This is a genomic window from Halohasta sp. A2, from assembly GCF_056175805.1.
This window is the reverse complement of the sequence record NZ_JAQFWV010000002.1, coordinates 56165-138621: the sequence shown is the minus strand read 5'-3', so window position 1 is coordinate 138621 and position 82457 is coordinate 56165. Positions and strand designations below refer to the sequence as shown.

77 protein-coding genes, 1 tRNA gene and 2 pseudogenes (1 of these 80 cut by a window edge) are annotated in these 82457 nt (G+C 60.9%); 44 read left to right on the top strand and 36 right to left on the bottom strand.

The window, feature by feature from the left end; all coding sequences use genetic code 11:
• Positions 1–528: 528 nt before the first annotated feature.
• The 7 genes and pseudogenes from O2S87_RS01530 to O2S87_RS01500 all read left to right on the top strand — a co-directional run bounded on the left by O2S87_RS01530 (position 529) and on the right by O2S87_RS01500 (position 7454).
• Entirely contained in the window at positions 529–1320 is a 792-nt protein-coding gene (locus O2S87_RS01530; protein ID WP_475407031.1) for a sugar phosphate isomerase/epimerase family protein, read from the top strand.
• Positions 1305–2636, top strand: coding sequence for a CDP-glycerol glycerophosphotransferase family protein (locus tag O2S87_RS01525; RefSeq protein ID WP_475407030.1), 1332 nt, complete (start codon positions 1305–1307; stop codon positions 2634–2636). The genes O2S87_RS01530 and O2S87_RS01525 overlap by 16 nt, the downstream gene beginning before the upstream one ends.
• 106 nt (positions 2637–2742) lie before the next feature.
• Entirely contained in the window at positions 2743–3612 is an 870-nt protein-coding gene (locus tag O2S87_RS01520; RefSeq protein WP_475407029.1) for a glycerophosphodiester phosphodiesterase, read from the top strand.
• A gap of 246 nt (positions 3613–3858) precedes the next feature.
• The gene (locus O2S87_RS01515; RefSeq protein WP_475407028.1) at positions 3859–5403 is read left to right on the top strand and encodes an HAD-IIA family hydrolase; all 1545 of its coding nucleotides are present in this window, start codon (positions 3859–3861) and stop codon (positions 5401–5403) included.
• Positions 5404–5530: 127 nt separating this feature from the next.
• A pseudogene (locus O2S87_RS01510) lies at positions 5531–6209 on the top strand (bacteriorhodopsin).
• A gap of 106 nt (positions 6210–6315) precedes the next feature.
• Positions 6316–7008 carry a V-type ATP synthase subunit D gene (locus tag O2S87_RS01505; RefSeq protein WP_475407027.1) on the top strand — a complete coding sequence of 231 codons (693 nt, stop codon included), beginning with the start codon at positions 6316–6318 and terminating at the stop codon, positions 7006–7008.
• A 50-nt stretch (positions 7009–7058) separates the two neighbouring features.
• The gene (locus tag O2S87_RS01500) at positions 7059–7454 is read left to right on the top strand and encodes a DUF6276 family protein (protein ID WP_475407026.1); all 396 of its coding nucleotides are present in this window, start codon (positions 7059–7061) and stop codon (positions 7452–7454) included.
• 256 nt (positions 7455–7710) lie between these two features.
• Here the strand turns inward: O2S87_RS01500 and prf1 are convergent, their stop codons facing one another.
• Positions 7711–8958, bottom strand: coding sequence for a peptide chain release factor aRF-1 (gene prf1, locus O2S87_RS01495; protein WP_475407025.1), 1248 nt, complete (start codon positions 8956–8958; stop codon positions 7711–7713).
• A gap of 158 nt (positions 8959–9116) precedes the next feature.
• Here prf1 and minD point away from each other — a divergent pair, with 158 nt between their 5' ends.
• Entirely contained in the window at positions 9117–10493 is a 1377-nt protein-coding gene (minD, locus tag O2S87_RS01490; protein WP_475407024.1) for a cell division ATPase MinD, read from the top strand.
• 53 nt (positions 10494–10546) lie between these two features.
• Entirely contained in the window at positions 10547–10678 is a 132-nt protein-coding gene (locus tag O2S87_RS01485) for a hypothetical protein (protein ID WP_475407023.1), read from the top strand.
• 31 nt (positions 10679–10709) lie between these two features.
• On the opposite strand, the gene argS is transcribed toward O2S87_RS01485, so the two are convergent.
• Both argS and O2S87_RS01475 read right to left on the bottom strand, forming a co-directional pair.
• Positions 10710–12467 (bottom strand): arginine--tRNA ligase, encoded by a 1758-nt coding sequence (gene argS / locus O2S87_RS01480; RefSeq protein ID WP_475407022.1) that lies wholly within the window; start codon positions 12465–12467, stop codon positions 10710–10712.
• An 82-nt stretch (positions 12468–12549) separates the two neighbouring features.
• Entirely contained in the window at positions 12550–12729 is a 180-nt protein-coding gene (locus tag O2S87_RS01475; RefSeq protein ID WP_475407021.1) for a hypothetical protein, read from the bottom strand.
• A 141-nt stretch (positions 12730–12870) separates the two neighbouring features.
• On the opposite strand from O2S87_RS01475, the gene O2S87_RS01470 reads away from it, so the two are divergent.
• Genes O2S87_RS01470 through O2S87_RS01460 form a run of 3 tightly spaced genes read left to right on the top strand, consistent with a single transcriptional unit; the run spans position 12871 to position 15252 of the window.
• Positions 12871–13575, top strand: coding sequence for a DUF120 domain-containing protein (locus O2S87_RS01470; RefSeq protein ID WP_475407020.1), 705 nt, complete (start codon positions 12871–12873; stop codon positions 13573–13575).
• Positions 13572–14252 (top strand): 3,4-dihydroxy-2-butanone-4-phosphate synthase, encoded by a 681-nt coding sequence (gene ribB / locus O2S87_RS01465; protein ID WP_475407019.1) that lies wholly within the window; start codon positions 13572–13574, stop codon positions 14250–14252. Before O2S87_RS01470 ends, ribB begins: the two co-directional genes overlap by 4 nt.
• A gap of 55 nt (positions 14253–14307) precedes the next feature.
• Positions 14308–15252 carry a branched-chain amino acid transaminase gene (locus O2S87_RS01460; protein WP_475407018.1) on the top strand — a complete coding sequence of 315 codons (945 nt, stop codon included), beginning with the start codon at positions 14308–14310 and terminating at the stop codon, positions 15250–15252.
• A 52-nt stretch (positions 15253–15304) separates the two neighbouring features.
• Here the strand turns inward: O2S87_RS01460 and O2S87_RS01455 are convergent, their stop codons facing one another.
• Positions 15305–15757: a hypothetical protein gene (locus O2S87_RS01455; RefSeq protein ID WP_475407017.1), complete on the bottom strand. Its 453-nt coding sequence runs from the start codon at positions 15755–15757 to the stop codon at positions 15305–15307.
• Positions 15758–16127: 370 nt separating this feature from the next.
• Here O2S87_RS01455 and O2S87_RS01450 point away from each other — a divergent pair, with 370 nt between their 5' ends.
• Entirely contained in the window at positions 16128–16262 is a 135-nt protein-coding gene (locus tag O2S87_RS01450; protein ID WP_475407016.1) for a DUF7563 family protein, read from the top strand.
• Between the two features lie 49 nt (positions 16263–16311).
• Here O2S87_RS01450 and O2S87_RS01445 read toward each other — a convergent pair whose 3' ends face one another.
• From O2S87_RS01445 to O2S87_RS01435, 3 genes are all read right to left on the bottom strand, one after another.
• Positions 16312–17052: a DUF502 domain-containing protein gene (locus O2S87_RS01445; RefSeq protein WP_475407015.1), complete on the bottom strand. Its 741-nt coding sequence runs from the start codon at positions 17050–17052 to the stop codon at positions 16312–16314.
• 98 nt (positions 17053–17150) lie between these two features.
• Positions 17151–18737 (bottom strand): phosphoglycerate dehydrogenase, encoded by a 1587-nt coding sequence (gene serA / locus O2S87_RS01440; protein WP_475407014.1) that lies wholly within the window; start codon positions 18735–18737, stop codon positions 17151–17153.
• A gap of 153 nt (positions 18738–18890) precedes the next feature.
• Entirely contained in the window at positions 18891–20480 is a 1590-nt protein-coding gene (locus O2S87_RS01435; RefSeq protein WP_475407037.1) for an FAD-binding domain-containing protein, read from the bottom strand.
• Positions 20481–20883: 403 nt separating this feature from the next.
• Between O2S87_RS01435 and serB the strand changes: the two genes are divergently transcribed.
• The 5 genes and pseudogenes from serB (at position 20884) to O2S87_RS01410 (ending at position 25314) form a co-directional block, all read left to right on the top strand.
• On the top strand, positions 20884–21537 hold the full coding sequence (serB, locus tag O2S87_RS01430) for a phosphoserine phosphatase SerB (RefSeq protein WP_475407013.1): 654 nt from the start codon (positions 20884–20886) through the stop codon (positions 21535–21537).
• Between the two features lie 263 nt (positions 21538–21800).
• Positions 21801–21899: pseudogene (locus tag O2S87_RS01425) on the top strand (AN1-type zinc finger domain-containing protein); the annotation flags it as partial.
• 21 nt (positions 21900–21920) lie between these two features.
• Complete coding sequence (locus O2S87_RS01420) at positions 21921–22313, top strand: hypothetical protein (protein WP_475407038.1); 393 nt, start codon at positions 21921–21923, stop codon at positions 22311–22313.
• A gap of 117 nt (positions 22314–22430) precedes the next feature.
• Entirely contained in the window at positions 22431–24887 is a 2457-nt protein-coding gene (locus O2S87_RS01415) for a DEAD/DEAH box helicase (protein WP_475407012.1), read from the top strand.
• Positions 24888–25023: 136 nt separating this feature from the next.
• Positions 25024–25314 (top strand): hypothetical protein, encoded by a 291-nt coding sequence (locus O2S87_RS01410; protein WP_475407011.1) that lies wholly within the window; start codon positions 25024–25026, stop codon positions 25312–25314.
• Between the two features lie 6 nt (positions 25315–25320).
• Here O2S87_RS01410 and O2S87_RS01405 read toward each other — a convergent pair whose 3' ends face one another.
• Positions 25321–25950, bottom strand: a complete 630-nt coding sequence (locus O2S87_RS01405) for an Sjogren's syndrome/scleroderma autoantigen 1 family protein (RefSeq protein ID WP_475407010.1) — start codon at positions 25948–25950, stop codon at positions 25321–25323.
• Between the two features lie 107 nt (positions 25951–26057).
• Here O2S87_RS01405 and mdh point away from each other — a divergent pair, with 107 nt between their 5' ends.
• Positions 26058–26972, top strand: a complete 915-nt coding sequence (gene mdh / locus O2S87_RS01400; RefSeq protein WP_475407009.1) for a malate dehydrogenase — start codon at positions 26058–26060, stop codon at positions 26970–26972.
• A 2-nt stretch (positions 26973–26974) separates the two neighbouring features.
• On the opposite strand, the gene O2S87_RS01395 is transcribed toward mdh, so the two are convergent.
• On the bottom strand, positions 26975–28708 hold the full coding sequence (locus tag O2S87_RS01395) for an excinuclease ABC subunit C (protein WP_475407008.1): 1734 nt from the start codon (positions 28706–28708) through the stop codon (positions 26975–26977).
• A 52-nt stretch (positions 28709–28760) separates the two neighbouring features.
• Positions 28761–29774: a DUF7343 domain-containing protein gene (locus tag O2S87_RS01390; RefSeq protein WP_475407007.1), complete on the bottom strand. Its 1014-nt coding sequence runs from the start codon at positions 29772–29774 to the stop codon at positions 28761–28763.
• Between the two features lie 504 nt (positions 29775–30278).
• On the opposite strand from O2S87_RS01390, the gene O2S87_RS01385 reads away from it, so the two are divergent.
• On the top strand, positions 30279–30533 hold the full coding sequence (locus O2S87_RS01385) for a DUF7967 family protein (protein WP_475407006.1): 255 nt from the start codon (positions 30279–30281) through the stop codon (positions 30531–30533).
• 83 nt (positions 30534–30616) lie between these two features.
• On the opposite strand, the gene O2S87_RS01380 is transcribed toward O2S87_RS01385, so the two are convergent.
• Positions 30617–31141: a 2'-5' RNA ligase family protein gene (locus tag O2S87_RS01380; protein WP_475407005.1), complete on the bottom strand. Its 525-nt coding sequence runs from the start codon at positions 31139–31141 to the stop codon at positions 30617–30619.
• A gap of 316 nt (positions 31142–31457) precedes the next feature.
• On the opposite strand from O2S87_RS01380, the gene O2S87_RS01375 reads away from it, so the two are divergent.
• Complete coding sequence (locus tag O2S87_RS01375) at positions 31458–32468, top strand: SPFH domain-containing protein (protein ID WP_475407036.1); 1011 nt, start codon at positions 31458–31460, stop codon at positions 32466–32468.
• 11 nt (positions 32469–32479) lie between these two features.
• On the opposite strand, the gene O2S87_RS01370 is transcribed toward O2S87_RS01375, so the two are convergent.
• Together O2S87_RS01370 and uvrB are read right to left on the bottom strand one after the other, a co-directional pair.
• Positions 32480–32761 carry a hypothetical protein gene (locus O2S87_RS01370; RefSeq protein WP_475407004.1) on the bottom strand — a complete coding sequence of 94 codons (282 nt, stop codon included), beginning with the start codon at positions 32759–32761 and terminating at the stop codon, positions 32480–32482.
• Between the two features lie 63 nt (positions 32762–32824).
• Entirely contained in the window at positions 32825–34882 is a 2058-nt protein-coding gene (gene uvrB / locus O2S87_RS01365) for an excinuclease ABC subunit UvrB (protein WP_475407035.1), read from the bottom strand.
• A 54-nt stretch (positions 34883–34936) separates the two neighbouring features.
• Here uvrB and O2S87_RS01360 point away from each other — a divergent pair, with 54 nt between their 5' ends.
• Positions 34937–36547 carry a stage II sporulation protein M gene (locus tag O2S87_RS01360; protein ID WP_475407003.1) on the top strand — a complete coding sequence of 537 codons (1611 nt, stop codon included), beginning with the start codon at positions 34937–34939 and terminating at the stop codon, positions 36545–36547.
• A gap of 108 nt (positions 36548–36655) precedes the next feature.
• Here O2S87_RS01360 and O2S87_RS01355 read toward each other — a convergent pair whose 3' ends face one another.
• Positions 36656–37756, bottom strand: coding sequence for an AI-2E family transporter (locus O2S87_RS01355; protein ID WP_475407002.1), 1101 nt, complete (start codon positions 37754–37756; stop codon positions 36656–36658).
• 301 nt (positions 37757–38057) lie between these two features.
• Between O2S87_RS01355 and O2S87_RS01350 the strand changes: the two genes are divergently transcribed.
• Both O2S87_RS01350 and O2S87_RS01345 read left to right on the top strand, forming a co-directional pair.
• Entirely contained in the window at positions 38058–39716 is a 1659-nt protein-coding gene (locus tag O2S87_RS01350; protein ID WP_475407001.1) for an FAD-dependent oxidoreductase, read from the top strand.
• A gap of 525 nt (positions 39717–40241) precedes the next feature.
• Positions 40242–43070, top strand: coding sequence for a bacterio-opsin activator domain-containing protein (locus tag O2S87_RS01345; protein ID WP_475407000.1), 2829 nt, complete (start codon positions 40242–40244; stop codon positions 43068–43070).
• On the opposite strand, the gene O2S87_RS01340 is transcribed toward O2S87_RS01345, so the two are convergent.
• Positions 43067–43747, bottom strand: coding sequence for a class I SAM-dependent methyltransferase (locus O2S87_RS01340; protein ID WP_475406999.1), 681 nt, complete (start codon positions 43745–43747; stop codon positions 43067–43069). The genes O2S87_RS01345 and O2S87_RS01340 overlap by 4 nt on opposite strands.
• Positions 43748–43882: 135 nt before the next feature.
• On the opposite strand from O2S87_RS01340, the gene O2S87_RS01335 reads away from it, so the two are divergent.
• A complete protein-coding gene (locus O2S87_RS01335) occupies positions 43883–44350 on the top strand; it encodes a DUF2391 domain-containing protein (RefSeq protein WP_475406998.1) in 468 nt (155 codons plus the stop codon).
• Positions 44351–44373: 23 nt separating this feature from the next.
• Here the strand turns inward: O2S87_RS01335 and O2S87_RS01330 are convergent, their stop codons facing one another.
• Both O2S87_RS01330 and O2S87_RS01325 read right to left on the bottom strand, forming a co-directional pair.
• Complete coding sequence (locus O2S87_RS01330; protein WP_475407034.1) at positions 44374–44901, bottom strand: magnesium transporter; 528 nt, start codon at positions 44899–44901, stop codon at positions 44374–44376.
• A 161-nt stretch (positions 44902–45062) separates the two neighbouring features.
• A complete protein-coding gene (locus O2S87_RS01325; RefSeq protein ID WP_475406997.1) occupies positions 45063–45635 on the bottom strand; it encodes a magnesium transporter in 573 nt (190 codons plus the stop codon).
• 123 nt (positions 45636–45758) lie between these two features.
• Between O2S87_RS01325 and O2S87_RS01320 the strand changes: the two genes are divergently transcribed.
• The gene (locus tag O2S87_RS01320) at positions 45759–46340 is read left to right on the top strand and encodes a DUF7090 family protein (protein ID WP_475406996.1); all 582 of its coding nucleotides are present in this window, start codon (positions 45759–45761) and stop codon (positions 46338–46340) included.
• A 51-nt stretch (positions 46341–46391) separates the two neighbouring features.
• On the opposite strand, the gene O2S87_RS01315 is transcribed toward O2S87_RS01320, so the two are convergent.
• Entirely contained in the window at positions 46392–47183 is a 792-nt protein-coding gene (locus O2S87_RS01315) for a DUF7089 family protein (RefSeq protein ID WP_475406995.1), read from the bottom strand.
• Entirely contained in the window at positions 47183–47272 is a 90-nt protein-coding gene (locus tag O2S87_RS01310; protein WP_475406994.1) for a hypothetical protein, read from the bottom strand. Before O2S87_RS01310 ends, O2S87_RS01315 begins: the two co-directional genes overlap by 1 nt.
• A gap of 118 nt (positions 47273–47390) precedes the next feature.
• Here O2S87_RS01310 and O2S87_RS01305 point away from each other — a divergent pair, with 118 nt between their 5' ends.
• Entirely contained in the window at positions 47391–47816 is a 426-nt protein-coding gene (locus tag O2S87_RS01305; protein WP_475406993.1) for a hypothetical protein, read from the top strand.
• A gap of 27 nt (positions 47817–47843) precedes the next feature.
• On the opposite strand, the gene O2S87_RS01300 is transcribed toward O2S87_RS01305, so the two are convergent.
• Entirely contained in the window at positions 47844–49442 is a 1599-nt protein-coding gene (locus tag O2S87_RS01300; RefSeq protein WP_475406992.1) for a DNA-directed DNA polymerase II small subunit, read from the bottom strand.
• Between the two features lie 378 nt (positions 49443–49820).
• On the opposite strand from O2S87_RS01300, the gene O2S87_RS01295 reads away from it, so the two are divergent.
• Entirely contained in the window at positions 49821–50729 is a 909-nt protein-coding gene (locus O2S87_RS01295; RefSeq protein ID WP_475406991.1) for a S26 family signal peptidase, read from the top strand.
• A gap of 16 nt (positions 50730–50745) precedes the next feature.
• Here the strand turns inward: O2S87_RS01295 and O2S87_RS01290 are convergent, their stop codons facing one another.
• A complete protein-coding gene (locus tag O2S87_RS01290; protein WP_475406990.1) occupies positions 50746–52527 on the bottom strand; it encodes a Cdc6/Cdc18 family protein in 1782 nt (593 codons plus the stop codon).
• A gap of 941 nt (positions 52528–53468) precedes the next feature.
• Between O2S87_RS01290 and O2S87_RS01285 the strand changes: the two genes are divergently transcribed.
• The 4 genes from O2S87_RS01285 (at position 53469) to O2S87_RS01270 (ending at position 56500) form a co-directional block, all read left to right on the top strand.
• Positions 53469–54110 carry an Era-like GTP-binding protein gene (locus O2S87_RS01285; protein WP_475406989.1) on the top strand — a complete coding sequence of 214 codons (642 nt, stop codon included), beginning with the start codon at positions 53469–53471 and terminating at the stop codon, positions 54108–54110.
• A complete protein-coding gene (locus O2S87_RS01280) occupies positions 54110–54496 on the top strand; it encodes a DUF2073 domain-containing protein (protein ID WP_475406988.1) in 387 nt (128 codons plus the stop codon). Before O2S87_RS01285 ends, O2S87_RS01280 begins: the two co-directional genes overlap by 1 nt.
• A 4-nt stretch (positions 54497–54500) precedes the next feature.
• The gene (locus O2S87_RS01275) at positions 54501–55160 is read left to right on the top strand and encodes an OapC/ArvC family zinc-ribbon domain-containing protein (protein WP_475406987.1); all 660 of its coding nucleotides are present in this window, start codon (positions 54501–54503) and stop codon (positions 55158–55160) included.
• A 161-nt stretch (positions 55161–55321) separates the two neighbouring features.
• Positions 55322–56500 (top strand): aspartate kinase, encoded by a 1179-nt coding sequence (locus O2S87_RS01270; RefSeq protein WP_475406986.1) that lies wholly within the window; start codon positions 55322–55324, stop codon positions 56498–56500.
• A gap of 40 nt (positions 56501–56540) precedes the next feature.
• Here O2S87_RS01270 and O2S87_RS01265 read toward each other — a convergent pair whose 3' ends face one another.
• Both O2S87_RS01265 and O2S87_RS01260 read right to left on the bottom strand, forming a co-directional pair.
• On the bottom strand, positions 56541–57224 hold the full coding sequence (locus tag O2S87_RS01265; RefSeq protein ID WP_475406985.1) for a metallophosphoesterase family protein: 684 nt from the start codon (positions 57222–57224) through the stop codon (positions 56541–56543).
• A 45-nt stretch (positions 57225–57269) separates the two neighbouring features.
• A complete protein-coding gene (locus tag O2S87_RS01260; protein WP_475406984.1) occupies positions 57270–57863 on the bottom strand; it encodes an IMP cyclohydrolase in 594 nt (197 codons plus the stop codon).
• Between the two features lie 136 nt (positions 57864–57999).
• Between O2S87_RS01260 and O2S87_RS01255 the strand changes: the two genes are divergently transcribed.
• Positions 58000–58072 (top strand) — tRNA-Gln (locus tag O2S87_RS01255).
• Between the two features lie 62 nt (positions 58073–58134).
• Here O2S87_RS01255 and O2S87_RS01250 read toward each other — a convergent pair.
• The 3 genes from O2S87_RS01250 to O2S87_RS01240 form a co-directional block, all read right to left on the bottom strand.
• On the bottom strand, positions 58135–58332 hold the full coding sequence (locus O2S87_RS01250) for a hypothetical protein (protein ID WP_475406983.1): 198 nt from the start codon (positions 58330–58332) through the stop codon (positions 58135–58137).
• 211 nt (positions 58333–58543) lie between these two features.
• Complete coding sequence (gene cgi121, locus O2S87_RS01245; protein ID WP_475406982.1) at positions 58544–59032, bottom strand: KEOPS complex subunit Cgi121; 489 nt, start codon at positions 59030–59032, stop codon at positions 58544–58546.
• Positions 59033–59046: 14 nt separating this feature from the next.
• On the bottom strand, positions 59047–61470 hold the full coding sequence (locus O2S87_RS01240; protein WP_475406981.1) for an ATP-dependent DNA helicase: 2424 nt from the start codon (positions 61468–61470) through the stop codon (positions 59047–59049).
• A 111-nt stretch (positions 61471–61581) separates the two neighbouring features.
• On the opposite strand from O2S87_RS01240, the gene O2S87_RS01235 reads away from it, so the two are divergent.
• From O2S87_RS01235 to O2S87_RS01210, 6 genes are all read left to right on the top strand, one after another.
• Positions 61582–62694: a pyridoxal-phosphate-dependent aminotransferase family protein gene (locus O2S87_RS01235; protein WP_475406980.1), complete on the top strand. Its 1113-nt coding sequence runs from the start codon at positions 61582–61584 to the stop codon at positions 62692–62694.
• A 136-nt stretch (positions 62695–62830) separates the two neighbouring features.
• Positions 62831–63079, top strand: coding sequence for a hypothetical protein (locus O2S87_RS01230; RefSeq protein ID WP_475406979.1), 249 nt, complete (start codon positions 62831–62833; stop codon positions 63077–63079).
• Positions 63080–63416: 337 nt separating this feature from the next.
• The gene (locus O2S87_RS01225; RefSeq protein ID WP_475406978.1) at positions 63417–63983 is read left to right on the top strand and encodes a hypothetical protein; all 567 of its coding nucleotides are present in this window, start codon (positions 63417–63419) and stop codon (positions 63981–63983) included.
• A 90-nt stretch (positions 63984–64073) separates the two neighbouring features.
• Positions 64074–64400 (top strand): hypothetical protein, encoded by a 327-nt coding sequence (locus tag O2S87_RS01220; RefSeq protein WP_475406977.1) that lies wholly within the window; start codon positions 64074–64076, stop codon positions 64398–64400.
• 193 nt (positions 64401–64593) lie between these two features.
• Positions 64594–64986 (top strand): cupin domain-containing protein, encoded by a 393-nt coding sequence (locus tag O2S87_RS01215; protein WP_475406976.1) that lies wholly within the window; start codon positions 64594–64596, stop codon positions 64984–64986.
• A gap of 361 nt (positions 64987–65347) precedes the next feature.
• The gene (locus O2S87_RS01210) at positions 65348–66028 is read left to right on the top strand and encodes a type IV pilin domain-containing protein (RefSeq protein ID WP_475406975.1); all 681 of its coding nucleotides are present in this window, start codon (positions 65348–65350) and stop codon (positions 66026–66028) included.
• Between the two features lie 215 nt (positions 66029–66243).
• On the opposite strand, the gene O2S87_RS01205 is transcribed toward O2S87_RS01210, so the two are convergent.
• Positions 66244–67920 (bottom strand): sensor histidine kinase, encoded by a 1677-nt coding sequence (locus tag O2S87_RS01205; RefSeq protein WP_475406974.1) that lies wholly within the window; start codon positions 67918–67920, stop codon positions 66244–66246.
• Positions 67921–68109: 189 nt separating this feature from the next.
• Between O2S87_RS01205 and ligA the strand changes: the two genes are divergently transcribed.
• On the top strand, positions 68110–70209 hold the full coding sequence (ligA, locus tag O2S87_RS01200; RefSeq protein WP_475406973.1) for an NAD-dependent DNA ligase LigA: 2100 nt from the start codon (positions 68110–68112) through the stop codon (positions 70207–70209).
• Between the two features lie 26 nt (positions 70210–70235).
• Here ligA and O2S87_RS01195 read toward each other — a convergent pair whose 3' ends face one another.
• Positions 70236–71051, bottom strand: coding sequence for an ABC transporter permease subunit (locus tag O2S87_RS01195; protein WP_475406972.1), 816 nt, complete (start codon positions 71049–71051; stop codon positions 70236–70238).
• Positions 71048–72031: an ABC transporter ATP-binding protein gene (locus O2S87_RS01190; protein WP_475406971.1), complete on the bottom strand. Its 984-nt coding sequence runs from the start codon at positions 72029–72031 to the stop codon at positions 71048–71050. Before O2S87_RS01190 ends, O2S87_RS01195 begins: the two co-directional genes overlap by 4 nt.
• A 280-nt stretch (positions 72032–72311) precedes the next feature.
• Here O2S87_RS01190 and O2S87_RS01185 point away from each other — a divergent pair, with 280 nt between their 5' ends.
• On the top strand, positions 72312–72785 hold the full coding sequence (locus O2S87_RS01185) for a hypothetical protein (protein WP_475406970.1): 474 nt from the start codon (positions 72312–72314) through the stop codon (positions 72783–72785).
• A 153-nt stretch (positions 72786–72938) separates the two neighbouring features.
• Here O2S87_RS01185 and O2S87_RS01180 read toward each other — a convergent pair whose 3' ends face one another.
• A complete protein-coding gene (locus O2S87_RS01180; protein WP_475406969.1) occupies positions 72939–75128 on the bottom strand; it encodes an ATP-dependent DNA helicase in 2190 nt (729 codons plus the stop codon).
• 157 nt (positions 75129–75285) lie between these two features.
• On the opposite strand from O2S87_RS01180, the gene O2S87_RS01175 reads away from it, so the two are divergent.
• The 3 genes from O2S87_RS01175 to O2S87_RS01165 all read left to right on the top strand — a co-directional run bounded on the left by O2S87_RS01175 (position 75286) and on the right by O2S87_RS01165 (position 76738).
• Positions 75286–75768 (top strand): pyridoxamine 5'-phosphate oxidase family protein, encoded by a 483-nt coding sequence (locus O2S87_RS01175; RefSeq protein WP_475406968.1) that lies wholly within the window; start codon positions 75286–75288, stop codon positions 75766–75768.
• Positions 75769–75909: 141 nt separating this feature from the next.
• Entirely contained in the window at positions 75910–76371 is a 462-nt protein-coding gene (locus tag O2S87_RS01170) for a histidine kinase (protein ID WP_475406967.1), read from the top strand.
• A gap of 142 nt (positions 76372–76513) precedes the next feature.
• Positions 76514–76738: a hypothetical protein gene (locus O2S87_RS01165; protein ID WP_475406966.1), complete on the top strand. Its 225-nt coding sequence runs from the start codon at positions 76514–76516 to the stop codon at positions 76736–76738.
• Between the two features lie 12 nt (positions 76739–76750).
• Here the strand turns inward: O2S87_RS01165 and argF are convergent, their stop codons facing one another.
• The 6 genes in view from argF to lysX are tightly spaced (at most 26 nt apart) and all read right to left on the bottom strand, a layout consistent with a single transcriptional unit that may run on beyond the window.
• On the bottom strand, positions 76751–77638 hold the full coding sequence (gene argF / locus O2S87_RS01160; protein WP_475406965.1) for an ornithine carbamoyltransferase: 888 nt from the start codon (positions 77636–77638) through the stop codon (positions 76751–76753).
• Positions 77635–78756 (bottom strand): [LysW]-lysine hydrolase, encoded by a 1122-nt coding sequence (locus tag O2S87_RS01155; protein ID WP_475406964.1) that lies wholly within the window; start codon positions 78754–78756, stop codon positions 77635–77637. The genes argF and O2S87_RS01155 overlap by 4 nt, the downstream gene beginning before the upstream one ends.
• Positions 78756–79892 carry an aspartate aminotransferase family protein gene (locus O2S87_RS01150; protein WP_475406963.1) on the bottom strand — a complete coding sequence of 379 codons (1137 nt, stop codon included), beginning with the start codon at positions 79890–79892 and terminating at the stop codon, positions 78756–78758. The genes O2S87_RS01155 and O2S87_RS01150 overlap by 1 nt, the downstream gene beginning before the upstream one ends.
• The gene (locus O2S87_RS01145) at positions 79889–80872 is read right to left on the bottom strand and encodes an acetylglutamate/acetylaminoadipate kinase (protein WP_475406962.1); all 984 of its coding nucleotides are present in this window, start codon (positions 80870–80872) and stop codon (positions 79889–79891) included. Before O2S87_RS01145 ends, O2S87_RS01150 begins: the two co-directional genes overlap by 4 nt.
• Before the next feature lie 26 nt (positions 80873–80898).
• The gene (gene argC, locus O2S87_RS01140; RefSeq protein WP_475406961.1) at positions 80899–81969 is read right to left on the bottom strand and encodes an N-acetyl-gamma-glutamyl-phosphate reductase; all 1071 of its coding nucleotides are present in this window, start codon (positions 81967–81969) and stop codon (positions 80899–80901) included.
• On the bottom strand, positions 81966–82457 hold the 3' portion of the coding sequence (lysX, locus tag O2S87_RS01135) for a lysine biosynthesis protein LysX (RefSeq protein WP_475406960.1). 393 nt of this gene lie beyond the right edge of the window; the window shows 492 of its 885 coding nt (coding positions 394–885); the start codon falls outside the window, past its right edge; it ends in the stop codon at positions 81966–81968. The genes argC and lysX overlap by 4 nt, the downstream gene beginning before the upstream one ends.

Below are 82457 nucleotides of genomic sequence, written 5' to 3'. Positions count from 1 at the left end.
GGATAAAATTAAACGTCACGAGTAAATCCTTACGCAGTATAGTGTTTTCAGCTAGATAAATTTGCCGTGATGAACGCTCAAGAGCTACAGAATCTGACGTTTCTGTCGGTGTTTCTTGGACAGGCTGCTTTGCGCTCGGCTTTGGGTTCTTGTTTTCGCTTCTGCCGTCCGAGGGTCCGTTTGACCGTTCTGATGATCGAGTCAATCATAGTTCATGGCTGCTACTTCTGTCAGAGTAGCACTACGAACCGATCCAGCCGTCTCGCACTTATTTCCTGCGAAATTATTGATGTGTTAAAAAGCTACGGGTTCGAGCGGTCAACCGACACGGTGTCCGCGAGACTGATCAGTGGGAACTGTGTCGTTCAGACCAGTCAGTCGCGACTATGTCGTTACTATCGGTCAGTAAAGACTGTCGACACTGTCCATGTGAAAAGCGACGACTGCGAGCCTCCCGAGATCTGTTTTCCGGTCGATCGTCACAACACTAGACAGAGCGGCTTTGTAAGTAGCGTTACAATGAGGAGTATGAACGGCACACGAGTCGGATTCGTCACCCAAACGCACACCGGGGCGGTCACACCGCTGGAGTCGATCGGGTGGGCCGCCGAGTTGGGCTACGAGTTCATCGAACTCTACATGGACGGCTCCTCGGAGCGAACTGGTCTCGACCGGGAGGCAATCACCGAGGCCCTCGACGACACCGGGATCGGGTGTCTGGTTCATCTCCCCTTCGTCGACCTCGATTTGGGGACCCCGCGGAACAAGGTCCGGGAGGCCTCCATTCGGGAACTGCGGGCCTGTCTGGACACCGCCGCCGATCTCGGAGCCGAGAAGGCCGTCCTCCACGCGAGCACCCACGCCACCAAGCCAGAATGGAGCGAACGAACCACTAAACCCCGCATTCTCGCTTCCGTGCGGGAGTTGGAGGCCTACGCCACCGCCCGCGGGATCGAACTCTGCGTCGAGAACCTCCCCGACGACGTCTACTCGATTCGGACCATCGACGAGATTCTCGCCGAAACCGACGCTTCGCTGACCGTCGACACCGGCCACGCCCGCGTCTCGGGGTTTTCGGCCGCCGACACTGCCGAGTTCCTCGAAGAGCACCGTGACCGCGTCTCCCACATCCATATCAACGACGCCCGCCAAGCGCGCGACGAACACGTCCCGGTCGGTTCGGGAACGACCGATTTCGGCACGATCCTCGCCCCGCTGGATTCGGGGTGGAATGGCACTCTCTCGGTAGAGGCCTACACCTTCGACAAGGACTACATGCGGCTGAGTAAAGAGAAACTCGACGCATGGCTGGATCACTGAGACGGTTCAGCCGCCACCTGTCTCGCCGTCTCGTCGGCCTCGCCGATATCGTCGACCCACAGTCATGGTCGAATCTGGACCTGTTGTGGCAGTGGGTGGTCTATCTCATTGTCGATCGCCTCTCGATCCTCTGGAGCCGAGACGACCGGCTCTGGGTGTTCGGTGCTCGCGGCGGCAAGGCCTTCTGCGACAACGCTAAATACCTCTTTCTGTGGGTCGCCGCCAACGATCCCTCGATCCGGCCGGTCTGGCTTTCGAAGAACCAAGCCACCGTCGACACGCTACAGTCACACGGATACGAGGCGTATCACGCACGCTCGTTGCGGGGGCGATACTACACGTTCCGGGCGGGCGTCGTCTTCGTGACACAGGGGCTCCGGGACGTCTTCATGGGCGGCACCGCGGGCGCAACGCTCGTCCAGCTATGGCACGGACTCCCACTGAAAACGATCGCGTGGGACGCCGAATGGCCCGTCCAGCCGTGGCCCGTCCGACAGTGTCACCGGTATATGGCCAGCGAAATCGATCTCGTCACCGCCCCGTCGACAGAAGCGATCGAACCGCTTTCGTCTGGGCTGGGCATCGACTCCGAGCGGTTCGTTGTCACCGGCTATCCACGGACCGACGTGCTCACCGACATGGTCGAAGGAGCGACACTCGCCGAGGACGACTCGCTGATCGAGCGGCTTGACCGACGGGCCGCCGAGGGTGAACTCGTTTTGTACCTACCGACCTACCGGGACGACGGCGAGTCGTTCGTCGATATGTTCGACGTGGCTGCGGTCGGCGAGACGCTCGCCGCGCATGATGCCCATCTCTACATCAAAGCCCACCCGTACGAACCGGTCGACACCGCCGAAAGCCATCCACGGGTTCACTGGCTCGCTTCGTCGGTCGACCCCTACCTCGTCTTGCCACGGACGGACGTGTTAGTCACGGACTACTCGTCAGTATACTTCGACTATCTGAAGCTTGATCAGCCGATCGTCTTCTTTCCGTACGATCGATCGCGCTACACCGACCGCCGCGGGCTGTACTTCGGGTACGACGCCGTCACCCCCGGCCGCTGTGTGACCGACTCGACAGCCCTCCAGTCGGCACTGGGTGAGGCTCTCGACGCTGCGAGAGGCGGCGTCGACCCGTATGCCGTCGACCGCCAGCGGCTCCGGAGTCGGTTCTGTGATGGGCCACCCGGCTCGTCATCTGCGGCTGTTCACAGGGCCATCTGCACCCATGTTTTTGACCGACGACCGTCAACATCGTCTGACGGAACCGACGACGTCGAGATGCGGTCACTGTCGACGAGCAAACATTAATGGCAATTTGTAGACACATATGATAGAACAACTTAAGTATACATATCCTAACGCTCGCGTAGTGAGATCCGGGAAGCTGAATCGGGGGCAACGTACAGCCGATGCAGTGGGACAGTCGACCGCTAGGACGGAAATTATCGCACACCGTGGGTTCGCCGGGATCCATCCCGAGAACACGGTCGACGCAGTCGAACGGTCCGTGGCCGACGGCCGGGCGTCGACAGTCGAAATCGACGTGATGCCGACCGCCGACGGACGAATCGTCGTTTTCCACGACGACGACCTCACGCGCGTGACCAATGCACCAACATCGGTTCGAGACACGAAGGTCTGGGAGCTTCCGTACGAACGGATCGCGGGCTACAGTGTTCTCGGTACTGAGCAGTCGGTGCCACTGTTGGAAGACGTGCTAGCACTGGTTCCGCCAGAGATGACGGTCAACATCGAGCTGAAAAACCCGGGCAGCCAGAAGCTTCGTTTCGCTGAACCACTGGAGGGTGACACACTCGATGCAGCGATCGACCGCTGGCGGGCGTTCATCGGTCGCGTACTCGATACGGCCGCCGACTTCGATGTCGACCTCCTGTTCTCGTCGTTTTACGAGGGTGCGCTGGCCGCGACACGCGAACTCGACCCCTCAGCAGCGGTCGCGACGGTGTGTTACGATTCGGTCGACACCGGGGTGACGCTCGGCCGCCGATACGATGTCTCGGCGATCCACGTTCCCTGGAACATGGTGGCCGAGCCTGCACAAGAATCCGAATCGATGCCCGTTCCGGGATCGATCACCAACGCCGACCTCGTCGACCGGGCCCACGCCGAGGGATGGCGGGTCAACGCATGGACGGTCACAACGTGGCAGCAGGCAGCTGCACTCCGGCAGGCGGGCGTCGACGGGATCATCACCGACTATCCAGGGGTCGTTGGCCCCCAGAGACTGGACGCCACTGCGTCGGCCCAGCCGACTGACCACTGACCGCATCTGAGGTCTGCGCAAGCGAGCCCCGGTTGACGAGCGTACGAGCGGCTGAAGTAATCGTATCTATCAGTGGGTTATCCGAGGTGTAAAGCGACGTATTCGTTCGTATTTATAGTATATACTTTTCGATGTGATACCGAGTTGTAGCTGATTTATATAGTAGGAACAAGCTACTTATCCGGTTGTGGGTGACAGTGGCCGCGGACTTTTGCGGCCAACGGCTATCAGGCCGGTGGTGAACTCATGAACGCAGTTATCCTCGCGGCCGGGACCGGCTCTCGGCTTCGGCCCCTGACGATCGACCAGCCAAAAGCGTGTGTGACCGTCGACGGAACCCCGATCCTCGAACACCAACTACGGGCTTACGACGCGGCGGGCTTCGAGAGCGCCACCATCGTCACCGGCTACATGGCGTCGCGAATTGAGCAGCTCTGTGCGGCGCTTTCGGGGGATCTCGGCCTCGATATCGAGTTCGTTCACAACGAGGCCTTCGCCAACACGGACAACATGTATTCGCTGTACTGTGCCCGCGAGGCGGTCGCTGGCGAGCCGTTCGCACTCAGCAACGGCGATGTCGTGTTCGATCCGACAGTCGCCGAACGGTTGGCGGCCGTCGACGATCACAGCGCGATCGCCGTCGACGCCGAGACGTACGACCCCGAGGCGATGAAGCTCACCGTCGACGACGGGGCAGTCACCGGTATCTCCAAGGAGTATTCGGCCGCCGACGCGGCCGCCACCTCGATCGACTGCTATCGGTTTTCGGCTGCAACCTCCGAACGCTTGTTCGACCGGATCGTCCGCCGGATCGAAGTCGACGGCGAGTACACCGGTTGGACCGAGATTGCCCTCGACGAACTCCTGAAAACGGGAATCCACGACGTGCGACCGGTCAACATCGCAGGGGCCGACTGGGTCGAAGTCGACGACCGCGCAGACTTGCTTGCGGCCGACCGCACGTTTGGCTCACTGGGAGATCTACACGCGAAAGACGCCGTCTTCTTCGATCTCGACGGAACGATCTATCTCGACGAGTCGCCCATCGACGGCGCTGTTGAGTCCGTCGAGGAACTCAGATCGGCGGGCGTCGACGTCTACTTCCTGTCGAACAACTCCTCGCGGTGGAAACCCACCTACGCCGACCGACTCACCTCGCTCGGCATCAATGCCTCGGCCGACGACATCATTCTCTCGACCGACGGTGTCATCGGCTACCTTCGCGAGAGCGGCGTTGAATCGGCCTACGTCGTCGGGACCGAAGCAATGCGTGATGCGATTTCGGCCGCGGGCGTCGACCCAACATCCGACGAACCGGAGACGGTGGTCGTTGGCTTCGATACGGAACTCAGCTATGAGAAGGTCGCCGCCGCGACCCGTGCGATCCGCGACGGTGCGGAGTTCGTCCTCGCCCACGGCGATACGGTCTGTCCCACGGAGGCCGGATTAGTCCCCGACTGTGGCTCGATCGGTGCGCTGGTCGAAACCGCGGCCGACCGTTCGCCGACACGGGTGTTCGGCAAACCCAATGAGGGGATGATCGGCCACGTTCTCGAACGCGAGGGATACAGCCCCGAGAACGTCGTGATCGTCGGCGACCGGCTGTCGACGGATATCGAACTCGCCGAGCGGCTGGGCTGTGGGTCGGTCTCAGTGCTGTCGGGCGAGACAACGCGGCGGGACATCGAATCGGCGAGTCAGTCGCCGTCGCTCGTCGTCGAATCGGTCGGAGAGTTACTCGTCGACAGCGAGCCTGCCGAAGCCCCGCTGCAGGAGACTGGCGAGCTCTGAGGGCCGAGACCTACCTAGTCAGGTAGATGCTACTTGTCGATGGCACCCGTCTGTGGGTGTAGCTATGGCTGCAGATATGATAACACCCGGAAGCGAAGCAATCTGGCTGTAGATCGGCGCCATCGGCATGACACTCGACATGCTGTTTTTCATCGCTCGTGGCTGGGGTGTCACCGATGAAGAACAACAACGGTTCTACGTGCTGACGATCTTCATCCCGGCGACCGCCGCAGTCGCCTACTTCTCGATGGCGACAGGGTTCGGCCTCACCGAGATCACCGTCGATGGCGAGACGCTGGATATCTACTGGGCGCGGTACGCCGACTGGCTGATCACCACTGCTTTTGATTGACCTCGGGTTGCTGGCCCAGACCAACCGCAACACGATTTACACGCTCGTCGGTCTCGACGTACTGATGATCCTGACGGGGTTGATCGGCGCACTGGCGTCGACGCCTGCGATCCGAATCGTCTGGTGGGGTATTAGTACCGCCCTTCTACTTTTCCTGCTGTACTTCCTTGTCCAGTCGCTCACCGAGGCCACCAGCCGACAGACCGAGTCGGTCCGGAGCCTGACGACGACGCTCCGGAACCTGCTTATCGTGTTGTGGTTGGCCTACCCGGTCGTCTGGATTCTCGGCACCGAGGGAACGCTCGAACTGATCCCACTGTATGTGGAGACCGCAGCGTTCACCATGCTGGATCTAACCGCCAAAGTCGGCTTCGGCTACATCCTGCTGCGGAGCCACGACGTGCTCGACGAGGTCGCCCACGCCGACTCCACACCGAGCGCGGCGGTCGACTGATCGACACCACCCCGATCGGTAGTGAATTATAGCCGTCGAGACCGTCAAGCGCGCCACGGAAACTGAAAACCATTAACCCCTTTGCCCAACAACGGACTCTCAAGAGATGGCCGAGGACGTCAAACCAACCCGAAAAAACCTGATGGCGATCGAGGACCGTATCGAGCTCTCTGAGCGGGGCCACGACACGCTCGAACAGAAGCGAGACGGGCTAATTATGGAGTTCATGGATATCCTCGACCAGGCCCAAGACGTACGCAAAGACCTCAACAGCGACTACGAAACCGCCCAGCGAACGCTGAATATGGCTCGCGCGATGGAGGGCGACGTGGCGGTCCGTGGTGCGGCCGCAGCACTCAAAGAGTACCCCGAGATCACGACACAATCGAAGAACATCATGGGAGTCGTCGTTCCGCAGATCGAGTCCTCGAAGGTCCGCAAATCACTCGAAGAGCGGGGCTACGGACTGCTCGGCTCGTCGGCTCGTATCGACGAAGCTGCTGACGCCTACGAGGAGCTCCTCGAAACGATCATTCTCGCTGCAGAGGTTGAGACGGCGATGAAAAAGATGCTCACCGAGATCGAGACGACAAAAAGACGTGTAAACGCCCTCGAATTCAAGCTCCTTCCAGACCTATACGACAATCAAGAGTACATCGAACAGAAGCTCGAAGAACAGGAACGCGAAGAGATTTTCCGGATGAAGAAAATCAAAGCCAAGAAAGAAGAACAGGAGAAAGCCGAACGCCAAGCTGCAGCCGAACGTGAGGCGGAATCGGTCGCAGTAGTCAGTGACTAACGCAACAGATCCTGTCAGCGAACAGTGCCGCGTCAGATTTCCTATATAAGATGACTACTCGGAGTCTACACTGTAATCACGTGCTGATTACCTGCCGTGTTCCATCGGAGCTTGCGTCGCACGCCGACTCGACGGCAGTAGCGTGCTGTGGACGGTGTCTGTCGATCACTCGCGGTGAGCCAGCCGACGCCGAGGCCGACCCGTCGTTCGAAACGATTATCACTCGGTTTCCGACAGGCGACGCGGGTGTCGGACTGTTTCTGTTGATCGACAAATTAGACTCGCTTGCGCTCAATCGATCCGAGATCGATTCGCTGGTCGACTATCTCGAGTCCAACGGAGTCGATCTCTTTTTGACGCTTGACCGGCTGCTTGCAGCGCCTGAGGTGGAGCCAACGCTCGACCTCGAACGTCGACGCGACCAACTCGAAGCACTGATCGACTGAACGAGCTGATAAATGAGGGCTGTCGAACGGGCTGAGCCGGTCGAGATCGGTTCGTGGTGGAGGGACCGTCCGACAGGAGGGCCACATCAGCGGGGATGAGCGAACGCGTGTAAGCTACTGGAGTGAGGCGAGTAGCAGTAGCGACGGAAGCATCAAGCGCTTCGTGTCGCTACACACAGCACGTTCCGGAAAAACTACTTAGTTAATTTGTAACTATATGAAACATAATGGCGAGTAGGAGGTAACTACTAGCCGATTAGACGCCGGTAGAGTAGCGCAAAATGCCGGCCACACCGCCGAACGCATCGAGCAGTTGTTCACCCTTTTCGAAATCGGTCGAGATGAATTTGACCTCAGTCCCTCGCTGTTCGGCGATCTCTATCAGGTGATCAATCACGTCCTCGCGGTCGACGACTGCTGCCGGTGAGCCATCTGCGCACTCGTGGGTCGGTGTCGAGTGGCGACGATCGACGATCTCGAACTCCTCGACGCCGTCACAGTCGTAGACAACCACGTCTTTGCGGAGGTCCTCGGAGATGAGGAGTCGGTCGACCGACCCAATCACGAGGTTCTTTCTGGTCGGTTCGAAGCCGTAGGTCGACTCGTTGCCGACGTGGAGTTTTTCGAAGAACTCCTCCATCTGGTTTTTGTCTTTGACGACCTCTTGATCCGAGAGCACGTCGCTGGCAGAGTCGACCAGATCGTGAAGGCCGGACTCGTCGGTGTAGGCGACATCGAACTTTCCGAGCACCATATCCTGGAGTTCGTGGTGGAGATAGCCACCGTTGATGAACTCGTCTTTGGTCGGCGAGGGGCCGCCGACCAGCACACCGTCGAGGTCGTGTCGTTTCGGCACCATCAGGTCGTTGGCCATCTCGGCGACCTCCTGATAGAAGTTGTCGATGGCTTCGAGTCGAAGCCGAGCGAATCGCTGGGCCGATTGACCACCTTTTCGCTGTTTGCCCGGAACGAGTGAGGACGCGGATTTGACGGGCTCGACTCGTTTACCTTTGAGCCAGCCGACGTTCGCCTCACGCCGGTCGAGAACGATCAGCCCGAAGAGGCCCTTGTCAAGCAGCATGTTTTCGAGCGGTTCAGTCAGGAAGTCCGAATCACAGTGGTAGCGGAACGACTGGATCGGCTCGGAGGGCGATTCGAGGACTTTGGTCACCATCGAGGTCTGACCGCCGCCACTGTTGACCGCCCCAGAAAAAATGACGATCCCGTTTTCCGGCGGGAAAGTATCGTAGTAACGGAGCCGGTCCTTGATCGAGGTCAGCGCGTCCTGAACGTTAGTCCGGGTCTGTTTCGATTTGATGTTGGCGGCTTCGGAGTGCTCTTGAACAACGTGCTCGACGACCGAAGAGATCTGCTTGTCGTCCGGAATGTAGATGGTGACGAGCTGTGTCCCCGAGCCTTCGTACTGTTGAAGCTCTTCGATGACCTTTCGGAACTCGTACTTCCGTCGGTCCTCGCTGGGTTGCTCGTCGGCGTCCGTACTCATTGGAACTATATCGCCGGGGAGCCGGTAAGTATGCTTTGACTGGCCGTATCGCCAAACGGGTCAATCGAGCGGGATATACGGATCGACCCCCGAATTAGGCACTTCCTACCAGGTGCTGAGAGCGCACCTTTATAGTCGCGTCGTGATAGCACGACAGTATGGCACGGGTGTACGCGATAGCCAGCGCGAAAGGGGGCGTTGGTAAAACCACGACGACAGCGAATCTGGGAGCGACGCTCGCCGGAACCGGCGCGGACGTCGTGGTGATCGACGGTGATATCGGCATGGCAAATCTCGGTGCAGTACTCGGGGTGCGCCCTGACGGCCCGACGCTGCACGACGTTCTGAGCGGTGCGGCCGACCCAGTAGCCGCCGCCTACGACGGACCAGCAGGGCTCAGAGTCGTTCCGGGCGACACCTCGTTGGAGGCGTTTGCGGCCGCCGAGCCCCAGCGGCTCGAAGCGGTCGTCGACGCCTTTGCCGACGCTGACTACGTGCTTATCGACGTTGGCGCTGGCGTGAGCCACGAGACGAGCGTGCCGATCACGGTCGCCGACGCGGTGGTCTTGGTGTCGACGCCCGAGCGCGATGCGTTGATCGATACCGAAAAAACACGACAGCTCACCGAACGGCTCGGCGGTGTTGTTGCTGGAGCGGTCATCACGCGGGCCGACGCGGCGACACCCGTCGAGGAAGTCATAAGTGGGATCCTAACGGCCGAGGTGCTGACCACGATCCCCGAAGACGAGGCGGTTCGTGAATCGATCGCTGTCGGCGAACCACTCATGAGCTATGCCCCACACAGCCAAGCGGCAGCCGCCTACCGTCGACTCGCGGGTGGACTCACCGGGAGTGATCTCTCAATCCCTGAACCATCCAGAGACGATCTACAAGCCGAAACACGGAGCGCGTTGGCGGCCAGTGACCAACAGCTCGCCGACTCACTCTCGGAAACCGGTGTCACGATAAACCCCGATACGGACGCCAAGAGGGCCACCGCCAGCGAAGACAGTACAAATGCCGATACGCAACAGCGTTCCACAGCGAGCGACGGCGAACACAACGTCGTCAACCCGTTTGCAGCCACTCCGGAAATAGCGGACGACGACCAGTCTGCCACGCCCGAAGAGGGCGAATCCAAGTGGGCCGAGGCCGCGACTGGAACGGAGGGTGAAATCGAGACCGAAGAGAGTGGTGAGGATGAGACGACTGACGACGAGCAGACCGACACAGCCGACGAGGAGTCGGACGGTTCGGTGCCAGCAGACGCGATTCCGTTCGGTGGCGAGTCGACTGCCGACTTCGACGAGGAGGAGTCGGCTCAGACGACCGTGCTCGGAGCAGAATTCGACGAGGAGACGGCCGCCGAAACCGACAGCCAAGACGACGAACCGCTGATTCCTGACGCCGAAGAGACCGCAGTGTCGAACGCTTCGGCGTCGACTAACGGGACGGATGAGGCGGTCGACGAAGCCGATGAAAACGAGACCGAACCGAAGGAAAAACGTGGATTCTTCAGTCGGCTGTTCCGGTGAGCGGACGAATCATAAAACGTGGTATTCTTGTAGGCGGGCGTTGGAGTGCGGATATGGCAGAAAACGAGTCAGTTCCGTTCTGGTGGATCGTTGTCTTCCTGCTACTTGCGCTTGGGGCCGGGATCGGGGCGGTTTCGCTCGTCGGCGGTAGCATCCTGACAGCGTTTCCTGGATTACTGATATAAACCGGAGTAGTACCCGTCAGAGAGTGGCCCCCTACATCGAATCTGGGGCAGCCACGCCGAGAACCGACAGCGAGTTGGCAACCGCGTGTTTTGCGGCCGCTACCACCGCGAGCCGTGCGTGGCGGGTAGCAGCGTCGTCGGCAGTCAGCACGGGACAGGAGCGATAAAAGCCGTTGAACGACTCGGCGAGTTCGCGCGTGTAGGTGGCGATTCGGTGGGGTTCGAGGTCCTCACCGGCGGTTTCGATCACTGCCGGCAAGCGTGCGATGACCTCAAGCAAGGCCCGTTCTTCGGGCGTCGACAACACCCCGGCATCGAGTCCGTCGGGATCGGGTTCGGCGTCGGCTTCCGCCAGAATACCGCAGCACCGTGCGTGGACGTACTGAATGTAGGGAGCCGACTGGGCTTCGAAGTTGAGCGCCTCGTCCCATTTGAACGTGATTCCCTTCGTGGGCTGTTTTGAGACGATATCGTAGCGCACTGCCCCGATACCGACCTGGTGGGCGATTCGCTCGATGTCGTCGTCGTCGAGATCGTCGTCGCGGATACGATCTTCGAGGCGGGTTTCGACCTCGTGGCGGGCGCGGTCGATCGCCTCGTCGAGCAGGTCGTCGAGCATGACCCCGGTTCCACGGCGGGTGCTCATCTTGCCTTCGGGGAGGTTGACGTACGAGTAGATCACGTCGTCGAGCCGCGAGGCGTCGTTGCCGAGGAGTTCGAGCGTCGACTGGAGCTGTTTGGCCTGCAGTTTGTGGTCCTCGCCCAGCACGGTGACCGCTCGGTCGAAGTTGTCGAACTTCCACTCGTGGTGGGCCAGATCCCGCGTCGTATAGAGGCTCGTGCCGTCCGAACGGAGGAAGACGAGGTTCTTGTCGATGCCGAACTCCTGAAGTTCGAGCTGCCAGGCATCCTCCTCGTAGACCGCATACTCGGTTTCTTTCAGTCGCTCGGCGATCTCGTCGGTCGAGCCGTCGATCATAAAGCGAGTCTCCTTGACGAACTCGTCGAACTCGGCGGGAAGGCGAGCGAGACACTCTTTCATTCCACCGAGCACCTGGTCGACGACCTCGCCGACTCGCTCGTAGGCCTCCTCGTCACCGGCTTCGAGCCCCTGGAGGATGGCAGCGATCTCGTCCTCAGCGGCGTCGACGTCCTCGGGCTCTGCGGTTTCGAGATACGAGTTTCCCTTGCGGTAGTAACGAACCAGATCGTACTCGGTGCGCTCGCGGGCCGGCTCGCCGTCGAGGTCGCTCTCATCGAATTTCTCGTAGGCCCAGGTGAAGACGGCCATCTGTCGACCCGCATCGTTGACGTAGTAGTGGCGTTCGACGTCGTAGCCCGCAAAATCGAGGGCGTTGGCGACTGCATCGCCGAGAATGGGGTTCCGAGCACGGCCGACGTGGACCGGCCCCGTTGGATTGGCGCTGGTGTGTTCGACGACGACCGACTGTCCACGGTCAGCCAGTCGGCCGTACTCGGCGCTTTGGGCGGCTTCGAGCGTATCTGCGTGGTAGGCGGGCGTCGTATGGAAGTTGAGATACGGTCCTTGCACGCTGACGTCGCCGAGATACTCGTAGTCCGAGCAGTCGATCGCGTCGGCCAACTGGTGGGCGACCTGTGGAGGTGCCGCGCCGAGTTCGCCGGCGAGACGGAACGAGACACTTGAGGCGAGCGTGGCGTCGAGGTCTTCGGGCGGCTCCTCGATTCCGAGGTCGCCCGTCGGAAGACCGAGATCGTCGAGACAGGCGGCCATGGCCGTCTCGACCTCCGAGCGGAACGCAGTAAACATACCGCTCGGTTTCGCCCCACTGCTAAAGGGCCTTCCGAACCAGCCGGCTGGCCCTTATATATACTAGTCGGGGCTACTGGCGCTACGACGGTAGCTCGTAGAGACGTTCGTACTCGTTTGGAAGCTGTGATCGTGCCCTATCGAACGACTCGGGAGCCATGTCTTGAAGCGCCGTCAGTACGGCTTCGACGTGTCGACGGGCGGGTTCGAGGTTTAGCTCGGGGAACTCGCGTTCTCTGTCCTTGCTCCCCCACACCCGCACAACGTCTCCGGGCGAATCGGTGTGATTTTACCGGTGAACTACCTTTGATACCTATCGGTCGGTTGCTGGCGAGTCCATAACGATTTTGGGAGCCATCTCACGTTCGGTATGCTTATCCGGACGCCACACTAGTTTCTCGGTATGTCAGAATCGGCAGTGAGCAGTCTCGGTCACGACGAGCTTCAGGCCCTGAAAGCCGTTGCGTTGGAGGGCGGCCTGGCGGGTTCGGTCAAAGTCTCCTGTGCGAGTCTCGCTGCGCGACTCGAAGCCTCGAACCAGACGGCTTCGCGTCGACTCCAGCGGCTCGACGCCGGCGACTACGTCGACCGAGAGATCGTCTCGGACGGCCAGTGGGTTTCGGTCACCGAAGCGGGAGAACGGGTTCTCCGGTCGGAGTACGCCGATTACCGATCGTTGTTCGAGCAACAACGTGGACTCACACTCACCGGAACGATCACGACCGGAATGGGCGAGGGCCGACACTACATCTCGTTGTCGGGCTATCAGGAACAGTTCGAATCCCGACTCGGCTACACGCCGTTTCCGGGCACGTTGAACGTCGACCTCGACGAAACGAGCGTTCGGGCTCGCCCGGAGCTATCCTCGCAGTCGTCAGTTGCGATCGACAGCTGGGCCGACGGCGAGCGGACATTCGGCGCGGCGACCTGCTATCCGGCCCGGCTCGAAGCGAACAACCGAGAGTTCCAGCCAGCGCACGTTATCGTTCCGGACCGGACTCACCACGACGAGGCGAGTCTCGAACTGATCGCCCCAGAAAAGCTCCGTGACGTCTTGGAGCTTGACGACAGTGAGGAACTGTCGATCCACATTGTGGGGGCGAGATGACCCAATCGACCGATCAAACGGCTGCCGTCGAGGCAGCGATCGATGCGTTCGCAGCTGGCCAACCGGTCTTGATCCACGATTTCGCTGACCGCGAGGGAGAAACCGACATCGTCTATCCGGCCCAGACGGTCGACAGCGACGCCGTCACCCGGCTACGAAACGACGCCGGGGGGCTGATCTGCGTGGCGCTCTCGGACACAGCGAGCGAGGCATTCGGTCTTCCGTTTCTGCAGGACGCGATCGACCATCCCGCGGCGGCCGATCACGAACTCGCCTACGACGAGCGGTCGTCATTTTCGCTGACGGTCAACCACCGTGAGACGTTCACCGGTATCACGGACGTCGACCGTGCACTGACGATCTCGGAACTCGGCAACGCGGCAGCCGCAGTCGGAACTGGCTACGACCAGGCGGCGTTCGCGAACGCGTTCCGAACGCCGGGGCACGTCCATCTCCTGCGGGCTGCACCGAACCTGTTGGTCGACCGGGCTGGGCATACGGAACTCGGGATTGCGCTTGCGGCCGCCGCAGGCTGTGCTCCGGCCGTTGTCGTCTGTGAGATGCTTGACGACGAGACCGGCAGTGCGCGCTCGCCCGCTGATGCAGCCGCGTACGCTGACCGTCACGGCCTCGTCTACGTCGAAGGCGATGCACTGCTTTCGGCTCTCGGTAGCTGATTCTCACAACTCTTGCAAACTATTAAGAACGGGTAGCCGAAGTCTCAGAGTAACAATGGCATCATTCGACGAGATGCGCGAGGCGGGAGCAATCGAGACGATCTGGCAGAACGGGGAGTTCGTCGACTGGGATGCAGCGACCACCCACGTCCTGACCCACGGGCTTCATTACGGAACCGGCGTGTTCGAGGGGGCCCGAGCCTACGATACCGAACAGGGAACCGCGATCTTCCGCTGGGATGACCACCTCGACCGACTGTTCGCGTCGGGAAAGCCCTATGAGATGGATATTCCATATAGTAAAGACGAGCTTACCGAGGCAACTCTCGAACTACTGCGTCGACAGGACCTCACGAGTGCCTATATCCGGCCGATTGCCTTCTTTGGCTACGGGAGTCTCGGCATTAGCCCGGCTGGCTGTCCAACTGATGTCGTGCTCGCTGCCTGGCCGTGGGGGGCGTATCTCGGCGAGGAAGCCCTCGAAAACGGAATCGACGTGATGGTGTCGTCGTGGCGTAAATACTCGTCGAGCCAGATTCCGACCAACGCGAAAACGACCGGGCTCTACGTCAACAGCCTGCTGGCGGGCGAGGAGGCCCGCCGCAACGGCTACGCCGAAGCCATCGTTCTCAACAAGGAGGGCCAGGTCGCCGAAGGCCCCGGCGAGAACCTCTTTTTGGTTCGAGACAGCGAGATCTACACGCCCGGCCTGTCCCAGAGCATCCTGGACGGCATCACCCGCGACACCGTGATTACGCTCGCCCGTGAGGCAGGTTACACGGTTCACGACCAGGCGACGATCAGCCGGGGTGAACTCCACACGGCCGACGAACTGTTTTTCACCGGCTCGGCGGCCGAAGTCACGCCGATTCGACAGGTCGACAACGTTCAGATCGCCGACGGCAACCGCGGGCCCGTCACCGAAGACCTCCAATCGGCCTTCTTCAACCTAGTTGAGCGCAAAACCGACGCACACGACGACTGGTTCACCTACGTGTAGGGTCGCTCGTTCGATACGTACCACAGAAACATAGCGACCGGCGGCACTGACATTAGTCCGAATCTGAATCTGAGTCTGAATCCGAATCAGAGTCCGTGTCGCCATCATCACCGTCGGAGTCCGTATCTCCATCAGTACCATCAGAATCTGTGTCTCCGTCATCTCCATCGGAGTCGGAATCCCCATCACCGGAGCGTGGGTCGACCTTTGAGGAGGGATCTGCAGAGAGTTGATCAGACTTCTCATTGGTCGACGCTGCGTCGTCCGATTGGACTCCAATATCTATATCGAGAACATACAGCACAATCGGCGGGCAGACGTACGCCGCAATCGCGACAAGGGCGAACAGAGGATCGATGAAAATCAGCAGTCCGAAGATGGTGAGTGCGGCCGCCGACGCGGCGTGAATCGCCGAGTGTGTGTACTGCCGATAGAACGACCAGAATCCGTACGCCCACTGGCGTACTGACGAGGCTGGCTCAGTCTCGCTGAACAGTGAACACATACCTCCCAAGACGGTGTCGAAGTGCAAGAACCCGCAACCCACGAGTACTGATAGGTTCGATACAGCAACAAGACCAGCTCGGATTGCCTATCACTCGCTGTTTGACAGTCGACCGACACCCACACCGAGGGATGTTCCGGCGGTAGGGAGTACCTACTCGTTCGATCTGTCGGTTTAGTGGGTCGTCAGTCGGTGTCGCGAGAGTCACGGACCGAACCGACACGCGAGCCAGTCGGCTTCGGTAAGCACTCCCTACCGATCACGAAACATACACAGGAAACGTATAACAAAGCCAATATGCTTCTCAGGGGCCTCCATGGACTCCTTCCACACCATGGAAATGGGCACAAAACGCGATTCCACACAACGAATGTGTAACAACTGTGGTGGCTACGTCACCAAGCAGTTCGTGCGCGTGTTCGGCGCGAACGATGGCTCGGTTTACGGCTGTATGAACTGCTCGACGGGCCGTGACCTGCGCGAGGGCGGCGGCACGAAACGATAGTTCGGCGCAGACAATCCGGTTTTTTGCAGACTGCTCATGAGTCGACCACTCAGTCGTCCGTCGTCGACTGGTCGGCACTCCCCGTCCGGTCGGTTTTGCCCGGCGGATCGGGTGTTTCCGACTGGGTGGTCGGCGAGTTGGTTCGGACAGTCGTGCGATCGTCACCGTCGATCCGTGTGGGGTTCGGTTCTTCTTCGACCGGGATCTGGTGAGCTGACTCGGCGAAACCAGCGCTCAACACCCGAGTAAGTGCCTCTTCGACCCGTTCGCCCGTATCCTCGATTCTGTCGGCTTCAACCTCGATAACGAAGCCGGTAGTGATGTTCGGCGCAGTCGGGAGGAACAGCACGTGCTTGCCGTCGTCGGTTCGTTTGCCCGTTTTAAATGCGGTCATCCAGATACCGGGCCAGACTTCAAGTCTGACGGGCTGTTGGAGGTCGTCAGTTCCTGAAAGCGCGGTTTCGACGGCGAGTTTGGAGGCATTGTAGACGACTCGGAGCCCCGGAACCCGGTTTATCGTATCGTCGATCGTCGCCTCGAACACCCGACCAACGGTCGTCCGCATCAGATAGCCGACGGCCAAAATGAGCGTCACGATGAGTGTGAGCGCGACGAGAATCCGCGTCAGCGGAACGAACTGGGAGGGGACGCCGAGTTGGCCGAAATCGAGGTTGCTAATCAACGGGAGGCCGATAACACGGGTGTACAGCCAGTTGACGACAAAGAGAAGAATCCCGAGTGGAAGCAGCACTACGAGCCCACTGGCGATATCGCGTTTCCACGTAGACATTCACCCGATGTTTGCGTCGGAGGCTCTTATGTTGTTTGGGTAGAATATGGCCGGCTCCCGACGCGTTTGTCCGATCTGCTCCGATCCGATTGTTCGATCTACTGACCGTTGAGCGTGATCGTTTTGAGTTCGATAATCCGGTCGTCAGCCAGCAGTTCTTCAAGCACCGCGTCGGGCACGTCGACGTCCAGGTTGTAGACGGTCAACGCCTCGCCGCCGATGGTCTCGCGGGCGTTGAACATGCCAGCGATGTTGATGTCGTTCTCGCCGAGCACCGAGCCGATAAGCCCAATGACGCCGGGTTTGTCCTTATTCCGGGCGACCAGCATGTGACCGTAGGGGATGGCGTCGACGCGGTAGCCATCGATGCGGACGATCCGCGGGTCGTCGCCCGCAAACAGGGTCCCCGAGACCGTCAGCGACTCGTCGCCGTCGTTGACTTTGACGGTGACGAGACTCTGGAAGTCCTCGGTCTGGCGGGTCTTCGATTCCGTGACTTCGATTCCGCGTTCTTCGGCGAGTCGCGGCGCATTGACCGCGTTGACCTGCCATTCAAGCGGTTTGAACACGCCTTTGAGCGCGCTCGCGGTGACGAGGTCGACGTCTTCCTCGGCGATGTCGCCCTCGTAGTGGACCTCGATCGACGAGATGCGTTCGCCCAGCAGCTGGGCAGCGATCTTGCCCGCCGTTTCGGCCAGTCCGAGATACGGCTCGATCCGTGGGAACGCGGTCTCGTCGACCGACGGGGCGTTGAGCGCGTTGAGCACGGGCTGGTCGTTGAGCGCGGCGACAACCTGCTTGGCGGTGTCGACCGCGACGTTCTCCTGGGCGGCCTCCGTGGAGGCTCCGAGATGCGGGGTGACGACGATCTCGTCGACGTCGAGAAGGGGAGAGTCGTCGGCGAGCGGCTCGTCGGCGAACACGTCGAGTGCCGCGCCAGCCATCGTGCCGTTTTCGACCGCTTCGGCGAGCGCGGCTTCGTCGACGATGCCGCCGCGGGCACAGTTGATGAGAAAGCCGTCTTCGAGGAGTGCGAGCTCGTCGGCTCCGAGCATGTTTTCGGTTTCGGGCAGCAGCGGGGTGTGAACGGTCACGAAGTCCGAGGCGGCCAGACAGTCGTCGAGATCGTCGATGAGTTCGGCGCCGAACTGATCGGCGCGTTCCTGGGAGATGTAGGGGTCGAAAACGACCAGCTCCATTCCGAGACTGTCGAGGCGTTTGGCGACCTCCTGGCCGACACGGCCCAGGCCGATGATGCCGAGGGTCTTGTTGTTGACCTCATAGCCGAGATAGTCGGATTTGGCCCACTCGCCGTCTGTGAGGCGAGCGTGGGCCTGCGGAATCCAGCGAGCGACGGCGAACGCCATCGCAACCGTGTGTTCGGCCGCCGCGCGAACGTTGCCTTCTGGAGCGTTCGCGACGATAACGCCGTGGTCGGTGGCGGCCTCGATGTCGATGTTGTCGACGCCGATGCCCGCGCGACCGACAATGACCAGATCCTCGGCGGCATCGAAGACTTCCTCGGTGACCTCGGTGCCCGAGCGGACGATCAGTGCATTCGCGTCGGCGATCGCAGCAAGGAGTTCGTCGCCTTCGGCTTCGTAGTTCGTTACGACCTCGTAGCCTGCTTCACGCAGCCGATCGAGCCCCGCATCGTCGATCGGGTCCGTGACGAGTACCTTCATGTCTGTAGGATTCAGTGGGTGTCGGTTAAGCGTTTCCACAGCGACCGAGTATTCATAGATATGCATTGTCACTCCTTCTAACCGGTGAAAATCACCCAAAAATATCCATGTCGGCGTATTTATTTGATATATGGTAGGTTCTCGGTGGGATCGTTACTCGTCCGTTTCGAACGCCGACAGTGAGGCTTGGGTGGTCGACTCGGCGGCTGTGTCCGTCTCGTCGGTCGTGCTACTGTCGGCTCCGGTCCTGCGACCGCGGCGTGACAGCGAGGCCCAGCGGGCGACCTCGGGATCGGTGAGGGCCTGTTCGGCGGCGGGTTTGATCGCGTCGAGTCTGTCGAGACAACGCTCGCGGGCAGCCTCGTACTCGACGATCGGATACGGGTAGTCCTCGCCGATGTCGACGCCGCAGTCGGCCTGGACGTGGAGGGGCGTCTTTTCGGGCTGGTCGAGGTGTTCGTCGGGCAACCCGGCGAGTTCGGGCACCCACCGGCGGATGAACTCGCCGTCGGGGTCGTTATCCCGGACCTGCTTGCGGGGGTTGTAGATTCGCAGCATGTTGACGCCGACCATCCCTGCCTGCGTTTGAAATTGGGTGTAGTTGATCGCTGGATCCGCGTCGATCAGGTGATAGTAGAACCAGTTGGCCCCGAGTTTCCACGGCTGGGCGAGCAGATCACAGAGAAACGACGCACACATCGCCCGCATGCGGAAGTTCAGCCAGCCCGTCGACCGAAGACACCGCATCGAGGCGTCGACCATCGGATACCCCGTTTGGCCCGCTTTCCACGCCTCGACCAGTTCGGGGTCGTGGCTGTCAGCGTAGAACTCCTCCATCGCGGGGTTGACCGCCCGGTCCATCCAACCTGGCCAGTCTTCGAGTTTCTGGTTGTAGTGGCGGTTCCAATACAGCCGTGAGATGAACATTTGTTTGCCTCGGCCAGTGGCATTTGCGTCGACGTACTGGTAGACCTCCCGGACCGACAGACAGCCGAATCGTAGCGAGCCAGACAGGCGGCTTGTACCCGACTCGGCGTCGACCGGCGCGGAGATGTTGCCCGGGTAGGCCGAAATGGCGTCGGTAAACAGGCTGAGCCGGTCGCGTGCGGCCTTGGTGCCGCCCGGCGGTACGTCGGTCTTTGTCGGGTCGATTCCATAGGCCGACTCGATCCGGTCGATGGTGACGGGGGTGTCGACTGCGGCGAGCGTGACGGAGTCGGGGTCCCACGCATACTGGTCGTCGGTGAACCAGGCCTCAACGGCGTCGCTCCAGCCGTCGCGTGGGTCGGCGGCGTTGCGGATCAGCCCGTCGCCGTCGACGAAGGTCACGTCGCACTGGGCGGCTGCGGCGTTGTCGCGCTCCCAGCCGTAGCGGCCGGTGGGGTCAGCGGTGGCGACGATGTCCCAGCCTGCTTCGCGGAACCGTGAGAGGATTTCGATGGGGTCGCCGTGGGCGTAGGTGAGCCCGCCGTCGCGGACCTCGTACTGGCCGTCGAGGTCGACCAGCGATTCGTGGAGGAATCGAATGCGAGCGTCGCAGGCCAGCCCGTCGTCGACGTAAAAGTGGGGATCGAAAACGAACAGCGGCAGGAGTGTGTCGTACTCGCGGGCGGCATAGGTGAGGGCAGGATGATCCCGCGTCCGGAGGTGTCGACGGTGCCAGACCACACAGCCGTTGGTGGCTTTGGGGATCGACTCAGGTGGGGGCACAACGTCGTCCGACCCTTCGCCATCCGTACTCATCAGTTCTCGTGAGTAAACGTGGTCGACTGTGTTAACAGTGTACCCGTGGTCGACCGCCCGACCAACCGGATTCCTGGCGGACTGAAAGAGCGAGACGGTCTCGACGAACCCCGGCGGCGTAAGCACCGCAGCGAGTGAAACGAGCGAGGAGCGTGGTTCGAAAGACCGGAGGCCTTTCGTCATCACGAGAGAGCTTTGCTCTCTCGAACGACAGCGAGCCGCGGGCAGCGAGGGACGATGTCCCTCGGGCCATGCGAGCGGGCCTTTGGCCCGCGCGCAAAAGTCGAGAGCGTCGAGGGCTTTCTATATCTACTTCCCGCTTTCAGTCACGTCTCCAAACACGAGTTATAAATCAACGACTGAAACAGGGCGTTTTTCATAGCCTGCACAAAAAGAGCCTCCAATGAGCCTCATCGCGTTCGATTTCGACGGCACGCTGTCGAACTCGGAGATGACCGTGCTACTGGGAGAGAAACTCGGCGTCGACGACGAGATGGCCGAGATCACCGACCGGGCGATGAACAACGAGATCAGTTACGCCGAGAGCCTCCGGAGCCGCGCCGAACTCCTCACCGGCCTCTCCGAAGCCGACGCCGAGGACGCCTACAGCAAGGTCGAACTCCGACCTGACGCCGCGACCCTGATCGACCGCCTGCGCGAGGCGGGCCACACGGTCGCCATCTTCACCGGCGGTTTTGAACGTGGTGTCCAGCGCGCCTTGGAGGCCGATGGGACCAGCGTCGACCAGATTGTCTCGAACCGCCTGCCCATCGAGAATGGCGAACTCACCGGCGAGGTCGACGGCCCGCTGATCGAGGGGACGAAAGACGACCAGCTGGAGGAACTCGCTGGGGAGCTTGGCGTCGAGATGGCCGACACCATCGCGGTCGGCGACGGCGCGAACGACCTGCCGATGTTGGAGGTCGCGGGGCTGGCGGTCGGCTTCGAGCCGAAACCGGCCGTCGAGCCGTCGTGTGACGAGGTCGTGTCGACGATGGCCGATCTGGCGACACTGCTTGAGGGCCGTGGCGTGCTGGCGGCTCTGGCTGACGACTAAACCCCTGTATTTCGTCTGCGCGATCCATTCGCTTTTTCTGACATAGTTGTGAGAGTCGTGTTTAGTTGGGTTTGGGGTGGTCTACGTGGTTTTGGGACTTGTGGTGGTGTGTTGGACATGGGGGAAATATTGCAGTCGAAGTCGACCACTGTGTGTCAATAGTTGGGTTGGTGGCTCAACTGTTCTGTTCTAATTCTCCGAACATGATGAGTAAGCCATGAATTATTAGACGAATATTAGTTGTTGCAATAATATCATCTGATATGAGAGGATGCTCTATTTGCAACGCATCAAGTGATCTTGCATACCGCTGCAATTACTGTGGAGCAAGCCACTGTAAGGATCATAGACTTCCAGAAAACCACGATTGCTTTACACTCGTTGTGACGAAGCATGTCAATAATTTTTGGTTTGGTAGCCCAGACATAATCTTTCGTGATGTCCCTGATGAAGCGATCAAAGATGTTGCTAAGGAAATTGGAAATACCAATTTTGAAGGGATTTCGAAAAGTGAGGGGTTGAGCCAGTATTCGATGGCGAAGAAGGCAGTACACAAACTGTGTCAAAAGCGCCTTCAATCACGCGAGCAATCATATACAACTTATGAGCCAGAATATTCTGTTGGTACGACCAAGGAACCCGAATACGAATCCAGCCCTGATGTCGATGTTCATGGTGGAATAAAACAATCTGATAAAGAATCGGAAGCAGACAACCCAGAGAGTGAATCGGATGATCAGAGTGTCTTTTCAAAAATACACTCTTGGATCCGGTAGCGGTATCGTTTCGCACCTTTTTGAATAGTCCCACAATCAGCTATCGACACTATACTTACACGCCCACCCTCTACTTTCAGACAACCCTTAAACCCCGATACAGCCAACAATCGCCAAATGGCCGAGTCCGACGCCTACGTCGACCACCCCTTACTCACACCCTCCTTCATCGAGCGTCGACTCTACCAACTCCAGTTGGCGGGCACGGCCCGAAACGGCCACACGCTCGTGTGTCTGCCCACCGGCCTCGGCAAAACCACCGTCAGCCTGCTGGTCACCGCCGACCGACTCCACGAGGTGGGGGGTAAATCCCTCTTTCTCGCCCCCACGAAACCGCTGGTCGAACAACAGGCCGAGTTCTACCGCGAGGCCCTCCAGATTCCGGACGAGGAGATCGTCGTCTTCACCGGCGAGGTTCGGCCCGACGACCGCGCCGAACTCTGGGAATCGTCGACGGTCGTGATCGCCACTCCCCAGGTCGTCGAAAACGATCTGGTCGGCAACCGAATTTCGCTGGCGGACGTAACCCACCTCACCTTCGACGAGTGTCACCGGGGTACCGGCGACTACGCCTACGTCTACATCGCCGAACGCTACCACGCCGACGCTCGCAAGCCGCTGGTCACGGCGATGAGCGCCTCGCCCGGCGGCACCAAAGAGGACATCCAGATTATCTGTGAGAACCTCGGGCTCGATACGGTCGAGGTGATGACCGAAGAGGACTCGGACGTCGACGAGTACACCTACGAAACCGAGATCGAGTGGAAGCGGATCGATCTCCCCGACGAGATTCTCGCCATCCGCGACGGGATCAACGAGGTGATCGTCGACCGCCTGGAAAAACTTCGAGACCTCGGCGTCACGCGGGCGACGAGCCCCGACATCTCCCAGAAACAGCTCAACAAGATCAGCGCGGAGCTCCGCCAACTGATGGCCAACGACCAGTCCGAGGGCTACCAGGGGATGAGCGTCCACGCCGAGATCATGAAGCTTCGACGGGCAGTCACGCTGGTCGAAACCCAGAGCGTCGAGTCCGTCCGCCGGTACTTCGAGCGCCAGAAGAACGCCGCCCGGAGTTCGGGGGCCTCGAAGGCCAGCCAACGGCTCATCGCCGAACCCAACGTCCAAACGGCCATGCGCAAGGCCGAGGCGTACGACGAACTCCACCCCAAGTTTCGGCGGACGCGCATCCTGTTGGCCGAGACGCTGGGAATCGACGACGGCGAGCGCGTGATCGTCTTCACCGAGTCCCGCGATACGGCCGAAGCGCTCACCGACTTCCTGAGCCAGAACTTCCGCGTCCGGCGCTTCGTCGGCCAGGGCGACAAGGAGGGCTCGGATGGGATGACCCAAAAAGAACAAAAAGAGACGCTCGACGCCTTTCGGGCCGGCGAGTTCGAAGTGCTCGTCTCGACGTCTGTCGCCGAGGAAGGTCTGGACGTGCCGGAAGTCGACCTCGTGCTCTTTTACGAGCCGGTGCCGACGGCGATCCGGTCGATTCAGCGCAAGGGCCGTACGGGTCGACAGGACGAGGGTCGCGTCGTCGTCCTGCTGGCGACCGACACGCGCGACGAGGCGTACTTCTGGATCTCCCGGCGCAAGGAAAAGGAAATGGAGTCCGAACTCCGGAAACTGAAGGGAGTCGCCGAGGAGGTCGAAGCAGAGCTGGAGGCCCCACAGTCGGCGCTCGACCAGTTCGACGGCGAGCGCGGAGAAACGACCGCTGCGGCTGCCACCAACGGTGGCGTCGACCACGCGACAGCGAGCACCGAACGCGCCGACAAGCCCGGCCTGACCGATTTCGGTTCGGTCGAGGACACCGAAGACGGCGAGGCGTCCACCGAGGCCGACGCAGGCAACGAAGAGGACGATACCGAGACCAAAACCGAGGGAATCGTGGCGACCGCCAGCAGTCGCGACGCCGAGACCGTCGAGATCGTCGTCGACCAGCGCGAACTCGATTCGAACATCGCCCGCGATCTGTCGACGCGCGAGGCAATTACGACCCGGCTCGAAACGCTCGCGGTCGGCGACTACGTGCTGTCGGACCGAGTGGCAGTCGAGCGCAAATCAGTATCGGACTTCCTGGACACGCTCACCGGCGGCGACCGCTCGATGTTCGAGCAGGTCGGCGACCTGACGCGGAACTACAGCCGACCGATCGTCATCATTGAGGGCCAAGACCTCTACGGCGAGCGCAACGTCCACCCAAACGCGATTCGGGGAGCAGTCGCCAGTCTCGCAGTCGACTTCAATGCAAGCGTGCTGCGGACCGCCGACGAGACCGAGACCGCCGACCTACTGGAGACGCTCGCCACGCGCGAACAGCAGACCCGCGACCGTGCCGTCTCGGTGCACGGCGAGAAAAGCGCGAAAACCCGGGCCGAACAACAGGAGTACGTCGTGAGTTCAATCGCGGATATCGGCCCGGTGACCACGCGTGCACTGCTGGAGGAGTTCGGCTCGGTCGAAGCGGTCATGACCGCCCGAAAAGCGGATTTACAAGAGGTTACTGGAGTTGGCGAGGTCACGGCGGATACGATCCGCGAGGTCGTTGGAAGCTCGTATTTATAACGTACTTCGCCAACACGGTTCCAATCTTTGCGGGTAGATAGTTGGAAAAAAATTTAGTATAAGTTGAGTGAGCGGCGTATCTCATACGCACAACACGGCCCGACACGAACGCGGTTGTCGGTCGTGTGACACCACTATGCGAACACAAACCCCCACATCCCCCTTCGATGTTGTTGGTGTCGACCGGGCTTGCTACGGCGAGCCGCAGCACGAGACGTCGATCACGTCGACCGACATGCTGTACGGTCCACCGCAACACGAACAAGACGTCGAAGACCCCGACTGGCTCATCTCGATAGCCCGCCAAACGTTCTCTATCGCGTCAATGATGCCAGCCGAGCGGCCGGAGACAAAGGCGGAACCGAAACCACCCGAACCGAAACAGACAGCCGAGCGACACCGCGAGCGCGCGGTCGTCAGACAGTAGGCGCACTCACTCCAGTTCGGCGAGCGTGGCCGCGGCCTCCCGGGCCGCGGCCAGTAACTCGCGGGCACGGCGAGGGTCCTCAGTCGACTCCGCCGTCCGAGCAAACCGCGTGAGCGTCCGTTGCAGTGAGGCTCGCGCGGCCGTCAGGTCTCCGGTCGACACTGTCGGATACTCGTCGGCTCCACCAGCTGAACCCGTTTTTTCGAACCGATCGCCGACTGACGAGTCCACCCCGGCTGGCCGACCGGCCGGCGACTGTGTCGATTGGTCCGTTCGCCCAGCCGAGTCGACCGATTCAGACGCGGTCGTCGAATCCAACGCAGTCGACGAGTCGACCGACTGTGCGGAATCCGCGGGAGATGCGTTAGACGCCGATGACGCCGAAGACGTGGCGTTCGTCGATTCGCCAGCGTCGACCGCGTGCCCGTTTTGCGATTCAGCCTGACAGGACGGACAGAACGTCTGGCCGTCGTAGCGGAACAGTGGATCCGAACACTGACTGCAGTGTTTGTTGGTCATCGTCGCCCCTTTGAGCAGGAGCTCGCTCATGCGACGGGTGTCGGCCCGTTTTTCCTCGTCGCGGGCGAACTTCTCGCGAAGCTTTTCGCGTTCTGCTTCCTTGTCGAACTCGCTCATAGACGCTGAAACGGGCCTCTTGTGGAAAAATACAGCGGCTCTTCGACACGCGGTCGACGGAACCAAATCACCGAAAGCTACTCGGAAACAGCGTGCATATATTAATTATGGCAAAAGTGAGCATCGTCGGCGCGGCAGGGACGGTCGGTGCGGCCACAGGCTACGCGCTCGCACTCCGCGACATCGTCGACGAACTCGTGTTGGTCGATATTCCGAAGATGGAAGAAAAAACGGTCGGCCAGGCCGCCGACACCAACCACGGCATCGCCTACGACTCGAACACGGTCGTCCGGCAGGGTGACTACGCCGAGACCGCGGGCTCGGACGTGGTCGTCATCACGGCGGGTATTCCCCGCTCGCCCGGTCAGACCCGCCTCGATCTCGCCGAGGACAACGCCCCGATCATGGCCGAGATCAGCGACTCGCTGGCCGAGTACACCGACGACTTCGTCTCGGTGACGACCTCGAACCCGGTGGACCTCCTGAATCGCCACCTCTACGAGACGGGCGATCGCCCGCGCGAACACGTCATTGGCTTCGGCGGGCGGCTGGACTCGGCGCGGTTTCGCTACGTACTGAGCCAGCGGTTCGAGACGGGCGTCCAGAACGTCGAGGCGACGATCCTCGGTGAACACGGCGACGCCCAGGTGCCCGTGTTTTCGAAGGTACGGGTCGACGGCCGCGATCCCACGTTCGACAGCGACCAAAAGGACGATATCCTCGGCGAGCTTGCCGAGTCCGCGATGGACGTGATCGAGCGCAAGGGCGCGACCCAGTGGGGCCCCGCAACGGGCGTCGCCCACACCGTCGAAGCGATCCTCACCGACTCCGGCGAGGTGCTTCCCTGCTCGGTCGTGCTCGATGGTGAGTTCAACCAGCGCGACACAGCACTGGGCGTTCCAGTTAAACTCGGAGCCGATGGCGCATCGGAGATCGTCGACTGGGAACTCGACGACTACGAAACCGAACTGATGGACGAAGCCGCCGACAAACTGACCGAGCAGTACAGAAAAATCGCCTAAGACTAGAGTCGGTCGCAGATCGCGGCCGCAGTTTTCTCGCCGACGCCGTCGACATCCGTGAGATCGTCGACCGAGGCGTTGCGGACGTTCTCGACACTCCCAAACCGCCCCAGCAGACGGCTTCTGGTCCGTGGGCCGACGCCGGGAATTCCGTCAAGCGCGGTCGAGACCTCGTCGCGGAGCGTCTGATGGTACTGGACGGCAAACCGGTGGGCCTCGTCGCGAACGCGTTGGCAGACGTGGAGGTGGCCCGCGTCGCTCGGCCAGTCGAACACGCGCGTGGGAGTGATGACGAGTTCGCGCTCCTTGGCGAGCGCGACCACAGGGACGTCCCAACCGGTCGACGCGAGCGCGTCGAGCGCCGCGCCGAGCTGGCCATCGCCGCCGTCGACGAGAAGCAAGTCAGGATCGGGCCGGTCGTCGCGGCCGTCGACCGCCCGGGTGGCGCGCCACGTAATCAGCTCGCGCATGTTGGCGTAGTCGTCGTTTCGGTCGGTGAGCTTCTTTCGGCGGTAGGCGCTTTTGTCCGCGCTTGCGTCGACGAAACAGACGTTGCTGCCGACGACGTTCCGACCCTGGGAGTGGCTCACGTCGAAGCCTTCGATCCGTGTCGGTCGACTAATTTCGAGTTCGCTGCCCAGTGTGCCGAGCGGATCGCCGGTGACCGGCCCCTGTCGGGCGTTTTTCAGCGCGAGGTCGACCAACGTGGCTTCGCGGCCGGCACCCGGCACGCGCACGGCGACCCCCTCGGCTTCGAGCCACGCCACAACATCGGGGTCGGTCGGCTGTTCGGAAAGCAACAGCGCATGGGGGAACTCCCGTTCGGCGTAGTACTGCGGGATGAACGCCGACAGCAACGCCGCGACCCGGTGGTCGTCGTCGGGCGCTTCGAGCGTGTGCCGCGAGCGATCGACCAGTTGGCCGCGCTCGCTGTGCAGTCGGGCGACCGTCGCACTGTCGCCCTCGATGGCCACCCCGAGTACGTCGACGGTCTGTTCGTAACTTCGTCCCGAAACGGCCGACTCGCCACCACCGTGAAAACTCTCGACGGTTTCGAGCCGATCCCGGAGATTGGCCGCCCGCTCGAAGGCCTGGTTTTGGGCGGCGGCCTCCATTTCCCGGCCGAGCGGGTCGGCCAGCACGCCGGTTTCGCCCTCGAAAAACCGGATCGCCGCATCGACGTCCTCGCGGTAGCGTTCGGGGTCGATCTCGCCCGTGCAGGGGGCGGTACACAACCCCATCTCGTAGTCCAGACAGGGCCGGTCGCGACCCTGGTACTTGTGGTCCGAACAGCCACGGAGCCCATAGATTTCGCGGATCGCCTTGACGGCGGTTTCGACCCGGCCCTTGTCGGTAAAGGGGCCGAACACCGTGGCCGCGTCGTCGGGGTCGCGCGTGATTTCGATCCGTGGAATGGGATGGTCGGTGAGTTGGACGAGCGGGTAGGATTTGTCGTCTTTCAGCCGGACGTTGTAGCGCGGCTGGTGACGCTTTATCAGGTTGGCTTCGAGCAAGAGCGCCTGGGTTTCGGTGTCGGTGACCGCGAACTCCAGGCGGTCGGCCGCCCGGACCATCCGCCGGATGCGGTCACTGCGAGGGTCGGCGTACGAGCGGACTCGCGAGCGGATGTCGACGGCCTTGCCGACGTAGAGGACAGTCTCGCCCGCGTGGAACTGATAGATGCCCGGCTCTTGAGGGGCCGAGCGAGCGCGCTCGCGAAGCGTCGAAACCTGCATTCGCGGTTCTTACGAGGGCAGTGAATTTCAACGTGACGCGCTGGCGAACGAGCTAGGGTGAAGCGCCGTCTCGGTCCGTCCACGAGGGGTTGAACTCCGGCGGTTCGTGACCCCGGAGACAGACCAGGTTCTCTCGGCCCAGCCGGATTCGGATGAGCTCCTCGTCGTCTTCCATCGATGACAGCAGCCGGCTCACCTTGGATTTCGACCAGTCGGTCGCCTCGACGATCTGGGACTGTTTGAGCCGGCCGTCGTGGCTCGACAAAAGGCGTCGAACGCGCTCTTCGTCCCGGACCGGTGGATCAAGCGTCGCCTGTGTGGGAGAGTTCTCGGCGGTCGACTCGGTGGACGTCGACTCTCCACCGGTCGAGACGCCGAGCGTCCGAAGCGCCTCGGCGAGTCGGCCGGCGACGAGAAAGAAACCGAACAGGCCGGTGGTCAGAAAACCGACAGTGAGGACGGCCATTCGGTAAGGGGTAACCGGATCGAGCGGCTGGGTTCCCAGCATAACCTCGACGCCATCGGTCAGTCCGTCGCCGTCGGTGTCGGCGCGGGCCGGATGCGTGCCGAGTTCGATCTCGCGCTCGTTGGTCAGCCCGTTGCCGTCCATATCGTCTTCTTTTTCCATGATGTGGACGTCGAGAAGGACCTGTTCTGTCGGCTCGCCGCTGGTGTCGCGGCCCGGATACACCTCGATTGCCAGCGTCTCTTCGCCCGAGATGTCTTCGGGCCACTCCGACTGCGACAGCGTCACCGTGTTCGACCCATCGGTGTCGACGGCGGTCCACTGACAGACCAGCGGCTGTTCGACCGTGTCCTCGTCGTACTGCGAGAGACAGACCGTATGGATCTCGTCGCTCGATGCCGGGAACGTCACCGTCGCCGAGTAGGAGCTGTACTGCCAGAGATACGTCGACGAGTCGTCTTCGAGGGCGATACCCGAGCCGTGCTGTTCGACGATCAGTTCGGGATCATCGGCCGCAGCACTGCCAGCGAGCCCACTGACGACCAGCAGACAAACCAGCAGTCCAACCAAAAGCCAAGGGAGGGCAACTCTGGAGGACATGGGTCAGGTGGGGACCAAGCGGTGATTGTGCAACGTGTGTGCAGCTATTTCTCTGAGAGGAAGAAGTAGCTTACCCCTACGGGCCGACAATATCGCACCAAAATTATCAAAATAGATAATTTGTAAGACAGATTGAAGTCCCTCCCAACATGTCTGAATCATGTGTGGGTTGGCTGTCAGTACACCAGCTCAGACATGCAAACCGCCGTGTGAGACCATACAGCGGACCGCAGTGGGAACCGCACTAGGGTAGACGTCCAGCGTGTGGGAGCATTCCCGGGCAGCCAAGTAGTGCAAAACAAGTCACTGCGGGCCAGGCAGTACGGAACCGTCAGAGGCACGCGGGACACGGAACGTGACGCAGGGCAGACGAGCACCCCGAACATCGTACATCGAACGGCTGACAGGCACCAGGCGGGCAGCACGGAGGCACCCCCCGAAACTGGAGCCAGTCTGTCACCGTTCGACCGATACGCACAACGGGCTCGCAACCAAACGGGCGGTATGACACGTTTGTGGCTGGTCGAGCGAAGTTACGACGATCGGAACCTGATTTCATTCGTGTATGCAACCGTCGACGGCGAGCGCCAACTTCGCAAGGAGCTGTCGATGACGCTGCTCCGACAGCGCGGACCTGCGACCGCCGCAATCGAGGCCGACGAGAGCGAGCTCACACCCGTCGACGAGGCTGACCGCGAACGCTACGCCGCCGAGGCCCAGGCGATGGCGGACAAACACGAACCCGACGACGAAGTATAGCCTAAAGAGTCATTGTCGAGATCGTAGGGAGTGCCTACTGAGCGGTCAGGCCAACAATTCTGGCTGATATTCGGGCTGGCAGTTCAGGCTGGCAGCGAGTAGCGCGCAACGGGCTCACGGTACCGTGAATCCCAGATCGTGAGCTCGGAAACCGTCCACGAAACCGGGTCGACCGGCGTCTTGGCCACCCGCTCGGCATCGGCCACCGACCCACCACGGGCGAGCGTAATGTGGGGAACGTAGTCGTCGCCTTCGAGCCCGTCAACCATACCGTAGGCGTCGACTACCGTCTCGTGGAGCCGCCCGAGTCCGGGGCTGTCGACCGTCAGATAGACCACCGGCCCGTCGCCGCGAACCGGCTCGGCGAAGAAATCGATCCCGTCGATGCGTGCCTCAAACGCGGGAGTGCGCGCCAGCGTGTCGGGCAGTTGTCGTTGGAGTTCCGCAAGCTGGAGCGCTGGCTGGCTGGCTTCGAGCGTCGACTCGTCGAACCGCTTGACGACGAGCGTGTGGCGCTCGCGGAGCCGATCGAAGCCGACGAGCTGGGGGTGACACTCGGAAGCCAGCCGAGCGACTTGGCCCGGAACGCGGACGTTGAGACTGAACACAGCGGATCGTCGGAGTCCAGACGCCAAAAGCACGCGGATCAGTAGCCGAGAGGCGGTAGTTGTGCTCCAGCGGATGGGGGAGCCCGCGCGGCTGTGGTCGACAGAACGGCTCCGGTGGGCAGATGGGCCGCGGCGGGGACAGTGGTAAGTGTGGGCAGACCGAAAGAACTGTATGAAAACCGTAGGCAGTATCGGCGGCGGCGCTCGGGGTCGGATTCCCGACAGTGTCTGGACGGTTCTCGCGGTGTTTGCCGCCGGGATTATCGGGATTCTGCTGTTTGCGGGGCTCAGTCCGGTCTTTGCAGTCGGACTGTTGATGATCGTCGTTGCTGGCGTGACCGTCGTCAGTGCGGTCGAGATCGTCGAAGCCTACGAAAAGCGGGCGCTCACCGTCTTCGGCGAGTACCGAACGCTGCTCGAACCGGGGCTGAGTTTCGTGCCACCGTTCGTCTCGCGAACCTACACCTTCGATGTGCGAACCCGGATGATCGACGTGCCGCGCCAGGAGGCGATCACGCGCGATAACTCGCCCGTGCGCGCGGACGCTGTCGTCTACTACCGCGTGATGGATGCTAAAAAGGCGTTTCTCGAAGTCGACGATTACGTAACCGCAATCTCGAATCTCGCCCAGACCACGCTTCGCGCCGTGATAGGCGACCTCGAACTCGACGATACGCTCTCGCGGCGCGACGAGATCAACGCCCGTATCCGCCGCGAACTCGACGAACCCACCGACGAGTGGGGAATCCGCGTCGAGGCTGTCGAAGTTCGCGAGGTCAGCCCCTCCCAGGGAGTCAAAAGCGCGATGGAAGACCAGACGTCGGCCGAGCGCCGTCGACGGGCGATGATTCTCGAAGCCCAAGGGGCTCGCCGCTCTGCGGTCGAAAAGGCCGAAGGGAACAAACAGGCCAACATCATTCGTGCCCAAGGGTCGAAACAGAGCCAGATTCTCAAAGCACAGGGAGACGCCATTTCGACCGTCCTCCGTGCCAAGTCCGCCGAATCGATGGGCGAGCGCGCGATTATCGAACGCGGCATGGAAGCGCTCGAACGCATCGGCGCGGGCGAGTCGTCGACGTTCATCCTGCCGCAGGAACTCACCTCGCTGGTCGGCCGGTACGGCAAGCAGCTTTCGGGCAGCGATGTGAGCGCCGAGCGCGAGGAGCTCGAAAGTCGGGATTTCGACGACGAAACCCGCGAAATGCTCGGGTTGGATACAATCAGTGAGATGCTGACGAACCTCGATGTCGACGCGCTCGACGACGTCGGCATGCAAGAAGACGAAGTGGTCGACGCCGAGTTCGAACGTGCTGAAACGAACGACTGACGCGCAACGAGCTATTCAGAACCGCGTTCCCAGTACTGTATCCAGTCTTTGAGCGGAACCCGAACCGCACCGACGCTGAGCGTCACCCCGCCGTCGAACCGCCAGTTGGCCGTCTCGGCGTCGGGCGACATTCGCATCGGAACGTCGACCGAGACGTTGTCGAACTCACATTCGAGCGCCTGGTTCCGGTCGGCGGCCTCGGTCGTGAGATAGTCGATCAGGTCGAGCCAGTCGTCGACCTCCGAGGGGGTAGTGGCTGGCTCGACAGCCTCCGGTGAGTCAACGGACTTCATATCTACTCCCATGCAGTACACCCCCAAAGTCGTTTCCGCCTCAATCACTGCGCGAGAATCCGCTTAAAAATCGGCTTCGGCTTCGGGTTCGACACCGAGATCGCCGTCGAGATCGAACGACTGCCGGAGCTCCCTGATTCGGTCGCGAATGTCCGCTGCGAGTTCGAACTCGAGGTTACTCGCGGCCTCGGCCATTCGGTCTTCCAGTCGATCGATCTGTTCGCGGGCGTCGTCGTCGGTTTCGGGCGCGTCGCTCGACAGGCCGCTCGTATCGGTTTTCGAGCCAGGCAGGTTCGTCTGGCTCACGGGTTTGTCGATCGTCGTCGGCTCGTTGCCGTGTTCGGCGTTGAACGCCTGTTGAATCCGTCGACGACGCTGGGTTTCGTCGATCGCCGCTTCCATCGCAGCAGTGGTTTCGTCGGCGTACAGGATCACCTCGCCTTTTTCGTTTCTCGCTGCACGGCCCATCGTCTGGACGAGCGTGGTCTCCGAGCGCAAGAATCCCTGCTGGTCGGCGTCCAAGATGGCGACGAGCGAGACCTCGGGAATGTCGAGGCCCTCACGCAGCAGGTTGATGCCCACCAGCACATCGATCTCGCCGAGTCGCAGGCTCCGAATCAGTTCGTGGCGTTCGAGCGTGTCGGTCTCGTCGTGCATGTAGGCGACGTCGACGCCCGCTTCATCGAAGTACTCGGTCAGGTCCTCGGCCATTCGCTTTGTGAGCGTTGTCACGAGCGTTCGCTCGTCGCGGTCGATCCGTTCGGAGATCCGATCGAGCAGATCCTCTACCTGCCCGGTCGCCGGAACGGTTTCGACTTTCGGGTCGACCAGATGGGTCGGTCGAACGATCTGTTCGACCACCTGATCCGAGTTATCGAGTTCGTAGTCGCCGGGGGTCGCACTCACGTACAGCTTGCGGCCAGTTTTTTCCTCGAACTCCTCGAAGGTCAGCGGCCGGTTGTCGTACGCCGTGGGCAGCCGAAAGCCGTTTTCGATCAGCGAGTCCTTCCGGGATTTGTCGCCGCCGAACTGGCCCTTTATTTGCGGGAGGCTGACGTGCGACTCGTCGACCACACAGAGGAAATCGTCGGGGAAGTAATCAAGCAGGGTGTAGGGGGCCTCGCCGGAGTCGCGATCCGAGAAGTGCACCGAGTAGTTTTCGATGCCCGAGCAGTGGCCCGTCTCCTGTAACATCTCGATGTCGAAGGTGGTTCGCTCCTCGATTCGCTGGGCGGCGATCAGGTCGCCTTGGCGCTGGAAGTAGCGCACCCGTTCGTCCATCAGCCCCCTGATTTCGTCGATGGCCGTCTCAAGGGTGTCGTCGGGCATCGAGTAGTGCTCGGCCGGGTGGATGAGCACGGCAGGTTCGGTCGATTTGACTTCGCCGGCGAGCGTGTCGACTTTGAGCAGACGATCGATCTCGTCGCCCCAGAGTTCGACGCGGACGGCATAGCGGCCGTACATCGGAAAGATCTCGATCGTATCGCCACGCACCCGAAACGTCCCTTGCGAGAAGTCGACGTCGTTGCGCTCGTAGTTGAGGTCGACCAAGCGAGCGAGCAACTCGTCTCGGTCGATCCGTTGATCGACCGATAGTTCGAGCGCGAGATCCCGGTAGGTCGCCGGATCACCCAACCCGTAAATCGCCGACACCGAGGCGACGACGATCACGTCGTCGCGGGTGAGCAACGAGCGAGTCGCCGAGTGGCGCAGGCGCTCTATCTCCTCGTTTATCGACATATCCTTGTCGATGTAGGTGTCGGTCTGTTCCATGTACGCCTCGGGCTGGTAGTAGTCGTAGTACGAGACGAAGTACTCGACGGCGTTGTCGGGAAACAGGTTCCGGAACTCCTCGTAGAGCTGGGCGGCCAGCGTCTTGTTGTGCGCCAGTACCAGGGTGGGCGCGTCGACCTGTTCGACGACCCACGAGACCGTGTTGGTCTTGCCCGAGCCGGTGACCCCGAGCAGCGTCTGTTCGTCCATGCCCGACCGGTAGCCCGAGACCAACTGCTCGATGGCCTCGGGCTGGTCGCCCGCCGGCTCGAACGGCGCGTCGACCATGAACGGGTTGTCGAAGCCCGGACGGTCCGGCTGAAGGGGCCCAGACTGCGTATCACTCATTGCCGGGCGTTGGGGACGGGCGTACTTGACGAACACGGTGGTCCGAGTATCCACATGACCGAACCCCCTGAAATTACTATCCAGCAACACGAGCTGTCGACCGTGACTATCGGAACCGCCATCAAGTCGGGTGTTCGTGTGCTCACAGAGCGACCGGCAAGCGTCCTCCCTATTTATCTGCTCGTCGCCGGAATCACTGCGACAACGCGCGTTCCGCTGCTCGTCGGCCTGGGGGCCGCGGTCACGATTCTCGTCGCGGATGGCCGGCTCGACCGACTGTTCGACGCGCTCGAAGGCGTCGACTTCGAGGCGATCGACCAGTCGACCGGGGAGTTCGACCAGAGCGCAGTGCCCAGCGATCTCGAACCCGCGGTCGTCGACCTGTTTTCGCCCGAGATTATCGCGCTGGTCGGCGGCGCGGTGGTGCTGTCGGTCGTCGTCAGTATCTTCGCAAACGGGATCGGTAACGCAGCGGGGATCAACGGCATCTACGGCTGTCTGTACGGCGGCGACGGCGTGGCCGACGCGGTCGTCGGAATCCCTCGTGACTGGAAGCCGTTCGTCGGGATCACGCTGCTCAAACTCGGCGTCGTCGTCGTGGGTCTGGTTCCGCTCGCGATCGGCGCCAGCCTGTTCGTGGTCTCGCCGGTCGCCGGTGCGGTCGCAACAGTTGTCGGCCTGCTGTTGTCGGGCGGACTCGTTCTCGTTGGGCTGCTCGTGTTGGCGTTCGCCGGCCAGTCGATCGTCGTCGACGGCGGCGGGCTCGGCAACGCGGTCTACCGGAGCGTCGGCTTTCCGGTTCGCCAGCCGGTCGACTTCGTGGCGTACGTCCTCGTCGCGTTCGGCATCTACGGCGCACTCAGCCTGCTCGGGGTCGCGTTCAGTGCGCTGGGTGTCACGCCGCTTTCGCGGATCGTCGGCCCGCTGGTTGCGATTCCGTTTCTCGCGACCGTGAAAACGTCGCTGTACGCAGATCGACCCTTTAGGCCGACGAACTCGGGGTCGGACGGTCGGATCGCGGCGATAGACGCCGCCGAGAGCCGAAACGGGGAAACCGGCCAGCGAGCGTACCGACACCGGTTCGTCGGGGCGTTCAGTGATGGGCTCCGGGCGCTCGGCGGCTTTATCCGTCGACAACCGCTCGCGATTCTGGCTGCGGGGCTGTTGTTCGGGGGCGCAGTCGCCGGCGGCTGGCAGCTCACCGCCGAGTATGCGGTCGACCTGCCGGCGGACGAAAACGTCGGCGAGGTGTTCGGGACGTTCCCGGTCGCGACGTTCGTGATGATTGCGGCCAACAACTGGGTGGTCTCGGCGACCGCCATCTACGGCGGGGTCGCCCTCGGCGTGCCGACGGCCGTCGACATGGTGCTCAACGGTGGTATCGTGGGTGCAATTGCGGGTGTGGTCGATCCGGTGGCCTTTCTCGCGCTGGTTGGCCCCCACGGAATCATCGAACTGCCGGCGATCATCGTCGCTGGCGGGCTTGGGTTCCATCTCGCTGGCGCCGTCGTGGGCGTGCTCAGCGGCACCAAAACGTCGACCGATCTCACCGCAGTGCTCCGGTTAGCCTACCGCGTCCTGCTGGGGTTGGCGGTCGTGCTCGTCGTGGCCTCGTTCATCGAGGCGTTCGTGACGCCAGCGGTTGCCGAGTACGTGCTCGGGTGAGTGGGAGAGTATATAAACAGCTCTCGTCACCGCTGTGGGTTCCGCGTCGACTTTTTATCGTATGTCCATGGGTGAAAGACGGGCGGTCGGGAGTTTCTGTCGCCCGTCTCAGTCGGTGTCGGGGGCGGTCGACTCCCCACTCGAAACCGAGCTTTCGGAATCGAGTGGGTCCGAATCGGGCTCGAACACTGTAGCGTCGCCACTGGGAGTTAAGGCGTCGACATCATGTGTGGCCTCAAACTCGTGAGTGATGAGCGCGGCGGATTCGACCAACAGGGCGACCACGAGCGGGCCAACGATAATGCCGATCGCACCCAGACTCAACAGCCCGCCGACGAAGCCGATGAAATAGAGGCTTCCGGACATATCGGCGGTTCGGCTGGCGAGCCGAGGCCGAATCAACAGGTCCGGAAGCCAGGCGATGAGAAAGCCAGCGACAACGGCAACGGCGACCGCGGTGGCGATCTCGCCGGCCAGCACGTGACCGGCAACGAGCACAAGTAATAGGAGGCTCGGACCGGCGATGGGAATGAACTGGAGAACGCCCGCGATCGTCGCCAGAATAACTGCCGACTCGTAGCCGAACAACAGAAACACCGGCAACGCGATCAAAAACGTCCCGACCGCGGTTGCGGCCTGTAACACGTACAAGGCAAACAGTGTCTCGCGGGCACGCGTGTGGAGCGCTTCGGCAATGTCGCGGTAGTTCGGCGGCACGACCGCGATAGTGGCCGCCCGAATGTCCTGCTGGTTGTGCAACAGCGAGAACACCAACAGGATGAACAGCGTGAGTTTGATCAGCAACACCGGCAGCGCGGCCGCCGCGGCTTGGGCGATGGCGGTGAGCTCTCGAACGAGAATCGACACCACGTCGTCTACCACCAGTTCGTACTCGAAGCCCGCCGCCGCGAGCGTGACCGATTCGGGAAGCCCCGTGACGAGCGCGGTCACGTCCGAAAACCGGATCACGAGCAGGTAGACGAGCGGACCGAACAGCAACAGCACGCCCACGACCACCGCGATCGTCACCGAGAGCGTCGCCAACAGCCGCGAGAAGCCGCGTCGACGCAGCCGGCGGTGAAACGGTACCAATAGAAACGCCACCGAGAGCGCAAAAAACACCGTGCCGAGGACGTCGAACAGGATTACGACCGCCAGGGTGGCGATGGCGGCCAACACCCCTCCGAGAACGTAGAGTCGACGGCTCATACCGAATCACTGCGAGCAGCCCACTAAACAGTTCGCCATCCGATGGGTCTCGCTGTCAGATTTGATCGACAGATCGGCTCTTCGGACAGGAAGGCACGGCGAGACAGTCAGATTAGAGATGAAAGAGAGTTATTCAGACGGCGACCGAACCACTGGCTCACGTCGTCCCGTAGCCGGGAGCCGTGGGGTTGGATGTGTGCTGTCGACGAGTGCCGTGGGGTTGGACGTGTGCTGTCGACGAGTGCCGTGGGGTTGGACGTGTGCTGTCGACGGTCTGTGACCGGGACGACGAGGATTTCCCATGACTGACGAGACGCCCCCACGAGACGAGCGACCGGACGAATCGACACTCCCCGGCGAGCCAATCTCGCTGTGGGTCGCAGCGAACCCCGAAACCACGTACGAGCCACTGACCGAGCCGATCGCGGTCGACGTGGTCGTCTGTGGTGGCGGCATCGTCGGACTGACCGCCGGGATGCAGTTGGCCGACGCCGGCCTCTCGGTGGCCGTACTCGAACGCGACCGGATCGTCACCGGCGTCACCGGCCATTCGACCGCGAAGCTGACCACCCAACACGGCCTGAAGTACGACACGTTGCGGTCGAAACACGATCCCGAAACCGCTCGGCAGTACGCCGCTGCCAACCAGTCCGCGATCGAACACGTCGCCAATCGGGTCACACAGTGGGACGTCGACTGCCAGTTCGAACGACGGCCCGCAATTATCTACACCGACTCGCCCAGTCGAACGTCGACGCTCCGTGATGAGCGTGAGGCCGCCTGGGAGGCCGGGATTTCGGCGACCACCCACGACGGAATTCCGTTTTCGCCGAACGCTACCGCCGGGCTTCGCTTCGCCGAACAGGCCCAGTTCGACCCGCGAGCCTACCTGCTCGAACTGACCGACCGCTTCGAAGCTGCCGGCGGTCAGCTCTACGAGCAGACGCACGTTACCGGGCTGTCGGGTGGAGGACCTTACCGTGTCGACACGGAAACGAACACGGGTGAATCAGGCGAACGTGGCGAAAGTGACGAAACGACGACCACCGTCGACGCCGAGCAGGTAATTCTGGCGACCCATTTCCCGATCCGCGACCGACTCGGTCTGTTCGCGCGGCTGTATCCCAAACAGTCCTACGTGCTGGCGGTCGAGCTTGCCGAAACCGAGGCGCTGCCGGAGGGGATGTACTACCGCGTCGACGAGCCTTACTTTTCAGTTCGGACCGCAACCCTCGACGGGCGAACGCTGACGCTGATCGGCGGGCAGAACCACAAAACCGGACAGGGCGGCGACACTGCCGCCCGCTACCGGGCGCTCGAAGCCGAGGCCCGCGATCACTTTAAGATCGATGAGGTGGTCTACCGGTGGTCGACCCAGGACTACGCATCGGTCGACGGCATTCCATATGTGGGTCGTGGCGGGCCGTTCGTCGACGATCTGTATCTCGCGACGGGGTTCGGCGGCTGGGGAATGTCGAACGGGATCGCCGCCGGCCTGCAGTTGGCCGATATGGCCCGCGGCCGCGAGACGCCGTGGCAACGGACGTTCGACCCCCGGCGGGCGACTGTCAAAAGCTCGGCGGCGAAACTGCTTTCGGAGTCGGCCAACGAGGGCGGCCAGTTCATCAGCGGCTGGATGAAAACCATCCGCTCGGAGCCGAGCGACCTCCAGGCCGACGAGGCGGCCATCTATCGCCGCGATGGAACACCGATTGCCGCCTACCGCGACCCCGAGGGCGCACTGCACACCCAGTCGGCGGTCTGTCCACACATGGGTTGTATCGTCGGCTTCAACCCCGCCGAGCGGTCGTGGGACTGCCCGTGTCACGGCTCGCGCTTTCGCGCCGATGGTGACGTGTTCGACGGCCCAGCCGTCAAGGGATTGTCGACCGTCGACGAGGCGATCGAAGAGCCAGAATCCGGGGCACAATCGGATGCGAGCGAGGAGTCGACTGATTGAACGAAGGCGCGTTGATCGCTGTCGAGTCATCTCTCGGTGATAACCGCTGATCGAGGGTACTTCGATCCTGCAGGATTTCGCTATCGAAACCAAAACATGACAATTGCCTGTTGTATGACCTACTTGATTAGGTTCAACGCTTATGGTCATTTGACTCACATAACATATTGCGGGCAGGACATCACCGGGACGGTCCCCCACCCGAACAACTGGTGTCAGCGGCCCCCTCTGCCCCCGGCCCTCCATCACACTACGATTCCCCCACATAGTCACTGATCACCTACACAAATCGTCAGTATACACACCATCGACACACCCATCCACTCGGCGCTGTTCGCCCATCCGAGATTAATAAAGGAACTCAAGCGATGGCGTCTACTGGCGTCTTTCGATGAGCGAACCTAAGACGGAACTGGTCGACCTGTTTTCGACATGCGTACCTCGTAGAGTGACAAACAGCCCGATACTACCACAATACCTTCCGTCGGCGGAGGCTTCATTATCGCGACCCGTGTATGGCGAGTGATGCCCTCCGAATCGCTCACTACGGTTCTGCAAGAGACACTCGATGTATTCGAGAACACTGGAGTCCCGTTAACAACCACCGAGATAGCCGACGAGTTTGCTGTCGGTCGACGGAGCACGTACGAACGGCTCGACCGGTTGGTCGAAAACGGCCAGCTAGAGACGAAGAAAGTCGGCGCGAGTGGCCGGGTTTGGTGGCGACCAGAACCCGGTGGCGAGACGACTGGCGATCCAGTCGACGAGATCGCAGTAGCCGACAGCAGGGCCCGAAAACGGGCCGAACAGTCGCAATTGTCTGTCGACCGGGACGAACAGTTCCGCTCGCTCATTGAGGCGACCGAGGAGTACGCCATCTTCACGATGGACGTCGAGGGCTATGTCCAGACGTGGAACCCCGGAGCCGAACGGATCAAGGGGTACGAGGCCCGCGAGATCATCGGCAAACATTTCTCGATTTTTCTTACCGACGAGGACCAGGCTGCTGGGCTCGCCGAGCAGACTCTCGCAACGGCGCGCGCCGAGGGCTCTGTCGAAAACGAGGGCTGGCGCGTCGACGCCAACGGCGAGCGGTTTTGGGCGAGCGCAACCATCACGGCAATCAAAGACGACGACGGCGAACTCAGTGGGTATGCCAAGGTCACGCGCGATATGACCGAACAACGGGAGTACGAGCGTCAACTCGAAGCCCAGGCTGACCAGTTGGAACGACAGCGCGACGAACTCGAATCCGAACTGGAGGAGGTCTTCGAGCGGATCGACAGTGCGTTCTATGCGCTCGACGACAAGTTCCAGTTCGAGTACGTCAACGACAGAGCTGAGACGCTGCTCGGTCGCTCGGAAACCGAGCTATTGGGCCGGTCTCTGTGGGAGGTGGTCGACGAGGCCGCCGCTGACGCCTTTCGCGAGCGATTCGAAACCGCATTCGAGAGCCGGGAGCCGACGAGTTTCGAGCACTACGATGAGTCCTCGGACTGGTGGGTGCTGGTCCAGCTCTATCCCTCCCCGAGTGGCCTTTCGGTGTACGCGACCGATATCACCGACCGAAAGCAGCGCGAACAGGACCTCCGTGACCGAATCCGCCAACAGGAGGTCGTGACCGAACTCGGCGAGCGCGCGCTCGAAACAGGAGATATCGACGGGCTGCTGGCCGAGGCGACCGAACTCGTCGCCGACACGCTGGACAACGACTACTGCAAAGTACTCGATCTCGACAAAAATACCGAGAGGCTGCTTGTGCGAGAGGGTGTCGGCTGGAACGAGGGGATCGTGGGTTCTGCGACCGTCTCGGCCCACGAAAACGAGTCGCAGGCGTCGTACACGCTCGGAACCGAACAGACGGTCGTCGTCACCGATCTAGCGACCGAACCGCGTTTCAGCGGCCCTGCGCTGTTGACCGATCACGACGTCCGAAGCGGGATCAGCGCAATCATTGGCTCGGTCGACGAGCCGTGGGGCATGCTCGGAACCCACGATACCGAACCGGCCGACATTTCGGTTCACGACGCCAACTTCGTCCAGTCGGTTGTGAACATCCTTGCGACCGCGATCGAACGCCGCGAGTACGAACGGCAGTTGGTGGCCCACCGCGAGCGAGTCGACGCACTGAACGATCTCAACGCGGTTATCAGGGAGATCACGACCGCGGTAATCGAACACTCCACACGCGAGGAGATCGAACGAACGGTCTGCGAGCGGCTCGCCGCAACGGACTCTTATCTCCTCGCGTGGACCGGGGAGATCGACTCAGGCTCCCAAATGGTCGAACTGCGAGCCGAAGCCGGTCTCACGGGCTACACCGACGAGATCACGATCTCGGTCGACCCGGACGATCCCACGCACAGCGGCCCCACAGCGCGAGCGATCCACACGGGCAACACGCAGGTCGAAAACGATATTCCGACCAATTCCTGCCACGATCCGTGGCGACAACACGTCGAAGCCTACGAGTTCCGGTCGTCGGCTGCCATCCCGATCGTTCACGAGGGGACGACCTACGGGGTGTTGAACGTGTACGCCGACCGCCGCAACGCGTTCGAACAGCAAGAGCGCACGATCATCGAGCAGCTCGGCGAGAGCATCGGGCATGCGATCGCGTCGGCCGAACGAAAACGCGCCCTTTTGAGCACCGAACAGGTCAAACTCGAGTTTCGGATTCGGGATCTCGCAACGGCGTTCGATGAACCAGTCGAGATCACCGGAACGACGAGGCTCGATCACGTCATTCCGATTGCCGACGACGAGTTTCTCGTCTACGGGACGGCGACAGCCGACGCCACCGAGAGCCTGAGACGATTGGTCGACATGGTCGACCACTGGAAGGAGATCGAATTTCTGACTGACACCGATCCAGTTCGCTTTCAGCTCCGTGTGGCAAACCCGCCGATCCTTTCGAAGATCGCTTCCTACGGCGGCTCCATCGAGTCAGCCGTGATCGAAGACGGCGACTACCAGATGACCGTCCATGTCGCTCCCAGCGCGGACGTGCGCCAGGTCGCCGACCTCGTCAGAGGTGCCTACCCGAACGCCGAACTGCTGCGCCGCCAGCAGATCACGACCGAAACTGAGCCCGTCAGTCAGCACCAGTCGAGGCTCGTTCAGCGTCTCACTGACCGGCAGTGTTCGGCCTTGAAGACGGCCTACCAGGCGGGCTACTTCGAGTGGCCGCGCGACAACTCGGCCGCAGACCTCGCGGCGACGTTGGGCGTCGCACCGGCGACGTTCCACCAACACCTTCGCAAAGCTGAAAAAGAGGTGTTCGACGAACTGCTGTCGACTGGCTCGAACCAGCCAGCTGCCGGTACGAGTACGGTGGCCCTACGCAACGATTAGGGTACCACGCCGACCGTCAAGAGCGTGCCCCACGTCCGATATCGGTCGACCATTTCCTCTTGAGTCTCCCAATCGTCAGTCGGAAAGGCGTCGACGGGCGGAATCTCGATTTCGGTGTCAGCAATTGTGTCCTGTTCGGCGACGTAAAATCCCGCCTCTCGGAACGCCTCGCGGTACTGGCCGCGGTCCCAGCGGGTCATCTCGATCCCGATTCCTTCCTGCCACTCATGGCTCGCTACGTTTTCTTCGTAGTAGTTGACCGCACAGTAGAACGTTCCGCCGGGGCGGATGATCCGCCGAAGCTCTCGAAGGGTCTCGATGGGATCGACGGCGTAGTAGAACGCTTCCATCGAAAAGACGTGGTCGACGCTGTTGTCGGCAAACGGGAGGTGGCCGAACTCGCCGACGAGAAAGGCGATCTGCTCGTCGTCGGTGTACGAGGCGGCGTTGCGGGTCATCTCGGGTGCGCCGTCGAGGCCGTAGCCCGCGCCGATAGCGGCAGTCTCGCGGAGTGCCCGAAGCGCGTAGCCGCTGCCGCAGCCGAGGTCGACGACGGTGTCGCCAGCGTCGACCGGCATGCGAGCCAGCGCGTGTTTGGCGGTGTGCCAGTGTCTGTCCTCCATCCCCTTGTCTCGGCCGCGTTCGGCCCAGCTGTCGAATTCCTCGCGGACGCTCATACGAGACGTGGTCGACGAGTGAGTAAATCGGTTGCTCTCTCGATCTACCAGCTGGCGATCGCATCGGCTTTGTTGTCGATGTGCGCGGGTGTCGTGCCTCAGCATTTATATTACCGAGGCGACTTCGAGTTGAGTATGCGATCGCGCCCCCGGCTCCGACCGAGCGCCGGACTCCGACTGCGTCCGACGTTCAGCGTCGCCGACTCGGCCCAACAGATCGTCGGCGGCTTTCTGCTCGCCGGGCCGTTCGTGGTCACCGCAGAGGTGTGGCAGCTCGCCGAGAGCATGAGCACGCTCCAAGGACTGCTGACGGTGTCGATCGTCGGGCTGATCGGTTACGCCGCGCTCTACCGCGCCGACACCAAACGCGATCCCGACAGCGAACAGCAGGTCGCCGGGGTTCCCGTCCGGTTCATTTCGCTCATGATCGTCTCGTTCGGCTCGGTGACGATTCTGGCGCTCGTGTTCGATGCCCCCAGCACGTTCGTCGGTTCAACAGGGACGTTGTCGACGCTCGAGGTCGTGGAAGTCACGCTAAAAGCGGTCAGCATTGGCTCGGTGTTCAGCGTCGTCGGTGCAGCGACCGCCGACAGCATTCTGTAGTTCTCGAAGTCGACGCTCAGTTCTCAAACCACAACGACAACGACCGCGAACAGGATCAAAACGCCCGTGATGTCGCAGAGGTTGGTGACGATCGGGATCGTCGTGTCGTCGGGATTGTAGCCCAACCGGAAGGAGGCGGTCACCGAAACGATACTCAGTACGACGACCAGCAGTGCCAACAGCATCCCGCTGACCAGAGAGATGGTAAACACTTCGAGCAGGCCCAACGAGCCACCGAGCGCCGTCCCGATCGCCCACGCGGCGACCCCGACGAGCCCGAAGACGGTCGCGGCGAGCGCGAACACTGCGCCCGTGTTGGCCCGAAGAACCGGGTTCGACGGCGTGAGCTCGACCGTCCCGAGGTGGAACTGGGTCGACAGCCGCGAGCACATGATCGCCGCGAGGTTCCCCGCAGTCCCGATCTGGACCGGAACGAGCACCAACAAGGAGGGCTGTGCCACCAGCGTCGACTCGAACGATTCGAGAACCGTCCCCGAGGCCATCTGCAGCAGCGAGAGCCCGGCGAGCAGCGGAATCATCGTCCGAATCATCCGCCCAACCGACCACTCGTCGCCCCGGTCGACCGGGTTGGTCCGGTCGACTCGGTCGGCCTGGTCAGCTTTGTCTGTCTGTTCGGTTTGGTCGACCAGATTGCTTCGGTCGGCCTGTTCGGCTCGGTCGACGACTGAGTCGCGCTCGGGAGGTGGGGAACTCATACGACCAGTCCCACTATATAAACGCCGACGAGCAGGAACAACACGCCGAACACGTCGCCGAGCGTCGTCACGACCGGCCCGATGATGTTGTCGGGATCAAGCCCGTGGCGATAGCCGATAAGAATCACTGACACCAGTACCGAAAGCATCAGCACAGCGCTCAAGAACCCTGCGACGAGCATGATTCCGACCAACTCGACGAGACTCCCCGACTGGCCAGTGGCCGTGAGCACGCCGAAGGTAACGACCGCAATGAAAATCGAGACAGTCATGCCATTGATAAACGAGGCAGCAATTGCGTTCGAGAGCCGCCTATCGAGTTCGAACCGTGGTTCGATGAGTCCCTGATGAAGACCGCTAGAGATCCGCGCACCGAGCGAGCCGTACACCCCGCCGCGGGTGGCCAAAAACGCAGGCAAAAGCAACAGGAGACCGGGGACGCGTTCGATCCCCTGGCGCATGGTTTCGCTGCCGAGGATCGTTCCCGCGAACAGCCCCGCGACGAGACTGACGATGATCACGGGCAGGGCCTCGCGGTAGATGTCCTTGGCCGTCTCCTGTCCGTACATCCGTCTCGACGTGAGCGTGGAGCACCTAAAAAGGTAGCCCGCGGTCGACGGCTGAGTCGCGTTCGCAGGATACACCCGACCGAAGGCCTGTATCATTAAGTTCACCGAGTGGCTGAGTGAGATATGGACTACAGGTTGGCGATTGAGAATGCACCGGACTCCATTCGAGCGGGCAGCGGGCTCTTGTTACTACATCCGAGCATCGGCGAAACAGACCGAATCGACACAGACTTTCTGAAAACCGATACCGACCACTTCCTGGTGGTCTCGACGCGAACCACCGCCCGCGAGGTCGAACAGAAGCTCGAACACTACGACGTCGACGAATCCTCGGCAGTCATCCTCGACACCCTGTCGGTCGAGCGCGGCTACTCGCGGCGCAGTTCGGAGAACGTCCACTACGTTTCGTCGCCCGACGACCTCGACGGGATCGTCGAACAGACCCGCGCGTTCCTCGCGAGCCACGACGGGAAGGTACGGGTCAGCGTCGACTCGCTGACCGAGATGATCTACTACGCCGACGAAGAGGGCGTCTACGAGGCGACCAAACAGCTCCTCGAACTACTCGAGGAACACGAGGCAGTCGGGATCTTCCACCTCTCGAAGGAGGTTCACGACCAACAAACGCTTGCGGAGTTCGAAGCGCTGTTCGATGGCATCGTCGACCTCGGCGACGACGGCAGCGTCGAGACCGATTTTAAGTAGGCACTGCCTACCTTTCGGTAAGAAGTCGCTACTCGGCGAAGGATGACAGTTCTAGTCGGCGAGCGACGATACCGTTTTCTCGGCCCATTTGAGCGCGTAGTCGGCACCGTACTCCCGATAGGCGTTGGTATCGAGTGCACTGAACGGCGTGGGGAGTTCGAGGCCGTGTTTGATCGCCGAACAGGCGTACTCGGTCGACTCGGCGAATGTCATCTCGCCGTGAGCGACCGATCGCGAGAGCTCGTCGAGCCGTGGTGTGAGTCGCTTTCCGGCGTCGGCCCAGGTTTCGTACAGCGGTTCGAACTCGGTGTTGGTATGATCGTCCCACGACGAAAACACCTCGCGGGTCTGGAGGCCGACCCAGCCATCGAACAGCGCCGCGGCGAGCTGATAGCTGTCGGCCGGACCGAGGCCGATCGACGCCAGTTCGGCGTACCGCTCGCCGAAAAACGGAAGGAAGTGTTCCGGAACGCCGCAGTGGATCTGGACGAGCGCTTCGGCGATCAGGAAGTCGACGAACGGGTCGGGAGTGAGTTCGGCTCGCTTTTTCACTAAGACTGTCGGCGGCTCGGTCTGGCTGGTCCAGACGACTGTCCCGTCGCCGGGCATTCCGACCGTGAACGCCGTGCCCGCATACGCTTCGAGTGCTGCGGGGGCGCTCGTGGGAAGCCATTCTTCTGGATAGCTTGCTGGGTCGAGCGAATCCGCACGCAGGCCGAGCGTTTCGGCGACCGCGGGATTGAGCGTCTCGAAGTCACGGTCGACGTCGTAGACGATCACCTCGGGTGCGTACTGCTCTCTGACCGCCGCAACGGCCGGAGACAGCGTCCGGTCGCGAAACATCAGGCCAGAACGTACGAGAGGATGATGCCGACCGAGAGGAGTGCTGAGACACCGATCGTACCAACGACGATTGAGGTCGCTTTGCTCATGCTCGACTGTTCGATGGGTCGGCAATAAAGTCTTCAGTATCACTCGCTGACGCGGTCAGTCGAGCCACCCCCCCTACAGCCCCGTGATTTTATGCCGCCAGCAGCGCTAAACGGTAACATGTACATCCGCGACGCAGTCGAAGACGACGCCGATGCGATCGCGGCGTTGGCCAATGCACCGGCGGATGTCGTCCGAAACCTCGTTCACGACCGAAGCGTCCGGGTTGCCGAACGACAGCAGCGAGACCGTGATCCCAACGTCGACACCGAGACCGCCGAAACCGGTCTATTGGGGTTCGTAAGCTTCGATGTCCACGACGGGACCGTCCACGTCACGCAGTTCGGTGGAACGGCAGCGGCCTGCGAGCGTCTGCTTGCAGAGCCGACTCGGTTCGCGGCGTGTGAGAACATGCACGTCGAAGTGTTGATCGAAGCCGAGGACACCGAAAAGAGAGCCATCGTCGAGGCCGCTGGCTTCGACGTAGCTAGCATGGGGCCAATGTTTCGTGGCTCGCGAACCGTTCGTTACCAGCAGAAACCGTAAGCTGGGCGCTTTTTGCCGAAAAACGAGTTAGGCGAACTTTCTGACGGTCATACTGAGTGTATCGAGGTCGACGATGGGCGCGTGAGCCACGTCGGGGTCGATGTTGACTTTCTTCTGGAACTCGGTTTGGGCCTGCCAACAGCCGCTGTTGACGGCGAGAACGTTGTGGTACTTCCCCCAGCCGAGTTTGTGGACGTGGCCCGTGTGGAAGATATCCGGGACGTCGTCGATAACTAAGTAGTCCTTCGTTTCGGGTGCAAGCCGCATTCGGCCGCCGTACTGTGGCGCGACGTGTCGCTTTTTAAGCAGCTGGTACATCGCTTTGTGTGGCTCGTCGTAGCTGGCCTTGTCGGCCGGGAGTTCGGCGATCACCTCGTCGAGCGAGACGCCGTGGTACATGAGGACCGAAACACCTTCGATGGTGACCGTCGACGGGTTGCCCGTAATGCGGCAGTCGTGAGCCGACATGATGGTTCGAAGCTCCTCGTCGAAGCCGGGTTGGGGTTCGGCGAGTCGGACCGCGTCGTGGTTGCCGGGGATCATCACGATCTCCATATCGCCGGGAACGGCCTTGAGATGCTCCGAGAAGGCCTCGTACTGATCGAAAATGTCGATGATATCCAACTCTTCGTCCTGGTTCGGGTAGACGCCGACGCCCTCGACCATATCGCCCGCAATGAGCAAATACTCGACGTGTTCGGCTTCCTCGGTATGAAGCCAGTCGGCAAAGCGGTTCCACGCATCGGCCATGAACTCCTGGCTGCCGACGTGGACGTCCGAAATCAGGGCGGCCTGGACGTGTCGGTCGGCCGTCGACGGCCGGAACGTCCGGGGGACATCGGGAACGAAAAGCGAGTCGACGAACATGATCCCGCTGTCGTCGGCGAGCGTCCCCTGGACGGCGATACACTCGTCCATCAAGAGGTCGTCGACCATCGAGGCGATCTCACGGTCTTTCATGACGAGCACCGGAAACGTCCCCGTGGTGTCTTCGAGTTCGATCAGCCAGTGACCGCTGGCGGTCGACCGAATATCGTTGACCAACCCGATCATCTCGGCCTCGCTACCACCTGCCATCGACTGAATCGCCGAGGCCGGGCGGTGGTTGACTCGACCAGCGAGGAGTTTCGACAACCGCTCGTATCGGTCCCGAAACGTCGTGACGAACTGCTTGTACTCTCCGGTCCCGGTACTCTGACCGGTGATATCGCCGCTGATGTCGGCGGGCTGTGGGGTGCGACCGGCTGTGGTGGGCGAGCTCGCCGATGACTCGCTGGTGGTGTCAGTCGACGTGACGGCTGCCGAATACCCGCCCGTTTCAACTGGAGAGTCGACGTTCGTCTGTTGGTTTGTGCTGTTTTCCTGTAGAGTTGAAACGGTACTGTCAGTTACTTGTGAGTTCGTGGAGACGCCAGCTGGATCAGCGAGCGGAGGATCTGTATCCAGTGTTTGTCGAACCTGGGCTGCAGTCACCCGGAGTGCGTCGTCAGGAGTCGACTCGACGACTGCATCGAGGGCGGCGGCTGGATCATCAGCGCTGGCCAGAAGCGTGATCGCTTCCCGTTCGGCATTATACCCTCGTTTGGCGAGCGCTTGCACGATCCGAGACGGCGTCTCTAATGGCACACCCAGGTGTGAGATGGCTCAGGCCAAAAGCATGCCGAACACCCAGCCGTTGTCTATCGCGTGGCTACGATCTGGCTGTTGAGCAGCACATCAAAGACAGCCGATGAATTTGGCTGTTGAGCAGCACATCAAAGACAGCCGATGAATTTGGCTGTTGAGCAGCACATCAAAGACAGCCGATGAATTGACACGGATACTGGCCGGATTTCGTATTAGTAGGGAGTACCTACTTTGCGTAGCGGATGAGTAAACGTTGCATAACCGTACGCAGTAAGCCACCATAATAGGCTGAAACGGCGTATCTATCCATGAAATCACAAGACGTAACGGGGAAATCACCCAGAAGGTTCAAACACGGGCCAGTCGAATACTGCGACAATGAATTCAGGGGATCGTCGACCACCGGACGACGATGAGTCCGGAGAGTCAACGGTGGATCGACAGTCCGAGTCGGATGCTGCGATCGGTTCCGACGAGCAACCACACGATCAGTCAGTAGCAACAGACGGCTCAACGGTCGGTGACAACTCATCGTCAGTACCCGACTCGACGGTCGACGATCGAGCACCCTCTCGACAGCCCCGTTCGGAGTCGAACGAGTCGGCATGGCAGCGGTTTCGAACCGCCGAGGACGGACCGCTCTTGCTTCTTCGTGAAGTACTTTTCAGTGTTGGAATCGTGCTAGCGATCGGGTTGTTACTGTTCAGTCTCAGTGGTGTGTGGCCGCCGTTGGTGGCAGTCGAAAGCGAAAGCATGGAGCCGAACATCAACAAATACGACCTAATATTCGTCAGCGAACCGGGGCGGTTCACCGGAGAGACGGCAGACGAAACGGGGATCGCGACTGCCGCGTCAGTACCAGAGAACGGTGATCGATCGTTCAATGGCGAGGGGAGTGTGGTCGTGTATGATAACCCTCAGTCGACGGGGCCGCCGATCATCCATCGCGCGCATTTCTACGTCGAAGAGGGTGAAAACTGGCACGATCAAGCGAACCCGGAGTATATGGATGCGGACAGCTGCGACGAGCTCAACAACTGTCCAGCCCCACACGCGGGGTACATCACGAAAGGGGACAACCAGAACAGCAACAGTCAGTACGACCAGGCAAACGGTATCGCCCCGGTTGTCAAACCCGGGTGGATCACCGGAACCGCCCAGTTCCGACTCCCATACATCGGCTACATTCGGCTTGCACTGACCGGGGCGGCGAGCGTCGGTCCACTGCTTCCGCTCGGTCTCGGTGTGATCGGTGCGGCCAGTGCCTACACGGTTGGTCGACGATAGATCGGTCGACGACCGGTTATTCGTTGTCGAAACGGGCCTGAACGAACGGCTGGATGTCTTCGATGTCACCCAGCCGGGAATCCGACAGCAACACAGCCTCGGTCTCGTCGAGTGGGACCGAGAGGTTCATCTCCTTGGTACGGCCGTACCGACCCTTCGAAACAACGACCGCGTTTACGATCCCGAGCATATCGAGTTCGCTGATGAGATCGGTGACCCGGCGCTGGGTGAGCACATCGGCGTCGATCTCCTCGCAGAGCCGTTTATAAATGTTGAACACTTCACCGGTGTTGATGTTGTGGACGCCCTTTTTTTCCAGAATAATAATCGAAAAGAGGACGATCTTGCTCTGGGTCGGGAGCGTTCGGACGACTTCGACAACCCGATCGAGTTCGATCTTGTCCTGTGCCTGACGGACGTGTGTCTCCTCGACGAGGTCTGCCTGACTCCGTTCGGCGAGTTCGCCCGCTGTCCGGAGAAGGTCGAGCGCTCGGCGGGCATCACCGTGTTCCTGCGCAGCAAACGCTGCACAGAGTGGAATCACGTCCGAGGTGAGTGCTTCGGGTTTGAACGCGACGTCGGCACGGTGTTGGAGGATATCCCGGAGCTGTGTGGCGTCGTACGGTGGAAAGACGATCTCCTCTTCGCCGAGTGAGGATTTGACGCGCGGATCGAGGAAGTCGGTGAACTTGAGATCGTTCGAGATACCCATGATCGAGATTCGGGAGTTTGTGAGCTCGGAGTTCATCCGCGAGAGGTTGTAGAGGGTGTCGTCGCCGCTTTTCTCGACGAGTTTGTCGATCTCGTCGAGCATAATGACGACCACGCGCTCGTGGTAGTCGACGGCCTCGAAAAACGTGGTGTACACCCGATCGGTGGGCCATCCCGTCATCGGAACGTGTTCGAGCTCCTCGGCGTCGGCCGTAAGCGAGTCTATCTCCTCGTCGACCGCGTTGGTATCGTCGTACTCGCGCGCGAGTGTAACGATTTCATTGTCCGCTGAAGGGTCGTCGGATCTCGTTTGTGATTCATTGGGTATCGACTCAGACGCCGACTCATCAGACGTCGACCCGTCAGGTGAATTTTCGCCGGGCGATGGTTCGCCACGTGTTGATTCGCCAGGCGTAGACTCACCAGTCGTAGACTCGTTGGTTGGTGATTCGTTGATCGGTGACTCGGTGGTCGGTGACTCATCGGTTGATTGATTGTCGAAATCCGATTCCTCGCGAGTCGATGTCTCAGAGCGAGCAACCTCCGAAGCGCCGATGTACGCACGCACCTCCCGTAGCGTTTCGATCTTCGATTCGATCCGGTCGACGTTCTTGTCGATGAACTTGTTCGCCAGTTGGGCAAGCACTCGATACTGGGTGTCGGTGACCTCGCAGTTGATGTACTCGACCTCACAGGGGACATCGAACTTCTTCGAGGTCGATTCGAGTTCCTGGCTGACGAACTTCGCACTCGCGGTTTTGCCGGTCCCGGTTTTCCCGTAGATGAGGATGTTCGAGGGGGTATCGCCCCGAAGTGCCGAGACGAGAATCGTCGCCATCTGGTTGATTTGATCGGTGCGGTGCGGGAGTTCGTGGGGTGTGTAGGAGGGTCGGAGCACCTCTTTGTTCTCGAAAATCGGCTCGCTCGCCAGTAGATCGTCGAACAGTCCTTGGCTTTCGGCGGTCGAGTCGTCGAACATGCTGTCGAAATCGAGGTCGGTCGACGGTGTGGATCGATCTCTGGCAGCTGTCGACTCCTCGGTGTCGTCGGTGGAGTTGGGCTCCGATTCGGTGTGTTCCTTCGTCATACTACCCCTTTGTTTCAGGTGGAACCTGGGACGCGTGCTGTATCAAACCGACCACAGGAACCGTACATCGGCGGGTTCCGCTCGATAGCTGGACAGCGACTCGTCCAATTGATGCAGACGAAGCAGAGGAAGAGCGACTACAAAAACGTTCTCCCTTTGGTCCAGGCGTGAGGTATGTATCGCGTTCGTCGACGTGCTGGGAATCACTCCATGCTGGAAAGTACTGAAAAACCTCAGGGTTGGTTCGGCAATCGGCAGTCGATCAGTAGGACTGTTCACAGAGGCGACTGTGTGATTTGCATTCATTCACGCTGGATTGTCCGGAACACTGTCGTGATGGGGTGATACTCGTGTGTAGGCCCCCACCCCTTTGTTTCGGGTGGAACTCACGAACAGGTGTGGCCGAGTCGGATCCGCAACTCTAACTAGTCGGTTCCTAAACACTACTCTAGTTTAACCAAACACAAAGAACAACACAAGTAACCGTTCTTACTGCTATACGGGTGTGGTTAAACAACTTTGGATATAAAGATTCTTGTTTATAGATACTCCGTGTCGACCCCACCCCACCCTTTCGGGCGTCTCCAGTGGAAACGAAGGGGTGGGGGGCACACCGTGTAATCTAACATACACGTAGGCTGACTGGCTTCGTGTTTCGTTGTAAGCAACAGATCGGACATCTACGTAAGCAACACATCGGACATCTACGTAAGCAACACATCGGACATCTACTCCCGTCTTCCCGATATCGAGACAGTTAGGTGTCGACAACTGTCCGTTAGAGTCTGTAGAACTCCGTGAGCCGTGCAGAAACTGTCGGTAGACCCCGTAACAACGGAACGAGTGTATTCCGTCTGACGCAGTGCTTAAGTGTTCACGGTGGTCACAATCCTGCATACGCTCCTCTGGCCGCGCGACTGCAGGGGGTGCGGGAGCTCACTATGGGTCTGCTCACAAATCTCAAAGACAGCGTTTCACGGGTCACCGACCGGCTGTTTGCAACCGAGGAGCCGAAGCGAATCGGCATCTACGGACCACCAAACGCTGGCAAGACGACTCTTGCGAACCGTATTGCACGCGACTGGACTGGCGACGCGATCGGTCCCGAAAGCCACGTTCCACACGAAACTCGCCGGGCCCGCCGCAAGGAGGGCGTCGACATCGAGCGTAATGGCCACTCGGTCACCATCGACATCGTCGACACGCCCGGTGTCACCACCAAGGTCGACTACAAGGAGTTTCTCGACCACGACATGGAAAAAGACGACGCCATCCGTCGCTCGCGAGAGGCGACCGAAGGTGTCGCCGAAGCCATGCACTGGCTTCGCGAGGACGTCGACGGCGTCATCTACGTGCTCGACTCGTCGACCGATCCGTTCACACAGGTGAACACGATGCTGATCGGGATCATCGAGAGCCGAGAGCTCCCGGTACTCATCTTTGCGAACAAAACCGATCTCGAAGACTCGAACGTCCAGCGTGTCGCAGACGCGTTCCCGCAGCACGAGACGGTGCCGCTCTCGGCGCTCGAAGGCAGCAACATGGACGAAGTGTACGACAAAATAGCGGAGTACTTCGGATAATGCCCGAAACAACGCCCAACTCGGATTCCGGTGTGCAGATCGACCTGATCAGTGGCTCGCGAATGGCCGGGCTCCGAAGCATGGAGAAAATTCGACTGATTCTCGATGGCGTCCGAGAGGGAAACATCGTCATTCTCGAAGACGGACTCTCGCCTGACGAGGAGTCAAAACTGATCGAAGTGACGATGACCGAGATCAGCCCCGACGATTTCTCGGGAATCGAAATCGAGAGCTACCCCCGCGCCGAAGCGGGCAATCAGAGCATTCTCGACCGCCTCATGGGACGCGAGTCGACCAAGAAGTTGACCGTGATCGGCCCGGCCAACCAGATCGAAACGCTCCACAAGGACGAACAGCTCATCAGCGCGCTGGTTTCGCGGAAATAACCCGATGCCACACCAGTGTACCAACTGCGGCCACGTCTTTGCTGACGGCTCGAAAGAGATGCTTTCGGGATGCCCCGACTGTGGCGGCAACAAGTTCCAGTTCAAACCGGCCGGTGTCGAAACCGACAGCCAATCGGCCACGACTCGGTCGGCCGATAGCCAACCGACCACCAGCCCATCGGCCGGATCTCCACCGGAAACGGAGGGCGTCGACTCCCCGCGACGGACCGCTGGGGCCAACCAACAGCAAGAGTCCACGGGCGAAGCGCCCGCCCAGTCGGATGCACGTTCGGATATCATCTCACCGTCTGAACTGACCGCAGCTGGCTCGATGGGCCCGCAGGCTGATTCATCGACACCCGAGCGTGATTCGTCACCTGAATCGACTGCGAATTCGTCGGCTGACGCAGTCGACGAACAGGATGAATCCGCACAAACAGCAGTCGACACGGAGTCCGATACCGAAGACGACCAGTCGGGCAGGTCGAACCTCGATGAACTCAGAAAGGAACTCAACGACCAGTTCGAAAGCATCCGTATCGTCAGCCCCGGGCAGTACGAACTGAATCTCATGGAGCTGTACGACCGTGACGAGTACATCATCTCGCTTCGTGAAGACGGCCGCTACGTGATCGAAGTCCCCGACAGCTGGGGCGATTCCTAGCGTCTCTTCATATACTCCGTTCGAAACGTCTCCGTAGAGACCATTCTCGAAGTGAACAACGTTATGCAGGTCCCCATGTAAGGACCGTCCATGTTTACCGACGACGTGCTACTCACATGCGATTGGTCGACTGCCGGATCTGCCTGCTGGAGGGCTACCCTATGCGTGTAGTCGCCAAATTCGGCGGAACGAGTCTGGGAAGCGGCGACCGAATCAACCGTGCGGCCGACTCGATCGCTCACGCCATCGAGGCGGGCCACCAGATCGCGGTCGTCGCCAGCGCGATGGGCTCGACCACTGACGACCTGCTCGACGAGATCAACTTCGAAGCCTCGGACGCCGACCGTGCGGAGATTGTCTCGATGGGCGAACGGACGAGCGTCCGCATGCTCAAAGCCGCGCTGTCGGCCCGCGGCGTCGACGCGCTGTTTCTTGAACCCGGCACCGAGGAGTGGCCGATTATCACCAACGACCTCGGCGAGGTCGACGTCGAGGAGACCAAACGCCGTGCGGCCGCGCTCGCCGGCAAACTCGATGGCGTTGTTCCGGTCATCACGGGCTTTCTGGCCCAGAATGCCGAGGGAGAAATCACGACGCTCGGCCGCGGTGGCTCCGATACCACTGCCGTTATGCTCGGCAACTACATGGACGCCGACGAGGTCGTGATTGTCACGGACGTCGAGGGGGTCATGACCGGCGATCCACGCGTTGTCGAAGGCGCGCGGAACGTGGGTCGGATCTCGGTCGACGAACTGCGCAATCTCTCGTTCCGCGGTGCGGAAGTCGTCGCCCCCAGTGCGCTTTCATACAAGGACGAGCACCTCGGTGTCCGGGTCGTCCACTACCAGCACGGCGACCTGCTTACGGGTGGCACCCAGATCGAGGGCCAGTTCGAGAACCTGATCGATATGCAAGAACAGCCGCTGTCCTGTATGACGGTCGCCGGGCGGGCGATTCGAAACAGCCCCGGAATTCTCGCGGAGCTCTCACAGGCACTGCGCGGGGCCAACATTAACATCGACGCGGTCGCCAGCGGGATGGACTCGATCACCTTCTACGTCAATGAATCGGTCGCCAAGAAGGCCGAGGCCGTGCTCCACGAAGAGGTCGTCAGCGGAACCACACTCTCGAGCGTCACTGTCGAAGACGGAATTGCGGTTATCCGCGTCACTGGAGGTGAACTCCCCAACCGACCGGGTGTGATCAAAGAGGTCCTCACACCGCTGTCGGATGCCGGAATCAATCTCCTCGATGTAATCACCAGTGCGACCTCGGTTGCGCTCTTTGTCGACTGGGAAGACCGCGAGGCAACGCTCGAAATCGTCCAAGACCAGATCTAACTGACTGGTTTTTTCGGAATAGCAAACTGTTTCGACAGGCTCAGCGACCTGCTCGAAGACGATTTCCGATCCGTTTCGGGAGCCCGGCTGACTCGACAGCGTCGATCACCTGATCGATGTCATAGTCGACGCGATGCAGTTCGACCATTGGTTCGTTCGGCCCATCCCCATCCGCATCGAGATTGAGGACGGCAAACGCTGCCTCCGGGTTTCCGTCGCGCGGCTGGCCGACGCTGCCGGGGTTGAGTACGATTCCCTCGTCGAACTGCCGCATTCCTTGGACGTGGGTGTGGCCGAGAATCAAAACGTCGACACCGTCTCGAAGCATCGACGCTGAAAACTCCGATGGGTAGGTGTACCGATCCGGGTCGTCGGGATGGCCGTGAACGACGTGAATTCGACCATCCGCGACGAACTGCTCGGTCGGCAGCGAGCCGAGCCATTCGATCACCTCGTCGTCCAACTGCTCGCAGGTGTAGTCGACGCCAGCTTTGGCCATCGTATTCAGTCGCGAGCCGCTCGCCGACGCGACCGCCCGGTCGTGGTTTCCCTGGACGGTCACCGCATCCATCGCCCGAATCCGCTCGACACAGTCGGCTGGCCACGGGTTGTAGCCCACGACGTCACCGGCACAGACGAGTCGGTCGACCGGGCCCATCGCCTCGGAGACCGCGTTCAGTGCCGGGAGGTTCCCGTGAACGTCGGAGATGATACCGTAGCGCATGGCTGTTGTGTCGACCGAGAGCCATAAATCGGTTCGGACGTTTTCTTACTCGCCGTTTTCGATTGCGTACGTAACGCCGTCGGCGTCGACGGTCACACCGGCCGCACAGACCGCGTGTTCGTACTCGGCGTCATAAACCTCAGCCGCAGCACCGGCGGTATCCGTCGCCGCCAGTTCGAACGGCGTCGGGCTGTTTTCCTCGTACGTCGCCACGAGTGTTGGCTCGGTCACGCGCTCGACGAGCAGTGCATCGTGTCGCACCGTGCCGATATACGCCTCATCTTCGGCGACAACACCCGCGATTCGCGGCGTGTTGTAGTCGTCCTTTTCGTAATCGAGCGCGAGCAGGCTCGCAGCGAGCGCATCGCGCGGTGGGTAGCCCAGATTGAGTTTCTCCGCGATTGGATCGACGTGCGAACCGTTGCCGACGACCGCTACTTCGCCGTCGGTGGCCGGGCCATCGACCGTCCGTACGCAGTTGTACGCGACGTACGGGTTGTCGGTTTTGGGGGCGTCGGGGGTTGGCCCGACCGTGAGCAGGCCTTCGCGGTCGACGATTTGGCGGTTCGGAAACGAGCGCGACGAGACGCGGTAGGCTCCGACTCCCGGTCCAACGACGATGAAGCGTCCGATGTACATACTGGGATGTGGCTCGCTGGCAGCCAAATAGGTGCTGATTCGGCGACCGTCGTGGCACCAAACCGTGGGTCGGCGACACAGTCGACTGTCGAACCGACACGGTTTTGTAAACTCACCCGCTTGATTTGGTTGCAAGAGTTCCATGGGGTAGTGGCCAATCCTGTTGCCTTCTGGGGGCAACGACCCAGGTTCGAATCCTGGTGGAACTATCACTTCTGACGTTCTAATCCTACTTCGATCCGGTTTGAACTATAGACGTAACGGTGAAATCTCAGGACTTGCTCATAGAAAGTTCCAGAAGTCCAAAAACTGCTACGACAGTCAACAACAGTGAACCTACTATTATGTACTTCAAGAATTCATAATCCGTTACATCTGGAAATAATTCAACTGATACTGTTAATACTGCTATTATCGATACAATTGACATAATTCCGCCCATCATAATCCATATCGGTTTTATTTTCATATTAATTGAATTTTTGCTTAGCACTTATATCACTTGGCGTGGCAGAGGTTGGAACTCGCGTCGTGACCTGTTGTGGTACCATTTTTTGCCTTGGTCTCTCTAAACGAGGATACGACATCTGGTAGTGCGTTTTATTACTTCTCCCTGAATTTCACCGGATCAGGTATTTCTCCAGTCGAAACACGGGGGTTCGTACAAGCCGTCTCCGGGATTACTGGTCGACTGCAAGCAGTGCGACACGTTCGAGCACGACCGATTCGAGATCGCCGTCGACGACTGCCAACTCCGCTTCGCCAATGTCGAAAAAACGTGTTAGTGTCTCCCTACGCCCCCTCTTAACGGGGTCGGCTGATTCTAACAACGTCTCGACCGCTGTTGCCGCCGCCTCCTCGTCGCCGCCATCGACGACCCCAACGACCGCCATCGCCCCCTCGTCGACCCCCATTTCGAGTGCCCGATCGATCTGTCGCCGACCGGCCGCATACACCAGGAGTTCGACCGCCGGATCGCGGGCAATCGTCGTCCCGCGGTCGACCGCCCGCCTCGCCAACTCGGCGGCCCGCCGCAGGTGGCGTTCGCCTGCCACGTAGTCAGCGTTAAAAAACTGAACCGTTGAGCCTGTTTCCTCACTGATCCGACTAATCTCGCTCAAAAACACATCTAGATCCGCTATTTCGGCATGTCCGTCGACGATTCTCATTTATCTACGCTCCATTAGAAATCTCCCAAACTCGCTTGGTCGCCGTCACTCTCGCCACCCGATTCGGACCCGCCGCTCTCGTCTCGTGCGATGGCCGCCGTCTCGGTTTCGACTGCCTCTACGTCCTCCAGCGAGGGGTCCTCCCGACCGACGTTTGTGAGGATCTTCTCGGCGGTTTTTTGTCGACCCCGAAGTGCCCCCAGTACGACGCCTTTGTCGGCCTCCCGAAGGTCCGCCCGGCTTTCGATTCCGGCTTCAAACAGCCGCCGAGCACGTTTCCGGCCGACGTTCCGCACGCCCGCCAGATCGATCAACTCCTCGCGAACCCCGTACTCGATCCGCTTTTTCGCCTCACGGACCGCGACTGTCGACGACAGTTCGAGCGTCCCGGCCAACTGCTCGGCCGCGCCCAACAGCCACTCGGCGGTGTCGACCTTGCCTCGAATGTCGCCCGGCCCGACGCCGTAGCGCTCGGTGATTCGGTCTTCGTCGACCTCGCTGGCCCAGTCGTCGAGCAGTCTGGCTGTTTTGAGCGCCGACAGCCAGCTTTCGAACGCCACGTCTTCGTACTCCGAGGGCACTCGGCCCAGGAACTCCGATTCGAGTTCGTAGCAGAGTTCCGTGTATTTCTCGCGGTCTCCCGATTTCAAGTAGAGCTCGTACATATCCGGCGTTCGGCTCACGAGGTGGTAGAGCCCCAGCGGCGTCGGCTGGGCTGGTTCTCCAGTGTCGGTCGACGAATCATCGGCCGACTCGTCCTCGGGTTCGTCTCCAGTCTGGAGTTCACTCGCCGAGACGAACCCGTCGGTCTCTCTCGCATCCGCAGCCGGTCGCGCTCGCTGAGGCTCACTGGTCGACGCCTCGCCACGGTTCTCTTCGGCGTACCGGAGTCCGTCGATGATCTCGGCGGCGCTCATCGGATCGAGATACAGCCGCGAGACCGTGTGGCCGATGTTCGTCGCCCGAATCGTCCCCTCGTCGCGCTCGATGAAGCCGTTGGCCTCCAGATAGCCAAGGACGGTGTCTGTCACCGTCGACAGATAGCCGTCGTCACCGGCCTGGGTGGCGTACAGCGTCGCATCCAGGAACTCCAACAAACTCTCGCGGCTGTTGGCAAAGCCGGAGGCGATCGTCGCCAGTAGGTGGGTCCGCAGGGCTGGCTCGGCGGCCAGTTTCGAGCGCACGGGCTCGGGGTCGGCCCAGATGTAGCGCTCGAAGAGTTCGTCCATCGTGTCGGCGTTTTTGGCCAGCAGGACAGCCTCGCCGTAGGGGTCGAGCCCCGGTCTGCCCGCCCGCCCACACATCTGGTGGATTTCGAGTACGTCGAGCGGTTTCATGCCGCCGAACTCGCTGTCGTAGCGCCGCCAGTCGCGGACGATCACCCGTCGACTTGGCGTGTTGACCCCCGCCGCCAGCGTCGGGGTGGCACAGATCACCTTCAACAGCCGATCACGAAACGCGTCCTCGACGAGGGTTCGGTGCTGGGAGGCGAGCCCCGCATGGTGAAATGCCGCGCCGTTTTCGATGCAGTCGGCCAGATCGTCGCTCGTTTCGGTGTCGGAGATCCCACGGATCTCCTCGGCGAGTTCTCGGAGTTCGACTTTTTCGTCGCCATCCAGTCGACGCCCAACCACGCCGCCCTGGCGTTTCGCGGCCGACTCGGCGTTCCGTCGGGAGTTGACGAAGACGAGCGTCGACCCGCCTTCATCGAGGGTGTCGTCGACGAGTGCCTCGGTTTTGCGCTGGCTGCGTTCGACGGGAACCTCCCGTTGGCTCCCATCGTCGAAGTTGATCGCGTTGCCGAAATGGACGCCCATCCGGAGGTCGATCGGTCGCCACTCCGAGTGGACCAACTCGGCATCGAGCCAGTCGGCTATCTCGCTGGCGTTGCCGACCGTCGCCGAGAGCGCGACGACCTGGAGTCCTGGATTGATCCGGCGGAGTTTGGCAAGCGTGACTTCGAGGGTCGGGCCCCGATTTCGGTCGTCGACCAGATGCACCTCGTCGGCGACGACACACGAAAGCTGGTCGATCCACGCGGCGTTGTTGCGGACGAGCGAGTCGACCTTCTCGCTCGTGGCAACGATGATGTCACGGCTGGCGAGCCATTCGCCGCTGGAGTCGTAGTTTCCCGTGGAGACGCCCACCGAGATGCCATACTCCTCCCAGCGTTCGAATTCCGTCTTCTTCTCGCTGGCAAGTGCCCGCAACGGGACGATGTAGAGGGCCTTGCCGCCGCGCTGGATCGCCGACAGCATGGCCAACTCGGCGATCAGCGTCTTGCCGCTGGCGGTCGGCACCGAGGCGACGAGGCTGTTGCCTTCTGTCAGCCCTGCCTCGACGGCCTCGGCTTGGGGCGGATACAGTTCCTCGATCCCCTCGCCTGCGAGTTGGTCGTCGACCCCCGGCGGCAGTCCGGGGATCTCGGCTGGCTTCATTACTCCTTGTTGCCGGGTGCCGGGGTTTAAATTGTCGGACATCGGGCTCCAGGACCGTATCAAAACTACCATGGCCTCTCGCTGCCGATAGATAGCCACAAGGTGGATTTCGTGACGAAAAAACAGGAGTATACCGACGACTATCGAGACAAGACGCTGTACATCCCCGGCCCGACCGAAGTACGGGAGGACGTCATCGATGAGATGGCCCAACCCATGTTCGGCCACCGGATGGACCGCATGACTGACCTCTATACGACCATCGTCGAGGACACCAAGGAGTTCCTCGGCACCGAGAACAACGTCATCATCCTCACTGGCTCGGGCACCGAGTTCTGGGAGGCCTCGACGCTCAACCTCGTCGACGAGAACATTCTCGTCCCGACCTGCGGCAGCTTCAGCGAGCGCCACGCCAACGTCGCCGAACGCCTCGGTAAGAACGTCGACCGGCTCGAATACGAGTGGGGCCAGGCGATCAAACCCGAGGACATCCGCGAGGAACTCGAAACCAGCGACAAACATTACGACGTGGTCGCCTGCGTCATGAACGAGAGTTCGACCGGCGTCCGCAATCCCGTCGAGGAGATCGGCGACGTGGTCGACGAGTATCCCGACACCTACTTTGTGGTCGACGCGGTGTCGTGTCTCGGCGGCGACTACGTCGACATCGATGAACACGGAATCGACGTGATCTTCGCCTCAACACAGAAGGCCTTTGCCATGCCACCGGGACTCGCAATCTGTGTTGTCACCGACGAGGCCTACGAACGAGAGCTCGAAAAGGACGAAGCCTCGTGGTACGGCGGCTTCCAGCGCTGTCTGGACTACTACGACCGGAAGGGCCAGACCCACTCGACGCCCGCCATCCCGATCATGCTTGCGTACCGCAAGCAGATGAAGTACATGCTCGAAGAGACCCACGAGGGTCGCGCTCAGCGCCACACGGAGATGGCCGAATACGTTCAAGACTGGGCCAACGAACACTTCGCCATGTTCCCCGAAGAAGGGTACGAATCGAAGACGGTCGCCTGTATCGAGAACACCCAGGGGATCGACGTCGCCGAGACCATTGAGACGATCAACGAGGAGTACGATATGGCCTTCTCGAACGGCTACGGCTCCCAACTGGGCGAGAAGACGTTCCGCATCGGTCACATGGGTGAACACGACGTCGAGTCGATCAAAGAGCTGACTGACGCCATCGAAGACGTCGCTGACCTATAAATCAGATTTATAAGCGGCGTTTGGTGGTAGTGTGTCGACGGGTGATTTTCTGCATCTGTTTTATATGTAAGACTGCGAGCGCCGAAGTTTTTCCGCCGAGTTGTCGCGGTTCGGCCCCGTAGCTGGACTGGCAGCCATGGGCCTTACCTATGCGGTCGGTAGCTTCGTCACCTACGTCGTGCTGGTCGTTCAGACCATCGTTCAGGACCCCAGCCAACTCCGCACACTGTCGACGGGGGTCGAATTCGTAACCGGTGTCGTTTATCTCGCACCGGTTGCCGGAGTCGTCGCCTTCATATTCACGTTCCGGGTGACGCTGCCGCTCGGCGCGCTTGGCGGTTCCATCTACGAACGCACACGAACTGTGTCGACACCACTCAGCTAACTTTCGGCCGCCCACCTCCCCGCTAACTTTCGGTCGACCTCGTGGCTTGTGTACTGGGTCGGAGCGTCGACGGTAGATTTTTATCCCAATTGTAGGACTGTGACAGACTCGGCCTCTACCTATCGCAGACTACAGTCGACTGCTAACCATCGTACCTATGCGGTGTTTTAATTCGTCACTATGGGAACCAACTGCTCGGTCTCGTCGGTCCGTCGACCACACCAACACGATTATGTGAATTATCACACAATACCTAACTATACGGCGCAGACCCCTGCCCCGATTGCCCTTAATAGATGACAACCCACTTATGATACCACCCATCCCTATTTCGCGTATGGCCGCCGTCTGCAAGCAGTACGGACCCGATCGACTGCCGTATGCCGACCGCCGAGGGGTCGGTGCGGGGTATGCGATGTCGACTACCTCGGTGGGTGCGGCCGTGCTGTTCATTCTCATCGGTCAGATCCCCATTGTCTCAGAAGTGACGACTTTCGGGCCGTTCTCCTTCAGCTACGGTAACTACCCCGTCGGTGTGTATGCCGTACAGACTGCTGCGGCAGCGATCCCCGTCTTCGTCCCATCGGCGTTCGTCTCGGGCGTCCTCGTGTGGCGGGTGGCCTCGACTGAACGCTCGTGGCTCGGCCCCGTTGCCGGACTGCTCGCGACGGGGCTGAGCTATCTGGTCGGATGCCTCCTTGTCGGTGGCCTCACGATGATTTCGAGCGTCCTCCAAGACCCGGGACAACTCCTCGGGCTGTCGACTATTTTGGAACTCTTCAGTGAATTCCTCACCACTGTCGTGATACGGGGAATCGTGCCATCCATCTATACGCTCTGGCTGACGCTGCCGCTTGGTGCGCTCGGCGGGTCGATCTACGAACGCACACGAACGCTGTCCTGAGTGCTGGCTGTGTGCTCCGAACACCGGGGTCGACATGACGCCGGGAGTGACCAACCCTCGAGTTATTCGAGTAGAGCCCCTATCCGGTGTATGAAGCAGCTCGTGACCGAACGCGACGGCCGCATGCTCGCGCGGGTCGAAAGCGACGATCGGGTCTTCGAGGTGGCCTTCGACGAGATCGAGCCGACCGACGTGACCCTCCGATTCCGCCGTGACGGCGAGCGCGTCGGCAGCATCTACAACGACGACGGCACCAGCCGGACAATGGCCCGCCTCACGACGGCGCGGGAGGGACCCGATTTCATCAGCGTCGAGGTGCCCAAGTCGTTCGTCGACGACCTGCTCGACGCCGCAGTCGAGGCCGACCGGGTGACCGACGAGACGGTCGCCGAGGGCTACCGGCTCCGCGTGCTGTAGGCCGTACTGACAGTCCGCTGGTCGACTGTCTGCCGGTCGATCGAATTGCGACTCTCCCACACCGATCTGACACTCACTGTTCGTGCTGTATGTTAACATCTAATACTGCATGCAGCAAACGTTTGACCGGTGTGCTCAGTGTGCTGTCGGTCGGAACGCGAGGCCAAGACGGAGAGCACGTCCGGAGGACCCAATGAACATCGCTAAAGAAGACATTCCTGTCCGGATCGACACCCCGGCTGCTGTCGCCTGCCACCAACCCGACTTCGGCGACACAACCGACTACGGCCCGCTCGCCGCGGAGTATTTCACCCTCGCAGCGGGAACCGACATCACCGCACTCCTCGATGGCCTCGAAGACGACCGCTGCCAGTCGCCCCACTGGGGGTACATCGTCGACGGCGCGCTGACGGTCACCTACAGCGACGGCAGCGAAGAGGTCGACACGACCGGGGACATGTTCTACTGGCCGCCCGGCCACACGCTCCGGGCCGACGAAGACACCGACTTCGTGCTGTTTAGCCCGCAGCACGAACACGGCGACGTTATCGAACAGGTGCGAACCAACATGGAGCAGTCGGCCTGAACGACAGCCTGTTCCCATCCCGGTCGGCGAGTCGATAGCCCCATATTCCGTGAGTCGCTGAGACCTCCATCACAATTGACTCAATCACAGAACTCACCGACGCGATCGAAGACGTCGCTGACCTGTAAGCGGCGCTCGGTGGTGAGTCAGGCATCGTCGACATCCCGTCTTCGACTGATTCATAGCCATCCCTTGAGGCCGGTGTATGAAACGCTGTTTCGTGGTCTGCTCTCGGAGAACGTCTCGCGTATTCGAGTAGTCGACAGCGAGTGACGACTGTACACGCAATTAGACTTGTTTTTATACAAACCGATAATTTGGCCCAAGTATTAAATAGTTGACCGTTGGTCATGTTCGTCACATGGATCAACGACGAGCACTATTCGACGACAACTCGGGCGTGAGTTCTGTAATCGGGGTGATTCTGATGGTGGCGGTGACGGTGATTCTTGCGGCGGTCGTTGGGTCGAGTATATTGGGGGTGACCGACTCGGCAAGCGAGACTCCACCGCAAACGGAGTTCGATGTCGAGTCGCAAGATGGATACGAAATAACCGACGGGGCTGGGGATACTGACGATTGGAAAGTAGTAACGATCACGCACGCCGGTGGCGAACAGATCGATTCGCGTCATATCCGTGTGAGCGTCGACGGGGATCCGGCATACAACGCCATCGACAATCCCGCTGTCTATCAGAATGAAGACGAACTGGAGAAACGATCGATCTACTCGGATACCGAAGATCGCTCCAATCCGATTCTGACTGTTGCCGGATGGAACACCGAAACCGTGAGTACCGGAGATGATTTACGCGTCGTCTCCGCACACAAAAAACTCGAAAGACGGGATATGTCGCCCACTCCACCTGGCGTCGACCTTCACGAGGTTGCCTACAACGCCGATCCAGAAGAACACAATATTAAAATAAATGATGATTATATCAGTGACGAGAGCGTCAAACTCCAACAGGGTCAAACGGTCAGTGTCATCTGGAGGTCCGGCGATCAGAGTCAGACACTCTACGAAGAAGAAATCGAGTAATCTATCGAACAACTCCCTTTCGTTTTGATGACCTACCAGCAGCCGATTGTCTAACCGATCACACTGCTTATCATCACATCGCTGATTGCGAACCCATTTCGTGCTTCTGGCTGCCGACAAGGGGTATTCGGCTTGCTGTCGACGTAATAAGTTGATGACGTCGACACCACACGATGATACGATTCCTGTCCGTGACGATTCACACACTTACTGGTTTATATTGTCGTAATCTCGAATCGCGCCCCACCCTGTTGGCTTTCGTCGACGCCGATCCGCCAGCCGTGGGCCTCGATAATCCGCTTGACGACCGCCAGCCCGATTCCGGTTCCCTTCTCGTCGGTCGTGTACCCGAACTCGAACAGCTCGTTGCGTTCGTCGACGCCGATCCCCTCGCCGTCGTCTTCGACTGCGAAGCCGTCGGGGATATCGGTCACGGTGACTGTCGAGGCGTCGCCGTGGTCGGCTGCGTTGCGAAAGAGGTTTTCGAGCGCCTGTCGCAGTCTGGCCCGGTCTGCCTCGACCGTCCGCTCGGTGTCGACGACCAGCTCCATGCTCCCGGTTGCGGCGGTCGCCCAGGCTTCAGCCGCCGAGTCGTCAAGTGAGACGGACGTCGTTTCGTCGACCGTCTGGCCCTCTTGCGCCATCGTCAACAACACGTCGATGAGTTCGTCCATCCGTTCGTGAGACTCGACCAACATTTTCACGGCTTCGGTAGCACCATCGATGTCTGGCGGCTCTTCAGACAGCCGTCGGTCGATCAGCTCGGTCCAGCCGGTGGCGGTCGACAGCGGATTCCGCAGGTCGTGCGAGATGATGCTGCTGAACTCCGCCAGGCGCTCGTTTTGCTCTTCGAGCCGTCGCTCGCGTCGCTTGCGGTCGGTGATATCCCGCAGGACGACAACGTACCCCTGGTCGACATCGAACTGATCGGTCACGGCGGTCACTTCGACATCGTACGTTCGGCGCTCGCGCCGATTCGTGTACTCGATATCTGTTTTACCGGTTCTGATGGCGGTTTCGAGTGTTCGGCTGAACACCTCGTCGTCGATCGCCGAGATCGATTGGTGTGGTTTGAGTCCGTCGATCAGCCGGTCGGCGGCCCCGTTGTAGTCGGCGACCGTAAACGCGCTGTCGACGAGCAATACTGGATCGCTCATATCACGGAAGAACCGCGTAACGATCACCGGGGCCACCTTCAGGAAGTCGTAGCGGTACAGCGCCCATCCCACACCGAGCGCCTGGAGATTGAACAGAATCGGTGTCGGGTCGACGAACGAGACGATCGCCGACCCGCTGACGAACACCGTCGCCGAGGTTGCAACTAGCGTCCCGATCAGGAGGATAATCAGCGCCTGGTAGCGGTAGACGCTTCGTGACTGGATGAAAAACCGGCCCAAAAGAACCAGCGACCCAACCACGAGCCCGACACTAAACAGCAGTTGGAGTTCGGTAAGGATCCCTGCGGTTTCAGCTGCGAAAGTAAACTGGCCGAACTCGACGAGTTCGACCTCGGTGAGCACCAACGATCGTGGATTGACCGCTACCAGTAGGCCGAACGCAGTGGCCTCGGCCGTGATCAGCCACCAGAACCACGCTGGAATCCACTCGCTGTCACCGGTGTACTCGCTGACGAACAACAGCCATGCGACGCCAGCGAGCACCGAACCCAGCGCCTTGACGATGATTCCGAGCTCCAAGAGCACTCCACCACTGCTGAGAATCATCAGCAAATAGCTGCCGGCCCACACGGCATCTGCGCTCATCAGTACGGCGTAGGACGTCGAAATCGGGTGTGAGATCCGTGACCACGAGTAGATCGCCAACAGCCCACTCGTGAGAACTCCAAGCCCAACAAGTCCGACGATACCGAGACTCAAAAGGGCCTCATTCATTATCCTCAGTAAATTCCAGTGAAAGTATAAACAGTACCGGTCAGGTATTTATATTTGATAATTGGCGTGCGGTCTCCCATTCACTGTTCGCCGATCGCCGTTGACCAGTTGATGTATTGCCCCGGTCGACTTTTCGACACCGTTCGTCGACCCAGATGGCTTTTGGGGTATCAGACAGAAGCCCTACCAATGAGTCGCGTCGACAACTCGAACCCGTATATTCACGATCCACCGACCGATTTCGAGCCGGTCGAATCGCTTTCGGCCGCCGAGGCCGAACGCCAGGTCGAGCTGCTTCGCGAGGCGATCCGCGAACACGACCACCGCTACTACATCGAGGCCGAGCCACTGATCGCCGACCGGCGCTACGACCTCCTTTTTGCGCGCCTCGAGGATCTCGAAGCCGAGTTCAACCTCGTCGAACGTGACAGCCCGACACAGCGCGTCGGTGGCGAGCCGGTCGACGAACTCCAGACGGTCGAACACACTGCCCCAATGCTCTCGATCGACCAAAGCGGCGAGGCGACCGACGTCCGTGAGTTCGACGAGCGGGTTCGCCGGGAGCTTCGTGCCGATGGCCACGATCCGCAGGGCTACGTCTGCGAACCCAAGTTCGACGGCATCTCGCTGGAGGCCGTTTATAAACAGGGTCGACTCGTTCGGGCGGCAACCCGCGGCGACGGCCGCAAGGGTGACGACGTGACCGCCCAGGTTCGACGGATTCGGTCGATCCCCCAGCGACTCCGCGGCGACTACCCCGACTTCCTGGCGGTCCGCGGCGAGGTATTCATGCCGAAAGACGGCTTTCGCCAACTCAACGCCACCCGTGTCGAACGCGGTGACGACCCGTTCGCCAACCCGCGGAACGCCACCGCGGGGACGATCCGCCAACTCGACCCCTCGGTCGTCGCCTCCCGACCACTCGACTGCTTTTTCTACGGCATTATGGCCTACGAGGACGCCGAGCGCCAGCGGCCAGCCACCCAGTGGGACGAACTGCAGGCGTTCGGCGAGTGGGGGTTCAACGTCGACGACCGTGCCAAAGGGGCCGACGATATCGACGAAGCAATCGACTACCGCGACGCGTTGATGGCCGACCGCGAGAGTCTGAACTACGAAATCGACGGCGTCGTCATCAAGGTCAACAATATCGACGCCTGCGAGGCGCTCGGAACCACTTCACGGGCTACCCGGTCAGCGTTCGCATACAAGTTCCCAGCCCGCACGGAGGTGACACGGATCACCGACATCGTCGTCCAGGTCGGCCGAACCGGCCGGATGACGCCAGTGGCTCTTCTGGAGCCGGTCCAGGTCGGCGGCGTCACCGTCTCGCGGGCGACGCTCCACAACCCCGGCGAGATCGAGTCGCTGGGCGTCGACGTCGGCGACACCGTCCGGGTGCTCCGGGCGGGCGACGTCATCCCCTACATCGAGGAGGTCGTCGAGGCCGACGGTGACTCCACGTTTGCGTTCCCCGACCGCTGTCCGGTCTGCGGCAGTCCGGTCGAACGCGATGGCCCGCTGGCGTTCTGTACCGGCGGCCTCGCGTGTGAGTCGCAACTCGAACGCGCGATCGAACACTATGTTAGCCGCGGCGGGCTCGATATCGAGGGGCTTGGTCCCGAACGCATCGGCCAACTCCGTGAGGCCGGACTAGTGGACTCTTTGGCGGACCTCTACCGGCTCGACCGCGACGAACTCGCCGCGCTGGAGGGGTGGGGCGAGACGAGCGCTCGGAACCTCATAGACGAGATCAACGCCGCCCGCGAGCCGCCGCTCGATTCGTTCCTGACGGCGCTGTCGATCCCTGAAGTCGGCGGTTCGACCGCGACTGCCCTCGCTCGCGAGTTCGGCTCGCTGGAGGCGCTTATAGATGCGAACTCCGGCGAGTTGGAGGCCGTCGACGACGTCGGCCCGATCGTTGCCCACAAGATTCGGGAGTTTTTCGACAACGAGGAGAACCGCGCGGCGCTCGATGACCTGCTTGCCGCAGGTGTCGAGCCCCAGTCGGTCGACACCGACGAGGTCGCCGAGGACCTCGCTGGTCTCACGTTCGTCTTCACAGGCTCGTTGTCGACCTCGCGGAGTGAGGCACAGGATCTCGTCGAGTCCCACGGCGCGAACGCGACCGGGAGCGTTTCGGGCAACACCGACTATCTCGTCATCGGCGAGAACCCCGGGCAGCGAAAACAGGACGATGCGGCCGACAACGACGTCGAGGTGGTCGACGAAACCGAATTCGCTCGTTTGCTCGCCGACCGTGGTATCGAGTGGCCGCCTGCTGCATAGACTGACAGCAGCAAGCCACCAGTGGGTTAGAGGTCTCTGCGTTCAAAAAAGAGCAGGCCAATCAACGGCATCAGAACCAGCCAACCGAGCATCATCACCAGCGCCTGTAGTTGGAGGTCGGCGTTACTCCCGCTGAGTAACTCTCCTCCCAAAAGCGCTCCCGAGAGGATCTCGAAGCCACTGGCTGGATTAATGACCAAGATGAGTTCGTAGACCTGCTGTGGGCTCAACGGCACCCAGTCGGGCAGCGACCTCAGCGTGAACGGCAGTGTAGTCCGGATCAGGGCCCAGACCGGAACGAATAGGAAGTAGAGTCCAATTGCACCGCCGACTGCGATCCGCTGGCTGGGTGCGACCGCTGACCAGCCAACGGCAATGGCGACGAACACTGAGACTAACAACGCGACTAACAGGGTGTAGCCAACGTAGCTCACGATATCGAGCGAGAGCGGCCCGACCGCCAAGATAATTGCTGGAAGCACGAAACCGACGACGATCGCCGTCGACAGCGCCGTGGCGAGACCAACAACCTTCCCCACGACGACGTCAGCACGGGAGTGCGGCAGTGACAGCATAAGTTTGAGCGATCCTGACTCACGTTCGCCTATCACGGCACTGTAGGCGATCACAACCGCGATGAAGGGGATCAGCGTCCCTGCAAGTATTCGAACAAACCCTCCTCCCAGAAATGCGTTCGTGCTGATCGTTTCCCCTCCAGTCGGAGAACGAAGATTCAATGCGAAAAGCGTGATGAGCCCGATAAACAGCACCGTGAGCCCGAGCAGCCAGCGTGAGCGGATCGAGTCCTCGAAATCCTTGCGGGCGACGACGAACCAGCTCATTGGCGCCCCTCCGGTGCGGCCGAGGCCTCTTGGGGTTCGGTGGACACGGATTGGCCGTCGTTCTTCTCGACGACACCCTCGCCGTCGGTGTACGACAAGAACAGCTCTTCGAGCGACGTCGACTCGGTTTCGATGTCCTGAATTTCGATGCCAGCCGCGCTGAGTGTCGAGATCACATCGGTTTTGACGTCCGGCTCACACGACACCGTGACCACGTTCCCGTCGACGGCCGCGCCCGAAACGCCGCTGATCGTCCGCACGGCGTCCAGATCGTCGTCGGTGGCGTCGTCGACGGTCAAAATCAGTGTTTCTTCGGTGCCGACCTCCTCGCGAAGCCCCCCGATGCTGTCTTCGGTTACGAGTTCGCCTTCGTGGAGAATACCGACTCGGTCGCAGACGGCCTCGACCTGGCCGAGCACGTGGCTCGAAAAGAAGACTGTCGCCCCACGGTCGGCTTCGGTTTCGACAATCTCGCGCATCTCTTTGGCCCCACCAGGATCGAGCCCCGACGAGGGCTCGTCGAGAATCAACAGTTCGGGCTCGCCGACGAGCGCCATTCCGAGCACGAGCCGCTGGCGCATTCCTTTCGAGTAGCCGCCGGCGTTGCGGTCGGCCGCATCAGCCAGCCCAACGCGTTCGAGAATTGCGTCGGCGTCGTCGTCGACCTCCTTGGAGTCGATAGCGAACTCGATGTGTTTGCGGCCCGACAGCCGTGAATAGACGTCGAACCCTTCGGGGAGCACACCGATCCGTTGACGGATGTCGACGCTGTTGTCGGCGACCGTCTCGCCGAGCACTCGGATGGTGCCCTCGGTTGGCCGGACGAAGTCCAAGAGCATGTTGATCGTCGTCGACTTTCCCGCGCCGTTCGGCCCGAGAAAGCCGTAGATCTCGCCCGACTCCACGGTGAGATCCAAATCACGGACGGCGACGACGTCGTCGAACTGCTTTGTGACGTTGGAGAGCTGTATCGCTGACATGTACCTCCGAGTTGCTTCGCTGAATCATAAAGTGTTGTGACATCGTCCGAATCTCAATGAACGCCGGGCCGCACGTGCTGTCGGCCTTTCTCGATCCTAATCGATGGAACGCTGAACGATAGGTTCCCCAGTCCCACACCGTTGGTCGACCGTGTTCAAACACACCGTACAGTGACTACGCTGTCGACCGAACTGGAAGAAAAAGAACACACGGCCAATAGTGTGTTAGTATCCCATATACATCTAATTTATATGCTCACGTGACTTTATATATTCGAAAATGAATATTAAACTTATTCCACAGGTGTTGCTGGTCGTGGTTCTGCTCGTGAGTGCAGTGAGTGGCGGCGCAGTCGCCCAGTCGGACAGCGGTGACGCTGACCTCTATGAATCCCTAGACGAGATGGTTCCGCTCTACAACGAGAACGCAGACAGCGTCGACCTCGGGCCGATCAGCCTCGCCGGTACCAGTAATATCTACATCGAAGACGGGGACTCCGAGATCACCTACTCGATCGTCATGGACGACGACAACCGCATCACAGAGATCGACGATAACCCCAGTGGGGATGCGAAACGCAAGATCACTACGGACCGAGCGACCGTCGAAGAACTCACCGCTGCAAGTAATCCCGCAGCAGCCTTCCGGGATGCGGTTGCAAACGACAATATCGTGATTACGGGCGAAGACGGCCAAACCATCGAGAAAGTCAAGTGGGTAGTCATCAACGTCTTCAAGGGCTTTTTCATCTAACCGATTTGGGCTCTTTTACGAGGTCGACAACACGGTCGACGTACGGACTCCAATCCCAACTGCGGTGTGGGCTGATTACCTGGTTCGAGGTGCTAAGGCCCCTTCCTCAAGGAGCGACCAGCGGGAGCGAGTAGGGAGAGGATACAGCACCGCTCACGGCTCCGGTGGATTTCCGCCATAGGCGTCGTGATCAGTATAAAAGTTCAGCATGGCAAATTTCAGCTTTTGCGGCTTGATGTCGACCAACTCCTTGCGTTCTTCGACCGGGAAGCTCTTGCGAACGCTGTATTTGCCCATATCGGCCTGTGTGTAGCGTTTGTCGGCCAGAATTCGCACGCCGAAATCCTCCGGTGATCGAATCACTCTCCCCAACGCCTGTCGCGTTTTGCGGATTGTCGGGATCTCGACGGCGTAGGCCCAGCCCGCATCCCGCGTGCGTCGACTGTCGCTGTAGGCCCGATTGTAGGCCTCTTGGACCGCCTCCATCCGCTCGGAGAGATGGGGGTACGGCACCCCAACGACCACGATGGTCCGGGCATCGTCGCCGTCGAAGCTCACCCCCTCGGCGAGCGTGCCCCACAACGAGGTACACAGCGTGGCATTGTCGCTGTCGACGAACCGTTTGCGTAGTTTCTCGGTCGAGCGGTCGGAGCCATCGAGCACTAGCGTTCCGAGGTCCTCGCTCCTGTTGCTGTCGTCGAGTCGGTCGTAGTACCGCTCGGACTCCGAGTACGAGGGGAAAAACAGCAGGGTGTTGCCGGGCGTAAACCGGATCACGTCCTGGAGCAGTTCGGTAATCGTCTCCTGAGTGTCGGGGTTGTCCCGCTCGCTGGCGAACAGCGCCGGTACCCTCGCGGCGTAGGTCCGGCGGTTGGCCTCGGGATAGCCGAGTTTGTAGGCCAGCCGCGCCGGTGAGTCGAGGCCGAGGACGTCCTCGGTCACGTCGAAGGGCCGCAGCGTCGCGCTCATCAGGATGCTCGCGTACACTTCGTCGAACAGTTCGCTTGTCACCTCGCGGGGAATACAGGTGTACAACTCGGCCCGCCCGTAGATCTCTTCTGTCGTGGCGTCCCGCCGGACACCGACCATCGGATGCTGGCCGAGTTCGTCGCCCTCTGACATCCAGGTGTTGATAAAGGTCGCCGCTTGGAGCGTCTGGCACTCGGCCCGCGTCGTCGCCTCGCCGTCCCTGTAGGCCTGTTCGTACTCCTCGTCGAGTACCTTCCCCAGTTGAACCGCAAGTTCGGCTTCGATACTGATCCCGCGGCCCTCGTAGCGACCCAAGAACGCCAGCGTCAGATCGTCTCGGCGGTCGCGGTTCGCCACCGCGAGATCGGTCCACTCGTCGCCGACCTTTCGAGAGTTGATCTTCGTGCCCAGCCCCTTGTCGTAGGTCGACTGTAGCGCGTCGAGAAACGCCTCGATCACGTTTCGAGCGGGCTCGGCACGCGAGTCGTCGAGGCCCTCCAGCTCGTCGAGCGCCGACTGGAGGGTGTTTTCGGTCAGCGTCCGCGTCGCGTGATCCCGGGCGGCGTCCTCGATGTTGTGGGCCTCGTCGAACACCGTGATCACGTCGCTCGGATCGCGGTCGAGCCATCGAAAGAACTGCTCGCGAATCATCGGATCCAGCAGGTGATGATAGTTGCAGACCACGAGGTCGACACCCTCCATGCCCTCCTTCAGGAGTTCGTAGCCACACAGTCCCTGCTCGTCGGCGTATTCGTACACGTCGTCGGGCGTCCGAACGTCATCAAAGAGCCACGAAAAAAACTCGTCGGTGTCGTCGACGAGGTTGTTGTAATAAAAGTCGCAGACGTTGCCGTCCTGGAGCTCCTCCAACTCGGCGTCGACCGAATCGAGCTCGTCCATCACCGCGCTTCGAGCCTCGATCGCACTCGAATCGCCCTCCGTGCTCGCCTCCAACAGTTCGCGCTGGCGGGCAGCGAGCTGGTTTTTGTCGTCTTCAGTCTCGACCAGTTTGCGGGTCGTATCCCGGAGGCTCTGGCACTCTTGGTACCCCACGTCGATATGGCACATCTTGGCTTTGCCTTTAAATACGACGGCGCGAATGGGCTCGGTGCGGGTGATCGCGCGGGCGTCTTCGACGAACTGGCGCATCTGTTGGTGGACGTTGGTCGTGATGACCACCGTTTTGTCGTGTTCGCGGGCGTATTCGAGCGCGGGCACGAGCGCCGAGAGCGTCTTGCCAGTGCCGGGTGCGCCCTCCAAGAGGACGTCTTGGCCGCTGCTCAGCGAGTTGGCGATCCGGTCAATCGCCTCGCGCTGGTTCGGGTACGGCGTTTCGTACGGAAAGAACCGTAGCTGGTCGTCTGCGGTTGCCACAGCCCCTTCTTTGGCCTCACTGGTTTAAAAGGTGTGGTGGCCGGGGTGAAAGTAGTCGACCGGTACCTGTGGCAGAACCAACCTGTCTCCAGTGTCTATTATCATTTCACCCGACGCGAGCGATGGCTTATGCGGCCGACGGCCGTGAGTGTGAGCTATGACCGTCGACGGCCTCGCCGAGTACGGGATGGAGCCGATGAGTGACGAAAACATTCAGAGCTTTCTGTCGAGTCAGAGCACCGGCGTGTTGGGGATTCCCACCGACGGACTCCCGATGCTACGGCCGCTGTCGTTTTGGTTCGATGGCGAGACCGCGCTCTACTTCGTCTACGTTCTCGGCGGCGAGAGCCGTAAACACGAGCTGAGCCAACGGGCCGAGACCGCCCGGTTTCTCGTCTACAGCGCCGAGACGCCGTTCATTTGGCGGAGCGTTCTGCTTTCGGGCTCGCTCAGTGAGGTTCCCGACAGCGAACTCACGTCGGTTCTCGACGAGATGGAGATCAGATGGCGACCCGAGGTGTTCAGACAGGCCAGCGTCGATGAACCCACCACCCTCTTTCGGTTCGAGATTCACGAACGCACCGGAATCAAACATCTCGGCCTTCCACCGGGAATCGAAGAGCCTCCCGTCGACGAGTAGCCGAGCGCCTCTGGGTTGGTCGGAACTGATGTCGACTTCTCGTGTGATACTGACTACCGCACATAGCTGTTGCGGTAGTGTGCGCCAGCAACGCCGAACTCAGGCAGGATTTTCCGGTACTTGCGCGTCGTTTCACCTGCAATGGCAACAAAAACCTCCACGCGAACGGCAACGGTAGTGAACCTCGCAGACTGGAAAGCGGGCGTCCTCGGCGGGCTGGGCGGCGGCCTTGTCTTCGGTGTCCTCATGTCGACGATGATGCCGGAGATCATCGCCGGGGCGATCCCCGGCCTGTACGGCTTCAGCGGCGGCGTCGCTGGCTGGACGATCCACATGGCCCACTCGGCAGTGTTGGGTGTACTCTTCGCTGGTTTCGCCCGCGCGGCCCCACAGTACACGAACACGTTCGGCAGGAGCCTCGGTGCAGGCATCGTCTACGGCATCGCCCTCTGGGCGATCCTCGGCGCGGTCGTCATGCCGCTGTGGGTCGGCGCAGTGCTGCCAGTGACCCCGCCGGTCCCCGATAGCAACCCGATGAGCCTCGTGGGTCACGTCGTCTACGGCGGCCTGCTCGGTGTGCTGTACGCCGCCTTCACCGAGTAAGTCGACCTACAATATCTACAATCAAATAGGTATTTGTACTATTTATGTCTAATTAGGCACTTCAAACTCAGTTTTCACCCGTTCGTCATGGCTTTCTGAACAAGAGTTTTTTATCGGCGGTTCTGATTTATGTTAGTATATAATGCACACACGAAAACAGTTGGAGACGATGTTCTGTCGGTGGACCTGTCCGCTCTGTAGTACAACGAGACTCTGTGTACGGACTCATTCGACGTGTCTGTCGACGATCAACAATCTTCGGACACATATCCGTGCGACCGATGACGCGGCTCATAGCGTTCAGGGTTCGTTTCCGAGCGAGATCGATCCCAGCGAACTCGATGCGTACGTCACCTGTCGACTCTGAGCAGGTGGTCGACTAGCCGAGCAGTTCGACGAGCAGGGCTTTTTGGGCGTGAAGCCGGTTTTCGGCCTGGTCCCAGACGATAGATCGGTCGCTCTCTAGGACGGAATCCGTAATTTCCTCGCCACGGTGGGCCGGTAGACAGTGCATCACTTTCGCGTCAGTGCCGTCCAAGAGTTCCTCGTTCAACTGGAACCCCTCGAAGGCCGCGAGTTTCTCTTCGCGTTCGTTCTCTTGGCCCATGCTCACCCATACGTCTGTGTAGATCACGTCTGCGCCCTCGATTGCTGCTTCTGGGTCGGTGTACACCTCGGGGGCCTCACCGAGTTCGCCCGCTCGGTCGATGACCGCGTCGTCCATCTCATAACCCACTGGCGTGGCGACCGTCAGGTCGACTCCCGCGAGCGCACACCCAATCGCGAACGACTGGCCGACGTTGTTGCCGTCGCCGACCCAGGCGACCTGGACGTCGTCGTCGAACTGCTCGCGGATCGTCAACAGATCTGCGAGGGTCTGACACGGGTGGGCGTCGTCGGTGAGCCCATTGATCACGGGCACGTCGGCGTATTCGGCCAGAATCTCGGCATCCTCGTGGGCGAAGAGGCGGGCCATAATGCCGTCGACGTACCGACCCATCGCGCGGGCGGTGTCTTTCAGCGGCTCGCCGTGGCCCAGTTGGATATCCTCAGGGCCCATGAAGATGGCGTGGCCATCCAGTTGGGTCATCCCCGTCTCGAAGGAGATCCGGGTTCGGGTGCTCGGCTTTTCGAACAGCATCCCCAGTGTTTGGTTCGACAGCTGGCTGTCGTCGTCGCCGTTTTTCAGTGCCGCCGCACGCGCCAGTACCGCGTCGACCTCGTCGGCCGACAGATCGTCGATATCGAGGAAGTTATTCGCCTTCATTGGGCTTGCTCCGTCGTCGTCTCGCCTGCTCCGTCTGTCTGTTCGACACCAAGCTGCTCGCAAACGTCGATCAGCACCGAAACCGAGCGGTCGAACTCAGTAAGTGAAAGATGTTCGTGAGGCGTGTGATCGAGGTTCGAATCACCGGGGCCGTAGCTGACGATTGGACAGCCCCACTCTTCGGCGTAGATGTTCATATCCGCCGTCCCGGTCTTTCGCAAGAGCCGAGGATCGCCGCCCTGTTTCCGGATCGCCACCCGAAACAGTCGGGCGACTTCGGTGCGGGGGCTGGTCATCACTGCCGGGATGAATTCGGTCCAGTTGACCGTCCCTGTCTCCAGTTCGGCATCGGAGAGTTCCCGGACCTCCTCGGGGGTGCGCTCGGGCGGCACCCGGAGTTGGAACTCCATGGTGGCGTCCATCGACAGCCCGTCGACCGAGACGCCGCCCTCAAACTCAACTGGTTTCGTCGTGACCTGCTCGAAAACCGGAATCCACTCATCAGGTTCAAAAACGTCTTCGACGCGTTCCCACCAGCTCATGGCGTGTTGGATCGCGTTCGGATCGGGCCGGGAGGTGTGGCCGGATTCACTCGTTGCGACGTAGGTTCCCTCAAGCAAGCCACGGTAGCCCAGCGTAATGCCGTCCCAGCCGGATGGCTCGCCGTTGATGATGGTCTCGGGAGCCTCACGGTTCTCGATGAGGTGCCACGCGCCGCGCGAGGTCGACTCCTCGCCGACGACTCCCACGAACGAGGCCCCTGTTTCCACTGCAGCAATCGCCATCGCGGCGAGTGGCCCCGTCGCATCGACGCTACCGCGGCCCCAGAGTTCCGCCCCCTCCTCGCCGTCTTTGATTTCGACCGGAATATCACCCGGCACCGTATCGATGTGTGAGGTGAGCAGGATCGTATCGTCACCGGGCGCGCGAACGTTGCCGATGTCGTCGATCCAGACCTCGCGGTCATGGTCCTCAAAAAAGGCCGCCAGTGCTTCGGCGGCCTCCGTTTCGTTGCCTGATACGGAGGGAATCGAGACGAGTTTCGTGAGGAGTTCGCGGCCCTCGGTGTCGACTGCGGGATGGTCGAGCACCGCGTCGGCGTCCGTTCCAACGGCCATCAGGAGAGTGCCTCCGTCAGTGCGTCGACGACCGCGTCGACGTGATCTTTCTGGATCGTCAGTGGCGGCAGGAATCGAACGACCGTCCGGCCTGCCGGGAGCGCCAACACCTGATGGTTGATAGCGAGATCACGCAGGACACGATTGGCCCCTCGTTTCACCTCGACACCGATCATCAGTCCGTTGCCGCGGATCTCCCGAACCGGAAGCTCGTGTTCCTCGGCGGCGGCTTCTATCTCGCTCATCATGTAGTCGCCCATCTCGGCAGCGTGGGCGGGAATCTCCTCGTCGACGAGTGTTTCGAGCGTCGCGTTCGATGCGGCAGCAACCACTGGCCCACCCGAAAAGGTCGAGCCATGATTCCCGCAGTCCTCGGCGATCCAGTCGGCACACAGCGTCGCGCCGAGCGGCATCCCGTTCGCAATCCCTTTCGCGCTCGTGAGAATGTCGGGAACCACCCCTGCCTGCTCGCAGGCCCACATGGTTCCCGTTCGGCCGACACCGGTCTGGATCTCGTCGAACACCAGCGCGGCTCCGGCCTCGGCGGTCACTTCGCGGGCAGTTTCGAGATACTCCACTGTCGCCGGATGAATGCCGCCTTCGCCCTGGACGGGTTCCAAAAAGACCGCTGCTGTGTCTTCGTCGACAACGTCTTGGAGTTCTTCCTCGTCGCCGTATGTGACGAACTCCACGTCGCCAGCGAGTGGCTCGAAGGGAGCCTTGTACTTCTTTTTCCAGGTCATCGCCAGTGCGCCCATCGTGCGGCCGTGGAACGCGCGCTTGGTGGCGACGATCTTCGAGTTCCCGGTCGCGCTCCGGGCGAACTTCATCGCGGCCTCGTTGGCTTCGGTCCCTGAGTTACAGAGCCACACCTTCGAGAGATCGCCCGGTGCGAGCTCTGCGAGTCTGTCGTACAGTTCGGTTCGGACGTCGACCGGATACGAGGCCTGGACGTAGGTCAGCGTCTCGGCTTGGTGCTGGATAGCCTCGGTCACGGCGGGATGGCTGTGGCCCAGCGGCGCGACCGCGTAGCTCGCGCCGAAATCCAGGTACTCGGTTCCGTCCTCGCTGTAGAGGAAGGGTCCTTCGCCGTGGTCGATGTCGATTGGTTTTTCCGAAAAGACGAAGCCACTCATTGGTCGGCCTCCGCTGGCTCTTCGGCGGTGTCCAGGACACTCCGGTGGATCGTCGTCCCGGTTCCGTCGAGGGCGTTGGTTACGGGCGTGTCACTGTTCGCATCGGCAATATATACTGCCGGTGAGCCACCGTCGAGTGCCTCGGTCGCTGCCATCACTTTCTTTGTCATAAATCCTTCTGCCGCCGCTTTTATATCATCTAACTCCGCGGGCGTCGACGCCGACTCGATCAGTGTCGACGGATTGTCCGGATCAGCGTAAATGCCGGTTACATCTGTCAGCATGATAAGCTCACCGCCGAGTGCGCCCGCAATCGCCGCGGCCGAGCGGTCGGCGTCGGCGTTGACCGGTGTGACTGAGCCGTCCTTGTTTTCGCCAGCCATTGGCACGCTCACCACGGGTGTGTAGCCGTCGCCGAGCAGCGACTCCAGGAGCCCGACGTTCACGTCGGTGATCTTCCCGGAGTGGTCGCCGCGTTTGATCTTCTTTTTGCCGTCCTCCAGGACGCGAACGGCCGACTTCCGCGGGCCGGTCAGCAGACCGCCGTCGACACCAGAGAGGCCGAGTGCGTCGACACCCGCGTTGCGAAACAGGGTTGTCAGCTCAGTGTTGAGTTTGCCCGCCATCACCATCTCGAAGACCTCGATGGTCTCTTCGTCGGTGAATCTGCCGGTGACGCCGCCGGGCGTTTCGACGTAGGTCGGCTCGATCCCCATGCGTTCGAGCGTTTCGTCGACCGCGGTCGAGCCGCCGTGGACGACCACGACCTCGCGGCCATCGCCGACGAGCGCCGCGATGTCGTCGACTGCGCCCTCGGGCTCTACGGCTTTCGCGCCGCCGATCTTCACCACGACCGGGGGCCGTCGGCCACCGTCGGAACGTAGTTGGTTCGCCTGGTGGGCGGCCGATTCGGTCGACTGGTCGTCTGTGCGCGGCTCGGAAATACGAGCATCACGCGCGTCTGTAGTGTATCCGGTCATAGTAAAATCCTAAACAGCCAGCGGTGCTATGGCGCGCCGACTGGGTGGAGGCCCATGAAATCGAGGCCCGCCGTTTCGTCGAGGCCGAGCGCGACGTTGGTGCCGTGGATCGCCTGGCCCGCCGAGCCTTTCATCATGTTGTCAATTGCAGAAAAGGCGACGATACGCTTGTTCGAGGGGTCGAGTTCGAAGCCGACCTCGCCGATGTTGGTCCCGGCGACCGCCTTCGGTTCGGGGTAGCGGTAGACGCCTCCGCCGCCCGCGACGAGTCGCATGAACGGCTCGTCCTCGTAGCTTCCGCGGTAGGCCTTCCAGAGGTCGCCCTTCGAGACGGGTGCGCCGGGAAAGACGTGGCAGGTGGCCGACGAACCGCGGATCATGTCGACCGCGTGTACGGTAAACGAAACCGAAATACCGAGGAACTGCTCGATTTCGGCCTCGTGACGGTGACTGATCGGCGCGTAGGGACGAACGACCGCTGAGCGTTCGGGGTGGCTCGAAGCCGCCCCGCCGCCCGCGCCGCCCTCCGAGGAGCCGACCTTGACGTCGACGACGATATCTTCGTCGCCCTCCAGGATTCCAGCGTCGAACAACGGTTTGAGGCCGAGAATCGTCGAGGCGGCATTGCAGCCGCCACTCGCGATCAGGTTCGCACCCGGCAATTCGTCGCGGGTCAATTCGGGAAGCGCGTAGACGCTCTTTTCGAGGTACTCGGGCGCGCTGTGGCCGTCGTACCACTCCTCATACTGTTCGGCAGTATTGAGTCGGAAGTCCGCCGAGAGATCGACGACCGTGTCGGCGTGCTCGTAGAACGAATCGATCTGTTCCATCGAGACGCCGTGTGGAGTCGCCGCGAACAGCACGTCGACCGATTCGAGGTCGTCAGGTGAACTGAACCGCAGATCGAGTTCGCGCAGGTTCGGGTGTGAGTGGCCGACCGTCTTGTTGGCTTTCGACCGGCTTGTCGCCTGTTGAATCTCGAAGTTCGGATGACCTGCAAGGAGGCGGAGGAGTTCGCCGCCAGTAAATCCGGTGCCGCCGATGACGCTCGCGGTGTAGGTTTCCCCGCCCGCCTCGGCGTCGTTTCCACTGCTCATGTGGTAGTAATTTCGTCAGTCTGCTTACTGGCTTTCGATTCCAGCCAGTCGACGACGGCCGCGGGAACGTCGATATCCACGCAGCTGTCGAGGGCTTTGAATTCGACGGTGTGGTTGACCTCGTGGACGGTGTACTCGCCGCTTTCGGGGCCGTCGACCTCCATGAGGTCGACGCCCAGTAGCCCCCCGCCCACTGCATCGCTGGCCTTTTTGACCAGTTCGAGGGCTGTGTCGTCAAGCTCGAAATCGTTGGTCTCGCCTCCCTTGGCGGCGTTGGTCAGCCAGTGATCCGAGCTTCGGGTCATCGCAGCGACCGGCTCGCCGTCAGTGGCCAAAACGCGAATATCGCGGCCGGGCTTGTCGACGAACTCCTGGATGTAGAACACCTTGTGCTCGTAGTGACCCAGGACCTTCTTGTGCTCCAGAATCGCCTCGGCGGCGCTCTTGGAGTCGATCTTGGCCATGAGTCGACCCCACGATCCCACAAC

Coding starts and splice junctions, on each gene's coding strand:
- O2S87_RS01230 (WP_475406979.1), top strand. CDS start 62,831: ATGGGCCTTACCTATGCGGTCGGTAGCTTCGTCACCTACGTCGTGCTG.
- O2S87_RS01310 (WP_475406994.1), bottom strand. CDS start 47,272: ATGAGCAAAGCGACCTCAATCGTCGTTGGTACGATCGGTGTCTCAGCA.
- O2S87_RS01460 (WP_475407018.1), top strand. CDS start 14,308: ATGGCATCATTCGACGAGATGCGCGAGGCGGGAGCAATCGAGACGATC.
- O2S87_RS01210 (WP_475406975.1), top strand. CDS start 65,348: ATGGATCAACGACGAGCACTATTCGACGACAACTCGGGCGTGAGTTCT.
- O2S87_RS01270 (WP_475406986.1), top strand. CDS start 55,322: ATGCGTGTAGTCGCCAAATTCGGCGGAACGAGTCTGGGAAGCGGCGAC.
- O2S87_RS01250 (WP_475406983.1), bottom strand. CDS start 58,332: ATGAAAATAAAACCGATATGGATTATGATGGGCGGAATTATGTCAATT.
- O2S87_RS01290 (WP_475406990.1), bottom strand. CDS start 52,527: ATGACGAAGGAACACACCGAATCGGAGCCCAACTCCACCGACGACACC.
- O2S87_RS01275 (WP_475406987.1), top strand. CDS start 54,501: ATGCCACACCAGTGTACCAACTGCGGCCACGTCTTTGCTGACGGCTCG.
- O2S87_RS01385 (WP_475407006.1), top strand. CDS start 30,279: ATGACACGTTTGTGGCTGGTCGAGCGAAGTTACGACGATCGGAACCTG.
- serB (WP_475407013.1), top strand. CDS start 20,884: ATGAGCCTCATCGCGTTCGATTTCGACGGCACGCTGTCGAACTCGGAG.
- O2S87_RS01485 (WP_475407023.1), top strand. CDS start 10,547: ATGGCAGAAAACGAGTCAGTTCCGTTCTGGTGGATCGTTGTCTTCCTG.
- O2S87_RS01330 (WP_475407034.1), bottom strand. CDS start 44,901: ATGATTCGGACGATGATTCCGCTGCTCGCCGGGCTCTCGCTGCTGCAG.
- O2S87_RS01515 (WP_475407028.1), top strand. CDS start 3,859: ATGAACGCAGTTATCCTCGCGGCCGGGACCGGCTCTCGGCTTCGGCCC.
- O2S87_RS01370 (WP_475407004.1), bottom strand. CDS start 32,761: ATGAAGTCCGTTGACTCACCGGAGGCTGTCGAGCCAGCCACTACCCCC.
- O2S87_RS01375 (WP_475407036.1), top strand. CDS start 31,458: ATGATCGTCGTTGCTGGCGTGACCGTCGTCAGTGCGGTCGAGATCGTC.
- O2S87_RS01360 (WP_475407003.1), top strand. CDS start 34,937: ATGACCGAACCCCCTGAAATTACTATCCAGCAACACGAGCTGTCGACC.
- argF (WP_475406965.1), bottom strand. CDS start 77,638: ATGAAGGCGAATAACTTCCTCGATATCGACGATCTGTCGGCCGACGAG.
- O2S87_RS01415 (WP_475407012.1), top strand. CDS start 22,431: ATGGCCGAGTCCGACGCCTACGTCGACCACCCCTTACTCACACCCTCC.
- O2S87_RS01315 (WP_475406995.1), bottom strand. CDS start 47,183: ATGTTTCGCGACCGGACGCTGTCTCCGGCCGTTGCGGCGGTCAGAGAG.
- O2S87_RS01195 (WP_475406972.1), bottom strand. CDS start 71,051: ATGAGCTGGTTCGTCGTCGCCCGCAAGGATTTCGAGGACTCGATCCGC.
- O2S87_RS01240 (WP_475406981.1), bottom strand. CDS start 61,470: ATGAAGCCAGCCGAGATCCCCGGACTGCCGCCGGGGGTCGACGACCAA.
- O2S87_RS01295 (WP_475406991.1), top strand. CDS start 49,821: ATGAATTCAGGGGATCGTCGACCACCGGACGACGATGAGTCCGGAGAG.
- O2S87_RS01340 (WP_475406999.1), bottom strand. CDS start 43,747: ATGAGCGTCCGCGAGGAATTCGACAGCTGGGCCGAACGCGGCCGAGAC.
- O2S87_RS01350 (WP_475407001.1), top strand. CDS start 38,058: ATGACTGACGAGACGCCCCCACGAGACGAGCGACCGGACGAATCGACA.
- O2S87_RS01450 (WP_475407016.1), top strand. CDS start 16,128: ATGTGTAACAACTGTGGTGGCTACGTCACCAAGCAGTTCGTGCGCGTG.
- O2S87_RS01165 (WP_475406966.1), top strand. CDS start 76,514: ATGCACACACGAAAACAGTTGGAGACGATGTTCTGTCGGTGGACCTGT.
- minD (WP_475407024.1), top strand. CDS start 9,117: ATGGCACGGGTGTACGCGATAGCCAGCGCGAAAGGGGGCGTTGGTAAA.
- argS (WP_475407022.1), bottom strand. CDS start 12,467: ATGTTTACTGCGTTCCGCTCGGAGGTCGAGACGGCCATGGCCGCCTGT.
- O2S87_RS01435 (WP_475407037.1), bottom strand. CDS start 20,480: ATGAGTACGGATGGCGAAGGGTCGGACGACGTTGTGCCCCCACCTGAG.
- O2S87_RS01325 (WP_475406997.1), bottom strand. CDS start 45,635: ATGTACGGACAGGAGACGGCCAAGGACATCTACCGCGAGGCCCTGCCC.
- O2S87_RS01470 (WP_475407020.1), top strand. CDS start 12,871: ATGTCAGAATCGGCAGTGAGCAGTCTCGGTCACGACGAGCTTCAGGCC.
- O2S87_RS01205 (WP_475406974.1), bottom strand. CDS start 67,920: ATGAATGAGGCCCTTTTGAGTCTCGGTATCGTCGGACTTGTTGGGCTT.
- O2S87_RS01305 (WP_475406993.1), top strand. CDS start 47,391: ATGTACATCCGCGACGCAGTCGAAGACGACGCCGATGCGATCGCGGCG.
- O2S87_RS01150 (WP_475406963.1), bottom strand. CDS start 79,892: ATGAGTGGCTTCGTCTTTTCGGAAAAACCAATCGACATCGACCACGGC.
- ribB (WP_475407019.1), top strand. CDS start 13,572: ATGACCCAATCGACCGATCAAACGGCTGCCGTCGAGGCAGCGATCGAT.
- O2S87_RS01395 (WP_475407008.1), bottom strand. CDS start 28,708: ATGCAGGTTTCGACGCTTCGCGAGCGCGCTCGCTCGGCCCCTCAAGAG.
- O2S87_RS01285 (WP_475406989.1), top strand. CDS start 53,469: ATGGGTCTGCTCACAAATCTCAAAGACAGCGTTTCACGGGTCACCGAC.
- O2S87_RS01190 (WP_475406971.1), bottom strand. CDS start 72,031: ATGTCAGCGATACAGCTCTCCAACGTCACAAAGCAGTTCGACGACGTC.
- O2S87_RS01455 (WP_475407017.1), bottom strand. CDS start 15,757: ATGTGTTCACTGTTCAGCGAGACTGAGCCAGCCTCGTCAGTACGCCAG.
- O2S87_RS01410 (WP_475407011.1), top strand. CDS start 25,024: ATGCGAACACAAACCCCCACATCCCCCTTCGATGTTGTTGGTGTCGAC.
- mdh (WP_475407009.1), top strand. CDS start 26,058: ATGGCAAAAGTGAGCATCGTCGGCGCGGCAGGGACGGTCGGTGCGGCC.
- O2S87_RS01220 (WP_475406977.1), top strand. CDS start 64,074: ATGAAGCAGCTCGTGACCGAACGCGACGGCCGCATGCTCGCGCGGGTC.
- O2S87_RS01260 (WP_475406984.1), bottom strand. CDS start 57,863: ATGTACATCGGACGCTTCATCGTCGTTGGACCGGGAGTCGGAGCCTAC.
- argC (WP_475406961.1), bottom strand. CDS start 81,969: ATGAGCAGTGGAAACGACGCCGAGGCGGGCGGGGAAACCTACACCGCG.
- O2S87_RS01225 (WP_475406978.1), top strand. CDS start 63,417: ATGGCCGCCGTCTGCAAGCAGTACGGACCCGATCGACTGCCGTATGCC.
- ligA (WP_475406973.1), top strand. CDS start 68,110: ATGAGTCGCGTCGACAACTCGAACCCGTATATTCACGATCCACCGACC.
- O2S87_RS01405 (WP_475407010.1), bottom strand. CDS start 25,950: ATGAGCGAGTTCGACAAGGAAGCAGAACGCGAAAAGCTTCGCGAGAAG.
- O2S87_RS01170 (WP_475406967.1), top strand. CDS start 75,910: ATGGCAACAAAAACCTCCACGCGAACGGCAACGGTAGTGAACCTCGCA.
- O2S87_RS01185 (WP_475406970.1), top strand. CDS start 72,312: ATGAATATTAAACTTATTCCACAGGTGTTGCTGGTCGTGGTTCTGCTC.
- O2S87_RS01265 (WP_475406985.1), bottom strand. CDS start 57,224: ATGCGCTACGGTATCATCTCCGACGTTCACGGGAACCTCCCGGCACTG.
- O2S87_RS01320 (WP_475406996.1), top strand. CDS start 45,759: ATGGACTACAGGTTGGCGATTGAGAATGCACCGGACTCCATTCGAGCG.
- uvrB (WP_475407035.1), bottom strand. CDS start 34,882: ATGAGTGATACGCAGTCTGGGCCCCTTCAGCCGGACCGTCCGGGCTTC.
- O2S87_RS01390 (WP_475407007.1), bottom strand. CDS start 29,774: ATGTCCTCCAGAGTTGCCCTCCCTTGGCTTTTGGTTGGACTGCTGGTT.
- O2S87_RS01500 (WP_475407026.1), top strand. CDS start 7,059: ATGACTACTCGGAGTCTACACTGTAATCACGTGCTGATTACCTGCCGT.
- cgi121 (WP_475406982.1), bottom strand. CDS start 59,032: ATGAGAATCGTCGACGGACATGCCGAAATAGCGGATCTAGATGTGTTT.
- prf1 (WP_475407025.1), bottom strand. CDS start 8,958: ATGAGTACGGACGCCGACGAGCAACCCAGCGAGGACCGACGGAAGTAC.
- O2S87_RS01345 (WP_475407000.1), top strand. CDS start 40,242: ATGCCCTCCGAATCGCTCACTACGGTTCTGCAAGAGACACTCGATGTA.
- O2S87_RS01525 (WP_475407030.1), top strand. CDS start 1,305: ATGGCTGGATCACTGAGACGGTTCAGCCGCCACCTGTCTCGCCGTCTC.
- O2S87_RS01155 (WP_475406964.1), bottom strand. CDS start 78,756: ATGGCCGTTGGAACGGACGCCGACGCGGTGCTCGACCATCCCGCAGTC.
- O2S87_RS01505 (WP_475407027.1), top strand. CDS start 6,316: ATGGCCGAGGACGTCAAACCAACCCGAAAAAACCTGATGGCGATCGAG.
- O2S87_RS01280 (WP_475406988.1), top strand. CDS start 54,110: ATGCCCGAAACAACGCCCAACTCGGATTCCGGTGTGCAGATCGACCTG.
- O2S87_RS01175 (WP_475406968.1), top strand. CDS start 75,286: ATGACCGTCGACGGCCTCGCCGAGTACGGGATGGAGCCGATGAGTGAC.
- serA (WP_475407014.1), bottom strand. CDS start 18,737: ATGAAGGTACTCGTCACGGACCCGATCGACGATGCGGGGCTCGATCGG.
- O2S87_RS01355 (WP_475407002.1), bottom strand. CDS start 37,756: ATGAGCCGTCGACTCTACGTTCTCGGAGGGGTGTTGGCCGCCATCGCC.
- O2S87_RS01145 (WP_475406962.1), bottom strand. CDS start 80,872: ATGACCGGATACACTACAGACGCGCGTGATGCTCGTATTTCCGAGCCG.
- O2S87_RS01215 (WP_475406976.1), top strand. CDS start 64,594: ATGAACATCGCTAAAGAAGACATTCCTGTCCGGATCGACACCCCGGCT.
- O2S87_RS01335 (WP_475406998.1), top strand. CDS start 43,883: ATGCGATCGCGCCCCCGGCTCCGACCGAGCGCCGGACTCCGACTGCGT.
- O2S87_RS01530 (WP_475407031.1), top strand. CDS start 529: ATGAACGGCACACGAGTCGGATTCGTCACCCAAACGCACACCGGGGCG.
- O2S87_RS01445 (WP_475407015.1), bottom strand. CDS start 17,052: ATGTCTACGTGGAAACGCGATATCGCCAGTGGGCTCGTAGTGCTGCTT.